We start from the raw sequence: 112,551 nt of genomic DNA on the forward strand, positions 1-112,551 counted from the left end.
GGCCGACGACCGACAGCAGGCCGGTGACGATCAGGCCCTTGTACAGCGCGCCCATGATCGAGCCGTTGGAGCCGAGCTTGACGAAGAAGGTGCCGACGATCGAAGTCAGGATGCAGGCGCCGCAGATGGCCAGCGGATAGAGCATCGCAGCACCAAGCACTGCCGTGCCGCCGAAGAAGATGGAGGCGAGAACCATGGTGGCGACGACGGTCACCGCATAGGTCTCGAAAAGGTCGGCGGCCATGCCGGCGCAGTCGCCGACATTGTCGCCGACGTTGTCGGCGATGGTGGCCGGATTGCGCGGATCGTCTTCCGGGATGCCGGCCTCGACCTTGCCGACGAGATCGCCGCCGACGTCGGCGCCCTTGGTGAAGATGCCGCCGCCGAGACGGGCGAAGATCGAGATCAGCGAGGCGCCGAAGCCGAGCGAGACCAGCGCGTCGATGACGGTGCGGTCATTGGGCTGAAGGCCCATGGGGCTGGTCAGGATGAGGTAGTAGATGGATACGCCGAGCAGCGCCAGGCCAGCCACGAGCATGCCGGTGATGGCGCCCGACTTGAAGGCGATGTCGAGGCCGGCGGCGAGGCTGTTGGAAGCGGCCTGCGCGGTACGCACATTGGCGCGCACCGAGACGTGCATGCCGATGAAGCCGGCGGCGCCCGAGAGCACGGCGCCGATCAGGAAGCCGATCGCCGAGGTGATGGACAGCAGCCACCAGGCAAGAATGAGCACGACGATGCCGACGATGGCGATGGTCGTGTACTGGCGCGCCAGATAGGCCTGGGCGCCTTCGCGGATGGCGGCGGAGATTTCCTGCATGCGCTGATTGCCCTGATCGGACGCAAGGACCGAACGTGTCGCCCAGATGGCGTACAGGACTGAAAGCAGGCCGCAGGCGATGACGGCGTAAAGAATGGTCATTGCCGAATTTTCCTCGATTGGTGGCCCGAAAGAACCCCTCCCCGGGCCGTTGAGACGGGAGGCGGATACCGCAAAAAGCGGATTCCGCCTCTTCGCTGCGGTGTATGCGAAACAGGGCTCGGAACGTCAAGATATTGTTCGGTTTTTGCCCGGCTTTCGCCAGAAAGGCGTATGTGCCAGCGTGGCGGTCGGAGTCGCCGTTCGATTAGATCGATTGAAATGACGCGACGGAACAATCACTGCTACTCCGCCTCCCGCCCCATCCGGCGCGCGGCATAGCGTTCGATCGCCGACAGGGCGTCATAGATCAGCACGGCAAGCGCGGCAACGATCAGGCCGCCCTGCAGGACGAAGGCTAAGTTGTTCGAGATCAGGCCGGCGATGATCACTTCGCCCAGCGTCTTGGCCGCCACCGTCGAGCCGATGGTGGCAGTGGCCAGACTGATCACCACCGAGAGCCGGATGCCGCCGAGGATCACCGGGGCGCTCAGCGGCAGTTCGACCTTCACCAGCCTTTGCCAGCCGGTCATGCCGGCGCCGCGCGCCGCCTCCATGACGTTGCCCGGTAACGTCGTCAGGCCGGTCAGCGCGTTTTCGAAGATCGGCAGCAGACCATAGAGGAAGAGCGCGATCAGCGTCGGCTTCTCGCCGAAGCCGACGGCAGGCACGGCCAGCGCCAGTACCGCGACCGGCGGAAAGGTCTGGCCGATGTTGACCAGGCTGCGCGACAGCGGCAGGAATTCCGCACCGGCAGGCCGGGTGACGAGGATGGCTAGCGCCACCGCGACGATTGTTGCGGCCACAGTGGCGATCAGCACGGTCCGCAGGTGCTGCAGTGTCAGGACAAGCAGGCTGCCCTGGTTGTAGATTACCGGCGCGCCGTTCTCGGTCAGCGGCCTGAGCAGCGGCTCGAACCAGCCGGGGCTGGTGATGAAGACCACCAGCAGCACCAGAAGGGCAAGCCTCAGCAGCGCGGGCAGCCAGGCCTTCATGCCGGCCTCGCGGCGCGCTTCACCAGCCCTTCCACGGTGACGCGGCCGAGCGGCTTGCCGTCGCCATCCTTCACCGGTAGCGCCGGGCGGCCCTGCCACAAGAGCTGTGCCAGCGCATCGCGCTGGCTGGCGTCACCGGGGATCGCCTCGCCTTCTGCGCCGCCCGGCTCGGCGGCGTCGCGCACGCGGCCGAGCGACAACAGCCGGAACGGCCGCTCGCTGGCGCCGACAAGTGTCTCGACAAAACCGCTCGCCGGCCTTGCCAGGATCTCGGCCGGCTTTGCGTATTGGATCATCTTGCCGGCGTCCATGACGGCGATCTTGTCGCCCATATGCACCGCCTCCTCCATGTCGTGGGTGACCAGGATGATGGTGGTGCCGAAGCGTTTTTGGATCGCCAGCAGATCTTCCTGAGCCTTGGTGCGGATGATCGGGTCGAGCGCGCCGAACGGCTCGTCCATCAGAAGCACGTTCGGCTCGGCGGCGAGCGCGCGGGCGACGCCGACGCGCTGCTGCTGGCCGCCGGAAAGCTCGTGCGGATAGCGCGGACCGTAGGCCTGCGGATCCAACTGGTAGAGCGTCATCAACTCGTCGACGCGCGCCTTGATGCGATCCTTGTCCCAGCCGAGCAGCAAAGGCACGGTGGCGATATTTTGCGCCACGGTGCGGTGCGGAAACAGGCCATGGCCCTGGATGGCGTAGCCGATGCGGCGGCGCAGTTGGTAGCCTGGCAGCGAGCGATTGTCGGCGCCGTCGAGCTTGATGACGCCCGCGGTCGGCTCGACCAGTCGGTTGATCATCCTGAGCAGCGTCGTCTTGCCGGAGCCGGACGTGCCGACGATGACGGCGATGGTGCGCGGCTCGACCGTCATCGAGACGTTGTCGACCACCGTCGTTTCGTCATAGCGCTTGGTGATGCCTTCGATCTCGATCATGCCGTTTCAATCCTGCGCTTGGTGGCGCTCATCTCGATCACCGCGTCGAGGATAATGCCCGCGGCGAAGGCCAGCGCCACGGTTGGCACGGCGCCGAGCAGCACGAGGTCCATCGCCGTCTGGCCGACGCCCTGGAAGACGAACACGCCGAAGCCGCCGCCGCCGATCAGCGCCGCGATGGTGGCCAGTCCGATGTTCTGCACCAGCACGATGCGGATGCCGGTGAGGATCACCGGAAAGGCGAGCGGGAACTCGACATCGAACAGGCGCTGGCGGTCGGTCATGCCCATGCCGCGCGCGGCGTCGTTGGCCGCGCGCGGCACGCCAGCAAGCCCGACGACGGTGTTCGCCACCACCGGCAGCAGCGAATAAAGAAACAGCGCGACGAAAGCGGGCGCCGTGCCGATGCCCCTGATGCCGAGCGCCGCCGCGCCCGGCACATGCGTCGCCACCCAGCCGAGCGGCACGATCAGCAGGCCGAACAGCGCGATCGACGGGATGGTCTGGATGATGTTGAGCACATTGAGGACGCTATCCCGCAGCCGCTCGACGCGATGGCAGACAATGCCGAGCGGCAGGCCGACGACCACCGCCGCGGCCAGCGAACCAAGCGCCAGTGTGATGTGCTTGGAGCCTTCGGTCCAGAAACTGTCGGCGCGGTTGGAATATTCCTTGAGTATGGAGAGGCTGTCCCAGCTTCCGGAGACAAGCAGCCCGCCGATGGCGATCGCGGCAATGAGAAGAACGCCGACACGCGCCGGTGGCGACAGATTGAGCCGGCTCAGCACATCGGCCAGTAGCAGGGTGAAGGCAAAAATCAGCAGCCAGAAACCGGAGGCCGGCGCGATGCGGGCGAAGGTGTTGCCGGCGGGGGTGAGAAAATTGCCGCACACTCCGATCAGGATGGCGAGTGCGGCAAGCGCAATCACGCTGGCGGCGAGCCTCAGGATCAGCGGGGTCTTCAGCAGCGCAACGATGCCACCGGCAATGACGATTGCAAGCAGCAGCGGGCCAAGGGCGGAAGGCAATGCTTCAACGATCGAGCGCGCCGTCCCCGGCACGATGCGATTGGCGCGAAAAGTGGCGAACGGCGCCGCGAACGCGGCATAGCCAACGATCGCGGCGATGACCACGCCGAGCTTGTCGAAGCGGATCATGACGGGGGTTTGCGCATCGCGCTTTCAACGCAGGCCGGCTACTTCAAAAACCCGTTCTTCTTCAAAAAGTCCTCGGCAACTCCCTTCGCCGGCTCGCCGCCGATCTGGACGCGGCCGTTCAGCTCCTGCAGCGTGACGAGATCGAGCTTGGCGAAGACCGGCTTAAGCAGCGTCTCGATCTCCGGGTGTTCCTTCAACACCTTCTCGCGGATGATCGGCGCCGGCTGGTAGACGGGCTGCACGGCCTTGTCGTCCTTGAGCACCACAAGACCGGACGGCTGGATGCCGCCGTCGGTGCCGTAGACCATGGCGGCGTTGGCGCCATTGGTCTGGTTGGCGGCCGCGGCGATGGTCGCTGCGGTATCGCCGCCGGAGAGCGTGATCAGCTGGTCAGGCTTCAGCGTGAAGCCGTAAGTGGTCTGGAAGGCCGGCAGCGCCGCCGCCGAATTGACGAACTCGGCCGAGGCGGCGAGCACGATCTTGCCGCCGCCCGAGACGTATTTGCCGAAGTCCGACAAGCTGGCGAGCTTGTTTTCGTCCGCCACTTCCTTGCGCAGCGCGATCGCCCAGGTGTTGTTGGCCGGCGACGGCGACAGCCAGACGATCTTGTTGGCGTCGTAATCGAGCTTCTTGGCCGTCTCATAGGCCTTGGCGGCGTCCTTCCATACCGGATCGTCGGCCTTCTGGAAGAAGAAGGCGGCATTGCCGGTGTATTCAGGATAGATGTCGATCTCGCCGGCGGTGATCGCCTTGCGCACCACCGGGGTGGCGCCAAGCTGGATGCGGTCGGTGGTCTTGATGTTGTTGGCGTTGAGCACTAGCGCGATGATGTTGCCGAGCACACCACCCTCGGTGTCGATCTTCGAGGAGACCACCACCTGGGCATTGGCTGAAGCTGCGGTCATGCCAAGCGCGATCGCTGCTACGGCGAGCTTTCCAATTGAAAACATTATGGAAAATCCCTTGCTGTGAACCGATGGGTCGGAGGCGGCATATGAGCATGGCTTTAACGCGCCGTCGGGGTACACGGTTTCATAACTAGCAGCACACACGCAATAAATTTGTTCCCGGCGCGAATGGCGTGCCGCGCCAAATCCCGACAGCGTAATGTCAGCTGGCGCCGCGCAAGCCTGGCAGCTTCAAGGCGCTGAGCGCCAGAAAGCAGAGCACAACAACCGGGAACACGATCCAATTCAGCATGGTCCAGCCCCAGGCGTTGTAGATTGCGCCCGACATCAGCGAGGCGAAGGCGACGGAGCCGAACAGGACGAAGTCGTGAAAACCCTGCACCTTTCCCTTTTCGGATGGGTGGTAGCTGGCGGCGACCATCGAAGTGGCGCCGATGAAGCTGAAATTCCAGCCGAGGCCGAGCAGGATCAGCGCCGCCCAGAACTGCCACAGCGCAAGGCCGGAAAGCGCCACAACCGCACAGCCGATGAGCAGAACCAGCCCGGTGGCGACGATGCGCTCGGCACCGAAGCGATGAATCAGCGCGCCGGTGAAGAAGCTCGGCGCGAACATCGCCATAACATGCCAGGAAATGCCCAGCGTGGCGTTGTCGGTGGACAGGCCGCAGCCGACCATAGCGAGCGGCGCGCCGGTCATGACGAAGCTCATCAGCGCATAGCTGCCGACGGCGCAGAACAGCGCCGCGACGAAGCGCGGCTGCGTGACGATCTCGGCCAATGGCCGCGCATCGCTTTCGGCGGTTTGCGCAACACTGGCCGTGCGTGCGGAAATATGCAGGAAAGAGAGGACGATGGCGCCGACGGCGGCCAGGGGAAGTATCGAGACGAAGGATCCGGCAAACATCACTGGCGCCAGCAATTCGCGGGTGTAGATGACGATCTGCGGTCCGAGCACGGCAGTGACGATGCCGCCCGCCAGCACGAAGGAGATGGCGCGCGCCTTGAATTCCGGCGGCGCATTGTCGGCGGCGGCGAAGCGGAACTGCTGGACGAAGGCGCCGCCGACGCCGATCACCAGCAGGCCGAAGGCAAACAGCCAGAAACTGGCCTGATAAAGCGCCAGCGTCGCGACAAGGCCGCCAAGCGCGGTGATGACGGTGCCGGTCATGAAGCCGCCGCGATGGCCGAGCCGTCGGATGATGGCGGCGGCCGGCAAGGCGCCGAGCGCGACGCCGACATTGAAGCCGGTGACCGGCGCGGTCGCCAGCGATTTGTCGGGTCCGAGCAGATATTGGCCGGCAAGCGCGCCGAGCGAAATGGCAATGGGGGCGGCGGAGCCGACGATAGCCTGCGCGGCGGCGAGCAATACTGCCGTGCGGCGCGCTTCCCGGCCGGGTTTGGCGGCAACGGCTACGGCGGTCACGAGACGTCCTTGCCGCGTCCCTCGCCGCGCACCCGGCGGGAGACGCGATCGAGAACGGCATTGACGAGCTTCGGCTCGTCTTCCTCGTAAAACGCCTTGGCGATGTCGACATATTCGGAGACGATGACGGCCACTGGCACGTCCTCGCGCTTCATCAACTCGTAGACGCCGGCGCGCAGGATGGCGCGCAGCGTGGAATCCAGCCGCGACAGCGGCCAGTCGTCGGTCAGCGCCTGGCGGATGACCGGATCGATGGTCTTCTGGTTCTCGACGACGCCGGTGAGGATGGCCCGAAACCATTGCGCGTCGGCCTCGCGATAGAGAGCGCCATCGACTTCCTTGCCGAGGCGGAAAGTCTCGTATTCAGCGGTTGTCTCAAAGACACCGCTGCCGGCGACATCCATCTGGTAGAGCGCCTGGACCGCGGCAAGACGGGCGGCGCCGCGCTTGTTGGCGTGGCGCACCGCACCGGTCGAGGCGGGTTCATTCACGATTCAGCTCCAAATTTTTCTTTCAGCGCGATCATGGTCAGCGCCGCGCGCGCGGCAAAGCCGCCCTTGTCGCCTTCGGTGCGCCGGGCGCGCGTCCAAGCCTGCGCATCGTTCTCGGTGGTCAGGATGCCGTTGCCGATGGCGATCGCTTCCTGCACCGAAAGGTCCATCAGCGCGCGACTCGATTCGTTGGCGACGATATCGAAATGGTAGGTGTCGCCGCGGATGATGGTGCCAAGCGCGACGAAGCCGTCATAGGCAGTGCCGCCCTCGGCAGCGCCGTCCAGCGCGAAGCAGATCACGGCCGGGATCTCGAGAGAACCTGGAACGGTGACGACGTCATAGGTGGCGCCGGCTTCGTCCAGGGCGCTCGTCGCGCCTTGCAGAAGCGCGTCGGCGAGGCCGTCGTGGAAGCGCGCCTCGACAATGAGCAGATGCGCCTTCGCCTTCGGACGAATGAAGGCCTTGCCGTGTTGGGATGTGCCAGCCATGAAAGTCTCCGGGGGGTTGCCGGTGACTTAGGCCGAAGCCGGGGTGATCGCAAGCGGAAGATTGGCGAAGGTGGGCCGTCCTATCGATCCTCTCGGGTATGCCACAGACGCAGCACCAAAATTGTGCTGTTCCGGATTTCGTACCGAATTTCGTAATTGCCTACCAGGATGCGACGCACCTCGCGTGGCTCGTACTGTTCAAGTCTCTCACCGATGCGTGGATATTCCACTAGCCGTTTCGGCGCGGCGGCGAGTGACTGCACCACACGAGCAGCGGCCTGACTATTCACCGGAGCAAGAAAATCATGAAGCCTGACCAGATCGGACAATGCCTTTCTGGTCCAATTCAACTCCATCACCTCGGCACCGGCACCGGCTTTTCAGTCCCAAGGCTGTCGGCCCAGGCCTGGACCGCTTGGTGGTCTATGATCCTGCCAGCATCCACCTCAGCCAGTGCTTCAAGCGTAAGCTTGTGACGCTCCTCCTCCAGATCGACCCAAGCGGAAAGAGCCTGTTTGACAATCCAGCCGCGCGGGCGCTCCAGACGCGCGGCAAGTTGGTCCACTTTCTCAGCAAGTGGCAAAGGAACGTGAGCGGTGATGACCTTAGTATCCATACAACCTCACAATCGAACTTAATCATAGCGATTGAAACTGATTAAGTCGAGGAAAGGCTTTGGCGTTTGCCTCAAAGCCCTTCTTTTGCCGCCTCTGCCAGTCGCGCCGCATAACGGGCCATGGTGTCGATCTCGATGTTGACCCGGTCGCCGATCCGGCGCTCGCCCCAGGTGGTGACGGTCAGCGAGTGATGAATCAGAAGCACGTCGAAGCGGGTGCCTTCGACCCTGTTGACGGTGAGCGAGGTGCCGTCGAGCGCGACCGAACCCTTCGGCGCGATGAATTTAGCCAGATGGCGCGGTGCTTCCACCGTGAAGCGGATGGCGTCGCCTTCATCCTTGCGCTCGACGATCTCGGCCATGCCGTCGACATGGCCGGAAACGATGTGACCGCCGAGCTCGTCGCCGATCTTCAGTGCCCGTTCAAGATTGATCCTGGTGCCGGATTTCCAGGTCGAGGCGGTGGTCAGCCTCAACGCCTCTTCCCAGGCCTCGACCTCGAACCAGCGGGCGTTCGAGCCATGCTCGGGGAGCGCGGTGACGGTGAGGCAGACGCCGCCGCAGGAAATCGAGGCGCCGATCCCGATGGTCTCGGGATCGTAGGCGGTGTCGATGCGCAGGCCGACGCCTTCGCTCAAGGGCTTCACCGAGGCGACGGTGCCCACGTCCGTGACAATTCCCGTGAACATCAGAAATCCCTCACCCACTCGGCGTAGCTGTCCTCGCCAAAGCACATCTCGCGCAATTTGCGGAACCCTGCCGGGATATGGTCGGCGTCGACGGGCGACGCAATGCCGCCCTCGCCGATCGCCTCCGGCCCCTGGAACAGGACGATGCGGTCGACCAGACCTTCGGTCAGAAAAGCCTTCGCCACCTTGGCGCCGCCCTCGACCAGCACGCTCGCCATGCCGAGCGCGGCCAGGTCCTCCAGCAGTTCCGGCAGGGCCACTTCGCCTGAATAGGTTTCCGTGCCGATGAAACGCACGCCGGCGCGTTCGAGGGCTGCACGCCGCTGCGGATCGGCTTCGAGGCAGGCAGCGACATAGAGCGGCACGCGGTCTGCGCCGGACACCAGCTTCGACGTCTCCGGCAGCCGGATCTGGCGGTCGAGGATGATGCGCGCCGGCGAGCGGTTCTCCAATCCCGGCAGTCGCACAGTGAGCGCCGGATCGTCTTCCAGCGCCGTGCCGATGCCGACTATGATGGCGTCGGATTCGGCCCGCATCAGGTAGACTTCGCGCCGCGCGACATCGCCGGTGATCGCGACCTGGCCCGCACCTTCCATGCCGATCTTGCCGTCGCTGGAAAGTGCAAGTTTCAGCGTCACTTCTGGTCGTTTCTTGAGAGATCGAATCAGGTATCCGGCCATCTGCTCGGAAGCCTCTGCGGTCAGCACTTTCTCCGCCACCTCGACACCGGCGGCGCGCAGGATTGCGTAGCCTTTGCCGGAGACGCGCGGGTCGGGGTCGCTGGCCGCACCGACGACACGCGCGATGCCGGCATTGGCCAGCGCGTTGGCGCAAGGCGGCGTGCGGCCATGATGCGCGCAGGGCTCCAGCGTGACATAGGCGGTGGCGCCGCGCGCGAGCTCGCCGGCCTCGGCCAATGCCTCGGTTTCGGCATGCGGCCGGCCGCCGATGGCGGTTACGCCGGTGCCGACGATCATCGGACCGGCGCCGTCGTCGCGCACGACGATCGTGCCGACGGACGGGTTGGTCGAGGTCCGGCCGGCATTGCGGCGCGACAGCCGAAGCGCCGCAGCCATGAAACGGCGGTCAAGGGCCGCTTGATCGGCCTCGCTCAGGTGAGATCCCGCCATGCTCAGCCGGCTTCCTCTTCGGTCTTTTCCTCGTCCCCCTTCAACTCGCCGAGCAATTCGTGAAAATCCTTGGCTTCGCGGAAATTGCGATAGACCGAGGCGAAGCGGACATAGGCGACGTCGTCGAGCGATTTCAGCGCTTCCATCACCAGCCGGCCGATCTCGCCCGAGGCCACTTCCGTCTCGCCGGAGCTTTCGAGCTGGCGCACGATGCCGGTCACCGCACGGTCGATGCGCTCGGGATCGACATTGCGCTTGCGCACCGCGATCTCGACGGACCGCAGCAACTTGTCGCGATCGAAAGGCACTTTTCGCCCGGATTTCTTGACCACGACCAGGTCGCGCAACTGCACGCGCTCGAAGGTGGTGAAGCGGCCGCCGCAATCGGGGCAGACACGCCGCCTGCGGATCGCCGCGCCATCCTCGGCGGGACGCGAATCCTTCACCTGTGTATCTTCGGACTGGCAATAGGGGCAGCGCATGGATGGCCTTCGGCTCACGATTCTCGGGTGGCGGAAAGGCTTAGTGCCTTTTGCCGCAATGGCAATGCATCAAGCTTTCGTGCCCCAGAGATAGCGAGGCGGGATGAAGATTGCCAGCGCCGCCGCCAATGTCCGCCGGATTGCTGTGTTCATCCTTTGCTGGGCATCAGGGCGCGACGTCCTTGGTCGGAAAGCCGCAGGACGTACCGAGGTTTTTATAGGCCTTGGTGAAGCCGTCCATCGGGATGCTGGCCACCGCCTGTTTGCCAAAAACGACGTCGAGCGAGGTTACCTTGCGCATGGCGCGTAACAGGGCAAGACTGATCTTGGCCTGGTTGTCGACCATCCAGCCGGGACGGCCGTTGACGGCATCGGTGGAATGGACCGTGGCGGAAACCTTGACACCTGGGTCGCCGAAGGTCGCGGCGATCGTCTTGCCTGTCGGCAGATCCTTGTTGTCGATGGTGATCATGATGGCGGGATAGGCGTCGGGCGGCAGCGCGTCGCCGGTCGAGATCGACAGCGTCAGCGTGCCCGCATTGCCGATGCCGTCGACGAATGCCGTCGAGGCCGCACAGGTCTTGTGGGAGTCCTGGCCGGTGTCGAGCGTGTCGATAATCGTGGTCCAGCGGCCGAAGGTGTTGGTGGCTGGCATATCCGTGCTCGGCTGCGTCTGCTCCTGGGCAAATGCGCCGGAGGCTGCGAAAGCGGGCAACGAACCCAACAGGGCCAAGGCGGCAAGGCGGAAAGTGCGCATCATCAAGTCTCCAGCAAGCTGCGCCGCCCGATCGAGGAGCGGCGCATGGCAGAGAATAAAGATGACGCGTAGCGGCTGGTCAACCGAGATAGGGATAGAGCGGGAAGCGATCGGTCAGCGCCGTGACCTTGGCCTTGACAGCAGCCTCTACCGCCGCGTTGCCTTCATCGGAATTGGCCACCTTCAGCCCGTCCAGCACCTCGGCGATCAGCTTGCCGATCTCGCGGAACTCGGCCTGGCCGAAGCCGCGCGTGGTGCCGGCCGGCGTGCCGAGACGCACGCCCGAGGTGACGAAGGGCTTTTCCGGATCGAAGGGGATGCCGTTTTTGTTGCAGGTGATGTTGGCGCGGCCAAGGGCGGCCTCGGCGCGCTTGCCGGTGGCGTTCTTGGGGCGCAGGTCGACCAGCATCAGATGGTTGTCGGTGCCGCCGGAGACGATGTCGAGGCCTGTCTCCTGAAGGCTTGAGGCCAGCGCCTTGGCGTTGGCGACGATGCTTTCGGCATAGACCTTGAAGCTCGGCTTCAGCGCCTCACCGAGCGCCACCGCCTTGGCGGCGATGACATGCATCAGCGGGCCGCCCTGCAGGCCTGGGAACACCGCCGAATTCATCTTCTTGGCGATGTCCTCGTCGTTGCACAGGATCATGCCGCCGCGCGGGCCGCGCAGCGACTTGTGCGTCGTGGTCGTCACGACATGGGCGTGCGGCAGCGGCGACGGATGCACGCCACCGGCGACGAGGCCGGCGATATGCGCCATATCGACCATCAGGTAGGCGCCAACGGCGTCGGCGATCTCACGAAAACGCTTCCAGTCCCAGATGCGCGAATAAGCGGTGCCGCCGGCCAGGATCAGCTTGGGCCTGGTCTCATGCGCGGTTCTCTCGATGGCGTCCATGTCGAGCAGGTGGTCGTCCTTGCGCACGCCGTAGGAGACGACCTTGAACCACTTGCCGCTCATGTTGACCGGCGAACCGTGGGTCAAATGGCCACCGGAATTCAAATCGAGGCCCATGAAGGTATCGCCGGGCTGCAGCAGCGCCAGAAACACAGCCTGGTTCATCTGGCTGCCGGAATTCGGCTGGACGTTGGCGAAATTGCAGCCGAACAGTTTTTTGGCGCGCTCGATGGCCAGCTCCTCGGCCACGTCGACGAACTGGCAGCCGCCATAGTAGCGCTTGCCCGGATAGCCCTCGGCATATTTGTTGGTCATGATCGAGCCCTGCGCTTCGAGCACGGCGCGGGAAACGATGTTTTCCGAGGCGATCAGCTCGATCTCATGGCGCTGGCGGCCGAGCTCGTTGCGGATGGCGCCGAAAATTTCCGGATCGGCGTCGGCAAGCGTGGTCTCGAAGAAGGATTCGAATTTGCTGGAGGCTGCCGCTGCGTTTGACATGGCCTGAAATCCTTGAGGTTCGAGGGCTGCTGGAAGTTCGGCGGCCATTAACACAGTTGTTCTAGGCCCGCCACGTTTGCAGCGCGAAATTTGCTGGCCGGTTTGCGGCAAGACAGCGGTCCGAAGGCTATTCTCGCGGCTCGCGGCCCTGCAGCATCGCTTTGAAGAAGGTGATCTCGGTGACTGCTTGCGAGCCACTTGATTGTTGATGTCGCCGCGGCGGAACATTTTCCGCAGCTCGGCGCGCTCGACCTGTTCCAACAAAAAAGGTCGCCCGTCGGCGGCCTTTTTAAAACAATACCAGATAATTAGAGGGCGGACGTGATCTGCAGCTCGCTATTGCCGTCGAGGCCGTAAATGTCGTCGCGGAACTGCACCACGCCAGGCCCCGTCGACCATGCCGACAGATAGAGGAAGTGCACCGGCACGGGGTTGACGACCTGAATGGGCGTATTCTCGCCGGTCTTGATCGCCGCCTCGAAATGCTGACGATCCCAGCCGGGCGTGTCGCGCAGGACCCAGGTGACGAGGTCGCGCACGTTCTGGACGCGCACGCAGCCGGAGGAGTCGAAACGCATCAGCTTGCCGAACAGACTCTGCTGCGGCGTGTCGTGCATATAGACACCATCCGGGCTCGGGAAATTGATCTTGACCGAGGCCATGGCGTTGCCGGCGCCCGGATCCTGGCGGAACCGGTATTTTGCGGCGTCGTCCGTCGACCAGTCGACCGTCATCGGATCGACCTCGCTGCCGTCCGGCGCGAACAGGCGGATATGGCTGTCCTTGAGATAGTTGGGATCCTTCCGCATCAGCGGAATGATATCCTTGCGCACGATCGAGACCGGCGCGTTCCAGTACGGATTGACGATGATCTCGTTGATCTTGGAATTCACGATCGGCGTCTGGCGATCGATCTTGCCGACGATTGCCGTGTGGCGAAGCACGACGCGGTCGTTCTCGACGGCTTCCACCTGCGCTGCCGGAATATCGACCAGCACGTAGCGGCTGCCGAGCGTGCCGGCCTTCTCGCGCAGGCGCTGCAAATTGGTCTGCAGCTGGCCGAGGCGGATCTGCGCCGAGACGTTCATCGCGGCGTAGGTGTATTTGCCCATGGCGCCGTCGGCCGGCAGGCCGTGACGCAGCTGGAAGCGCTTGACCGCCGAGTCGACATAGGAATCGAAGGCCGTCGAGATACCGGCGCTCTGCGAAAGGTCGCCGGCAATCATCAGCCGCTTGCGCAGCGGCACGACGTCGGGATCGTCGACGCCGAGCTGCAATTTCTTGGTCGCCGGAACCTGCTCCCAGCCGCCCTGGCCGACGATGTTCTGATACTGCGTCACCGCCTGCTCGGTGAAGGCGACGGTCTGCAGGCTGAAGATCGGCAGCGTCGAGGCAACCTTGCCGCCCTCGCTGGCGCGGGCGTCGAACTGGTCGTCCCAATTGCCGCGGGTCGAGGATTTCAGGATATCCCCGACCACATCCTGCGCGCTGGCGCGGTTCGCCACCAGAGCGGCAGCGAGCGCGGAGGCTCCGGAAAGGAAGAAACGGCGGCTGGTTCTCATGGACGTTCCAGACATTCTGCGGCGTTCGATCTCGCTCAATTTCGCTCTGCCGGGCGGCTTGCCCACACTCTATGGTTGGCAATCTTAACAATTAGCCAACCATGACCCGCATCACTTGTGCGTAGAGCGCGCAGCGGTGGCCAGGTTCGAGCGTGCGCACGGCCCTCGCCCGCAGCACCACCCGCATTCTCGCTTTCACCGCGATTATGGCGGCAACGTGGCCTTGCCCCGCGATTTGCTTGCTGCGGTGCGATGAAAGAAAAGACCGGTGCTTTTCGGCACCGGTCCTCGACTTTCTACCCCGGCCGTGCTTCTGCGGCACGGCTTGAATGTTCGAGCTTCAGCTGCCCCTTACATCCGGTAAGCGATCGTATCGTTCCAGAAGCGATCCAGCCGCTGGAGCGCGCGGTTCATCTGCTTGAACTCGTCGGTGTTGATGCCACCGACCTGCTCGATCGAGCCGACATGGCGCTCGTAGAGGCCGGCGACGACGTCGGCCACCTCGTTGCCCTTCGGCGTCAGCGAGACGCGCACCGAACGGCGGTCGATGCGCGAGCGCTGGTGGTTGATGAAACCGAGATCGACCAGCTTCTTCAGATTGTAGGACACGTTCGAGCCAAGATAATAGCCGCGCGAGCGCAGCTCGCCGGCGGTCAGCTCGGAATTGCCGATGTTGAACAGCAGCAGCGCCTGGATGGCATTGATGTCGGAACGGCCGTTGCGGTCGAATTCGTCCTTGATCACGTCAAGCAGGCGGCGGTGCAGGCGCTCCACCAGCTGCAGCGATTCCATGTACAGCGAACGGATCGCCTCGCGGCGGTCGTCGGATACGTTGGCGGTTTTCGCCGCCGGACGCGAATTGATCATTGTCTTAGCCTCTCGTTTGTCGCCCGGTGATTTTTTGTTCTTCACCTTGATCGCGACACTATCGAATACTCATAAAATTCGACTTAAACGCCAGAGCTAACAAGAGCTTACCGGCAAGAGGTTTCGAAAGAGGCTTAACGAACGGTCACGCGAGCAAGATTAATTAACCTAAAGGTTTAGGCATTGCCGTTGCGGGGCAACCGTGGCCGCGAGTTCAGGCCCGAAACCAGGCATGGGCAGCCTACTGCCGGAGTTGGCGTTTCTGCAGCCAGATGGTCAACCGGAAGACGACATAGAGCAACGCCACGCAGGCATGCGAGACGACGATCAGCGGCCGGTGACCGAAGAGGTCGGGAAAGCCGGCATACATGGCGATCTCGGTCGCCGCGCAGATGAACCAGATCACCGGTCCCCACGACGCGAGCATCCACAGGCCAGCGGCGGCGAAGGGAAAGAAGACGGCGAGTGTCGCCGCCGCCACCTGCCAATGCACCGGCATCAGGTCGAAGCGCCAGAGCTCGCCCGGATAGATGCCGATCAGCCGGATCCAGTAGAGGATGCCGAACAGCAGGCAGTAGCCGGCAATCACGCGCTGGAACCAGGCGAAGATGACCTCGGTGGTCGAGGGCTGCAGCACCACGCGCCTGGAGGTGACCTCGCTCATAGCTCCAGCTCCCGAGGCCCAAGCGGCGCGAAATAGGCGTCGATGTCGGCGGCGCTCACCTCGCTCAGGCTTGCCGGCCGCCACGCAGGCTTCGAGCCCTTGTCGATGATAGCGGCGCGGATGCCCTCGTAGAAGTCATGGCCGGCCAGCATGCGGTTGAGGATGCGGAACTCCATTCTCATGCATTCGTCCATCGACAGGGCCAGCCCGGCGCTGATCTCGCGCCAGGCGACATTGAGGCTGGTCGGCGAGCGGGTGGTGATCGTCGCCAGCGTCCTGGCGGCGAAGGCGTCGGCGGCGGCCGCCCGGTCCAGGCTGACGATGATGCCCCCAAGCGAGGGTTGCGAAAAATGGCGGGCGATCGCTTCCAGTTGCGGCCGCTCGGTCTCGCGCTTTGCCGGCGAGAAAAAGCCGCGCAGCGTCGTTTCCGCATCGCCCGATGCCGCCAGCCCGTCGAGCAGCCCGGCCAGATCCGCCGCCCTGACGGTATGCGTTGCCAGGCCCGACCACAGCGCATCGCCATAGCGGATGCGATTTCCCGTCAACGCCAAATACATGCCGAAGCTGCCGCCGAGACCGGGCAGCAGGTGGCTGGCGCCGACATCGGGGAAAAAGCCGATGCCGACTTCCGGCATGGCGAACTGCGCGTTCTCGGTCAGCACCCGGTGCGAGCCATGGAAGGAGATGCCGACGCCGCCGCCCATGACGATGCCGTCGATCAGCGCGACATAGGGTTTCTCGAAACGGGCGATACGGGCGTTGAGCCGGTATTCGTCGGCGAAGAAATCGACCGGCGGCCTGCCGGCACGGCCGGCCTCGTAGATGTGCAGGATGTCGCCGCCCGCCGAGAACGCCCTGCCCTCGGCCTTGACGACCACAACCTCAACGCCGGCGTCGCCTTCCCAGGCATCAAGCGCCTTGCCGAGCGCCTTGACCATGGTGTGCGTGACGGCGTTCAGCGCCTGCGGCCGCGTCAGCGTGACGACGCCGGCCTTGCCCAGCCGCTCGAAGCGGATCTCGTCGCCGCCGCCAAAATCCTTCACCAGAGAATCCTCTCTCGGCCCTTACGGGGACTGAAAGTGCTAAAGGCGGCGCATGGATGCGTCAATGCCGGCGGGTCCGCGCCGGTCTGGCGGCCGGCCGCAACCCTGAGCAGCTGGCACAATCGTGTCGCATTGGTCAGTGCCGGGCGTGCGTGGTAAAAGCCGGCCAAACGAGAGTTTTTGGCGATGAACAAATTCACCCCCGCAAAGCCTGCCGGCGCGCGCAGCGTCGACGAGATCACCGGCAGCCGGCGTCTCAGGCGCATGCGCAAGGCCGACTGGTCGCGCCGGCTGGTGCAGGAGAACCGGCTGACGGTCGACGATTTAATCTGGCCGATCTTCGTCATCGACGGCACACAAGTGCGCGAGCCGATCGCCGCCATGCCCGGCGTCTTTCGCCTCTCCATCGACCTCGCGGTGAAGGAGGCCGAGCGCGCGGCAAAGCTCGGCATTCCGGCGATCGCCACGTTTCCCAATGTCGAGCTTTCGCTGCGCGACCAGACCGGCTCGCACATCCTCGACCCGGACAATGTCATCAACCGGGCCACCCGCGCCTTCAAGGACGCGGTGCCGGAGGTCGGCATTATCACCGATGCCGCGCTCGACCCATTCACCAGCCATGGTCATGACGGTATTTTGCGCGACGGCATCATCGTCAATGACGAGACTGTCGAACAGGTGACCGCCGCGGCCGTCATCCAGGCAGCGGCCGGCGCCGACATCATCGCGCCGTCCGACATGATGGACGGCCGCATCGGCGCCATCCGCGACGCGCTCGACGCCAACGGGTTTCAAGACGTGGCGATCATGTCCTACGCGACGAAGTTCGCCTCCGCCTTTTACGGCCCGTATCGCGAGGCGGTGGGCACCGCCGGCCTGCTCAAGGGCGACAAGAAAACCTATTACATCGACCACGCCAATTCCGACGAAGCAGTGCGCGAGGCCGAGCAGGATCTGGCCGAAGGCGCCGACATGCTGATGGTCAAGCCGGGGCTGCCCTATCTCGACATCATCCGCCGGCTGAAGGACGAGTTCCAGATGCCGACCTTCGCCTACCAGGTCTCAGGCGAATATTCGATGATCAAAGCGGCCGCCGCCAATGGCTGGATCGACGGCGAAAAGGCGATGCTGGAATCGCTGACCGCCTTCAAGCGCGCTGGCTGCGACGGCATCCTGACTTATTTCGCGCCGGAAGTGGCGGAGATGCTGAAGGGGTAGGTAGGCGCCATGCGATTTTGGAATTCTGACGGGATCCGTTAGAATAGAACCATGAGCAGGAATGAAGTGATCGAACGGTTGCGGAAGAACGCAGATGCTATCAGAGGCATGGGCGCGACTTCGCTTTATCTGTTTGGGTCGGCTGCGCGCGGCGATGCACGTTCAGACAGCGATCTTGATCTATTCATAGACTATGATCCGGTGCGGCGCTTTTCTCTGATCGACCTCGTCGGCATCAAACAATTTCTCGAAGAGAAGATGTCGGCGGAAATCGACATCACCACACGAGACAGCCTCCATCCGATGTTGAAGGCCGATATCGAACGATCCGCCGTGCGCATATTCTGATGGCACCCCGCCGGGTCAAGCCGATTCTGGCCGAGATCCTCGCCGCCCTGGATGGCATCGCTGCCGCTACCGCCCGCAAGACATTGGAAGACTTTCGCACCGATTGGCTGCTTCGCCATGGCGTCGAGCGCGGCATCGAGATCATTTCCGAAGCCGCCCGGCACATTCCAGACGATCTGACCGGCCTTGCTCCAGAGATTCCCTGGAAACAGATTCGTGGGATAAGGCGACATCCTGCGTCACAAGACCTCCGACGTGATTGTCTGGGCCGTGGTGGTTGACAGTTTGCCGCCATTGCGTCTTGCCGTTGAGCGCATGCTCGATGCAACTGAGCGCCAGTTGCGCAAGTAACCGGTTTTTTCCGCGCCGCCTCGACCGTGTTCCAAAATACCGCTTGCAATACGCAATCAGTCGAGTTACCCATTAACCACTTGCAAATTACAACTGGTTTAGGAGGCAATCGTGTCCAAGCTGCGTGTCAATGCTTTCACCCTGTCGCTCGACGGTTTCGGCGCCGGGCCCCATCAGAGTCTCAACACACCCCTGGGCGTCGGTGGCGAAAATCTGCACAAATGGATGATCAAGACCCGCTCGTTCCATCAGATGATCGGCAAGGATGGCGGGACCACGGATACGGACGAGGCATTCGCGGCGCGCAGCTTCGAGAATGTCGGCGCCTGGATTCTCGGCCGCAACATGTTCGGGCCGATCCGCGGCGAGTGGCCGGATGACAGCTGGAAGGGCTGGTGGGGCAACAACCCGCCCTATCATGTGCCGACCTTTGTGCTGACGCATTACAAGCGCGATCCCATCGTGATGGAAGGCGGCACGACCTTTTATTTCGTCACCGACGGCATCCATTCGGCTCTCGAACAGGCGAAGGCAGCGGCCGGCGGCAAGGATGTGCGGGTTGGCGGCGGCGTTTCGACGGTCAGGCAGTATCTGCAAGAGCAGCTTATCGACGAGATGCATCTGGCGATCTCGCCGCTGCTGCTCGGCTCCGGCGAGCACCTTTTCGCCGGCCTCGACATGCTCAAGCTCGGCTATCAATGCACCGAACAGGTTGCCACGACCGATGCCACGCATGTCATCATCAAGCGCAAATCCTGAGGCCGACGGGAGATCGCCGGAACGCGGATTTGCCGCGTTCCGGCTTTTTGCTCAGCCCTTGGGCAGATAGGAAATCGTCCCGGCCAGGTCGGTGTCGTCGATCAGCTGAAAGCGGCTGTCGCTGCCGGCCTGACGCGCAGCGACGTAGGGCGCGTATTGCGGATCGGTGGTGAAGGATTCCGCCGCCTTTGCCGACGGAAATGTCATCAGGGCAATCAGGCTGGTGTCGAGCGGCTTGCCCTCGAGCGTCTTCACATTGCCGCTGCGCGCCAGATAGCGGCCGCCATGCTTGTGCACCAGATCGTGCACCGAGGCCGCGTAAGCCGGCACCCATTTGTCGTCCTTCACCTTGATGTCGGCAATCACATACACAGTCACGGTCGTAAGTCTCCATTGTTGTTCGGCACCGAAAAGCCCGGTGACGTGACCGCTGCCTCCCACGACAACGCCGGACCGCTCCAGTCACCGATCTGTACCGGGCATGCCGGTACAGCTTCTGTACTGGCTGCAGGGGCGGTTAGCGCCTATGGTTCGGCTCAACGACGGGGGCCAACAGATGACGCAAGCCGGATACAAGCAGTTTTGCCCGCTCTCGATGGCAGCGGAACTCTTATGCACGCGCTGGACGATGGTGCTGCTGCGCGAGCTGGTGGCGGGATCGACGCGCTTCAACGACCTGCGCCGCGGCGTCCCCAAAATGTCGCCGACGCTGCTGTCGCAGCGGCTGAAGGAACTCGAGACCGCCGGCATCGTCGAACGGGCGGAGCTGGCGACTGAGAAGGGCATTTTCGAATACCGGCTCACCGAAGCCGGCAAGGATTTGCGCCCGGTGGTCGAGGCGATGGGGTTCTGGGGTCAAAAATGGGTGGAAGCCAGGCTGTCGCTCAAGAACCTCGATCCGTCGCTCTTGATGTGGGACATGCGCCGCAACCTGAACCCCAGTCCGCTGCCCGATGGACGCACGGTGATACAGTTTTTGTATCACGACCTGCCGGCGTCGAAACGATCGTGGTGGCTGATCGTCGAAAAGCACGGCGAGGTCGACCTTTGCTGGTACGATCCGGGATTCGAGGTCGATCTCTATGTCTCGACCGACCTGTGCACCATGACGTCGATCTGGATGGGGCTGACGACGGTCCACAAGGAGCGCGACAAAGTGGCGCTGACGGGAGACCTCGACATCGCAGCCAAGATGCAGACGTGGCTCGGCCTCAGCCCGTTCGCGGTCATGCCGAAACGGGCTGCCGCATAATCGGCGTCAGTATTTCGCCGGCACGTAGAGCTCGCGCGGCAGCACCTGGCGCTCATATTCCGGATTGAAGACGCGTTCCGGCAGCGTGATCTCCTCATGCGGAACCTCCTCGTAAGGCATCTGCTGCAGCAGGTGGTCGATGCAGTTCAGCCGCGCCCGCTTCTTGTCGTTGCCTTCGACGATGAACCACGGCGCCTCCGGAATGTTGGTGCGGGCAAAAGTCTCTTCCTTGGCCTTGGTGTACTGCTCCCAGCGCACGCGCGACTGCAGGTCCATCGGCGACAGCTTCCACTGCTTCATCGGATCATGGATGCGCATAAGGAAGCGCATCTGCTGCTCCTCGTCGGTGATCGAGAACCAGTATTTCACCAGCGTGACGCCGGAGCGCACCAGCATGCGCTCGAATTCCGGCACGTCATGGAAGAACTCTTCCACCTGATCCGGGGTGGCGAAACCCATCACCCTCTCGACGCCGGAGCGGTTGTACCAGGAGCGGTCGAACAGCACGATCTCGCCGCCGGCCGGCAGATGCGGCACATAGCGCTGGAAATACCATTGCGACTTCTCGCGCTCTGTCGGCGCCGGCAGCGCCACGACGCGGCAGATACGCGGGTTGAGGCGCTGGGTGATGCGCTTGATGACGCCGCCCTTGCCGGCGGAGTCGCGGCCCTCGAAGATCACCACCAGCTTCTTCTTGTGATAGGCGACCCAGGACTGCAGCTTGATCAGTTCCGATTGCAGCCTCAGCAGGTCGCGGAAATATTGCATGCGCTCGATCGAAGGCGGATGCGACTGCTTGTAGATCTTGGCGATCTCCAGCGACAGCGCCGGCTCCGACAGCTCCAGCTCATAGTCCTCGTCGAGCGTGTCGGCGAGTTCCGCTTCCAGCCAGTCCTTGGCCCCGGAATTCGGTTTGGTCTCGTTCATCTCTGATGCTCCGCGTGCCAGCCTGCCTCTGTCGGGAGGACGGTGCGCCGCGGCGACGGGCACCCGTCCTGAGCCGACTTCAATATAGACCGGCGGTGACGGTTTTATTGCAGGAAATCGCTGCCGGCATCGCTGCCGCCCGGCCATGCGATGTGATTGGGCCACGGTTCCGCGGGGGGCGACAAGACGCGGCAATTGTCCTACAAATACTTGTCTCATTCCGACCCCGCCGATGGCGGCGCGTCCCTTCAACGAAATCGCGAGGACCGACATGGAATACCGCACGCTTGGCCGTTCCGGCCTGAAGGTTTCGACACTGACGCTCTGCACCATGACGTTCGGCGGGGCGGGCCCGTTCGCGGCCGTCGGCAATTCCGATCTCTCGGAAGCCAGGCGCATCATCGATACCTGCATCGATGCCGGCATCAACCTCATCGACACCGCCAATGTCTATTCGAACGGCCTGTCGGAAGAGATCATCGGCGAGGCGCTCGGCGGCAAGCGCAAGAACGACGTGCTGATCGCCTCGAAGGCGCGCATGCGGATCGGTACCGGACCCAATGACGAAGGCCTGTCGCGCCATCATCTGATCCGCGAATGCGAGATGAGCCTGAGGCGGCTGAAGACCGACGTCATCGACATCTATTTCCTGCATGAATGGGATGGCCTCACGCCGCTCGAGGAGACGATCGCGGCTCTCGACACTTTGGTCGGCCAGGGCAAGGTGCGCTATGTCGGCTGCTCCAACTATTCCGGCTGGCAGGTGATGAAGGCGCTGGCGATCAGCGACAGCCGCCATCAGCCGCGCTTCGTCACCCAGCAGATCCACTACACGCTGGAGGCGCGCGAGGCCGAATACGAATTGCTGCCGATCTCGGTCGACCAGGGCCTCGGCGTGCTGGTGTGGAGTCCGCTTGCCGGCGGGCTGCTCTCGGGAAAATACCGCCGCGACAGCCCGACCGCGCGCCAGCTCGCCGGCTGGTCGGAACCGCCGATCCGCGACGAGGACCGGCTGTGGCGGATCGTCGATCAACTGGTCGAGATCGGCAGCGCACGGGGTGTGTCCGCAGCGCAGGTGGCATTGGCCTGGCTGCTCGGCCGCCCTGCCGTCAGTTCGCTGGTGATCGGCGCCCGCAACGAAGCCCAGCTCAAGGACAATCTTGCCGCGGCTGCCCTGGCGCTGACCACCGAGGAGCGACAGCAACTTGACGCCGTCAGCCGGCCGCCGGTGCTCTATCCCTACTGGCACCAGCAATTCACGGCCAGGGACCGCTTCGGCCGGGCCGATCTGGTGCTCGACCGCAGCGACATCTGAGAGCCCGCGATAAAACGCCAGATTTCGGGGTCTGGTTTAATCTGGCCGCTGAGCGCGAAATATTTGTAGAGGACGAGCAGCGTCGGCGAAGCGCTCACGGTCGGCCGGCATGTTGAAATGCCGGAATTTGTCGAGCTTCATCAGCACGGCGTTCGCGTTGTCGGCGCGAATTGGCCGGTCCTTGACGATCGAGGGAACGTCCGGGCACCCCCGTGACGTCGCCGAATTCGAGGTCGACAAGCAGGCCGGGATCGAAGTAGCGGGCGAATTCCTTGAGATCGTAATAATACATGCTGGGCGAAAACGGCAGCCGGTTGACGGGTACCGCGGCCGGACTCGGGACGAACGGTTCCTCCAGCTTGTTGTAGTAATTCACCCGGTCGCGGACCGATTTATCGGACAGCCGCGCCTGCTGCAGCCGGCTGGTCAGCCGACTGCGGAAAAAGGCCTGAGGAGCAGCGTCGCGCGCGAAATTGCGCGCATAGTAGAACGCCTTTGCGGCGGTGCGTGAAATCGTGGCCATGCGTTAATTGATTCAGAAACCCAATCAACGGTTCTTTGAACCGTACCCCGGCGCTCCCTACACCATTGTGCCAGCCAACTTGCAAGCCTGGATCGCGCGGGCCGATCGATCCCATGCACGCCGATCGCGTCGCGATGCTTGTTGTGTTTGCCGTCCAATGCACCTAGGCAGGGCCAAGCACAATGAAAGGAAGCGATATGGCGCGAGCACCGAACTACGATCAGGAACGTAAGGAGCGCGATCGGCTGAAGGCGGCGAAGAAGGCCGAGAAGCTGGCGGCCAAGGTCGCAGCCAGGGAGCGTTCGAAACCCGAAGACAAGACCAACGCCGAAGGGGAAACGGCCAAGTAGCCCGGCCGCCTGCCGGCGATCGGCCGGCCCCGAAATAGCGCTGCCAGAACGGTTCGGTGAGACCCTATCCGGGACCGAACCGTGCTAAAGCACGTCGCGTGAAAAAGATTCACGCAACATGCTTTAGGTCTTTGTTGTTAAGCAGTCTTTGTCCCGAAACCGCTGCACACTTTCGGGCTTTAGGCAGGCGCCTTGTCGCTGACGAAGACGTTCCCTTCACGAGCAGCGGCGATGAAGGCGCGCCTGGCAATCATCGCCGGCTTGTCGCCGGCGAGAGCATCGTGGCAGGCCTGCAACGCTTCGCGATGCCTAGGACCGCGCTTGCCGGGCCAGCTGTTGAGCAGATAATCCGACGCCTCGCGAGCCGTACGCAAAAGCTGGTTGGCCCCGCCCGTGGCCGACTTCACGGTCACGGGTACTTCAAACCGATTGTTTTCCATCGCCGCTCTTACGCCATCGGCGCCGGCGAAGCGAGGCCCTAAAACCGCCTTCGCTCACAATCAGGCGGCGACGACCGCAAAGCCCCTGGCGCGCAAGCCGCGACGGTCATCGCGCAGCGAAGCGACCAGCCGGTCGCGGCTGCCGGCGATATGGGCCGAGAGCAATCGCGCAGCGCCGTCGGCGTCGCCGGCCCTGACGGCTGCCAGGATGGCGTGATGCTCGGCCCAGGCGCGGCCAAGCGCCCGCTCGTCGCGCACTTCCAGCCAGCGGGCGCGCGACAGCCTGGTCATCGCATCGCGCACGGCTCTCAGCAGAAACTCGTTGCCCGACAATCTGGCCAGCTCGATGTGGAAATCCATGCCGACGCGATGCCATTCCTCGCGCGGCGTGTCGGCGTCGCAGGAGTCGAGCATCGCCGCAATCACCTCGACGGCGCTGCGGTCCTCGAGCGCCGCGGTCAGCCGGACCGCCGCGACCTCGACCGCCTCGCGGTAGACCGCGATCTGCGCCAATTCGGCAAGGTTGATCGGCGCCACCGTCCAGCCGCGGCCGTCGCGGCCGACCAATCCTTCCGTCTCCAGGCGCAGCAGCGCTGCCCTGACCGGCGTGCGCGAGGCGCCGAAGCGGCTTTCGATCCAGCGTTCGGTCAGCCGCTCGCCCGGGCCGATTTCCAGACCGAGGATCATCTCGCGAAGCTGCCTTTCGACGTTCTGCATCTGCGACATTGTCGTTCCGCTTTTCGGAGCCGCATTGACAGCGGCCGGGTTGGGGGTCCATGACGGATACCGATTTGGTATCCCAAAACGGTATCCGGAACAATCCCGGATGTCCGGGGCAGGCAGGAAATGGCTGAGAGCGGCGCGGAACAGAGCGATTACAACATCCACTGGCGGCGCAACCTCGCCGTCTGCTTCGCCGGCTCGTTCAGCATATTGATTGCCATGACGCTGCTGCTGCCTTTCCTGCCGCTCTACGTCGAACAGCTTGGCGCCGTGGGCCATGCGGCGATCGTGCAGTGGTCGGGCATCGCCTATGGCGCGACCTTCTTTGCCGCGGCGCTGGTGGCGCCGCTGTGGGGCCGGCTCGGCGACCGCTATGGCCGCAAGCTGATGCTGGTGCGCGCCAGCTTCGGCATGGCGATCTGCATGTCGCTGACCGGCATGGTCGGGTCGGTCTGGCAATTGGTGCTGCTGAGACTGCTGATCGGCTTTGCCGGAGGCTATTCCTCGGGATCGACCATCCTTGTCGCCATGCAGACGCCGAAGGATCGCTCGGGCTGGGCGCTCGGCGTGCTGTCGGCGGGCATCACGGCCGGGTCGCTGGTTGGGCCGCTGCTCGGCGGAGCCTTGCCGCCGGCAATCGGCATTCGCGCCACCTTCCTGCTCTCCGGTGGCGCCATCTTTCTTGCCTTCCTGGCGACGACCTTGCTAATCAAGGAAAACCCGCATCCGCCAGCGGCGGAAGCCGCTTCCAATCCAAGGCCGAAAAGCGGCTGGTCGCAGATCCCCGACAAGCGTCCGGTCGTCGCCATGCTGACAACCGGCATGCTGCTCGCCTTCGCCACCATGTCGATCGAGCCGATCATCACCGTCTATGTGCAGCAGTTGATCGAGAACCAGAGCCGGGTGACGATGGTTGCCGGCGTGGTGATGTCGGCGGCTGCGCTCGGCACCATCCTGTCGGCGTCATGGCTTGGCAAACTCGCCGACCGTGTCGGCCACTGGAATGTCGTGGTCGGCGCGCTGGCCGTGTCGGCATTGCTGCTTGTTCCACAAGCTTTCGTCACCGAAGGCTGGCAGTTGATCGGGCTGCGGTTCCTAATGGGCCTGGCGCTTGGCGGCCTGCTGCCCTGTATCACCAGCGTCATCCGCCACAACATCCCGGACGGTGTCGGCGGCAATGTGCTGGGCCTGGCGATCTCGGCGCAATATGTCGGACAGGTGGCGGGGCCGCTGGCCGGCGGCTTCGTCGGCGGGCATTTCGGCATGCGGGCGGTGTTTCTCGGCACCTCGGTACTGATGGCGCTGGGCGCTGCTTACAACTGGATTGTCCAGTCGCGGCGGGCGCGGCATATGCTGCTGGAAACCGGTGAGTCCTGAAAGGGCTGCCGATCACCACAAGCACGGAGCATCCGGATGAGCCTCGCCGAGCAACCGTCGAACGGCGACAGCCGAATCCTCGTGCTGGCCGGCGGGCTCGTCGGCGCGGCGGGCGTGGCACTGTCGGCGGCGGCCGCGCATCGCGGCGGCGCCTTTACCGCCACGGCAGCGAACTTCCTGCTGATGCATGCGCCGGTCTTCGTCGCCGTCGGCCTTGCTGGCGGCAACCGGTGCCTCAGAATTGCAAGCCTGGCGCTGTTCGTCGGCCTGCTGTTGTTTTGCGGCGATCTCATCGCCCGCGATTTCCTCGGATCGCGGCTGTTTCCGCTATCGGCGCCGATCGGCGGCACCTTGCTGATCGCCGGCTGGCTGGCGATCGCAGTCTCGGCGCTGTGGCGCCCCCGCCGCTAGATCGCAGCTTGGAACCGCATGGCAAAGCACGCCTGCACCGACCCTACCTGCGCTCCGGGCGCAGGTCCCGCTTGCGCGTCGCCGGCTCCGCGGCACGCCGCCGTTCCGGCCGCTCGGCCGCCGGCGAGATGCCCCAATAGTTGCGATAAATATCCTGAAACAGTTGACTGATCGGATGCATGACTGCTCTCCTGCCTGAAATTGAATCGATACAATCTATCGACCCGAAAAAGATTCGACACTCAGCCGCGCTTGCGCTCCACGATAAAGCGAAGGTCGCGTTTCCAGGGACTCGCGCTGTCGCGATGCTTCTCACTCGCGGCGCCCGTGCCGATGCTCCAATAGGCGCGGTAGAGGTCCTCGAACAGAAAGTTGACGGGATGCATGGCACCCTCCTCTCGAATTTATCCCAAGCCACCGCTTTGCTTGGATCGATTCAAACATAAACCTCATCCAGCCGGAGTCAAGCAGAAATTTGAATCGATCCAACAAAAATGATAGATGGACCAGGGATCGATCAGCGTCCATGTATTGCAGTGCTCGGAGAACAGACATGGCATCATTCGTTGAAGGCCACTCAAAACCCATCCGGCTGGCCGATATAGCCAAGGCCGCCGGCGTGTCGCATGGCACCGCCTCCAACGTCTTCAGCCGCCCGGAGATCGTGCGCGCCGAAGTGCGCGAGCGCGTCAAGGCGGTGGCGGACGCGATGGGTTATTCCGGTCCGGACCCGAAAGGCCGCCTGCTGCGCGCCGGCAAGGTCAATGCGATCGGCGTCGCCACGACCGAGCCCCTCTCCTACTTCTTCGACGATCCGTTCGCCCGCGTCATGATGGCCGGCATTTCGGAAGCCTGCGACGCCACCGGCGCGGGGATCGCGCTGGTATCGGCCGCCAACCAGGAAAAGCTTGCCTGGAACATCCAGAGCGCGCTCGTCGACGGCTTCATCCTGTTCTGCATCGAGGGCGGCTCGCGCCTTGTCGAGTTGACGCGCGAGCGCAAGCTGCCTTTCGTGGCGCTGGAGCTCGGCTTCGACGACGAGACCGTGTCGGCGATCGGCGTCGACAATGTCGCCGGCGCGCGGCTCGCGGCGCGCCATCTGGCCGAGCTCGGCCATCGCCGCTTCGCCGTGCTGTCGCTGGCCTTCGCCGACGGCCGAACCGGCTTCGCCACGCCGGAGGTGATACGCACTGCCGTCTACACAGGCACGCGCGACCGCCTCGCCGGCTATTTCGAGGAGCTTTCCCGCTTTGGCATCGATACGACGAATATCCCTGTTTACGAGACAGAGAACGAGGAAAAAAGCACCAGGGCCGGCCTCGAAGCGATCTTCGCCGGCTGCGAGCCCCCCACCGCCATCCTGGCAATGTCGGACCGTATGGCCCTGATTGCGATCGAATGGCTGACGGAGCGAGGTCTCGAGGTTCCCGGCGACGTTTCCATCGTCGGCTTCGACGGCGTGCCGGACGGCGCGCTCTGCCGTCCGCCGTTGACCACGATCGCCCAGCCGATCACCGAGATCGGCCGCCGCGCCGCGCGCATGATCCTCGACAATGACGGCGCGGTGCGGCGCGAGACGATGGGCGTCGAGCTTGTCGTCAGGTCCTCGACCGGCCCTGTCCCAAAAGCCTGAATCTCAATAGCCACCGACCCTCGCCGGCACCGGCCGAACACCAAACGAAGCGCGTCCGGGCTCGTCGCGCGCCGGCTTTGCGCGGGCCGGGCCGAGACCCGAGAGCCATTCGAGATAGAGCGCCAGCGCGAACTGCATGGCGATGCCGGCAGCGATCAGCAGACTGTCATAGGCAAAGCCGCCCGGATTGATCAGTTTCAGCACCTGCGCCACCATGGCGATCAGCGTGCCGGCGATGAACACCGGCAGCGAGCGCTTGCCGAGGATCGCCAGCGGATTGTCGGGCCTGGTGCGGAAGAAGTTCGATACGGCCGGCAGGGCAACGATCAGATAGCTGACAGAAAGGATGTGCAGCAGCCGCGGCAACGACAGGAAGGTCTTGTCGAAGCCGCCGATCACCACCGGCAGGTCGAACCACGTTATCTGGCCCCAGAGCGGACTGTGCACCCAGACCAGCGCCGTCAAGACATAGGCGCCGGCTGCACCAACCAGCCAGCGGTTGACCGGAATGGTGCCACCGCGCCTGACATGCAGCATGACGGCAAGGCCGATGTTGAACAGGAACTGCCAGGACAGCGGGTTGAGGAACCAGAGACCGGGCTCGGGATAGTTCGGCGGCGCGATCTGCCAGATCCCGGCAATCAGCCACAGAAGGCCGGATACCGTCAATGCTACAACCGGCCTGTAGCTGACGAACAGCACGAAGACCGGCGCCGCAAGCAGCAGCGCCGCATAGACCGGCAAAATGTTGTTGTAGCCGAGCTGATGGCCGAGCGTGACGATGCCGAGCAGCACTTCCGGCGGATGCTTCAGCAGCGGCTCGATGTTGATCATCTTCAACAGGTCCGGCCGGTGGATGAACGCCGCCGCGGCGCAAAACATCGCTATCACCACCATCGTGGTAACGATGTGGGCGACATAGAGCACGCCGGCGCGCCGCCACATCTTCAACGTCGACAAGAGCCTGCCGCCCGGCTTGAACTTGCTGCCATAGGCGAGCGCCACCGAGATGCCTGAGATCAGCACGAAGGCCTCGGCGGCATCGGAGAAGCCGAGATTCTTGTAGGTCAGGTTTTCGAAGACAGTGCCGGGCACATGGTCGACGAAAATGGTAAGCAAAGCGAGCGCGCGCAGTACATCGATACGCGTATCGCGTTCAGGAACAGGCATGGTCATCGACAAAAGGCCTCAAAGCTGGTCGTTGATTGGGCAATGCGACCCCCGACGCACCGCTTTGATTCCTCCCGTTGGGAGTGTATCGGCGCAGAAACGGACTCAAATACGCCTGGTTCAATCAAATTTCGAGGAGCCTGGAAATACTGCGTTTTGAAGCCGGCAAATCAACAAAACTCTCATAAAATCAAATGGATGTGAGCGTGTTCGAATATAGCGACGAAAACAGTGTTTTGCGCCAAGATCTCAGCTTTGCGTACCGTTTGCTGAAGCCGGCAAATGCGAGCGGCGAATGCTTGATCCTGCTGCACGGATCGGGCGTGGACGAGATGACGATGCTGCCGCTGGCGCAGCAAATCGCGCCGCGCGCGGTGCTGGTCTCGGCGCGTGGCCGCATCCCTCAGGAGGACGGCTTCCGCTGGTTCGAGCGGATCACGCCGACCAGGTTCGGGCAGGCGAGCATCCGCGCCGAGACGGCGGCCTTCGCCGGTTTCGCGGCCGAGGCGGCGAAGCGTCATGGGCTGGACCTCGCGGCCGCCACTTTCCTCGGCTATTCGAACGGCGCCAATCTGGTTTCCAGCCTGATGCTGCTCCACCCGGGCCTCGTGCGCAGCGCGGCGCTGCTCAGGGCAATGCCGGTGCTCGACGATACGCCCGCGACCGATCTCGGCGGAACGCGAGTGCTGATCATCGCCGGCGCCGCCGACCAGATTTACGGGCCCTTGGCGCCGGCCCTGGTGACGCTGCTCAGCCAGCGCGGCGCCGAAATCGATGCGCGCATCGTCGCCTCCGGCCATGAGTTCGGCGATGCCGATGCCGCGATCGTGCGGCAATGGCGCCTGCCGCCCGAGGGATCGGCAACAGTCGCATAACGGTCAAAAAAGTAACGTATTTCACAGCGGTAGCCGCCGATCCCTTTCATTGTCCACAGCGGCGACATATCTCTGTCACAAACCGTCTATCGAGATACTGTTCACTGAGGGGGAGGTCTGCATGGCCGGCGAGAACAGCATCACTTTGCTCGACGACACTTCGCAATTGCCGGTTATCGCGGCCAGTCCGGGCGAGGTCGCCAAGATCGAGGGCGGCATCGACATCCGCGATCGCGCGGCTATTTCGGTTTTCGGCGACCGCGCCCAGCAGTCCGTCAGCGACTATGCCGACAAGATCCTGTCGCAGATCCGCAACCGCGATCTCGGCGACACCGGTCAGCTTCTCACCGACATCATCATGAAGGCCAAGAACCTCGATCCCGCTTCGCTGAAGCAGGAAGGTTTTTTGAGCAACCTGTTCTCTTCGTTCAAGGCGCGGCTCGAACGTTTCAAGGAAAAATACGAGGATGTGGCCGGGCAGATCGACCGCATCGGCCTGGAGCTCGACCGCCACAAGGACACGCTGCGGCGCGATATCGCCGTGCTCGACGACCTGCATGAGCAGACCAAGGACTCGATCCTCAACCTTGACGCCTATGTCCAGGCCGGCAAGAAATTCGTCGACGACTACCGCGCCCATGAACTGCCCAAGCTGAAGGCGGCGGCCTTGGCCAAGAGCGCCGACGCCGCCGGCTCGCTGGAGGCGCAGACGTACCAGGACGCCGTGCAGGCGCTCGACCGGCTGGAAAAGCGCATCTTCTACCTGGTGCAGGCGCGCCAGCTTGGCATCCAGCAGCTGCCGCAAATCCGCATCGTGCAGTCCGGCGACGAGACGCTGATCGAGAACCTGCAGGCGACGTCGGCGCTGACCGTGCCGGCCTGGAAGCAGAAGATGGTCATCCTGCTTGGCCTCACCAACCAGAAGTCGGCGCTCGAACTGCAAAAGACGGTGACGGACGCCACCAACGAGATGATCCGCCAGACCTCGAAGATGATGAAGGACCAGGCGATCTCCATCGAGGAGCAGGCGCAGCGCGGCATCGTCGATGTCGAGACGCTGGCGCAGGCCAATCGCGATCTCATCGACACCGTCCAGGGCGTGCTCAAGGTGCAGGAGCAAGGCCGCCAGAAGCGAGCCGACGCCGAGAAGCAGATGGACCAGATGACCGCCGATCTCAAGAAGGCGCTCACCCAGGGCTGACGGGACCTAAATGCCGAAGACGCTGACGTCCGTTCTCGCGCTGGCGGCCTCGCTGCTGCTGGCGGCCTGCAATTCGAGCAATGTCAAATTCTCGATCGTTTCCGGCTCCGAGAACACGGTGCTCGAGCCGATCGTGCAGGAATTCTGCGCCAAGCAGGGCGCGACCTGCACCATGTCCTACCAGGGATCGCTCGACATCGGGCTCGGCCTGCAGAAGCCCGGCGGACTGGACCAGGATGCGGTTTGGCCGGCCTCGAGCGTCTGGGTCGACCTGTTCGATTCCGGCCGCAAGGTGCGCAATTTGACCTCGATCGCGCAGATGCCGGTCATCCTCGGCGTGCGCAAGTCCAAGGCGGCCGATCTCGGCTGGATCGGCAGGGACGTGTTCATGAAGGACATCCTTGCGGCGGTGAAGGACGGCAAGCTGAAATTCCTGATGACCTCGGCCACGCAGTCCAATTCCGGCGCCAGCGCCTATCTGGCCATGCTGTCCAGCGCGCTCGGCGGCAAGCAGGTGATCGAGCCGGGCGACCTCGACAATCCAACCGTGCACGACACGGTCGGCGCCCTGCTGCAAGGCGTCGAGCGGTCCTCCGGCTCGTCCGGCTGGCTGGCCGACCTCTATGTAGACTCCGCGCGCGGCGGCACGCTCTATGACGCGATGTGGAACTACGAAGCGACGCTGAAGGAGACCAACGACAAGCTGAAGCAATTGGGCGACGAGCCGCTTTATGCGATCTATCCGGCCGATGGCGTGGCGGTCGGCGATTCCCCGCTCGGCTTCATCGACCATGGCCGCGGCCCGGAGGTCGAAAAATTCTTCACCGACCTGCTTGCCTATCTGCAAACGGACGCAGTGCGCAAACGCATCGCCGACAGCGGCCGGCGGTTGCCGCTTGGCGGGGCGGCGATCCAGGCGAGCGCCGAGCCGGACTGGAATTTCGATCCGGGCAAGCTGGTGACGTCGATACGCATGCCGGAGCCGGCGGTGATCCGCACGGCGCTGAACCTCTATCAGGAGGCCCTGCGCAAGCCGTCGCTGACGGCGCTCTGCTTCGATTTTTCGGGTTCGATGGAGAACGAGGGCGAAAGCCAGCTGCAGGCGGCCGCGCAGTTCCTGTTCACGCCGGAAAAGGCGAGCGAGGTGCTGGTGCAGTGGACGCCGTCCGACGACATCTTCGTGCTGCCTTTCGACAGCACGGTGCGCGATATTTTCGAGGCGAAAGGCGATCCGGCGGGCCAGAGCCAACTGCTCGGCGCGGTGGCGCAGCAGCATGCCGGCGGCGGCACCGACATGTATGCCTGCGCCCAGCAGGCATTGCAGAAGATCACCGCGACCGCCGACCTGTCGAAATATCTGCCGGCCATCGTCATCATGACGGACGGCCGCACCGATGGGAGCGCCGAGCCGTTCCTTGCCCAATGGCGCCAGGCGCCGGTGCGGGTGCCTGTGTTCGGCATCACCTTCGGCGACGCCGACAAGAGCCAGCTCGACAGCCTCGCCAAGGCGACCTCGGCGCGGGTCTTCGACGGCGGTGGCGATCTCGCCGGCGCCTTCCGCGCCGCGCGCGGCTATAACTAGGCGGACGATGCGCGGTTTGTTCGGCAATGACTGGAACTGGATCGTGGCGGGCCTCGTCTCGGCCGCGCTGCTGATCGGTCTGAGCACGCTCACCCATTTCCCATTCCTGGTCTCGGCGGTGATTTCAGTGCTGGTCTTTGCCGGTCTGATTTTCGTGCTGGCACCGCGCGCGCTGTTCGAAGGGCTCGATCTCAGCACGCTGAGCGGCAGCCGCGTCGCGTTTGCCCGCGAGCTGCTGGCGCAGGCGCAGCCCGCCGCGGACCGCCTCTCGGCAGCAGCCGGCTCGATCGCCGACAAAGACATGAAGGCCAAGGTGAAGAACCTGTCGGATATCGCCGCCGACGTGATCTCCAAGGTCGAGGCCAAGCCGGAAAGCGCACCTTCGGTGCGCCGCTTCCTCACCTATTACGTGCCGCAGGCGGCCGAAGTGGCGGAAGGCTACGCGACGCTGGCCAACCGGCGGGCGCCAAGCCAAGCGCGGCTTGGCAATGTCGGCGCGGTGATCACCAAGCTGCAGGACGCCTTCGTGCATTATTCCGACAGCCTGGCCGACTCCGAGCTCGGCACGCTCGACGTCGACCTTCGACTCATTCAGGAGTCGCTGAAAGAGGATATCGGTCGCTGATGGCCATTTCACGCCGCGCTTTCGGACTGGGACTGCTGGCCGCTGCCGCGGCAGGCACCGGTGGCTATGTGACGTTGAAGGACCGGCCGGAGTTTCGCGGCTATCTCGGCAACCGGGCGCATCTGTTCGGCTTCATCGGCGGCGAGAAGCAGGCCTTCCTCGCCGATCCGGATGTCGCGCACGCGCTCGGCGGCTACGGGCTGGAGCTCGACGCGCGCGTCGCCGGCTCGGTCGAGATGGTGCGCGAACCGGCCCTGCTGACGCAAAAGCCGCAATTCCTGTGGCCGTCCTCGTCGATCATGGTCGACCTGGCCCGAAAAAGCGGCGTCGCGATCCGCAACGACCAGGTCGTGCTCAATTCGCCGATCGTCGTCTACACCTGGGGGCCGGTGGTCGAGGGCCTGAAGAAGAGCGGACTGGTGACGGTCGCCGCCAAGGGCGGCTACAACCAGCTCGACCTCAAGGCGCTGCTCGACGCCATCCTTGCCGGCAAGAACTGGTCGGATCTCGGCATCGCCGAACTCTATGGCCGCGCCCGCATCGTCTCCACTGACCCCAACCGCTCCAATTCGGGCTTCATGTTCGCCGGCTTGGCGCTCAGCCTGCTGAGCGGCGACGTGGCAACCCAGGAACTGCTTGCCCAGCATGGCGAAAAGGCAAAGGCGCTCTTCCGCAGCATGGGGCTGAAATCGTCCTCGTCCGGCAAACTCTTCGACCAGTATATCGCCGGCGGGCTCGGCGCCGAACCGATGGCGATCGGCTACGAGAACCAGCTGGTGGAATGGGCGCTCGCCGACCCGGCGCGCTGGCAGCGGGTGCAGGCCGGCGCCGGCGCCAAGCCCGAAATCCTCTATCCGCGCCCGACCGTCTATTCGGCGCATCCGCTGATCGTTGTCGATCCGGCCGTCGACCCGCTGCTGGAAGCACTGACCAGCCCGAAGCTGCAGGAACTCGCCTGGTCGAAGCACGGCTTCCGCGGGCCGCTCGGCACGGTGGCCGCCGGCTCGGACACGATCGCCGGCGTGCGGCCGGCCGAGATCGAGGCGGTGCTGCCGATGCCGTCGGCTGACGTGATGCTTTCGCTGCTGTCGCAGCTGGAAGTCTAGATAGCCGACCTGAAGCTCCGGCCTCTACCTCTACCCCTGCCCCATCCTGTTCCAGGCGTCCAACCCGGCGATCTTGTAGGCTTCGGCCAGCGTCGGATAGTTGAAGGTGTTGTTGACGAAGAAGTCGACGGTGCCGCCGAGATTGATCACGGCCTGGCCGATATGGATGAGCTCGGTGGCGCCCTCGCCGACGATATGGGCGCCGAGCAGGCGGCGCGTCTCGATCGAGAACAACAGCTTCAGGAAGCCGGTGTTGACGCCCATGATGTGACCGCGCGAGGTCTCGCGGAAGCGCGCGACGCCGACCTCGTAGGCGACGCCGCTTTCGCGCACCTGCTCCTCCGACTGGCCGACGGTGGAAATTTCCGGCACGGCATAGATGCCATAGGGAAAGGTCTCAGGCGGCGGCGGCAGCGTGACGCCAAAGGCGTGGCAGGCGGCCACCCTGCCCTGCTCCATCGAGGTTGAGGCAAGGCTCGGAAAGCCGATGACGTCGCCGGCGGCATAGATGTGGGGCACGCTGGTCTGGAATGTGTGCGGGTCGACCTTGATGCGCCCTCTCGGGTCGGCCTCGATACCGACCACGTCAAGGCCAAGGCTGCCGACATTGCCGGTGCGGCCGGCGGCATAAAGCACGATCTCGGATCGGATGGTGCGGCCGTCGGCGAGCGTCACCTCGGCATAGTCCGGCTTGGAGGCGATTTCCTTGACGGTGCTGCCCAGGCGGATCGTCATGCCGCGGTCGCGCATCTGATGGATGAAATCGTCGACGATCTCGCGGTCGACGAAATCGAGGATGGTATTGCGCGGTTCGACCAGCGTCACCGGCACGTCGAGCGCCGAAAAGATGGTGGCATATTCGACGCCGATGACGCCGGCGCCGATCACCGTCAGCGTGCGCGGCAGATGGTGGAGCTCCAGCATCTCGTCGCTGTCGAAGACACGCTTCCGGTCGAAGGGCACGTCGGCCGGACGATGCGGCCTGGTGCCGACGGCGATCAGCGCGTTGGCGAAACCGATCTCGCTGTAGTCGCCATTGTCGGCGGTCAGGCTGACCCTGTTGGGGCCGATGAACTTCACGGCCGCGCGTGCGCTCTTGACGGTGTTGCGCATGAACTGGTGCTGCAGCACCTCGACCTCGTGATCGAGCGTCTTGTGCAGGCGCTCGACAAGATCGCCGACCGAAATGTCCTGCTTGACCCGGTAACCGCGCCCATAGAAGCCGCGCTCGCGCCAGCCGGAGAGATTGAGCACCGTTTCGCGCAGCGTTTTCGACGGGATGGTGCCGGTGTGGACCGAGACGCCGCCAAGGCGCCGGCCCCTGTCGACCACCAGCACGGATTTGCCAAGCTTGGCCGATTGCACCGCGGCACGGCGCCCGGAAGGCCCGCTGCCGATGACCAGCATATCGTAGTCCATGTCCCGTCCCCTGGCGTCTTGCTGCGCCGCAGCAAGCTAACGCCATCCACGTCGTGAATTCAACCGGTTCAAACGACACCCGGCACTGCCCGCCGCCGCATGCGCTGATCCGACGATCTTGATTCCGCCACAGGCTTTCACCATTTCAGGAGCGAATGGCCGGCACCCTATCGCGGGCCACGTTACGAGGACATGACATGAACGCGCGCGTGCTTGACGGCGAAATCATCACCACCCGGTTCGAGGATACCCGCGCCTATCGCGGCGTGCGCACCAGGCGTATCCTTGCGTTTATCCTCGACTGCTTCATCGTCGCGTTGCTGACCATTCCGTTCGCCATCCTGGTGTTCTTCCTCGGGCTGCTCACGCTTGGCCTTGGCTGGACGCTGTTTTCCGTGCTGTTGCCGTCGGTTGCGATTCTCTACATCTGGAACACGCTGGGCAGCACCGACCAGGCGACGACCGGCATGAAGATCATGGGCATAAGGTTGGAGAGGCTGGACGGCAGCCGCATCGACGGCCTGACCGCGGTCGTGCATTCGGTGCTGTTCTGGGCCGCCAACGTCATCCTGACGCCGCTGGTGCTGCTCGTGACGCTGTTTTCCGACCGCAAGCGCACGCTGCATGACCTGCTGCTCGGCACCGTGGTCACCCGCAGCGATATCTGATGTTGTCCGCGGCCGCCCTGGTCAAGCCACGGCACCGGCTGTGCCGAAATATGATCGCCGCAGGGCCGCCCGGGCAGCACAATCCTGTTGAATTTTTCGCCGACCGGGCCAAAGGTAGAGCGATTCGCAGGAGCACTCCCAAGTATCGATGACGCAGCATCCGACCCAGTCGCCGCAGTTCTTCCTGACCGCGCCGTCGCCGTGCCCTTATCTCGAGGGCCAGTTCGAGCGCAAGGTGTTCACGCACCTCGTCGGCGACAAGGCTCCCGAGATGAACGACCTGTTGACGCAAGGCGGCTTCCGGCGCTCGCAGAACATCGCCTACCGGCCGGCCTGCGAATCCTGCCGTGCCTGCGTCTCGGTGCGCATCCTGGCGCAGGAATTCACCGCCAGCCGCAACATGCGCCGCGTCATTCAGCGCAATGCCGACCTTATCGGCGCCATGCATGACGCGCAGCCCTCGACCGAGCAGTATTCGCTGTTCCGTGGCTATCTCGACGCCCGCCACCGTCGCGGCGGCATGTCGGACATGACGGTGCTCGACTATGCGATGATGGTCGAGGACACCCATGTCGACACCAAGATCATCGAATACCGGCGCCGTGGCCCGGACACCTTCATCACCGGCAAGGGCCAGGGCGAGCTGATCGCGGTGGCGCTGACCGACAAGATGGCCGACGGGCTGTCGATGGTCTATTCCTACTTCAATCCGGATTTCGAGGACCGCTCGCTCGGCACCTTCATGATCCTCGACCACATCGCCCGCGCCAGGGCCATGGGACTGCCCCATGTCTATCTCGGCTACTGGGTCAACGGCTCGCGCAAGATGAATTATAAGATGCGCTTCATGCCGCAGGAGCATCTCGGCCCGAAAGGCTGGGAACGCTACGACCACGAAGCGGTCACGCGCTGATCCGCTTTTAGACTTTCATCCTTAAACTGTTTCCAAGGCAGGAGATACTTTCGGCCGCCTGGCTGAAGAGTGCCATTGCGCCGTATCACCTGCATTTCATTGCGAAAGTTGCCTTATGTCTTCCCATCACGACCACCAGAAAGGCCTTCTGATCACCGCCGCCGGCGGGCTGATGCTGACCTTCGATATTCCGCTGATCCGGCTTGCCGACGGAGGCGCATGGACGATCATGTTGCTGCGTACCGCCACCACCTTCGTCGCGGCCATGATCATCTGGTCGGTCTGGCGCGCGATGAGCCGGAACGCTCCACAGCTCATCCCCGGCCGGGCGGGACTTGTCGTTGCCATATGCTATGGGCTGACAGGGGTCACCTTCGTCACCGCCGTCTATCACACCTCGACCGCCGACCTGGTGTTCATCCTCGCCTTCAACACCGTGTTCGCGGCATTGCTGTCCTGGGTATTCCTCGGCGAAAGACCCCGGCTGGTGACGATCGCGGCGATGCTGATCATGATTTTCGGTGTGCTGATAATCGTCGGCGGGTCCGTCGGCACCGGCCATCTGTTCGGCGACTTCATGGCGCTGTGCTCGGCTTTCTTCGTCGCCGTGGCCATCACCATTTCGCGCACCACCGACAAGGACATGGGGTTCACCGCGCTAGTCGGCGTGCTTCTGCCGCTCGGGCTGGCGGCCTTCATGGTCACCGGCGAGGGTTTCCACGTGAATGCGCCGTGGTGGATCATCTTCAACGGCGCCGTCGTCATGCCGATCTCGTTCTTCTGCCTTGCCAACGGACCAAAATACATTTCGGGACCGGAAGTGGCGATGTTCTACCTGCTGGAGACGGTGCTGGCGCCGGTCTGGGTCTGGATGATTTTTGCCGAGACGCCGTCGCGCAACAGCCTGATCGGCGGCGCGATCCTGATCGTGACGCTGGTCGCCCATTCGCTGTGGCAACTGCATGAGGGCCGCAAGCGCCGCGCCGACCTCGCGGTGCATCATCCGGCCTGAATTTTCCTCGCCTCGGCCGCCACCTCGAGCTGGGGCGGCTGGTTCTCTTCCTCTGCGGCCGGCGCAAGCTCGTCCATTATCTCCACCTCGCGCAGCCATTCGCGCCAGATGGCGACCAGCAGCGCCATCAGCACCGGGCCGATGAAGAGGCCGAGGAAGCCCATCGTCTTGACGCCGCCGATCAGGCCGAAAAAGGTCGGCAGGAAAGGCAGTTTGATCGGTCCGCCGACCAGCTTCGGACGCAGCGTCTTGTCGACGACGAAAAGCTCGACCGCGCCCCAGACGAACAGGGCAAGGCCGGCAACCGGCGAGCCGCTGGCTGCGAGGTAGATCGACACCAGGGTGAAGGACACCGGCGCGCCGCCGGGGATCAGCGCCATGATGCCGGTGAGCGCGCCGAGCGTCACCGGCGACGGCACGCCGGCCAGCCAGTAGGCGATGCCCAGCACCAGACCCTCGCCGATGGCGATGATGGTCATGCCGGTCACGGTGGACGAGATGGTGGCCGGCACGACGCGCGAGATCCGCTCCCAGCGCGTCGGCAGGATGCGCTCGCCGAGGCGGTCGACCTGCGCCGCGAAGGCCTCGCCGTCACGATAGGCGAAAAACAGCGCGATCATCATGAACAGCAGCGTCAAAAGCAGGCTGAAGGCGCTGCCGCCGGCGGCCAGCGCGCCACGATAGATGGTGCCGATATTTGAGCCGCTGATCAGTTGGATCAATTCGCCGATGCCGCCCGGATGGCCGAGATTGGTCGTCCACTGCTCGTTCAGCCACTCGCCGATCACCGGCATGGTGGCGATCCAGTGCGGCGTCACCGCGCCATGGCGATTGGTCTCGATCGCCCAGGTCACCCATTCGCGCACCTCGTTGATGGCATAGGTGCCGGCGAGCGCGATCGGCACCACCAGGAAGGCAAGGATGAACAGGATGGCCAGCGTCGCGCCGATGGTGCGGTTGCCGCCGACGGCGGTGAGCAGCCGGCGGTAGAGCGGCCAACTGGCGAAGGCGATGACAAGCGCGGCCAGCACCGGGAACAGGAAGCCGTGGAAGAAATAGACGCCGGCGGCGACGATCAGCACCAGAAGCCAGCGCGCCGCCGACAGCGGCGGGATGACGGCGGACCGGAGCGGCGTCGACAGGCCGAAAAGGCGCTGCCCCGGCTTCTGGATCTCAGCTCGCTTCAAGCGCGCGTTTCTCCCTTGTCCAGTAATTTCCGAGACCGCTTATGCACCACCATAGTGCAGCAATCGTGACGATATTGGAAATCTCCCCCCTTGAGGGGGAGATGTCGCCGAAGGCGACAGAGGGGGGTCGGTACGTCCTGACGCGACACCCTTTTTTGTGGCGAATGAAGAGGGTTGGCGCTCTACGCCCGGCGACCCCCTCTGGCCTGCCGGCCATCTCCCCCTCGAGGGGGAAGAACGCTCTCATCCGAATTTCCCGGTCCTCGGGAATCCCTTCGGCACCATGCGGCCGGCGGCGGCCCGCGCTCCGATCCATTCGGTCAGTTCCTCGCGCGACCTGGTGAAGGTGCGGTCGGCCGAATCCTGCCAGGTGAGGCCTGTTTCCAGCGTAAAAGTCTTCAGGTCGAGCACGCCGCCATCCTTGTATTTCTGCAGCCGCACGCCCTTGCCGCGGGCCATCTCCGGGATTTCGGCCAGCGGGAAAATCAGCATCTTGCGGTTGTCGCCGACAATGGCGAGGTGGTCGCCGGTGACCGGGACGCAGCGTTTGGCCTCGTCCGGCGCCTTGACGTTCATCACCTGCTTGCCTTTGCGGGTGTTGGCGACGACTTCTTCCTCGGAAACGATGAAACCGTTGGCGTCGTAGGAGACGAGCAGCAGCTTGCGCCTGGGGTCGTGGACGAAAGCGGTGACGATGTCCTGGTCGTTCTCCATGTCGACGATAATGCGGATCGGCTCGCCATGGCCGCGCCCGCCCGGCAGCCGGTCGGCGCCGATGGTGTAGAACTTGCCGCCGGTGGTGAAGACCAGGATCTTGTCGGTGGTCTGGGCGTGGAAGGCGAGCTTCAGGCTGTCGCCTTCCTTGAAGCCAAGCTGCGAATGATCGGTCAGGTGCCCCTTCATCGCCCGCAGCCAACCCTTTTCCGACACAACGACGGTGACCGGCTCGCGCTCGATCATGGCGTGCGCAATGTCGGTGACGTCATGCTCTGGCGCGTCGGCGAACTGGGTGCGTCGCCTGCCGAGTTCCGTCTCCGCGCCGAACTTGTCGCGGATGCTGGTGACTTCCCATTTGATCGTCGACCACTGCTTGGCGTCGGAGGCCAGCAGCGCCTCAATCTGCTTCTTCTCCTCGGTGAGGCCGTCATACTCCTTGCGGATCTCGATCTCTTCCAGCTTGCGCAGAGCGCGCAGCCGCATGTTGAGAATGGCTTCGGCCTGATTGTCGGTGAGCGCCCAGCGGGCCATCATCACCTGCTTGGGCTCATCCTCCTCGCGGATGATCCTGATCACCTCGTCGATGTTGAGATAGGCGATCAGGTAGCCGGCGAGGATTTCCAACCGTCTCTCGATCTCGCCGAGACGATGCTTCGAACGGCGGATCAGCACGTCGCGGCGATGGTCCAGCCATTCCTTCAACACGCCCTTCAGCGACAGCACGTTGGGGACCTTGCCGCGCGACAGCACGTTCATGTTGAGCGGGAAGCGGCTTTCGAGCTCGGTCAGCTTGAACAGCGATTCCATCAGGATGCCGGGATCGACGGTGCGGCTCTTCGGCACCAGCACGACGCGGATGTCCTCGGCGCTCTCGTCGCGGATGTCTTCGAGCAGCGGCAGTTTTCGCGCGATCAAGAGCTCGGCGATCTTTTCGATCAGCCGCGCCTTCTGCACGCCGTAGGGGATTTCGGTGACGACGATGCTCCAGGTGCCCCTGCCCTGGTCCTCCTGCCCCCATTTGGCGCGCACGCGAAAACCGCCGCGGCCGCTCTCATAGGCTTCGAGGATCGAGGCGCGGCTGTCGACGATGATGCCGCCGGTCGGGAAATCCGGCCCCTGGACGAAATCCATCAGCTTGGCCACCGGCGCGTCCGGATGCTCGATCAGATGGAGCGCCGCGTCGCAAAGCTCGGCAGCATTGTGCGGCGGGATTGAGGTCGCCATACCGACGGCAATGCCGGACGAGCCGTTTGCGAGCAGGTTCGGGAAGGCGCCGGGGAGCACCACCGGCTCCTCGTCCTCCTCATTGTAGGTCGGCCGGTAGTCGACGGCGTCCTCGGTGATGCCGGCGAGCAGCTCGCTCGCCACATCGGTCATGCGCGCTTCGGTGTAGCGCATGGCGGCGGCATTATCGCCGTCGATGTTGCCGAAATTGCCCTGCCCGTCGACCAGCGGGTAGCGCATCGAGAAATCCTGCGCCAGGCGCACCAGCGCGTCATAGATGGACTGGTCGCCATGCGGGTGGAACTTGCCCATCACCTCGCCGACGATGCGGGCGCATTTGGCGAAGCCCTGGTCGGGGTTGAGCCTCAGCAGGCGCATGGCGTGCATGATGCGGCGATGGACCGGCTTCAGCCCGTCGCGCACATCCGGCAGTGCCCGGTGCATGATGGTCGACAGCGCATAGGCGAGATAGCGCTTTTCAAGCGCTTCCTTCAGGTCGACCGGTTCGATGTGGTCGCCGCCGCCATTGTCTTGCGGCGGCAAAAGCCGCTTTCCCATCGGTTTGGACTAGCCGAGCGGATGATTCGCGGCAAGCGCCGGCGTGTAAATCCGCGAATTGCTGCCAGATCCGGCGCACGGGTGTGACGGATTTCACGGAAGCTGCATGGCTGGCGCTCCAACTTGCCGCCAACTGCAACAGGCATCGGCAGCAGGGCGGCGCCGGCCAACATCAATCTGTTACATGCGATCTCTATGTGCCATGCAACGCGCGCCGGCGGAGGAAAGCTGCGGTTTCATGACAAATTCACCGCATTGTGCAAAGCTCGCCGACCCGGTTTGCCTTTCATCGCCATTTCCGACAAATGTGCCGGGAAATGCCTTTTTCCCGTCCCGTTCGTCACGGAATGGTGACGGTGCATGAATTCAAAACACTTTTCAGGACAGGGAACTCGCCATGACGATCCAACGCTCGATGCTCAAGACACTGGCCTTTTCGACATTTCTACTGACGCTGCCGCTCAATGCCGCCTTTGCCGCCGACCCGGCGGTGGCCGAGCGTTTGAAGGCCGCGCTTACCGCTCAAGGTATCGACGTCTCCTGGACGGGTGTGTCAGGCGACGATTCCAACGTTGTGCTGCAGGGCGTATCCGTCAAGCCGGCCGCCGAAAAGGAAGCGCTGCCAATCGGCGACGTGAAGCTTGAAGGCGTCACCGAGGCCAATGGCGGCTATGAAATCGCGACCCTCTCGACCTCCGCCTTCGAGCACAGCAAGGACGGCGTGACGCTGAACCTCAGCCCGTTCATCATCCACGACATGACGGTTCCGGCCGAAGGCAGCACCGACCCGCTCGCCTCGCTGATGATGTACAAGTCGGCCGAGCTCTCGAAAATGACGGTCAAGGTCGGCGACAAGACGGCCTTTTCGATGGATGGGCTCGCCGTGGAGATCACGCCGCCGGCCGACGGCAAGGCGATGGACTTCACCGCCACTACGGAGAAATTCAACGCCGACCTGTCGCTGGTCGACGACCCCAAGTCCAAGGAAGCGATCGAGGCGCTCGGCTATCAGAACATTGCCGGCACCATCGAAATGGCCGGCACCTGGCAGCCCAGCGACGGCAAGATGGAGCTGTCGAAATATGACATCGCCGTCGACAATGCCGGCACGCTCGGCATGACCTTCGCCCTCGGCGGCTACACGGTCGACTTCGTCAAGTCGATGCAAGCGATGCAGAAGACGCTCGCCGCCCAGCCCGAGGGCGCCGACAATTCGGCCCAGAGCATGGCCATGCTCGGCCTGCTGCAGCAGCTGTCCTTCAACGGCGCTTCGGTGCGCTTCGACGACGATTCGCTCACCGGCAAGATCCTCGACTATGTCGGCAAGCAGCAGGGCATGTCGGGCAAGGACGTGGCCAACCAGGCCAAGGCGATCGTGCCGTTCGGCATGGCGCAGCTCAACAACCCGGAGCTGACGGCCGAGGTGTCGGCGGCGGTCAACACCTTCCTCGATGACCCGAAGAGCCTCGAAATTTCGGCCGAGCCGCCGGCTTCGGTGCCGTTCGCGCTGATCATGGCCGGCGCCATGTCCAACCCGCTCGACCTGCCGAAGACGCTCGGCGTCAAGGTCAAGGCGAACGAAGACTGATCACGCGAAACGCTCAAATAAAAGCCCGGCAGCAATGCCGGGCTTTTTATTTGACGATTGTCCTGTGAGATAGATGGCTTAAGCGTCCTTCTTCGTCACCGCGACGCGCAGGGCCAGCTCGCGCAGCTGCTGCGGGGTGGCTTCTGAAGGCGCGCTCATCAGCAGGTCATAGGCCTGCTGGTTCATCGGGAACATGGTGACTTCGCGCAGGTTCCTGGCGCCGACGAGCAGCATCACAATGCGGTCGATGCCGGCCGCCATGCCGCCATGCGGCGGGGCGCCATACTGGAAGGCGCGATAGAGGCCGCCGAACCGCTCCTCGACCGTGGCGCGGTCGAGCCCGACGGTCTCGAACGCCTTGACCATGGTTTCCGGCAAATGGTTGCGGATGCCGCCTGAAGCGATCTCGAAGCCGTTACAGACCATGTCGTACTGGAAGGCCTTGATGCCGAGCAGGTCTTTGCCGCCGAGCGCCTCGATGCCACCCTGCGGCATCGAGAACGGATTGTGGGCGAAATCGATCTTCTTTTCCTCCTCGTTCCATTCGAAGAATGGGAAGTCGACGATCCAGCACAATTCGAAACGGTCGCGGTCGACGAGGTTCAATTCCTCGCCAGCGCGGGTGCGCGCGGCGCCCGCGAAGGTGACGTACTTCTTTGGATCGCCGGCGACGAAGAAGGCGGCGTCGCCATCGGCAACGCCGAGCGCAAGGCGGATCGCCTCGGTGCGCTCCTCGCCGATGTTCTTGGCGATGGGCCCGGCGCCCTCGAGCTTGTCGCCTTCCTTGCGCCAGAAGATGTAGCCGAGCCCCGGCTGGCCCTCGCCTTGCGCCCAGGAGTTCATGCGGTCGCAGAAGGCGCGGCTGCCGCCGGTTCTGGCGGGAATGGCCCACACCTCGGCCTTGGGATCGTTGGCCAGGATGTTGGCGAAGACCTTGAAGCCGGAGCCGCGGAAATGCTCCGAGACAGCCTGCATTTCGATCGGGTTGCGCAGGTCCGGCTTGTCCGTCCCGTAGGTGCGCATGGCCTCGTCATAGGGGATGCGGCGGAAATTCTGCGTCACCGGCTTGCCGCCGGCGAAGGTCTCGAACACGCCGCGGAGGACCGGCTCCATGGTCGACAATACGTCGTCCTGCTCGACGAAGCTCATTTCGAGGTCGAGCTGGTAGAATTCGCCGGGCAGGCGGTCGGCGCGCGGGTCCTCGTCGCGGAAGCAGGGCGCGATCTGGAAATAGCGGTCGAAGCCGGACACCATGATCAGCTGCTTGTACAGCTGCGGCGCCTGCGGCAGCGCGTAGAATTTGCCGGGATGGATGCGCGACGGCACCAGGAAGTCGCGCGCGCCTTCCGGCGAGGACGCGGTGAGGATCGGCGTCGAGAACTCGGTGAAGCCCACCTCGCCCATGCGCCGGCGCATCTCGGCGATGATCCTGGTGCGCGCCACGATGTTCTTGTGCAGCGTCTCGCGGCGCAGGTCGAGGAAGCGGTATTTCAGACGGATGTCTTCGGGGTATTCCGGCTCGCCGAACACCGGCAGCGGCAGCTCCCTGGCCGCCGACAGCACCTCGATCTCGCGCGCGAACACCTCGATCTCACCGGTCGGCAGGTTGGCGTTCGCCGTCTCCGGCAGCCGCGCCTTGACCTCGCCGTCGACGCGGATCACCCATTCGCTGCGCACGGTCTCGGCAATCTTGAAGGCCGGCGAATCCGGGTCGGCGACGATCTGGGTCAGGCCGTAATGGTCGCGCAGGTCGATGAACAGCAAGCCGCCATGGTCGCGCACGCGATGCACCCAGCCCGACAGGCGAACGGAATTGCCGACATCGCTCTTCCTCAACTGGGCACAGGTATGGCTGCGGTAACGATGCATGGTCATGGTGAAGTCCGGAATTTGCGGGCAAATGCCCAGCTTGAAAATTGGCGCGAAAAGCGCATGAGAGGTCTGCTTTGTCAAGGCAAGCGGTCACACAGGCAAACCGCTTCAGCCGATCAGGCGAAGTGGATTTCAGCGCCCTGACGTTCGAAATCGGCAAGGATGGCGGCAGGTGCCGTCCTTTCGACCACCAGATGGCGGATGGCATCGGGCGCCGCGACCCGGTAGGGCGCGGCGGTGGCGAGCTTGTCATCGGTGACGGCGATGACAATGCCGGCGCTGTTTGCGGCCATGGCCCGCTTCACTTCGGCTTCCGCCGAATCGAAAGCGGTGACGCCGCGCGAGATATCCAGACCGCAGGAGCCGAGAAAAAACAGATCGGCGCCGAGCTGCGCGACGGCGGCCAGCGTTTCGCCGCCGACGCAGGTGCCGAGGTCGCGCACATACCTGCCGCCGAGCATGATCAGCTCGACCATAGGATGGTCGCAGAGCGCCTGCGCGACACCCAGCGAATTGGTGGCCACCGTCAGTTCGATGTCGCGCGGGATCGCCCTGGCGATTGCCTCATTGGTCGTGCCGCCGTCGATGAACAGTGTCTGCTTTGCCGCGAGCACCCCCACGGCCGTTTTTGCCAGGCGCATTTTCGCCTCGACCGCATGGCCGCTACGCTGGCCGATCGTCGCCGCGGCAAAGGGCGCCGAAGGCACCGCCCCGCCATAAACGCGGCGCAGCTGCCCTGCTTTGGCCATCTCCCTGAGATCGCGCCGCACCGTGTCTTCAGAAACGCCGAAGCGACTGGCGAGTTCGCCGGCCAGCACTTTGCCTTCCGCCGCAAGCCGGGTGCGGATGAGTTGGTGGCGTTCTTCGGTGAGCATGCACGATCCTATTTCTTTTTGCGCGTTATTGCATGATTTGCACGTTTATGCAAGAAATGAGGAACCAGCGCGTTGGAGCGCCGACCGCTGCCCCTCCTTTCCGAAAGTGCCGCGATGACCTTTGGCTTGAAACTCGCCCCGCAGCACCGCGTCTATGCCGGTTTCGCCATCTATTCCTTCGCCATGGGCAACATTTTCCCGCGCCTGCCCGACATCAAGCACACCATGGCGATCGAAGACGGCACGCTGGGCCTGAGCCTGATCGGGACGCCGATCGGCACCTTGACGGCCCTGACGCTTGCAACCCCGCTCCTGGAACGCGTCGGCTTTCGCCGCGCGCTGCTTTGGCTCGTCCCGCTGCTGGCGTTCGTCTATGCGATCGCGGTGCATGCACCAGGACCGCTTTCCTTGTTCCTGATGCTGCTGCCCGTCGGCCTGATGATCGGCAGCATCGAAATCGTCCTCAACGTCGAGGCCGACCGGACCGAGTTCCTGCTCAAGCGCCGCATCATGAACCGGGCGCACTCTTTCTGGAGCATGGGCTTCTTCGGCGCCGGGCTGTTCGGCGCGGCACTTGCGCATCTCGGCCTGTCGCCGCAACTCCATCTTGCGCTCGTCGTGCCAGTCGTCGCGCTAGCGATGGCGCTGTTTCTTGGCGGTTACGAGCCCGCGCCTGCCCGCTTCGCCGGCACCGGCGAGAAGGCGCCGATGTTCGCGCGGCCGACGCTGCCGATCCTCGTCCTTGTCGCGGTGACGCTTTCGGCGATGCTATTGGAAGGCGCCAGCATCGACTGGTCGGCGATCTATATGCGCACCGTGTTCGAATCAGGTCCCTTCATCGCCGGCTTCACCGTGGCGCTGTTTGCCTTCTCGCAAGCGACGACGCGCTTCTTCGCCGACTCCTTCGTCGATCGCCACTCGCCAAGCGGGGTCGCGCGGGTGCTGCTGGCAGCCATGGCTGTCGGCGTGCTCATCGTCTTCTTCTCGCCGCTGCCGTTCGTCTCGATGCTGGGCTTTGCCCTGTTGGGCATCGGCAGCAGCGCGCTGTTCCCGCTGGCGATCTCGGCCGCGGCGCAGCGGACGGATCGGCCCGCGGCGATCAACGTCGCCGCGCTTTCGCAGATCTCGTTCGTCGCCTTCCTGCTCGGCCCGCCGCTGCTCGGCTTCGTCTCGGACCATTGGGGCATCCGCTCGGCCTACGGCATCGGCATCCCGTTCATCGCACTCAGCCTGCTGACCGCCGGCGCGCTTGGCCGGCTCCGCTCGCCGGAGAATGCCGACGCGGCGCCGAATAAATCGTCCAACATGGTCCGGCGAAAGACGGAAGTGTCCGCCGGCGAGGCGTAACGCCGCCCCGATCCAGCCGATTGCTGCTCTCAATTGCATCGCCAACGGAGCAATGACGTTGCGGCGGCTTGACGAAAGCGCGCGCGGCTGAAATTGAAAGAGACCTAATATGATGCAAAAGCGATTTGATGCCGGTCATCACCAGCCAAAGTGAACTCGAGAACGTTATCGCGGCGTTCGAAAAGTCGGAATTCGTCACGGTCGACACCGAATTCATCCGCGAGACGACCTTCTGGCCGATCCTCTGCCTGATCCAGATGGCCGCACCCGGCGTCACGGCGCTGATCGATCCGCTGTCGCCCGATATCGACCTGAGACCCTTCTTCCGGCTGATGGCCAATGAAACGGTCACCAAGGTCTTCCACGCCGCACGCCAGGACATCGAAATCATCGTTCATCTTGGCGATCTGGTGCCGCATCCGGTGTTCGACACCCAGGTGGCGGCGATGGTGTGCGGCTTCGGCGACAGCATCTCCTACGACCAGCTGGTGCAGCGCATCACCGGTGCGCGCCTCGACAAATCCTCACGCTTCACCGACTGGCGCCATCGGCCGCTCTCCGACAAGCAGCTCGAATATGCGCTTGCCGACGTCACCCATCTGATCGAGGTCTACAAGCATCTCAGCGCCGAGCTGGAGCGCGAGAACCGCGCCCATTGGCTGAACGAAGAGATGGACGTGCTGACTTCGCGCGAGACCTACGATCCGCATCCGGAGGATGCCTGGAAGCGTCTGAAGATGCGCCTGCGCAAGCCGCAGGAGCTGGCGATCGTGCAGACGGTCGCCGCCTGGCGCGAGCGCGAGGCGCGCGAGCGAGACGTGCCGCGCGGCCGCGTGCTCAAGGACGACGCAATCTACGAGATCGCGCAGCAGGCGCCGCGCGATGCGGCGGCACTCGGCCGGCTGCGCACGACGCCCAAAGGCTGGGAGCGGTCGTCGACGGCAACGGCGCTGCTGGGGGCGGTCAATACCGCCCTTGCCTTGCCCAAGGAAGCGATGCCGAAACTGCCAAAGAGTTTTCAGCCGCCGGAGGGCTCGAGCGCGGCGGCGGAACTGCTGAAAGTTCTGCTGCGGATCGTCGCCGAGAAGGAAGGCGTCGCCTCCAAGGTGCTCGCCTCCAGCGACGACATCGACCGCATCGCCGCCGAGGGCGAGACCGCCGACGTGCCGGCCCTGCAAGGCTGGCGACGCGCAGTGTTCGGCGAACAGGCGCTGAAGCTGGTGCGCGGCGAGATCGGCATCAAATTCGACAAGCGCAAAATAGCGGTGTTCGAGCTGTAGACTATTTGTTTTTACGCATTTCCGGGCGGAAAACCGCTACGCACTTTTCCTGGAATTGCTTTAATGCTCAAACCACCCCGAGCAGGTGAAGCGCGAACCAGATCCAGGCCACCAGCAGGATGCCGGCGCCGAGGAAGAAGACGCGGCTGCGGTGCGGCAGGCTGTTGCTGGTGAGATGCACAAGCGCGTGGACATAGCGCGTCAGGACGAATAGCCACATCAGCGCCAGCGTCAGATAGTTGACGCCGTTGGTGACGAACAGCGCCAGGCACAGCACGTGGAACAGGACCGGCAGCTCGAACTGGTTGATCAGATTGTTGGCGACGGTGACGCTGGAGGCGGGTTCCGTCGAGCGCGACTTGTACTGGCCAACCTTGGCCTCGCCGGACTTCACGGCGAAGTAGCGCCGCCGGAACATCACGCCATAGACGAGATAGACCAGAAGCACATGCGCGAGCATCGGCCAGAAAATGGCGGTCTGGTTCATCTTCTGCGCCCCGCCCGGCTCAACGCCGTTGTCGTCCCGCCAGCGCAAAAACGGCGATGACGAAGAACGGGATCGCCAGAAGCGTGAATTTGGCGACTGTCAGCGACGAGGCGAAAGACAGCGAATCGGGATTGGCTGACTGGAAATCCGACAGCAGCCGCGCGATCGCCAAATTCTGCGCATAGTCGGCAACCGTGTAAGGCAGCACCAGCACCAGCGCGGACAGCGCCTGAAATTGCGGCGGCATGGCGCGGAAAGTGCTGAGCCGCCGGCCGAAGGCCAGAATCAGGCTGACCAAGGTCAGCGACAGCAGCGCCGGGAACAAAAGGTCGAAGGTCAGATAGTGCCAGACGATCATGATCTCGCCGCCGCGCCGGCCGAGCGCCGTCAGCCAGGCCATGCCTTCGTCCGGGGTAAAGCCGGTCACCCGCATGTCGAGCGAGGCGAGGCCGCCGCTCAAGCTCTGGAAATAGAAGAATTCCAGCGCCGTCATGGCGAGGAAGACGACGAACGACGCGAAAGACAGGACCACCGCGTGCCGCGACAGGCGCAGCACCGTCATCGTCAAGCCGCGCCAATAAACCTGCCGGTCAGGCTCGGCAGCCCGATCAAAGTCCGCCCGGATAATTCGGGCTTTCGCGGGTGATCGTGACGTCATGGGCGTGGCTTTCACGAAGTCCGGCGTTGGATATGCGCACAAAGGTGGCGCGCTCGCGAAAATCGGCAAGATCGCGGCCGCCGACATAACCCATAGCGGCTTTTAGGCCGCCCGCAAGCTGGTGCAGCACGCCAGCCACAGGTCCTTTATAGGGAACCTGACCTTCGATGCCTTCCGGGACCAATTTGAGGGTATCGCGCACCTCGGCCTGGAAGTAGCGATCGGCCGAGCCGCGCGCCATGGCGCCGACCGAGCCCATGCCGCGATAGGCCTTGAAGGAGCGGCCCTGGTGCAGGTAGACCTCGCCCGGGCTCTCGTCGGTGCCGGCAAGCAGCGAACCGATCATGGCCGCGCCCGCGCCTGCGGCGAGCGCCTTGGCGAGGTCGCCCGAATATTTGATGCCGCCGTCGGCGATGACGCTCACGCCTGCCTTGTCCGCCGTCTCCACCGCCGACATGATCGCCGACAATTGCGGCACGCCGACGCCGGCGACGATGCGCGTGGTACAGATCGAGCCCGGGCCGATGCCGACCTTGACGGCGTCGGCGCCGGCATCGATCAGCGCCTGCGTGCCCTCGGCGGTGGCGACATTGCCGGCCAGGATGCGCACGGAATTGGAGAGCTTCTTCGCCCGGGTCACGGCATCGAGCACGCGCTGCGAGTGGCCGTGGGCGGTGTCGATGACCAGAAGGTCGACGCCGGCGTCGATCAGGCGCTCGGCGCGCTCGAAGCCGTCATCGCCGACGCTGGTGGCGGCGGCGGCGCGCAGCCGCCCTTGCGCATCCTTGGTGGCGTGCGGGTTGAGCTGCGACTTCTCGATGTCCTTGACGGTGATCAGGCCGACACAATTGCCCTGCCTGTCGACCACCACCAGCTTCTCGATACGGTGCTTGTGCAGCAGCCGCTTGGCCTCGTCCTGGTCGACATTCTCCTTGACCGTGATCAGGTTCTCACGGGTCATCAATTCATAGACCTTCTGCGCCGGGTCCGAGGCAAAGCGCACGTCGCGGTTGGTCAGGATGCCGACCAGCCGGCCGACGGTGTGGCCGCCGGTGCCGCCATTTTCGACCACCGGAATACCGGAAATCGAATAGGTGCGCATGAGAGCCAGCGCGTCGGCGAGCGTCGCGTCAGGGCCGATGGTGACCGGGTTCACCACCATGCCGGATTCGAATTTCTTCACCTGCCGCACCTGCTCGGCCTGCTCGGCGGGCGAGAAATTGCGGTGGATGACGCCGATGCCGCCGGCCTGCGCCATGGCGATCGCAAGCCTCGCTTCGGTGACCGTGTCCATCGCCGCCGACAGAATCGGCACGTTGAGATCGATGTCGCCGGCGATGCGGGTGCGGATGTCGGTCTCGCCGGGCATGACCTCGGAATGGCCGGGCTGCAGCAGCACGTCGTCGAAGGTCAGCGCCAGCGCGCCGGTGGACGTTTCGATGATTTTTGCCATGGCCAGCCCTTTGAATGCGGAAAAAGCGCTGGACCGGGAATGGACAGCGCCGACTCGTTCTTCCCTTTCAGGATTGGCGCTGGCTGGTAACACGTCCCGGCGGCAATGAAAAGCCGATCGTTGTGTGGCGCTTCGAGTTGCTATTCCACGGCGACGCGACCGTTCATCGCTCGTCTTGGTAAGCGTCATCGCGGGTCCAGCCTGCCGCGTTGACAATGGGTTGCCGCTCGAGCCGGGACAGCAATGCGGCATGCGCGCGGTTCTTGGGCGCAGCGGAAGGAACGATCCGTGCTACCGCGCGACCTTGGCTCATCACAACATAGCTTTGCCCGTTAAGGACCCCGCGCAGGATGATGGAGAACTTGCGTTTGACGTCAGTAGCCGAAACAGCCTCGTCCATACCGACACCTTTTACGCGTTTAGATGCGTTTCGATATCGCTTCGGTAGCTATAAATGCGCGATCTTATGCTATTGAGAGTTGCACAACCTCACCGGTCGCACAACACGTCACCGGTCAACCGCATCAACACCCCGCCGATAGGGTCTGACTTATGGTGTCGAACAGTTCTGGTTCTGCAAACCTTTTTTCCAACGCTTGTGGCACCGAGTGCGATGTTTGTCGCGAAAGTCGCGGCATTCCTGGCACGTTCGCAGGGCACCGGCCTGCGCCCTGCCTGAGCCCAGCATCTGCCTGCGTCATGTCGCCCTAGGAATGGCGCAGGAAGCACGCGAACTAATCAACGCGGAATCGGAGGCAAGGACGGGGCGATTGTGCTGGCGGGCACAATGGTTCTCATGCATATTTGTTCCTCACCGAGAAACTGGACACATTCTGGTGGATGTGAATAAGAGAACAGCCGCCATCATAGATTTCGTTGGCAAGAACTTTGCCGCCACCTCGGCGGTTGTCTTTGCAATTGGTGTGGTTAGCTCAACGTTATTCCTGTATGGATATCTACATAACTTTGGAAACGAGCTAATCTGGTACATCGAGTACCCGGATCTTTTTAAGTTTTTTCTTATTGCCGTATCCTTCAATCTTGCTTTCATACTTTTCCTAACGCTGCTATTGAACCAATTTATCGGATTTATGCGATACAAGTCGCTATTGGCGAGAGCTGCCAGTATCGTGATATTTTCTGTAATAGCATTGGCTTTATTTGATTTCGCCGTATCATTTCGATCTTCCCCAGATGGAGAATTTATTTCCACCGATTTCAGCGCTTTTTTCGTAATATTTATAACTATTACAGCGATTTTCTATAGAATATACAGATTTGTATCGCTTGGTATCTATGGCGTAAACATTACCATAGATGTTCCTTTGATTGCGTTTTCTTCTCTTCTTGCTGGAAATTTATTTGCCTACTACACTCACAGTACTGCTAAATACCTTGACTCTGTGGTTTTGGAGAAACGAACGATAGACGATGTTCAGATTGTATTTTTTACCTCGCATCACGCCATACTTCTTGCGTCGGATGGCACGACAATTGTAGTCCCGACTGACGAGATTCGCGAAATTCGTCATTTGAGCGCAAGGACGCCAGGTGTGGGGTTGGCTCATCGCCCCGGAAATCCATAGGGCTAACCGCCGCACAGAGCGCCGTCCGCCGCCCGTCGGCGCACGATAGCCAGCAGCGCCGCCCAGGACACTGGGGGAGCCGTAAACGTCGCTGACGAGCATCTAGTCCTCTCGGTCGCGCCCGGCTCTGATTGATTAGCGGAAGCAGGGATCAAGGCCCTGAACTGCCTTCCAATTGCTCGGTGAGCCTGCTGCTGCTACGTGATGGCTGATATGATTTCAATGGGGGGTGCCGTGGCTGACGAGCCCAAGGGAAAGCGATTTTCGCATGTTTACATGAGGCATAGTGACCTGTTGCCCGACAGCGAGAGGTTGAGAAACCGACTAGCGACGCTGTATTCGGACTATGATGTAGAGAGATTGGGGGAGGCGATTGAGCGCGAAATCGGCATACAAATCGGCAGCTACAAGTATGGATTGTATTGGCCGAATATTATGCGATCAATGGCCATCCAAGACGTCCTAGACTCGGTGACACTACGGTTTAATACGATCGCACACTCCCCAAGCAGGGATAAGTTTCTATCCGATGTGAGAAGGGTTTTTGCCGAAGAGCAGATACGTTACCGGATAGATGACCTGGGCGGCGTCCATTTTGCCGTCGATTCTGAATTTGAGCGGATGCGTGTATCGACCATTGCCGTACTCGGAGCGTCTAGATTCCGGTCCGTGCGCGAGCAGTTCGAGTCGGCCTTTCTCGCGCTCGATAAGGTGCCTCCGGATGGAAAAGCTGGAATCAGGGCGGCTTTTTTTGCCACTGAAGGGCTATTTCGATTGATGTTTCCAACGGCACATCAGCTCAGCGTTGCCGAGGTGCAAAAGCACCTAAAGCCATCGGTCGATAAGATATACGAGGGCCAAAAACCGGCCATCTACCTTGCGCATAAGCAACTCGCGTCGTTCATGGATTGGATAGACGGAGCTCATTTCTACCGGCACGAACCTGGCACTGAGGAGCCTGCTCAACCACCGCTGGAACTGGCAGTATATTCGATTTCGCAGGCTGGTGGTCACATCAGGTGGTTAGCGCAACTCGGCAAAAGGGCCGAAGGGTCATCCGGCTCATGAGAGTAGGCGGTTCCGGGCAGCTTGTCCGACGATGCACAGAAAAATGACACCAAGTTGGTTAGAAGCCCGTTTACCGATCATAGTCAATATGGCTAACTGTGAGTCGGATGCAACCACCCCGGATGGCTCGGGGTGGAGCGGTCCCGTAGGGGATCACCATCCAGCGACGCCCGGTGGGCGGGAGTGTGAGAGCTTCGTGGGCGACTCACTCCCCTCCATCGCGCTGGAGATTGAAGTCAATCCGACAAAGTGACTCGGTGACAAGAGTTCCAGCCATGATTATCGCGTGATAGGCGACTTTCTGGGGATAAACCGTCTCTTGACGGACTCTTGACGGGGTGCGGCTCCGCTACTCGTCTCGCAGATGATGCGGCGCTCCCAATCGATTTCTTGAGGCGCCGGAAGCGGACCGTAACAAGCTCTTGCCCGTAGGCATGGAACAGTTCCGCGTGGATGTAATCCGTCTTTTCGCAGACTTGGCCGCGCGCGCTTTCCGTACCTCGTCGATTGTGACATTGCCGATCACCTCGCGGAGTTCGGCCGGCTTGTGGTAACGCTTGATGTTGCGATGCGCGCACGAGATACGCGCGATTTGCCTGTGTTGCGCTCGGCTATTTTCTAGCACCAGTGGTTGCGCCCGCACAAAAGTGACAGCAATTTAATGCGACATGCGGGGCAAGGCGTGATAACGGCCCGTCATGCCGGCTCGCCCCCAAGCTTGGCCTCGAGATTCGCGAAAAACATATCAGGGCGTTCCCTTGAACCGCATCATCCCGCTCATCCTGGCGGTCGCACTTTTCATGGAGAACATGGATTCGACCGTGATCGCGACCTCGCTGCCGGCGATCGCCATCGATATCCACACCAGCCCGATCGCGCTGAAGCTGGCGCTGACATCCTATCTGGTGTCGCTGGCGATCTTCATTCCGATCAGCGGCTGGATGGCCGACCGGTTCGGCGCCAAGAATGTGTTTCGCGCCGCGATCGCCGTCTTCATGGCCGGCTCCCTCGCCTGTGCCTTTTCGAATTCGCTGCCGGCCTTCGTGGTGTCGCGCTTCCTGCAAGGCATGGGCGGCGCCATGATGACGCCGGTCGGGCGCCTGGTGCTGGTGCGCGCCACGCCGAAGAGCGAGCTAGTCGCGGCGATGTCATGGCTGACGGTGCCGGCGCTCGTCGGGCCGCTGGTGGGCCCACCGATCGGCGGTTTCATCACCACGTATTTCACCTGGCACTGGATCTTCCTGATCAACGTGCCGATCGGCCTCATCGGCATCTGGCTCGCCACCCGCTTCCTGCCGCGGACGGACGCTGTCGAGACACCGCCGCTCGATTTCCCGGGCTTCGTGCTGAGCGGGCTTGCCGCGTCGGGCATCGTCTTCGGCCTTTCCGTGGTCAGCCTGCCGGCCTTGCCGCCGATGGCCGGCTTCATCACCGTGGCGGTCGGGCTGATCTCGGGCGCGCTCTATCTGCTGCATGCGCGCCGCGCCGAAAACCCGCTGCTGGCGCTGGATCTGTTCCAAAACCAGGTGTTCCGCGCCTCCGTGCTCGGCGGCTCGCTGTTTCGCATCGGCATCGGCGCGGTGCCGTTCCTGTTGCCGTTGATGTTCCAGATCGGCTTCGGGCTGACGCCCTTCCAGTCCGGCATGATCACCTTCGTCTCGGCGATCGGCGCCATCGGCATGAAATTCGTCACGGCGCGGATCTTCCGCGTCGCCGGCTTCCGCCGGGTGCTGATTGTCGGCTCGCTGGTCGCGGCCGCCTCGATCGCCATCTACGGCTTCTTCACGCCCGAGACGCCCTATGCGCTGATGCTGGCGATACTGCTCGTCGGCGGCTTCATCCGCTCGATGTTCTTCACCGGCGTCAACGCGCTCTCCTATGCCGAGATCACGCCGGCCGACACCAGCAAGGCAACGCCGATCACGGCCGTCTTCCAGCAGCTGTCTATCGCGCTCGGCGTGGCGCTGGCCGGCGGCATCCTGGAAGTATCGACGTCGATCCATGGCGGACCGCTGAGGCTCGCCGATTTCCACATCGCCTTCTTCATCGTCGCGGCGGTGTCGGCGGCGGCATCGCTGACCTTCATGCGGCTGGCGCCGGATGCCGGCAACGCGGTGTCGGGCCATGGCCGGCTGACGCAGCCGAAGACGCTGGAGACGGTGAGCATGGCGGGGAAGTAGTGCCCTTCCCTTCTCTCCTTGCGGGAGAAGGTGGATCGGCGCTCTTGCGCCGAGACGGATGAGGGGTGCGTGACGGAGTGAGACGTTGGGCGTTCCCTGGAACACCCCTCATCCGACCTCGCTTCGCGAGGCCACCTTCTCCCGCAGGGGGAGAAGGAAGAGCGCTAGCCCTTGAAATCCTTCGCCAAAAGATAAAGTTCCACTGATTCATCCCTCGAAGCCGGCGGCTTCACGTGATGGACCGAGCGAAAATTCTGCTTGAGCCGTGTCAGCAGTTCATTCTCGGCGCCGCCCTGAAACGTCTTGGCGAGAAAGTGCCCGCCGGGCTTCAGCACGGACAACGCGAAATCGGCGGCCACTTCGCACAGATGCATGGTGCGCAGATGGTCGGTGCGGCGGTGGCCGGTGGTGGGCGCGGCCATGTCGGACAGCACGACATCCGGCTGGCCGCCGAGCGCCTCGGCAAGCTTTTGCGGCGCCTCCGGGTCGAGGAAATCCATCAGCAGCACCGGCGCGCCGGGCACGGCGTCCATCTCCAGATAGTCGATGCCGACGACATGCGGGTGCTCCGCCGTGGATTTCGTGCGCGCGGCCGCCACCTGGCACCAGCCACCTGGCGCGGCGCCGAGGTCGATCACCTTCATGCCGGGCTTCAACAAATGATGCTTGTCGTCGATCTCGATCAGCTTGTAGGCGGCGCGGGAGCGGTAGCCCTCGGCCTTGGAGCGCTGCACATAGGGGTCATTCATGTGGCGCTGCAGCCAGCGCCGCGAGGATTCCTTCAGCCCGCTCTTTTTCTTGATCCGCGTCTTCAGGACGCGGATGCTGGCCGAGCCCGGCTTTTCCGGCTTCTTCGTCATTAGCGGCCACGCCAGACGCCGTCATCGGCCATCAGCTCGCTCAATATGCCCTCGCGCAGGCCGCGGTCGGCAACGCGCAGCCGCTCGGACGGCCACACGCCGCGGATCGCCTCCAGGATTGCGCAGCCGGCAAGCACGAGATCGGCGCGGTCGGCGCCGATGCACGGATTGGCGACGCGCTGCTGGAAATCCCAGCCGATCAGCTTCTCGACCATGCGGTCGACGCTGTCGCGGTCCATCCACAGCCCGTCGACCCGCCGGCGGTCGTAGCGCTCGAGATCGAGATGGACGCCGGCCAGCGTCGTCACCGTGCCGGAGGTGCCGAGCAGGTGGAAATTGGGGCTGGCGAGCACATGGGCGAGCCGGTCGCGGCCGTCGAAGGCCCGCAGCCGCGCCGCCACGTCCTCGACCATGGCGGCAAAGGTCGCGCGCGTCACCGTGCGGCCGCCGAAACGCTCGGCGAGCGAGACCACGCCGACCGGCAGCGACGTCCACGAGACGATGTGGTTGGCAAGCCGCGACGAGCGGTGGCCGGTGAGGTCGATCAGCGCGATCTCCGACGAGCCGCCGCCGATATCGAACAAGACCACGCCGCGCGTGTCGCGCTCGACCAGCGAGCCGCAGCCGGAGACCGCCAGCCGCGCCTCGGTCTGGCGGTCGATGATCTCCAGCTTGAGGCCGGCCTCGCGCTCGACGCGTTCGAGGAATTCGACGCCGTTCGTCGCGGTACGGCAGGCTTCGGTGGCGATCAGCCTCGCCTTCCTGATCTTGCGGTTGCGCAGCTTGTCGCCACAGATCTTCAGCGCCTCGACGGCGCGGTCCATGGCGGCTTGGCCGAGCCGGCCGCTGGTGGTCAGCCCCTCGCCCAGCCTGACGATGCGCGAAAAAGCATCGATGACGCGGAACTGGCCGTGCCGGGCGGGCACGGCGACCAGCAGCCGGCAATTGTTGGTGCCGAGGTCGAGCGCGGCGAACACCGGCAATTCCTGCAGCGGCGCGCGCGGCGCCGGCCTTGGCTGTGGCGGAGCCGGCACGGGCTCCGGCGGGCGACTGGCCGGCGTTATGGCAGGTGCCGGTGGCTGAGCGAGCCCATTTTCGTCGCGCGCGAAAACCTTGCGGCCGCGCCGGCGCTTGCGGCGCTTGCGCGACTTGCCTTTCTGATGCTCGCCCTGATGGCTTGGGTCGGCATGCCTTGGGTCGGCATGTCTTGGATTGGCATGTCTGGCGGCCGCATGGCGGTCGAAACGCCCTGTGACCCGGCCCGCCGGCTCGGACCGCGAGGCCCCGGACATGCCCACTGCCGGCGCGCCGGCGCCGGGATCGTGGTCTTCCACTTCATTTCCTTCCGGCGCCGCGCGAACCCGTGAAAAGGACGCAGCAGGCACCTCGATTTTGTTTCAAGTTGCGGCCAGACTAGCAGCGCCATGCGCGATCACCAAGAGCGCATGGCCGGAATTTTGCCGGCGCCTTGGCTGCGACGCCACCGCAGTTGAATAGCCGGCTTCAATCAGGCATGTCTGAAACGGGCAGGCATGTCTGAAACGAGGGTTCGACTGGCAGGGCAACACCAAACCGATGGGCATAACCGCATGACGAACTCGCCATGAAATGGAGGCGTTTTTTCTGGCCAGTCATCGGCATCGCAGCGGTCGTCTTCTCGCTGCTTTTGCTCTGGCACGAACTGCGCGGCATCTCGGTCGACGACGTATGGGAAGGTGTCGTCGCCATCCCGCCGCATCGCTGGATCCTGGCGGCGCTGAGCTCGGTCGTCGCCTACGCCTCGCTCGCCGGCTACGACCACATCGCGCTGCTCCATATCGGCAGGCGCGTGTCGTGGCTGTTCGTCACGCTCTGCTCCTTCACCACCTATGCGCTGTCGCATAACATCGGCGGCTCGGTGTTCTCCGGCGCGGTGATCCGCTACCGCGCCTACGGCACCAGGGGGCTCAGCGGCCAGGAGGTCGGCGTGCTGGTGGCGATCTGCTGGTTCACCTTTATCCTGTCCTGTGTCTTCCTAGGCGGCCTCGTGCTGGTGTTCGAACCGCAGATCATCGGCCGCTTTTCGGGCGCGCCGCACCATGGGCTGGCGATCGCGGCCGGCCTTGCCCTGCTGATCCTGGTCGCGGCTTACGTCTTCGGCAGCTGGCTGCATCTGAAGCCGCTCAAGATCGCCGGCTTCCAGCTGCACTATCCGGCGCTGCCGATCGTGGCGCGGCAATTGCTGATCGGCCCGGTCGAGCTGCTGGGCGCCGCGGCGATCATCTTCTTCGCGCTGCCCGCGGCCGGCAATCCCGGCTATTTCGTCGTGCTCGGCGTGTTCATGGTGTCGTTTTCAGTGGGGTTGCTGTCCCACGCGCCGGGCGCGCTCGGCGTGTTCGAGGTCGTCTTCCTCACCGGCCTTTCGGATATGGATCCGGTGGGCGTGCTCGCCGCCCTTCTGGTGTTCCGCCTGTTCTACCTGATCATCCCGCTTTTGCTCGGGCTCTGCGTGGTGCTGTTCTTCGAGCACTCGCAATACAGCCGCGGCGAAGGCTGAGGGTCTGCCCTCATCCCGCCAAAAGATCTGTGGCGAAAGGCTGCGATTGAAACGCAGCGCGGGCTTGACTATTTTCGGGCGGCGGCTACAAGGCAGCGCTCGCGGCGCATAGCCGCCCGCTTCGCACGGCCCTTACCGACCGCGCCTGCTGGGGAATAGGTTAACGGTAGACCCACGGACTCTGACTCCGTTAGTCCTGGTTCGAATCCAGGTTCCCCAGCCAATGATTTCCGCAACATTTTTGGTGCCTTAGATTTTCTTAATGCCTTAGATTTTCGCTGGTTTTTTCAATTCCAGCGATTTCGTGCCGCGATACTTCGCACGCCATGAGCAGTTCTAGGGTCCGCTAACCAAGCCGGTGCCAGTTGCCTCCCATATTTATCAGATATCCAAGCCGTACTTTGGGCATGGATCTCCTCTGATCCTCCGGGATCACGCCGATACCAATCGGAATTTTCCCGAAGGGGGCATGGTGCTTTCCAGCAAGGTGGAAAAGCATCGCCTCCGCGATATCAGTTAAACTGGCAATCCATGCCGACATGAAGGCCGCTAGCCCGCTTCTCTCACCGAATCTATCGCCGGGCTGCGCTTTGAGGCGGCGCGGCCATTGGCATGGCTGTGGAGTTCGAGGACGGCGGCGATCAGCGCCGCGGTGTGGCGACGGTCAGGTCTTCAGCAATGTGTCCTCTATTGTTTGTGAGAAGGGTTCAGGTCCGGCGGCATTACAGAGCCGCGGCACGTATTCGGGCGTGAGCCAGGGCGAACTCCTCGGCATAGGGACACGCTGAGGCCATCGCCACCTTGATGCGACGAACCGAGACGCGCACCTGCGCGCCGATCTTCAGCAGTTTCAATCTGATCGTGCCGCAACTGGCGTTGGCGAGCCGGGTATGGGCAAGACCGAGGCGACGCAAGGCGCAGATCAGGACATACGCAAACGAGGCGAACCACAGCCGCAGCTGATTGGCGCGCATGGTGTTGGCACTGGTGCGATCAGCGTAGAGGTCGAGCTGGCACTCCTTGATCCGGTTCTCCATGTCGCCGCGGGCGCAGTAGAGCTCCTCGTAAAGCACCCGTGCCGCCCAGCGCCCCGGCTTGAGTGACGTCACGATGAAGCGCGGATTGGCGCCCTGCGTCGTCCATTCGGCCTTGGCCACGACCCGCCTGCGGCGCGACCAGCTGTCTTTTGTCGACCACCTGAAGTCGCGGAAGACCCGGGCGGCCTGCCCGCTTGCCCGAGATGCCAGGCAGGCTTCCTTCAAGGTCGGGGCGATCTTGGTTTCCAGCCGTTCATTGCGGGCGAGGCCGAAGACGTAGTCGACGCGATTGATCTCGCACCAGGCCATCAGTTCCTCGCGCGCAAAGCCGGAATCAGCGCGCAGGATGATGTGGACCCTGGGCCAGGTTTTGCGGATCTGGGTCACGATCCGCTCAACCTCCTCGACCGCTCCTTTGCTGGCATCGATGTTGGAACGCCTGAGCTTTGCCGCCAAAAGGTGCCGGCCGCAGAAGATGTAGAGCGGCAGGTAGCAGTAGCAGTTGTAGTAGCCGTGAAAGAACCTGCCTTCCTGCCGGCCGTGCAGCGGATCATCGGTGGCGTCGAGATCGAGCACGATCTCGGCCGGCGGCTTGTCGTGGGCTTTTAGGAACAGGTCCACGAACAAGGCCTCCAACGCTAGCCTGTCGTAGCTGATCTTGTGATAGCGCGTCGGCTCCCCGACCCGGCCATGCTCCAGCCGGTTGAGCGTCGACTTGCCAGCAAGCACCGCACAATCGTCTCGCTTCGGCGTCAAGCGTTCCGACACAAGTGCGAGCACCGGGTCGTGGCGAAGCGTGTCGTGGTCGTCGATGTCCTCGTATCCCAGCGCGATCGCTGCGATGCGTTGCCCGACCAACGTGCGGACGCTGTGAACCGTGAGATCCGGATCGCGGTAATCGACGAAGCACGAGGCCACCCGGTCGAACAGCCCGATGGCCCGATCAACGTGACGCAGAAGCAAGGCGCCCGCGTCTGAGGTAATGGCTCCGCCGTCGAAACCAGCCACAACTTTGTGGCCGTCGAAGCCTTCAAATTCAAGCTGCTCGGAAGTACAGTGTGTCTGCATCGGACCCCGTTCCTGAATCTGATAACTCTTTGTTGCAAAAGCAGTTTCTCAGATTCTCGGGGCCGATGCACTTCTTTTGGTGAGATATTCGGGCTAGATCGGTCTCATCGATGGGTGTCTTCGGGTGGATGACCTGGATCGTGGGCCTTGCGATTGCGCCATCTAAATTGAAATGGAAGTCACGGGCTACAATTCGCTGGTCAGGCTTATGGTGTTCGACGCAATGACGTGTGTTGCGAACCTGATGAGCAAATTCCGCCAGTTGCCGGGCGAAGCTGGCCATAACGTCATTCTCACCAAATTTTGCTGTTAGAGCTTCTGTGAGGCTATCGGGCCACCTTCCCGCTGCCTTCATTTCAGATTCGTAGAAGACAGCTGGGAGGCGATATATCGCCTGAAGTGCGTGCTCCGATTTTTGAATGAAAGTGTTCGATCGGGTTTTGATATTCGGAATGGCCGGCAGCCTTGTGAGGTCTTTCGACGCCGCGATCTCTTCGATCTGCCCTTTCTCCGCCGCTTCCAGTTGAGATAAAATCTCTTCAGCCGCGAGAAGCTCGGTCATGACCTCAGCCGAGATAGAAACGATCCGATCCCTGATTTTGATATCGGGGAAATGCGATTTTGTAAAAAGCTCGCTGGTGGTTAGAAGCGTCCGCGCCACGATATCGGAATCAGCACCGGCGGCGGAGAACAGCTGTTGAGTATTGGGAATGTTGATGTTCGTGCGGTTAGGATCGATCTGGTCGGCGAGCTCGACCCTGTAAATAGCCTTCTGCGTAACCACGAAGGCCGCTTCCGAGGTTGCGATCATACCAAGTACGGCAGTTCCGTCCTCCTTCTGGCCAAACGTCATGGAGAATCCGGACTCTCGCCTTCGGTCGATTGGGCCTTTGGGAGGCTTGCCCACGGTCGCACCGTTGGGGTTAGGAAATCGTGGTTAGGATGGGACCGGCGATGACGTGTACTGACAATAAAGAGCCGATCGCTTAGCGGAACTATAGCAATTTTTCCCAAGACCCAGAACCTGGAATGCTGCAATGCTTGTGGGCGGCATGTTCCAGCGCCTTGTCCCTGCTCGCCTTGGAGAAATCATGACGATGGTAATGTCCTCGTTTCTCACCGCCCTCGCTTCCGAAGCTCCCCCTGCCGAGCGAGCGAAGGACATGAACCTCTACGCGTGGCTGATCGGCAGCTGGGACATGGATACGGTCCGCCACCTCGATGACGGCACAATCGAGAGATGGACCGGAGAATGCCATTTCGGCTGGGTGCTCGAAGGCCGCGCGATACAGGATATCTGGATCAGGCCCAGGCGCCCTGCTCCGTCCATCATGTACGGCACGACCTTGCGCGTCTTCGATCCCGGGATCGGCGGCTGGCACATCATCTGGAGCGATCCGCTCAACCAGGATTATTCGCGCCAGATCGGGCGGGCCGAGGGCAAGGACATCGTCCAGATCGGCGATGACTCGCGCGACCTGCAAGCTCGCTGGCGGTTCACCGAGATCACTGCCGACAGCTTCCACTGGATCGGCGACGAGAGATCGGCCGAGAGCGATCCCTGGCAAATGACCTATGAGCATTTCGCCCGCCGGACAGGTTCCTGAAGCTCCAGCAGCGCTGCTCGCGACGCCTGTCCGCCCCCGATCGCTGCGAGCAGTACATTAGCGTTCAACGATATATTAATAAGTATGACCCAGCCTCTGCGCATCGGGACCAACTCCCGATCGACGACCCGGCGCTACGCCGCGACGTCCGGCCGATGCGGAGCAAAACGCATGAGTGCTGAAACAGCCCTGGCGCAGCTATTGCGCATGATCCACCGTCGCGCGTTGAACTTAGCGGCGCTGCCGGATGATGAAAGAGACCCGCACTACGACAGGATCCGCCGGTCATGTTGCGGAGCGGCCGAGCATATCGGCCAGAGTCCCGACAATGCAGCCATCACGGCAAACAGCATGGTCGAATTCACCCGCGCAATGGTCGGGATCATTGAGACGAGCCAGCGGTAAAGCGGGCGGGGACGATCCATAGAGCGACCGTTCGCCAGCCTTTGGCCGGGCCGATCCCCGCTGCACACTCCGGCGACATGCTTGAGGTTCTATCCATCGATTAGAGGATGCGGCTATCCGAACAATTCTGTATTTTGCCGGCGAACCGGGTTCGCTTGGTGGGGGGCGTAAACCGGAGGGCACATCATGCAGATGATGGCAGTTAAGGACTGGTCTTGCGCCTTGAGCGAGGACATAGGTCGGGTGGTCTTGATGATCAATCCTGCCGAGGGTGAGCCGGTCCTGGCCATGATGACACTCTTCCAGGCCGCAAAAATGGGGCTTGAGCTGCAGTCACCGGAGCTTGTCACACTGTCCGGATCTTCAGCGGCCAGGCGCTGGGGCCGCTCCTAATTAATTAGCGTCGATCTGCCTGTCATCGGGGCCTTCAGCGGCCGAATGCCTGTGCCGCTCAAAAATTGCCAGCTTATCACTATAGGCAAGCCGCACCCGCGCATGGCACCGTTCACACGTGAACGTCGTGATGCTTTTGACCCAGGAGCCTTTTCTGACCATCGGTGCGAGGCATCGCGGGCATTGAAACGCCAGGTCCTTGTCGAGGAGGTCGTCGGATAAAACCATTCCATCTTCTCTGAAGATGAAAGGGTCCTGCAAGACCGGTGCCAGCACTTTCGTCCCGAAATGCGACAGCTCGTCAGGATTGGTACAGGCGTTCCAATTCCTCCTTCCGACACCGATCTATTTGGTCATTAGCGGCGACAGGGCACGGTCGAGATCCCGCGCCCCTTCGAACCAGCGCCGGTCGCCACAAAAATGCCAAGCCTACTCCGCCGCCTCGTACCCCGCGATGCCCTTGATCTCGAGGAAATCCTCCAGCCCGTATTCGGCATATTCGCGGCCGTTGCCTGACTGTTTGTAGCCGCCGAAGGGCAGGCCGGCGTCCCAGGCCGGGTAGTTGATGTAGACACTGCCGGAGCGCATGCGGGCCGCAACCTGGCGCGCCTTCTCGATGTCCCTGGCCTGGATGTAGGAGGCAAGGCCGAAGACGGTGTCGTTGGCCTGCTCGACCGCCTGCTCGACGGTGTCATAGGGCATGATCGACAGCACCGGCCCGAAGATCTCTTCCTTCGCAATCCGCATGTCGTGCGTGACGTTGCCGAAGACCGTCGGGCGGACGAAGTAGCCGCGGTTGAGCTCGGCCGGGCGGCCGGGGCCGCCGGCCACCAGCGTGGCGCCCTCGTCGATGCCGCTCTGGATCAAAGCTTGAATCTTGTCGAACTGGGCCTGGCTGACCACCGGGCCGAGCTTCGATCCGGGCGCGTCGGCCGGGCCGACGGTGAATTTTTCCGCCGCCGTTTTGGCATAACCGGCAGCCTCGTCATGACGGTCGCGCGGCACGAACATGCGGGTCGGCGCGTTGCAGGACTGGCCGCTGTTGCCGAAGCAGCCGGCCACCCCCTTGGCGACGGCCTTGGCGAGGTCGACATCGGGGAACAGGATGTTGGCCGACTTGCCGCCGAGTTCCTGATGCACGCGCTTGACCGTATCGGCGGCCGCCTTGGCGACCTGGATGCCCGCGCGGGTCGAACCCGTAAACGACATCATGTCGACATCCGGGTGGCTGGCCAGCGCCTGGCCGACGGTCGGGCCGTCGCCGTTGACGAGGTTGAACACGCCCTTCGGCACGCCGGCCTCCTCGATGATCTCGGCGAAGATGATGGCGTCGAGCGGCGCGATTTCGGACGGCTTCAGCACCATGGTGCAGCCGGCGGCGAGCGCCGGGCCGACCTTGCAGGTGATCTGGTTGAGCGGCCAGTTCCACGGCGTGATCATGCCGACGACGCCGATCGGCTCCTTGACGATAAGGGACGAGCCTTTGACATGGCGGAACTGAAAGGACTTCAGCACCTCCGCCATCTTTTCCAGATGCGCCTGGCCGACGCCGACCTGGCTGTCCAGCGCCATCTGGCGCGGCGCGCCCATCTCGCGCGAGACGGCAAGCGCCAGATCCTTGCTGCGCTTCTTGTAGACCTCTACGACGCGGTTGAGGATATAGAGCCGCTCCTCGACCGACGTGAAGCCAAACGTGCTGAAGGCGCGCCTGGCGGCGGCCACGGCCCTGTCGACATCGGGTTTGGTGCCGAGCGAAATCTGCGCGAAAGCGTCCTCGTTCGAGGGGTCGATAACGTCGAAATTGTTCGGCACCACCGGATTGACCCAGGCGCCATCGATATAGAATTGCAGATTGTGTGACATGGCTTCTCTCCCGGCGGGTCGCGACGGCTCAAAAATTGTGATGGGGTGTCGTTTCGCGTCAGAGATAACGACGCGGCAAGTGCGATGTCAAACGCAGGCGCGGGCGATTGAGCCGGATTAACCATAGCCCCGGCAACGCCATCAGTGAGGCCTCGAACGATGATCTTTTGGGTCTTCCAAACCCGCGTTGACAAGCCTTCGGCGCAGAAGGCGCACCCAATCGTTCCCTTCATCCCGAAGCATGTCCCACATTGGCCATCCGGGAGCCTTCTCGACCGCATGCAGAATGGTCCAATTGAGCCCGTAGGCGGTATCACCTTCGGCGGGCAGCAACGATATCAGCGCGCTGACATCCTCCACGGACAAAGGAAGAATGACGGATTCGATGCACATTTGCGCGACCGTAATTTGCTCGAAAGCGAGATTGTCAGTCAATTTCGGAGCAACCTTGCAAAGATTTCTGACGGCATCCTGCATTATGCCTGCCTCCGTGCATACGCCCGATACGTTGAATGGCCATGCTTACGAGTGACAACAGTTTGCTTGAAAAGCTTTTCTCGTCAGCAAGCAAGATTTCTCGTGGCAAACCAGCGCTGAAGCTCGCCTAATCCTCAAAGGAACTCGACAAGACATAGATGGACGCCAGCTTTTCGATGCCGGCCTGGTCTTCCTTGTCGAAACGGCCGGGCGTCGGGCTGTCGAGGTCGAGCACGCCGAAGACGCCTTCCTCGTCGCGCAGCAGTACGACCAGCTCCGAGCGCGAGTCGGCATCGCAGGCGATGTGGCCAGGGAAGTCGTGCACATCCTTGACCAGCATCGACATGCCGAGATCGACGGCGGTGCCGCAGACACCCTTGCCGACGGCAATGCGCACGCAGGCCGGCTTGCCCTGGAACGGTCCGAGCACCAGTTCCTCGTCCGACGCCAGGAAATAGAAGCCGGCCCAGTTGAGGTCCGGCACCATCTGATAGATCAGAGCAGCGGTGTTCGCGGCATTGGCGATCGAGTCGCGCTCGCCCTCCAGCAGCGCCTTCAATTGCACGGCAAGCTCCTTGTAGAAGGCTGGCTTGTCGCTCGTGTCGATGGCGGTTGCCGCAAACATCGTGTCGTGTCTCCGTTGCCAGTGCGCCGAAACGCCCGCTAAGCTTCTGCCACCAATGACGCCGCCGGGAAAGCCTGTCGTGAACGCCACCGATCGAAAGCGCAACAGGCCGGAGCCCGTGCCGAGCGAGACTCCCCTCACCTTCGCCGTGCTGGTCTTTCCGGGCTTTCCGATGATGGCGTTTTCTTCCGTCATCGAGCCTTTGCGCGCCGCCAATGTGCTGGCCAGGCGCGACTGCTACCGCTGGGTGATCGTCGGTGCCGACGAGGGCACGGTCGAGGCCTCGAACGGCGTCGTCATCCAGCCCGGCTTCTCGGCCTCCGATGCACCGAAGGTCGACCGCATCGTCGTCTGCTCCGGCGGCGATGCCGACCATGTCGTGGCCGACGAGGCGATGAGCTGGATCCGCAAAAGCCTGCGCAACGGCGCCCATATCGGCGCGGTGGCCGACGCTGCCTTTTTCCTGGCGCGCGCCGGCCTGCTCGACGGTCACGCCTGCACCTTGCACTGGACCAGCCAGGCGGCCTTCACCGAGGCGTTCCCCGATATCGAACTGCGGCGCGATCTCTTCGTCATCGACCGCAAGCGCTTCACCTCGGCCGGCGGCGTCGGCAGTCTCGACATGATGCTGGAGATCATCGCCCGCGATTACGGCGCCGAGATCGCCGCTGGTGTCGCGGAATGGTTCGTGCACAGCCCGCTGCGGTCAAGCGTCGACCGCAAGCTGATGCCGCTGCGCCTGCGCACCGGGGTGCAGAACGAACTGGTGCTGTCGGCCATCGCCATCATGGAGGACGCGGTGGAGGAGCGGCTCGGCATGGCGGAACTGGCGACAAGGCTTGGCGTGTCGCCCGACAAGCTCGAGCGCAATTTCCGCGCCGAGCTCGACATCTCGCCCAACGGCTACTATCGGCGACTCAGGCTGAAACGCGCCGCCGATTTGCTGGCGCATTCGACCCTGATGGTCCGCGACGTGGCACTGGCCTGCGGCTTTGCCTCGATGTCGAGTTTCGCGCGGGCTTTTCGCGAGGAGCATGGGCACGCGCCGAAGGCGACGCGACGGCATTAAGGCGGAGTGGCGCAGTCCCCTCTTTCGTCATCCACGGGCGGAGCGGGAGCGAAGCGGACGCGCAGACCCGAGGATCCATTCCGTGACCTTCGAGCGGCACAGCGGTGCAGAATTGGGAGCACAGTATAAGAGGATTTTCTGCACCGTTTTCATTCTACGGCCTACGTCACGGTATGGATTCTAGGGTCTGCGCGCGTCGCTTCGCTCCTTGCTCTGCCCTAGAATGACGAAGTCGTTGATGCGGCGCTCAGCACAACATCTGCGGAATGCCGCACAAGCTCAAAACCCGGCCCGGCTATGTTCGCCAAGAACAGGAGGCACCCATGAGCATCGTCGTATTCGACCCGGACAGCACCGAAGACGTCGACTTCAAGGATCGCATGCGCCATCCGGCAGCGGCCGATCCGGCCGGCGGCATGTGGCTCTCCGACACCGAGCCGTCCTTCATCGACGCCGATGCCCTGCGCAAGGGGCGGCTGGCCAAATTGCGCGGCTGGATGCGCGAGGCGGGGTATGGCGGCGTGGTGCTGTTCGACCCTTACAACCAGCGCTACGCCACCGGCTCCCGCAACATGTTCGGCTATTTCCTGCGCAACTCGACCCGCTACTTCTTCATCCCCACCGAAGGGCCGATCGTGCTGTTCGAGTATCCGCAGAGTTACCATGTCTCGATGGTGCTCGATACGATCGACGAGGCGCGGCCGTCCAAGCTGGTCTGGTCGTCGGTCTCGGGCCGCGACGACGAGACCGCCGGGCCATTCGCCGACGAGATCGCCGAACTGCTCAAAAAGCACGGCGGCGGCTCGATGAAGCTCGGGCTCGACCGCTGCAGCCATTTGCAGGCGCTGGCTTTGGAAAAGCGCGGCTGCGAGGTGCGCGATTGCCAGGGCGAAATTCTCGCCGTGCGCGCGGTGAAGACGCCGGAGGAAGTTAAATGCCTGCAGGTGTCGATGGCCGGCGCTGAAGCCGCGGTGGCGGCGGTGCGCGAGGCGATCAAGCCAGGCGTTTCCGAAAACGAGCTGTTCGCCATCATGTATGGCGAGGTGATCCGCCAGGGCGGCGAGTTCATCGAGACGCGCCTGCTCACCTCGGGCCAGCGCACCAATCCGTGGTTCAACGAAGCGAGCGGGCGCAAGATCAGACCGGGCGAATTGCTGGCGCTCGATACCGACACGATCGGCTGCTACGGCTATTACTCCGACTTCTCGCGCACTTTCCGCTGCGGGCCGGGCAAGCCGACCGCCTACCAGAAGTCGCTCTACCGCATGGCGCACGACCAGGTTCAGCACAACATCTCGATCGTGAAGCCCGGCATGGCCTTCCGCGAGATCGCCGAGAGGGCGTGGAAGATCCCGGACCGCTTCGTCGACCAGCGCTACACCTCGGTCATGCACGGCGTCGGCATGCATGGCGAAACGCCGTTCATCGCGCATGCCATGGATTACGAGACCTATGGCCGCGACGGCATCATCGTGCCGGGCATGGTGGTCAGCGTCGAAAGTTATATCGGCGAGAAAGGCGGGCGCGAGGGCGTCAAGCTGGAGGACGAGATCCTGATCACCGAGACGGGAACGGAGCTCCTGTCGCGCTTTCCTTACGAGGACGAGTTCCTTGACGGGCAGGCTTGAGGCGGGCATAGGCGCATTTGCATGAAAAGTCCCATCTCCATCCGGCGCGGCACGGTGGCCGCGGTGTTCGTCGATCTCCAGGAGGAGCATCGCAAGGACGAGCGCTATCTGGTCGAAGGCTTTGCCGACATTCTCGCCAATGTCCGGCGCCTGCAGGCGGCGGCGCGGCGCAATTTCGTGCCGCTCTACCATTTTGCCTATATCGTCGACCTCGCCGAAGCGCGGCCGTTCCATCCGGTCGACGCCGGCGGCAAGTCGGCCTTCTCCGACAAGGACGATCCGCTGACGGCGATCTGCCATGAGGTTGCGCCGCAGGACGGCGAAGCCATGCTGGTCAAGCAGGAAGCAAGCGCATTCGGCACAAACGACTTCGCCAAAAAAATCAAGGCGTCGGGCATCGAATGGCTGATCATTGCCGGCGTCTGGACCGAAGCGTGCATCGACGCCACGGTGAAGGACGCGGTGGCACGCGGTTTTCGCGTGCTCCTGGTAAAAGATGCCTGCGGCAGCGGCAGCATTGCCATGCACCAGACCGGCATCCTCAACCTGGCGAACCGGCTCTATGGCGGCGCCGTCACCAACACGCTCGACGCCTGCCGGCTGATGGCCGGCGACACGGTGAACGTGTGGCAGGTCGAAGGCTCGGTGCCGCTGCGCTTCACCTTCGAGAACGCGGCGCAACTCTACGCCGAGCTCTGACGCGCGATGGCCGGCGATCCGCCCGATCCGGCCAGGCGCGGTAAATACGCCGACCGGCTCGATGCGGACCTCTGGGATTACATCGACCGGGTCAATGCCTGGTACCCGCCTGAGATCCTAGCTGCGCCGATCGCCGAGCAGCGCGCGGTCTATGACAAAATGTGCGCGGCGTTCCACCAGGAGCGTCCGCCGGGTGTGATCGCCAACGACTGCCTCGCCGTCACGCCGGCACACGCCATCCCGGTCAGACGCTATCGCATGGCGGACAAATCGGCAGCGGCGGTCGTCGTCTACTACCACGGCGGCGGCTTCGTGCTCGGCGGCCTCGACAGCCATGACGAGATCTGCGCCGAGATCTGCGCCGACACCGGCTTCGAGGTGGTCTCCGCCGATTACCGCCTGGCGCCGGAACATCCGCATCCGGCTTCCTTCGACGACGCGCTGGCCGTGTTCGAATGGACGACGGCGACCAGCGCATTGCCGATCGTGCTTTGCGGCGAAAGCGCCGGCGGCAACATTGCCGCGGCGGTGGCGCAGGCGACACGCCGGCATCCGCGCCGCGCCGTCGGTCAGATGCTGATCTATCCCGGCCTCGGCGGCGATCAGACGGACCGCTCCTACATCGAGCATGCCGAAGCGCCGCTGCTGACGCTTGCCGATATCGACTTCTACCACCGCATCCGGTCCGGTCCGGGGTGGACAGCGGACGACGCGACGTTCTCGCCGCTCAAGGACAGCGATTTCTCCGGCCTGCCGCCGACCGTCATCGTCACCGCCGAATGTGATCCACTGTCCTCCGACGGCGAGGCTTATCGCGACCGCATCGTCGCCGCCGGCGGGCGGGCTGTGTGGCGCGAGGAGCCGCGCCTGGTGCACAGCTTCCTCCGCGCCCGGACCACGGTGCCGCGCGCGGCGGAGGCGTTTAGGCGGATTATCAGCGACATCGCAATGCTGGGCGCCAGCGAGGGAGCGCTGATCTCTCCCCTCGTGGGGGAGATGGCCGGCAGGCCAGAGGGGGGCGCGAAGGATCGCGACCTTTCGGCTTCCTAACATCCAAATCAGTTGCGAAGGCAGTCCCAATCGATTGAGACGCCGGCGGGACAGCGCCCCTCTCTGTCCTGCCGGACATCTCCCCCACAAGGGGGAGATTGGCTGTGTCAACGTGCTGCGGAACAGCGCACAAGAACTGCGGAAAACAAGACATTTCGCGGCGTAAAGCGGCCCTATCATTCCCCAAAGGCAGTGGCGGCCCCCCGCGTTTGGCGGCCACCGGGACGCCCCAACAAAAGAGGGAACAACGATGAAATTCATGCTGACCGACAGAAAACTGCACCCGCAGGCAAAGCCGACCGCCGCGGATTTCAAGACGGGCGCTATCAGCCGGCGCGAATATCTGGCCATCATGGCCGGCTTCGGCGTCAGCGCAGCCGGCGCGCTGGCGCTGGGCGGGCTGATACCCTCGCCTGCCAGCGCCGGGGAACCGAAGCGCGGCGGCGTGTTGCGCGTCGCCATGAACGTCAAGGGTTTCAAGGACCCGCGCACTTTCGACGGCGTCGAAATGTCCAACGTCGCGCGCCACTGCAACGAATATCTGGTGCGCTGGAACACCGACTTCACCTTCGAGCCGTGGCTGCTCGAAAGCTGGGACACCAGCGACGACGCCAGGACAATCACGCTGCATGTGCGCAAGGGCATCACCTGGTCGAACGGCGACACCTTCAACGCCGACGATGTCATCCACAACCTCAACCGCTGGTGCGATGCCGGCGTTGCCGGCAATTCGGTCGCCGCGCGCATGGGCGCGCTGGTCAATGCCGATACCAAGAAGCCGGTCGACGGCGGCATCCAGAAGGTCGACGACTATACCGTCAAGCTCAACCTGCCCAAGCCCGACATCTCGCTGATCGCCGGCATGGCCGACTATCCGGCGCTGATCATGCACCGCTCCTACGAAGGCGACGGCAACCCGATGAAGGCCTTGGCTATCACCACCGGCCCCTGCGAGCTGGTGAGCTGGGATGCCGAGACGGGCGCCGAGGTGAAGCGCAAGGACAAGCCGTGGTGGAAGGGTGAATTCTACCTCGACGGCATCAAATGGGTTGACTACGGCTCCGATCCAAACGCCATGCTGTCGGCCTTCGAATCAGGCGAAATCGACACCGACCACGAGACCGCTTCGGATGCCGTCTCGCAGACCGACAAGATGGGCTTGCAGAATTCCGAGATCGCCACCGGCTCGACCATCGTTGCCCGCTTCAATGTCGGCAATTCGCCCTATGACGATATCAAGGTGCGCCGCGCCGCGCAGCTCGCCGTCGACAATGCGGCGGTGCTGAAGCTCGGCCTCGACGGCCGGGGCAAGCCCGCCGACAACCACCATGTCGGCCCGATGCATCCCGAATTCGCCGATATCGGCCCGGCCAAGCGCGATATCGAGGCGGCGAAAAAGCTGCTTGCCGAGGCCGGCAAGGCCGACCACGAATACGAGCTCATCTCGGTCGATATCGAATGGCAAAAGAGCACCGCCGACGCCATCGCCGCGCAAATTCGCGAGGCGGGGCTGAAGATCAAGCGCACCGTGCTGCCGGCCGCGACCTTCTGGAACGACTGGAGCAAATTCCCCTATTCCTGCACCGAATGGCTTGGCCGGCCGCTCGGCGTCCAGGTGCTGGCGCTCGCCTACAAGTCGGGCGCGGCCTGGAACGAAAGCGCCTATTCGAACAAGGAATTCGACGAACTTCTCGACAAGGCGCTGGCAACGCCCGATGCCGCCCAGCGCAAGGAGATCATGGCCAAGATCGAGCAGAATCTGCGCGACTCCGGCGTCATCGTCCAGCCCTACTGGCGCTCCGTCTACCGCACCTACCGCAAGGGCGTGCAGGGCTGCGCGCAGCACCAGGCGCTCGAGCAGCACTTCGAGAAGGTGTGGCTGGAGTCCTGATCCTCCCAGGATGTAGTCGGCCGGCGTAGTTCATCTGAGCCGCGCCGGCCGAATGCTGCATGCCATGTGCCTGCTTTTCGGCACAGATTGCGTTTCCTCGGTCAGATATGTGCCAGCGGCTCTGCACCCGGCGAGCGTTGCAGACAAACCATTGCTGTTCCCATTCAAGTCTACGAGAAAATCTCGGCCAGTTCCTCGACGCTGGTCCCCTCCTTGACCCGTCGCAGTTCGACATAGCTGACCGCTGGAACCACCGACCCCACGACAAACTCGGCTGCGGCCAAGATAGTCGACACGAAGAAACCTGACGGTGAGCCAAAGGCGAACAGCAGTCGTTTTAGCGAGAGGTTGATCGCAAGCGTTGCCAGGAACACCACAAGCCAAACCGCCACAACGGGCCAGCGGCTTCCGGCCGTAAGGTCGCGGCTGCGCGCCAGGCTGCCCAGCACCCCTCGCCTTTCCTGGATGAGAACCGGTATCGCGACAAACCAGCGCGCCAACAACAGCAACCCGGGAACGACAAGCAGCACAAAGCCAAAGAGGACGCCAAGGGCAAGCAGAAACGAAATGCCTATTGCCGGCAGCAGGAATGCGAGAGCGGTACCGATACAATCTCTGATCAGCGGCCGTTTGCCATTCAGATCCTCGATCGCAGCCCGCATCAGCGCGGACTGCAGGAACGACAAAAGCAGGACGTAACCGACCACGCCAATTGCCGAGAGCATGATTCTCTGCACCGAGGGTTCTGGTGAGCCGTGTTCTACGAGGGTGACGGACTCCCAGAACCACAGCGAAAAGGCAAAGTTGGGCAAGGCGTAAACAACCAGCCCGAGGCCGAGACACAGGACAGGATTTCGGCCGATGACAGTAAAGCTGTCGCCAAGCACTCGGCCGATACGGAATTTGTCAGGTCGTTGAAGTGCCACCGACGCCATGAAGCGTTTCCTGCCGTCTTATTCTTTAAGAGAATATCTCCGCCAGTTGATCGATGCTTGCGCCTTCCTTGGCCTGGCGCAGCTCGACGTAGCTCACCGCCGTGGCGACCGACAGCACCATGGACACCACGGTTTGCACCAGCGCGGCTCCCACCTCGGCGATGATCCCGCCGAAGAGGACGAGCACCAGCAGCATTCCCCACTGGATGATCATCGCTATGATGACGATGATGAGGAACAGCCCGAACAGCGACCAGCGGCTGCCCTTGGTCAGGGCGCGGCTGCGCGACATCGAGCCGAAGACGCCGAGCCGCTCCTGGATCAGCACCGGCACCGCCATCGACCAGCCCAGCCACAGGATGATGCCGGGCACGATCAGCAGCATCAGGCCGATGCCCGCGCCAATGCCGACGAGCAGGCCAATTGCGAGCGTCGGCAGCAGGAAGCGAATGGCTATCTGTATGCAGTCGCCGAAGGACGGCTGCTTGCCGTTCAGATCCTCGATCGTCGCCCGCATCAGCGCGGCCTGCAGCAACAGCGCGAAAACAAACGCAACCAAGCCGGCGATAATGCTGATGTAGAAGTTGCGAAACACCGCGTTGGGATCTGCCATGGCGCCCGGGTCGCCGTGCAGCATGGCGTCGATCTGCGGCTGCTGCCACATCCTGATGAGCAATGCCGGCAGGCCTGAAAACAGGAGAGCGAGGCCGATGCACAGGCCTATATTGCGGCCGATGACGGAAAAAGTACCGTTGAATACCCTGCCGATCTCGAATCGGCCGGGTTGTCCTAGTGTCGCAGTCGTCATGATATTTCCCCCGATTAATCGCCATACCCTACCAGGCGATCATGAAAGTAAATTTGCCAAGATTGAAAGACGCCGTCCAGTGCACTTGCAATTATCTTGCAGCATTGCCAGTGTCGGCGCCGAACCGCAGGTTGCAGGGGGAGCGAGCGGGTGACAGTCGCACAGCCGGGCACAGCCGACGCCGAATGGCTGGCGAAGATGCACAAGCAGTTGCTGGCGGACGATTCGATCCAGTTTGCGCTGCCCACCTTAGTGCAGCCAAAACCGCCGGAGTGGATGAAGCCCCTGCTCGAGGCTTTGGCGAAGATCGGCCCCTATATGATCTATATGTTCTGGGGCGCGGTGATCATCGGCGTCGCGGTCATCGTCCTTCTTATCGCGCTCGAAGCGCAAGGCATCGCCTGGCATCTGCCCTGGCGGCGAAAGCGCAAGGAGACCGAGGCGCAGGAGGAATGGCGCCCGGATGCGGGCGCGGCGCAGATCCTGCTTTCCGAAGCCGACGCGCTTGCCGCGCGCGGCGACTATGACGAGGCCGTGCACCTTCTGCTTCGCCGCAGCGTCGCCGATATCGCCGGACGGCTGCCCGATTTTCTGCGCCCGTCGCTGACCTCGCGCGACATCGCCGCCGCCGCATCGCTGCCGGCGCGGGCTCGCAGCGCCTTCAGCGAGATCGCGCGCATCGTCGAGGCCGCGCTGTTCGCCCGCCGGCCGGTCGGCGCCGAGGGCTGGCGGCAGGCGCGGGGCGCCTATGAGCGCTTCGCCTTCCGGGACGCCTGGGCATGAGCGCGCCGGCCGCCGAGGCAGCCGAGGCGCCGTTCAGCCGCAGAACCCTGTTCTGGGGCATCTTCGCCAGCCTGCTGGCGGCGGCCGGATTTTTCCTGCTGTCGACCTATGCGCCCGACTTCCGCCAGCCCGAAGGCGGCGCCACGCCGCTCTCCAAGGGCGGCACCGGCTATGCCGGTCTCGTCGAATGGCTGAAATTGACTGGCGGACCGGAGTTGATGGTTCGGACCGAAGGCGATCTCAGCCGAAATCTACTGCTGATTGTCACCATCGCGCCGGGCAGCGATCCTGCGGCGCTCGAACGCATCATCAAGTTGCGCTCGGGCATGAACACGCTGTTCGTACTGCCCAAATGGCAAACCATGCCGCTGTTCGGCCATGAAGGCTGGGAAATGAAGGTCGAGCGGCTGCCGGACACCGTCGTCAACGATTGGCTCGGCCGCATCGCCAAGGCAAAGCTCGGCCAGGGGAAGAGCACGGTCGCGCAAATTGATATCGACGGCCACATGGTTGCGGTGCCCGATGAGCTGCAATGGGTGGCCGACGATCAGCCGGTGATCGCCGCCGGCAGCGGCAAGGCTATACTTACCAAGCTCGACAACAAGCCCTTCTACATCCTGACCGATCCCGATTTCATCAACAACGCCGCGCTGCAGGACGAGCAAAAGGCGGTCGCCGCGCTAAGTCTGATCGCGATGCTCGAAAGCCGCAGGCCTGCGGTGATGTTCGACCTTACGCTGCACGGCATCGGCCAGAAATACGATCTCGCCAAGCTTCTGGTCGAGCCGCCCTTCCTAGCGCTGACGCTGTCGGTGCTGACGGCGGCTGCACTTGCCTTCCTGCACGGGCTCGGCCGGTTCGGGCCGCCGCGCGCGGAGGGACGCGCCATTGCCTTCGGCAAGCGGGCGCTGGTCGACACCACGGCGACGCTCTTGAAACGCGCCGGCCGGCTGCAGGAGCTCGGCGACCGCTACGCATCGCTGATGCGGGCGCGGGCGGCGGCGCTGCTCGGCGCCCCGCACGGGCTGCAGGGCGAGGCGCTCGACCATTGGCTGGATTCCCGCGACAAGGACGAAGCCGGCGGCTTTAGCGCGCGCTTCAATGCCGCGAACGATTCCAGGACATTGGCTGCAATGCATGAAGCAGCGGAAAAACTGCATGACTGGACGGCAAGGAGGCTCGGTGAACGTCGATGATGTGAAGGCCCTGGCGACAGCGATCAGGGAAGAAGTGGCGAAAGCGATCACCGGCCAGCGCGACACGGTCGATCTGATGCTGACGGCTCTGTTCGCCGGCGGGCACATTTTGCTCGAAGGCCCGCCGGGCACGGCCAAGACCATGACGGCGCGCTGCTTCGCGCAGGCGCTTGGCGTCGCTTATGGGCGAATCCAGTTCACGCCGGACCTGATGCCCGGCGATATCGTCGGCGCCAACATCTACAATTTCCAGACCGGGCAGTTCACGCTGACGCGCGGCCCGATCTTCTGCGATCTTTTGCTCGCCGACGAGATCAACCGCACGCCGCCGAAGACGCAGGCCGCCCTTTTGGAAGCCATGCAGGAGCATGCCGTCACCTTCGACGGCACCACGCACTCGCTCGGCCGGAATTTCATGGTGGTGGCGACGCAGAACCCGATCGAGCATCAGGGCGTCTACCCGCTGCCGGAGGCGCAGCTCGACCGCTTCCTGTTCAAGCACCGGGTGAGCTATCCGGACCCGCAGGAGGAGCGCGCCATCATCGTCCATCATGGCGGCGGCTCCGCCTCGCACGACATCGCGCAATACGGCATCACGGCGCGGACCGACCGCGAGACGCTGCAGGCGGCGCTTGCCACGGTCGGCGAGGTGACGCTGGTCGACGACGTCGTCGGCTATATCGCGGCGCTGGTGCGCGGCACGCGCGAGAGCCCTGACCTTGAAGTCGGCGCAAGCCCTCGCGCGGGCGCCATGCTGGCCCGCGCGGCGCGCGCCAGGGCCGCGCTCGACGGCCGCGCCTATGTCATTCCCGACGACGTCAAGGCGCTCGCCGTGCCGGCGCTGCGCCATCGCGTCATCCTGTCGCCGTCGGCGCAGATCGACGGGCGACTGGTTGAGCAGATCGTTTCCGACCTCGTCGACCACACGGAAGCGCCGCGTTGATCTATCCGAGCGGCAGAGCGGTCTGGGCAGCGGCGGCGGGTGCCATCCCCGCCTTCCTGATCGCGCTTGCGCTGCCTTCCGTCTGGTATCTCGGCCTGTTGTGGATGTGCGGGCTTGTCGCCTTCCTCGCCGTCGATGCGGCGGCCGGGCGCGGACGCGCCGCGCTCAGCGCCACGCTGACCGCGCCGCCGCAGGTCGGCGTCGGCGGGCGCTTCACGCTCCACATCGCCGCCAGCCTCGGCGCACGGCCGCGCCGGCTGCAGGCGCGCGTCGGACACGACCAGCGGCTGGCGCCGGTCAACGGCACCGGCGGGCGGCTTCCGCCAAATGGCGGCACGCTCGACCTCGAATTCGATGCCGTCAGGCGCGGTATCGCCAGCTTCGACCGGCTGTGGCTGCGCTGGCAGGGCCCGTTCGGGCTGATCTGGAACCAGGTCGTGCTGCCGATGGACCGTAAGGTTGCGGTGTTGCCCGACGTTAGCAGCGCGCGCGACGAGGCGATCACGCTGCTGCAACGCTCGGCGCTTGCCGACGGCCATGCGCAAAGGCGCGCCGGCCAGGGCCGCGAATTCGAGTCGCTGAAGGATTACCAGCCCGGCATGGGCCGGCGCATGATCGACTGGAAGCGCAGCGCCCGCCACGGCAAGCTTGTGGCGCGCGAGTTCCGGGTCGAGGAGAACAACAATATCGTGCTGGCCATCGACTGCGGGCGGCTGATGTGCGAGCCGGTCGACGGCGTGCCGAAGGTCGACCGAGCGGTGACGGCGGCACTGCTGTCGGCCTTCATCGCGCTGAAGGGCGGCGATCTCGTCAGCCTGTTCTCCTTCGATGCCAAACCGCGCGTCTCCAGCGGCGCGGTGCGCGGCTCGTCGAGCTTCACCATGATCCAGAAGCGGGCGGCCGAGATCGACTATTCGACCGAGGAGACCAATTTCACCCTCGCTTTGACCACGCTTGCGGCAAAACTCGACAGGCGCTCGCTGGTCATCATCTTCACCGATTTCGTCGATCCGATCAGCGCCGAGCTGATGCTGCGCACCGTCGGCAGGCTGACCGAGCGGCATCTGGTGCTGTTCATGCTGATGAGGGATGTCGAACTGGAAACGCTGGCCGACATGGCGCCGGCGACGCCGGAGGATGTCGCCCGCGCGGTGACCGCCGGCGGCCTGCTCCGGGAACGGCAAGTGGTGATCGGGCGGCTCAGGCTGCTCGGCGCGCATGTGATCGAGGCCGACCACCAGCGGCTCGGCCCGGCGCTGGTCGAGCGCTATATCCAGCTCAAGGAGGAGAACCTCTTATGACGCTGCCCGCCGGAACCGATGCGCTGCGCCAATCGCTGGCGAGCTTTCGCCAGGAGCGCGAAACCGACTGGAAGGCATTCGAGGCGCTGCTTGCCCGCGTCGAGAAGCGGGCGCCGCGGGCACTGTCGGAAGACGAGCTGCTGTCGCTGCCGCTGCTCTACCGCTCGGCCTTGTCCTCGCTCTCGGTGGCGCGGGCAACGTCGCTCGACAGCGCGCTGATCGCTTATCTCGAAGCGCTTTGCCTGCGCGGCTATTTCTATCTCTACGGCGCACGGCGAGGCTTGAAGGAGCGCATCGGCGATTTCTTCCTGCGCGATTGGCCGGCGGCGATCCGCGACCTATGGCGCGAGACAGGCGTGTCGGTCGGACTGACGATCATCGGTGCCATAGCCGGTTACTGGCTGGTCGCTTCCGACAAACGCTGGTACGACGCCATCATCGCGCCCGGCCTTGCCGGCGGCCGCAATCCGGATTCATCGGCCGAAATGCTGCGCAGCGTGCTTTATGGGGACGGCGGCGGCCATTTCCTGTCGGGCTTCGCCGCCTATCTCTTCACCCACAACACGCAGGTGTCGATCCTGGCCTTCGCGCTGGGCTTCGCTTTCGCCGTGCCCAGCGTGCTGATCATCCTAATGAATGGCTGCATGCTGGGCGCGATATTCCAGATTTACGTGGCCAAGGGGTTGGGCCTCGAACTGGGCGGCTGGCTTTCCATCCACGGCACCACCGAATTGTTCGCGATCGCGCTGGCCGGCGCTGCCGGCATGCGCATCGGCACCAGCATCGCTTTTCCCGGCGAGTTGACCCGTATGGCGGCGGCAGCCCGGGCCGGCCGCGTCGCGGCGACCGCGATGGTCGGGGTGATGGTGATGTTGTTGTTTGCCGGCTTGCTTGAAGGCATTGGCCGGCAAACGATCACCGGCGACGCGGTGCGCTATGCGATCGGCGGCGGCATGCTGACGCTATGGATTTGCTATTTCTACCTGTTCCGAATGGTGCGGCATGGCAACGGCTAGGAACCCCGCCACGCTGATCCGTCCGCTGGTCACGCCGGAGGGCGTCGATCTCAGGGTCAAGCTCGCGGATGCCGGCACGCGGGCTTCGGGATTCCTGCTCGACGTGGTCATCATCGTCGTTGCGGCAGTGGTGGTCAGCCTCGTCGCCCTCTTCGGGCTCGGAGGCTTGGGCTTCAAGGAAGCAGAGCCGCTCTTCATCGCCTGGATCATCTTCATCTTCTTCCTTCGCAACGTCTATTTCATCGCTTTCGAGGCGGGGCGGCGGGCAGCGACGCCGGGCAAGCGGATGGTCGGCGTGCGGGTCGCCTCGCGCAGCGGCGCCGGGCTTACCATCGATCAGGTCATCGCGCGCAACCTGATGCGCGAGATCGAGGTTTTCCTGCCGCTGTCGATCCTCGCCGCGCGCGCCAGCGCCGACGTCGCCGACACGCTGTCAACCATTTTCGGCCTGGTCTGGGCACTGCTCTTTTCGCTGTTTCCGCTGTTCAACCGCGACCGGCTCAGGATCGGCGACCTGCTCGCCGGCACCTGGGTCGTCGAGGCGCCGAAGGTAGCGCTAGTCGAGGACCTGTCGCTGCGCAAGGATCCGGTCGCCGCCCGCTTCCAGTTCAGCCCAGCGCAGCTTGATGCTTACGGCATTGCCGAGTTGCACAAGCTGGAGGAAGTGCTCCGCCGCGACGACTATTTTGCGATGAGGGCCGTCGCCGAGACGATCGGCGGGAAGATCGGCGCCAGGATCGAGCCTGTCGATTCAAAAGCTTTCCTCACCGCCTATTACGGCGAATTGCGCGCGCATCTGGAGCGCAAGCTGCTGCTCGGGAATCGGAAGGCGGACAAGCACGCGCGGTAGTAGACTAGGACGAGCGATGCAATGAACACGCCCCTATCCGAAACCGAACTCCAGGAAATAGATGCTCGAGCTACTGCGGCTCAGCCCGGCCCATGGAAATCTTGGATCGAAGGCCGGGATTTCTCAGGCGGATCGAATTTCATCCAAACTGGTAGTGGCGCGGAGCGTGGCGAGGACATCGAAATGTCTGGCGCCACGGTCGCGGATCAGGATTTCATGGCCGCCGCACGGCAGGACATCCCGCGGCTGATCGCCGAAGTGCGCAGGCAGCGCGCACTTCTCAATCGCGCGAAATAGCCGGCAACAACCTCCAGCCTACCCTACCCACTTCTCGTAGTCCGACACCAGCAGGTGCAGCGGCGCGACGTCCTCTTCAATGTTGGAGAAGCGGCCGATCGGGTCGCGGAAGACGTTGTCGGTCAAATCGTCATTGACAGTCGAGACCTCGCCGATCAGCACATCTTTTCCTTCGGCCCAGAAGGCGTGCCAGACGCCGGGCAGCAGCGTGACGCTCTGGCCGGGGTCGAGTTTCAGCAGCCCGCCGGCTGGCATCCGATGGATCGTGCCGTCGACCGGCACCGACACTTCGGCCTTCGGGTCGATGCCGCCGTCGCGATCGTGCATGAACAGTTCCAGCACCAGCTTGCCGCCGCCGCGGTTGATGATGTCCTCGGCCTTGATATTGTGGCGGTGCATGGGCGAAAGCTGGTCCTTGCGCGAGATCATGATTTTTTCGGCATAGAGCATGCCCATGCCGAGCTTCATGTCCTCGTAGCGGCCGTTGCGGACGGTGAACAGGAACAGGCCGAGCTCGTCGAACTTCTCCTGGCCGTAGTCGGTGATGTCCCAGCCGAGGCGGGAGGTGAAGATAGCCGAGGAGTCGCTCTTATGCGCCTTCATCTCTTCCGGCGACCAGTAGGCGAAGGGCGGCATGATATAGCCGAAGGAGCGGATGAAGGCGTCGGCGTCGCGGATGATGTCGTTGATGGTGGAGCGTTTCATGGGTCCTCTTCCTTCCGGCCGCTGCTGCTAAAAATCTCTCCCTCGGCATAGCCCAACACCGGTCTGCTGTCGACGCAAACTGACGGTTCTGGCCCCGTGACATCCGGCCGGATCAAGCCCATAACCTCAACCGGAATTTTTGATTTACGCATGTCTCGAAACCGGTTCCCGCTTTCGGGAGACATGCTTTGAACGGTGATCTCATGCCAAGCATGGAAGACCTCGACACCCCGGCGATCCTGATCGATGCCGCCCGCGCCGAAGCCAACATCAAAAAGGCGCAGGCGCATGCCGATAGCCACGGGCTGAAGCTTCGGCCGCACATCAAGACGCACAAGCTGCCCTACTGGGCGAAGAAGCAGGTGGCGGCGGGAGCGGTCGGCATCACCTGCCAGAAGATCGGCGAGGCCGAGGTGATGGCCGATGCCGGGCTGACCGATATTTTTCTCCCCTACAACATCCTTGGACGAGCCAAGCTGGAGCGGCTCAAGGCGCTGCACGGCCGCGTCACGCTGTCGGTGACGGCGGACAGCCGCGAAACGGTGGAAGGGCTTGCCGCGACCTTCACCGATGCCGGCCATCCCCTGCCCGTGCTGGTCGAATGCGACACCGGCATGGGCCGCTGCGGCGTCCAGAGCGCAGCCGAGGCGCTGGCGCTGGCGAAGGTGATCGACCGGGCGAAAGGCCTCGCGTTCGGCGGGCTGATGACTTATCCGGCTGCAGGCCGCGCTACGGAAGCCGAGGTCTGGCTCAGGAACGCGCGCGAGGCGCTTGCCGCGACAGGGCTTGAATGCCTGCGCATTTCCAGCGGCGGCACGCCGGACATGTGGCGCTCGGGCGAGGACAGCGTCGTCACCGAATACCGGCCCGGCACCTACATCTATCTCGACCGCTACCAGGTCGCCAAAGGCGTCGGCAGCCTCGACGATTGCGCGCTGACGGTGCTGGCCACCGTCGTCAGCCATCCGACGCCGACCCGCGCCATCCTCGATAGCGGCAGCAAGGCGCTGTCGTCCGATACGCTAGGGCTGCCCGATTTCGGCGAGTTGCTCGGCGTTCCCGGCGCCCGCGTCACTGGCCTCAGCGAAGAGCATGGCAATGTCACGCTCGCGGAAGGCGCCAGGCTTCACATCGGCGAGCGCGTGCGCGTCGTGCCCGATCATTGCTGCGTGGTGACGAATTTGTTCGACCAGGTGCACCTGGTCGACGGCGACAAGGTGCTAGAGACGCTGCCGGTGGCGGCGCGGGGACGGATGGGGTGAAACGCGCCTTTTCCTTCTCCCCTTGTGGGAGAAGGTGTCGCCGAAGGCGACGGATGAGGGGGGCTCCAGGGAAAGCCAGCGCCTCACTCCGCTGGAACACCCCTCATCCGTCTCGGCGCTAGCGCGCCGATCCACCTTCTCCCACAAGGGGAGAAGGTCAAGTGCGCTCCGCCTGCCGCGCCGCAACCCTGCGCATCGCCGCTACCCGCCTGCGCAAAATCTCCGTGCGCATCGCCATCAGATGCAGCGCGAAGAACAGCACGGTGAAGCCGAGCGCCATCACGGCCAGCGGCCGTAACATCGACGGATCGATGGTCGGGCCGCCGAGCCTGAACACCGAGGCCGGCTGGTGCAGCGTGTTCCACCAGTCGACTGAGAATTTGATGATCGGAATGTTGATGAAGCCGACCAGCGTGATGATGGCGGCGGCCCAGGCGGCGCGGCCGGCGTCATCCAGCGCTCGGGTCAGCGCGATGATGCCGAGATACATCAGGAAGAGCACGAAGACCGAGGTCAGCCGCGCGTCCCACACCCACCAGGTGCCCCACATCGGCTTGCCCCAGATCGAGCCGGTGATCAGCGCCAGCGCTGTGAAGACGGCGCCGATCGGGGCCGCCGCTTTCAGCGCCACGTCGGCCAGCGGATGGCGCCAGACCAGGGTGCCGAGCGCAGAGACCGCCATCAGCGTGTAGCACATCATGGCAAGCCAGGCGAAAGGCACGTGGATATACATGATGCGCACGGTGATGCCCTGCTGGAAATCCTCGGGCGCGGTGAAGCTCATATAGAGCCCGATTGCGAGCAGGACCGCCGCGATCGACACCAGCCATGGGACGACCTTGCCGGCCAGCCCGACGAAGCGCGTCGGATTGGCGAGATCGGTCCAGCCGGAGAGGCGTGAGGTGGTGTCGCTCATGCCGTCCTAAATAGACCGGCGGTGCGTCCGGGGCAATCGAGTGGTTGTCGCAGGGCCTAGTCTTCCCTTCCCCCCTTGTGGGGGAAGGTGGATCGGCGCGCAGCGCCGAGACGGATGAGGGGTGTTCCAGCGGAGTGAGACGCTGGCGTTCCCTGGAGCATCCCTCATCCGTCGCCTTCGCCGACACCTTCTCCCACAAGGGGAGAAGGAGGAGGCCAGACTTACGCCGCTTCGATGGTCACCGGACGGCTGAGGCGGCGAACTTCCTCGTCGTTGAGCAGGCCGCCGGCGCGTAGCAGGCTGGCGAAGCGGCCGTTGCGCAGCGAAAGCTCGGTGAAGCCGCCGAACTCGACCACCTTGCCCTTGTCCATGAACACGACCAGATCGGCGTCGCGGACCGTAGTCAGGCGGTGAGCGATGATGAAGGTGGTGCGGTCGCGCCTGAGCTCGTCGATGGCTTCCTTGACGCGGTCCTCGGTCTCGACGTCGAGCGCGCTGGTCGCCTCGTCGAGCACCAGGATCGGCGCGTCCTTGAGCACGGCGCGGGCAATGGCGATGCGCTGGCGCTCGCCGCCCGAGAGCTGGCCGCCGCGCTCGCCGACGACGGTGTCGTAACCGCCGCTCTTCGACAGGATGAAGTCCTGCGCGGCGGCGGCGTCGGCGGCGGCGTGGATCTCGTCGTAGGTGGCGTCCGCACGGCCGACGCGGATGTTGTCCTCGATCGAGCGGTTGAGCAGGCCGGCGTCCTGGAAGACGGTGGCGATCGAGTGGCGCAGCGACTTGCGGGTCACCGTCTTGGTGTCGATGCCGTCGATCAGGATGCGGCCGCTGGACGGGGTGAAGACACGCTGCAAGAGGTTGATGAGCGTCGTCTTGCCGGCGCCGGTCGGGCCGACGATGGCGACCGTCTGGCCAGCCTGGACCTCGAACGACACGTCGTCGATGCCATGTCCTGAGTTGGCGAACTCAAAGCTGACATTCTCGAACCGCACATGGCCGGTGACGTTGCTGAGCTCGCGCAGGCCATCCGGCTCGGCGGCGTCGGCAGCCGAGTCCTCGAGGCGGTAGAAGTCCTCGAGCTTGGCGCGCGCCTCGGAGATCTGGTTGGCGAAGGCCGACATCTGGTCGAGACGGGCGATCAGCAGAGTGGCAAAGCCGGTGAAGGCGATGACGTCGCCGACGCGCAGCTGGCCATGGGTGACGAGCCAGGCGCCGATCAGGAGCACGATCATCATCGAGATGGTTGACGACAGGCGGTGCAGCGCATTGGCGATAGCCCACCAGTCGAGCACCGGATTCTGCACGTCGAGCAGATCCTTGACGTAGCGCTTCAGCGTCGCGGTCTCATGGCCGATGCGGTTGTAGCTCTGCAGCACGGCGACGTTGCTGACCGAGTCGGTCACGTGGGCAAACACGGTATGGTAGTGGCGCTCGACCGCCGCCTGCCCCGCCTTGGTGCGGCGCATAACCAGCCGGCCGATGCCGAGATAGAGCGCGCCGAGGCCGAGCAGCACCATCGACATGCGGATGTCCATGGAGAGCGCGGTCGGGATGAGCAGCACCAGCGCGACGGCCGTCGACAGATGCTGGCGCATGAATTCGAGCCACAGGCTGAACAGGGTCTCGACGGCGCGCAGCAGCGTGTGCAGCGAATTGGAGGTACCGCGCTGATGATGCCAGGCGAGCGGCATGGTGATGACGCGCTCGAAGGACTCGCAGAGCACTTCCGAGCGGCGCGCATGAGCAAACCGATCGGCGCCGCGCGCCACCAGCACGAAGGCGACGACGTTGAAGGCGCCGAGAGCCGCCCACACGGCGAGGGTCGAGAACACCGAACCGTGGTTCGAGATGGCGTCGATCACCCGGCCGAACAGGATCGGCTCGACGATAGCGACCATGGCGAGCGCGACGTTGGCGCCGCAGATCAGCGCGACGCGCTTCTTGTCGGCAGCCAGATAACCCAGCGCTCTCCAGTAAATCTGCAGAAGTGACACTTCAGCTACTCCGCCAAACTCTTTTATGTGCTCAATCTCAGTATTGTGCACTGCACCATTTTTTGACACGTACTGGTTAACGCGTCGCAAAACAATGCCCCACTATCGCTTCCGTTCCCATTTAGCGAACAAAAGATGACGACGGTGCGAAATCTGACGTGATCACCTAACGGTTTGAGATAAAAGGTGAAATGTCAGCCTTGCGGCAAAATAATGGCAGCTGTGGCAGGCTGCCACATTTTTAATCACCGGGCGCTTGCTTAGCCGGGACTAAAGCAGCGCCGGGACGGCCAGCGTGATGGCGCCCAAGTAAAACAGCAAGCTTGACCGCGCATCCCGGAGGATGCGCAGCCAGCAAGTCAAACCTTTGATTTTACGCAGGTATCTTGACGACGATGTCGGTCTTATCGCCGGCTTTCGGCTCGAAGGACGCCGATTTTGTCTTCGTGCCATTGACTTCGAGCGAGATCGTCTTGGTCTTTTTGTCGCGGACCACGCGAACCTTGATCTCGGCGTCGAGCATCTTGAGCGTGGCGGCGTAGCCGTCCCAGTGACCCGGCAGCTTCGGCCTAAACGTGATCTGCCCGCCGCGCCGCTCAATGCCGAGAATACCCTCGACGGCCGCCCGGTAGAGCCAGCCGGCGGAGCCGGTATACCAGGTCCAGCCGCCGCGCCCGCCTTTTCCTTCGCCGGCGTAGATATCGGCCGCCACCACATAGGGCTCGACGCGGTAGTGCTCGGCCGCCGCCTCGTCGGAGGCGTGGTTGACCGGGTTCAGCATCGAGAAGCAGCGATAGGCATCGTCGGTGCGGCCCATTTCGGCAAGCGCGATGACGAACCACGTCGCGGCGTGAGTGTACTGGCCGCCATTCTCGCGCACGCCCGGCGGGTAGCTCCTGATGTAGCCGGGGTCCTTCTCGGTCTTGGAGAAGGGCGGCGTGAACAGCTTGATGATCTTGAGCTCATCGTCGACCAGCATCTTGGTCGCTTGCTGCATGGCGGTGGTCGAGCGCGCCGGATCGCCCTCGCCCGACAGCACGCTCCAGGATTGGGCGATGGAATCGATCTTGCATTCGTCGGAATTGTGGGAGCCTAGCGGCGTGCCGTCGTCGAAGCTGCCGCGCCGGTACCATTGGCCGTCCCAGGCGGTGCTTTCCAGCGCCCGCTTCAGCGCGTCGGCGTGTTTGGTCCAGGCCTGCGCCCGCTTGGCGTCGCCTTGCGTTTTGGCGATGGGCGCGAAATCGCCCAGCGTCTTCAGCAGGAACCAGCCCAGCCACACGCTTTCGCCCTTGCCGCCCTCGCCGACGCGGTTCATGCCGTCGTTCCAGTCGCCGCCGAGGATCAGCGGCAGGCCGGCCGGGCTGCTGCGCTTGATCGCCAGGTCCAGCGCCCGCGCGCAGTGGTCGTAAAGCGGGGCGGTGTTCTTGGTGATCTCCGGCGTGAAGAAAGCGTCGTGCTCGCCCTCGCCGAGCTGCTGGCCGTCGATGAAGGGCAGCTGTTCCTTCAGGATCCCGGCGTCGCCGGTTACCTCGATGTAGCGGGCCGTGGCATGCGCGAGCCAGACGACGTCATCCGAGATCATGGTGCGCACGCCGGCGTCGGTGCGCGGCAGCCACCAGTGCTGCACGTCGCCTTCCTGGAACTGCCGGCGCGCCGCGTTGAGGATCTGGTCGCGCGCCAGCTTCGGATCGTGCGCCAGCAGGGCCAGCGTGTCCTGCAGCTGGTCGCGGAAGCCGAAGGCGCCGCTCGCCTGATAGAAGGCCGAACGCGCGCGGATGCGGCAGGCGAGGCTCTGGTAAGGCAGCCAGTGGTTGACCATGGCGTCGAGCCCCTTGTCGGGCGTCTCAACCTGGATGGTATCGAGGAAGCCGCGCCAGACACGCTCATTGTCGGCCAGGCGCCGATCGAAGTCCTTGCCGCGATGGGTCTCCACCAGCGCGCTCGCCTCCCCGGCGGAAGCCGCGTCGCCGAGCAGCCAGACCAGCGTCACGTCGCCGCCGGCAGGGATCTCGACATCGCTGGCGATCGCGGCGCAAGGATCGTCGCCCGCCTCGATCTTGCCGGTGAGACCAAGGCCGCCAAGCACGGCCTGCGGATATTCCGTGGTGCCGTTCCTGCCGACGAACTCGCCGCGGTCGGCGGTCACCGAATGCACATTGCCGCCGGCGGCGAAGAAGGCCACGCGCTCGCCGAAGTCGAGCCCGTAAGGGTTCTGCGCCAGGAGGGCGCCTGTTGCCGTATCCCGCGACGGCACAACCGTGGCCGCCGTGCGCGAGCGATGGCCGCCGAGCACCCATTCGGCATAGGCATAGACGCGCAGCCGCGCCGGCGCCGGGCCTTGGTTCTGGATGCGCAGCCGGCTGATCTTCACCGGATCGGCGGGGTCCACCACCTGCGTCAGGTCCATCGACAGCGAGCCTCGCTTTGAGCGGAAGGTCGAAAAACCCTGCCCATGCCAGGTTTCGTAGGTCATCGAGGGATCGCGCACCATCGCGGCCATCGGCGAAAACGCCTTGCCTGTGGCATGGTCGAAAATATAAAAACCCTCGCCCGGCCGGTTCGACACCGGGTCGTTCGACCATGGCGTCAGCTGGTAGTCGCGGCTGTTGCGGCTCCAGGTGAAGCCTGCGCCTTCGGCCGAGACATGGAAGCCGAACGAGGCGTTGGAGATGACGTTGATCCACGGCTGCGGCGTCGTGCGGCGTCCGGTGAGCCGCGTGACGTAATGGCGGCCGTCGCCATCGAAGCCGCCGAAGCCGTTCCACAAACTAAGGCCGCTGCCATCGGCGGCGGTGTCGGCCGCCCCCTGGACTGCCGGCATCGGCACGGGGGACGGCAAGGACGGCCCGCGCGGCGTGCCGCCTTCGGCCTGCTGCAAGGCGTCGCGCGCCTGCAGGGCCGCCGTCTCGGCCCGTTCGAGCTGGTCGAAGATGGTGCCGTTGCGGGTGTGCAGCACCACGCGGGCGACCGCCAGCAGGGTCTTGTAGGTCGGCTCGTCCATCAGGTCGCGGCGCACGGCGAAGATGTGCTGGCGCGGGCCGAGCTCCCTGCCGCGCAGGCGGGCGTTTTCGCACAGCGTCTCGACGGCGCGCTGCAGGTCCTGCACGTAGGAGGAGGCCTGCTCGTTGACGACGACGAAGTCGATCATCATGCCGCGGGCGCGCATATACTCCTGGAAGCGCAGCGCCTGGGCGACGATCTCGAGGTCGGCGACGTCGCCGATGCGCACCAGGAAGATCGGGAAATCGCCGGAGATGCTGGTCGGCCACAGGCTCGATTGGCGACCTAGGCCGGAGGCGATCGATTCCGCCGGCAGGCGCAGGAACGGATCGGGATAGATTAGATAACGCGCCAGCTTCTGCACATTGGCGGCGTCGGCAAGGCTGAGGCCGAGATGGCGGGTCTGCACCTGGCTGCGCGTCCAGGCGAGCATCGCCTGGCGGGCGAAGCTTTCCTGATGATCGAGGCGGGCGATCGCCTCGTCGAGCTCGGCTCGATTGGCGCCGACGACGGTCCAGAAGGTCAGCGAGATCTTCTTGTTGGCCGGCACGCGAACCTGACGGCGAAGTGCGGCGACCGGATCGAGCGTGAAGCCCTGGTTGCCGCCGAGCCTTACGCCGGGATCGAAGGCCGCGGCGTCGGCGATGGTGCGGCCGCGACCGATGAAGGCGCGGCGGTCGGTCTCGGCTTCGGCATCGCGCGACGGTCCCGACGGATCGGTGACGAAATGCACCATGGTTAGGTCGGGATCGTTCTTGTCGCGCTTGCGCCTGGTGGCGAAGATGGCGCCGTTGTTCGGCGCGATCTCGGTCTCGATGAACATCTTGGAAAAGGCCGGATGGGCATTGTCCGAGGCTTCGTCGCCGAGCACCAGCTCGGCAAACGAAGTCACTTCGATATGCCGGTCGGTGACGCCGTCATTATAGAGCGTGATGCGGCGGCCCTCGCCATTGCCTTCCGAAATGACGATGCATTCGACTTCCGAGCGCAGCGAGCCGACCGACTTGACGAAGCTCGCCTTGTCGTCGGCAAAGAGCGTCTGGACGCGCTCATTCTCCGCCCGCTTCGGCTCGGCGGTCGCCGACCACCAGTCGCCGCTGCCGGCATCGCGCAGGAAGATGTACGAGCCAAGGCGGTCCTCGGTCGGGTCGGGTTGCCAGCGGGTGACGGCAAGCTCGCCGAAACGGCTGTAGCCTGAGCCGGTAGCGGTGACCATGACCGAGTAGCGGCCATTGGACATGACGTTGGTGGCGCGCAGCGCCCTGATCGGATCGAGGATGACGCGGCTGTCCGGGCTCTCGGTTTCGGTCTCGTCCTTGGAGCGCTCGTCGGCCTCGGTCCTGACGGTGGCGGTCGGGATGTCGCGCGGCGCCTTCTCCTGCAGCAGAAGCTCGGCCGATTCGATCACCGGATCGCTGTGGAAGCGTTCGCGCAGCCGGCCCTCGAAGATGGCATCGGCCACAGCGGCGATCGACATGCCGGAATGGTGGGCCATGTAGTTCTGGACGACGGCATGATCGGCGCCCTCGGGCACGCGCTGCGGCGTAAAGTCGACCGCATCGTAATAGCCGTGGCGGCCGAGCGCGCCGATCGAGCGCAGCCTGACCAGGTTCTGCACCGCCTCGCGCGGATTGAACTGCGCCGCCAGGATCGTCGCATAAGGCGCAATCACCGTGTTCTGGCCGAGGCCGCGCTTGAGGCCGAGCCCGGGCACGCCGAAATTGGTGTACTGGTAGGTGAGCTCGCGGTCGCGCGCGTTGTAGGCCGCTTCGGAAACACCCCAAGGCACGTTCTTCGAGCGGGCATACTGGATTTGGCGCTTGATGATGAGCTTGCTGGTCTGGTTGAGAATGGAACCCTGCGGCTCCTTCATCACCAGCGGCGGCATCAGATATTCGAACATCGAGCCGGACCAGGACATCAGCGCGCCCTGGAAGCCGATCTCGACGATCGGCCGGCCGAGCCGGAACCAGTGCTCGGTCGGCAAATCGCCCTTGGCGATGGCGAACAGGCTGGTGAGCCGGGCCTCGGAAGCAAGCAGGTCGTAGCAGCTCTCGTCGAGCTGATGCTCCTCGACCCGGTAGCCGATCGACAGGAGCTTGCGTTCCTGCCGCATCAGGAAGGAGAAATCCATCTCGAAGGCGTAGCGGCGGCAGCGCAGGCGCAGCGCGAGCAGCTTGGCGCGCAGCGCCGAAACCGCGCTCTCGTCGTTGTGCGAATCGTGCACATGCGCCTCGCAGGTCGCCTCCAGCCTGGCCGCCCAGTCGGCGATGACGTCGCTCTTCGGCGACGCCGCCTCGACATGGATGGCGGTGGCGAGCTTGCGGATCTCGCCGGCGAGCACTGCAAGGTTGATGGTGCGGATCGAGGCCATCTCGGGCTGCGCCTTGATGGTCACCACCGCACGGCGCATGCCGTCGAGACGATCGGCGAGCCGCTGGCGCAGCGGCCGTAGCTGCCGGCGGTCGTCGGGCAGTTCCTCGAGGCTCTCGTCAAGAATGGTGACGGTATCGAGGATGCCTTCGAAATCGCCCTGCAGATGGACGGAGGGCGCCTCGGCCCATTCGGCGCAGGCGGCCGCGACGGCGACCAGATGGCCGGCGAGATTGCCGCTGTCGACCGCGGAGATGTAGAGCGGATAGAGCGGCTTCAGCGTCGTGGTGTCGTACCAGTTGTAGAGATGGCCACGATCGCGCGGCATGCTCTCGATGGTCGCCATCGTGGCGTCGATGCGGGTGATGGCGTCGGAAAGGCTGATCCAGCCGAAATCGCGCGCCGACACCACTGATAGAAGATAGACGCCGATATTGGTCGGCGAGGTGCGCGGCGCCACGACTGGCGCCGGGCTTTCCTGGAAATTGTCTGGCGGCAGGTGGTGGTGCTCGGCCGTGACGAAGGTCTCGAAATAGTGCCAGGTGCGGCGCGCGACAGTGCGCAACGCATATACGTCGGCGGCCGATATGCGCAGCCGGTCCTCGGTTTCGGCCGAGCGGCTGATCCAGCAGGCGACGGCCGGCGAGCCGATCCAGAACAAGGCGAAGAAGAAGGCGACGAAGGCGCCGGTGGAATCGGCCAGCACCGGAATGGCAAGGCCGACGACGCCGATGATCACGGCGCCGTACATCATGCCGTAGTAGGAGCCGAGATCGCTGCCGCTGTTCCTGTGCGCCTGCGAGGCGGTACGCCATTCGAGCATGTTCTGCCGACTGACGAAGAGCCGGTAGAGCGTGCGGACGGTGGCGTCGCCCATCATCCAGGCAAGATGCGCCATCAACAGCACCTTCAGCGCCACCAGCGCGGTGCCGAAGACGGTGTCGCGGGCGAGCGCCGAGAAATGGCCGCGAGGCGTCTGGTCGCCGCTCTTCGGCAGGATGCCATTGACGATGTCGAAGGTGGGGGCCATGAACAGGCTGAGGATCAGCAGCGCCTGCCACTGCGCGGCCTGCGTGAAGGGCAGCAGCGTCCAGCCGGCAACGCAAGCCATCACCCAGAAGATCGGGGTCAGCGAGCGGCGCAGATTGTCGATCATCTTCCAGCGCGACATTGCCGGAACGCCGGAGCGCGGATCGAAGATGAAGCCGAGCAACTGCCAGTCGCCGCGCGCCCAGCGGTGGTGGCGCGAGGCGTCGACCGAGTAGCGCGTGGGATAGTCCTCGACCAGCTCGACGTCGGTGACGAGTGCTGCCCGCGCGAGCGCGCCTTCCAGCAGATCGTGGCTGAGGATGGTGTTTTCGTCGATGCGGTCCTTCAGCGCTGCCTCGAACGCATCCACGTGGTAGAGGCCTTTGCCGGTGAAGGAGCCGTCGCCGAAAACGTCTTGATAGAGGTCGGAGACGGCAAAGACGTAAGGGTCGAGGCCGCGATTGGCCGAGAACACGCGCTGAAAGAACGAGGCGTCGTCGCCGCTGGTCAGCGATGCGGTGATGCGCGGCTGCAGGATGGTGTAGCCGGCGGTGACCACGCGCTTGACCGGGTCGAAATGCGGGCGATTCAGCGGATGGCTGAGCTTACCGACGAGCGAGGAGACGGCATCACGCGTGGTGCGCGTATCGGCGTCGAGCGTCATCACAAAGACGACCTTTTCGGGCAGCGGCACGTCGAGCGGTAGGAAGGTGGTGTCGCTGTCCCCGCGCAGCAGAAGGTTCAGCTCGTGCAGCTTGCCGCGCTTGCGTTCCCAGCCCATCCAGCAGCTTTGCGCCTGGTTATAGAGCCGGCGGCGGTGCAGCAGGTAGAAGCGCGGCGCGCCTTCGGAAGGATAGCGGGCGTTCAGCCTGGCGATCTCGTCGCGCGCATATTGCAGGATCTCGATATCGGCGGCGTCGATCTCGGTCTTGGAATCCGGCCAGTCGGAAAGCAGCGCGAAATGGATGTCTTCGGCCGTGTTGGCGAGATGGTGCACCTCGATGTTGCGGATGTTTTCCTCGACATCGTCGCGCGAGCCGATCAGCGACGGCACCACGACCAGCGTGCGCGCTTCGGCCGGGATGCCGTGCTTATAGTCGTAGCCGACCAGCCTTGTGGGTTTCAGGAACAGCGCCACGACGGTGTTGAAGAAGGCGAGCGCGCCTTCGCTGGCAGGCACCGCGAACAGCGCCAGCATCAAGGTGATCGACGGCGTCGAGAGGCCGAGATTGGCGAGCGCGTTGCCGGAGACGACCAGCAGCAGCACCGTCAGCAGGAACACCGGCACGACGATGCCCAGCCAGCCGGTGGCGGCAAAGGCCCGCTTGAAAGCGACGTTGATGGGCGGCCGGTAGCCGATCGCCCTTTCGAGTTCCTGCCGGCGCGGCCCGACCAGGAAGAAGCCGACATCGGTATGCACGGCGGGGTCGGCGGTCTCCGGCACGCCCGAGGCGTCCATGACGCCGGGAACGTGCCCGGCAAGCTCGATCGCCTTTTCGGCGACGCGGTATTCGGAAAGATCCGAGCGGCGCGCCATCTCCTCGATCGCGGTGCGATACTGGTCGCGCGAGAAGAAATCGAGCAAGGCGAAATCGGTGCGCTCGCGCAGCAGCGTGTCGATGCGGCTGACGCCTTCGAACCAGACCGTCCAGTCGACGTCGTTGATGAGGCGCAGGCCGCGGATGATGTTGCCGGTGGTGACGTTGCCGCTGGACAGCGTGTGGTGCTCGGAGATGATGATCTCTTCGGCATCGGAGCCGGTCTTTTCGAGCTCGGCCTCCAGCCATTCCAGCGCCCGGCCGGCATTTTGCGAGCCGTCGCGCAAGCGGTAGAGCAGCTGGGTGGCGAAAGTGGTGTCGTGCGCATGCGCGGCGTAGGTCGACAGGATCCTGGTCCGGTCGGCATTGTCGTCGGTCGCAAGCACGCGGTCGGCGACCTCGTTGGCTATATGGCGCATCTGGCGCGTGCGCTCGACGCGCACCGCGATGCGGCGCAGGTTCTCGATCAAAACGAAGCGCAGCAGCGACGGCAGCGCCCACAGTTCGCCGATCTTCAGCGGCTCGACCGACTGGAAGCCTTCGACGATGGCCTTGAACATGGTCGCCGAGACCGAGCTGTCGGAATGCTCGACATAACTCCAGGCAACTGCAAAGGCGCGCGGCACGGCGGTGCCGTCGGCAAGCGTCAGTGTCGGCAACTGCCGGTAGAAACGGCGCGGCAGGTCGCGCTTGACCTGAAAGATGGTCTCTTCGACCAGATAATTGTTGTCGAGCAGCCACTGCGCCGCCGGCGTGATCGTCTCGCCCTTGGCCTGCGCGGCGTTGGTGGAGCGATAGACGTCGAGAATCTTCTTGGCGCTGTCGCGGATGCGGGCCTGGAATTCGAACGGCGCCAGTCCGAACAGTTCCTTGACGTCGCCCTTGGCAAGGCCAACGCCTACCGCGCGCAGGCGGTCTTCGGGCAGGAAATTGGAGCGTATCGGCGCTTCCGTCGTGACCGGAAAACCGGCGCTCGTGTGTTCGATCTTGGTTGGATTCGTCTGGATATTCATTGAAGATTCCGTAAGGCGGGCGCGATGCGGCGTCACCGCCACGGCAATGTCCCTAAAACCGGTTCAATTGCAATTGGTTGCATGACAGGTTCCGGCCGAAAGTTTGTTTGCGCACCGCGACAGGGCGTCCCCTTTCGACAACTTGAGGGCGAACGCTTCTCGCCTTCCGCCCTCGGTTTCGATCAGGGAAAGGATTCGGGCTTTTTCGTGATACATGCAAGTGGCCGGGCGATATTTCACCGGCGCCGCGATCATGTTTGGCAACAGCCGTTAATCGTTGGCGGCGGTTCGATCGATGCGGATCACGAACAGCACCGTGCTGCCGGCGGGTTCGAGGCGCAGTGTTGGCGCGCCCTGATCGAGCAGCAGCGCATCCAGCGGGCCGAGGCGGTCCGGCCTGTCGCCGGTCACGGCGACCTGACCGCCGAGAGGCAAGACAAGGGTCGTTCCGGCACCCGCCTCGATGTCCAGCGGCGCCGAAAGCACCAGGCGTTCGACCCGGTGGGTCGTCCGGCCGCTACGGGTCATGACATTGAGGTCGGTGATCGGGCCGTCGATCAGATCGGCGCTGGTCGGCACATCGGCCGGGAAGGAAAACGGCGGCGCCGCGCCGGTCAGCCGTGCCGGAGGCCGGCCGGCGATATCGAGCACGATCCCCTCACCTTCCAGCACCGTCAGCGTGCGGTCGACGCCGGCGAAGCTGGAGAACGGCCCGCTGCTCTCGACGCGGGCCATCGAGACGCGCCAGTCGAAATCGTCGAGCCCTGCGCCCTCGGGAGAGACCGCGATTTCGGTCGTCGTGCCGCCGCCGTTCTTCCACGGCATGACGCGGTAGCCAGCAACACGAAGGATGCGCATAGCTTAGCCCAGAATGCCCGGCAGGTTGAGCTGATGCTCCTTGGCGCATTCGATGGCGATTTCGTAGCCGGCGTCGGCATGGCGCATGACGCCGGTCGCCGGATCGTTCCACAGCACCCGCTCCAGTCGCTTTGCCGCTTCCGGCGTGCCGTCGGCGACGATGACCATGCCGGCATGCTGGGAAAAGCCCATGCCGACGCCGCCGCCATGGTGCAGCGACACCCAGGTGGCGCCGGACGCGGTGTTGAGCAGTGCGTTGAGCAGCGGCCAGTCTGAGACGGCATCGGAGCCGTCCTTCATCGCTTCGGTCTCGCGGTTCGGCGAGGCGACGGAACCGGAATCGAGGTGGTCGCGGCCGATGACGACCGGGGCCTTGAGTTCGCCCCTGGCAACCATCTCGTTGAAGGCGAGGCCCAGCCGATGACGGTCGCCGAGGCCGACCCAGCAGATGCGCGCCGGCAGACCCTGGAACGAAATACGCTCGCGCGCCATATCGAGCCAATTGTGCAGGTGCGTGTTGCCCGGGGTCAATTCGCGCACCTTGGCGTCGGTCTTGTAGATGTCTTCGGGATCGCCCGAGAGCGCTGCCCAGCGGAACGGGCCGATGCCGCGGCAGAAGAGCGGGCGGATATAGGCCGGGACAAAGCCAGGGAAGGCAAAAGCGTTCTCGAAGCCTTCTTCCAGGGCGACCTGGCGGATGTTGTTGCCGTAATCCAGCGTCGGCACGCCGGCGTTCCAGAACGCCACCATGGCCTCGACATGCTCGCGCATCGAGGCGCGGGCGGCTTTTTCGACCGCCTTGGGGTCAGACGTGCGCTTGTCGCGCCATTCAGCCAGTGACCAGCCCTTCGGCAGATAGCCGTTCAGCGGGTCGTGCGCCGAGGTCTGGTCAGTGACGATGTCGGGACGCACACCGCGCCGCACCAGCTCCGGCACGATTTCGGCGGTGTTGCCGACCAGGCCGACCGATTTCGCTTCGCCGGCCCTGGTCCAGCGCCCGATCTTCTCAAGCGCTTCGTCGAGTGTGTCGGCGCGCTCGTCGACATAACGGGTGCGCAGCCGGAAATCGATGCGGTCGGGATTGCATTCAATAGCCAGGCAGCAGGCGCCGGCCATGACGGCGGCCAGCGGCTGGGCGCCGCCCATGCCGCCGAGGCCGCCGGTCAGGATCCATTTTCCCCGAAGATTGCCATCATAGTGCTGGCGGCCGGCCTCGACAAAGGTCTCGTAGGTGCCCTGCACGATGCCTTGCGTGCCGATATAGATCCACGAGCCGGCCGTCATCTGGCCGTACATCATCAGGCCCTTCTTATCGAGCTCGTTGAATTTTTCCCACGTCGCCCAGTGCGGCACCAGGTTGGAGTTGGCGATCAGCACCCGCGGCGCATTGGAATGGGTTTTGAAGACGCCGACCGGCTTGCCGGACTGCACCAGCAGCGTCTCGTCCTCGCCAAGCGTCTTCAACGAAGCGACAATGCGGTCGAAATCGTTCCAGGTGCGCGCGGCGCGGCCAATGCCGCCATAAACGACCAGCTCGTTGGGGTTTTCGGCAACATCGGGATCGAGATTGTTCATCAGCATGCGCAGCGGCGCTTCGGTCGTCCAAAACCGCGTATTGAGCTTGTCGCCGCGTGGGGCACGCACTTCGCGGATGTTGTGGCGAGGATCGGTCATCGTTGTCCCTTTCGAATGAGGTGCGGCGGGTGCGTCAGCGCCCGGCCCAGTCGATCGCGGTTTCGAGGATGGTTTTCAGCGTGGCGCGGATCGGCGCGGCGTAGGTTGCGTCGTAAGGCACGGGCCAGTTCTCCGGCGCGCCCTTCCCTTCCGGCTCGCGCATATAGCCGCGGTTGGAGAGTTCCATCTGCAGCGCATGGACGCCGTTTTGCGGCTGGCCGAAATGCCGAGTGATCCAGCCGCCCTTGAAGCGGCCGTTGACGACCCAGGTCTCGCCGGTCGCGGCCAGGATTCCAGCGATCTTTTCCTGCAGCGCGGCATCGGCGCTCTTGCCGTCATTGGTGCCGAGATTGAAAACCGGCAGCGTGCCTTCGAACAGGCGCGGCAGCACTGAGCGGATCGAATGGCAGTCATAAAGCACGATCTTCTCATGCATGCCGCGCAGCCGGTCGATCTCGGCCTGCAAAGCGGCATGATAAGGCACGAAATGCGTTTCACGGCGTTGGTCGATCTCGGCCGGGGTCGGCTCGTCGCCCGTGCGGTAGAGCGGATCGCCGTCAAAAGTCTCGGTCGGGCAGAGACCGGTCGTCGCCTGGCCCGGATAGAGCGAAACGCCGGAAGGATCGCGGTTGACGTCGATGACGGTGCGCGAGATGGCAGTGTGGACGACCGTCGCGCCAAGATCGGTAACAAAATCATAGAGCTTGTCGATCCACCAGTCGCAGTCACGCCGGCCGAGCCAGGGCGAGACAAGCCGGGATTCAAGGCCGGCAAGATCGATGCCGGTATGCGGGATCGAAACCAGCAGCGGCGCCGTGCCTTGGGTGACGGTGAGCCAGGCGGGATTGGTCATGAGAGGTCTCCCGGCGTCGGAGCTCTACGGCGCCCCCCTCTGTCCTGCCGGACATCTCCCCCACAAGGGGGGAGATCAGCCGTCACAGCGGTTTTCGCCAATCTCGAACGTTGCAGAAATAAGCGCGGCGCCGGCACTGCTGATCTCCCCCCTTGTGGGGGAGATGTCCGGCAGGACAGAGGGGGGCGCGAAGGATCGCGACCTGTCAATACAATCAACTTCACGACGCAATTCCCGGCAACACCACCGCGTTCGCCGCCTTTACCGCGGCGCCGCTGCGCACCATAGCGATCGCCTTTTCCATGTCGGGATGGAAATGGCGGTCGTTGTCGAGATGCGGCACCTCGGCGCGAACCAGCTTGCGCACCGCCTCCAGTGCTTCGCTCGAAGCGAGCGGGGCGTGGAAATCGCAGCCCTGAGCTGCCGCCAGCAACTCGATGCCGATCACCGCCGTTGCATTTTCCACCATGCCGAGCAGCCGGCGGGCGCCATGCGCGGCCATCGAGACATGGTCTTCCTGGTTGGCCGAGGTCGGGATCGAATCGACGCTTGCCGGATAGGCCCTCTGCTTGTTTTCCGAAACGAGTGCCGCCGCCGTCACCTGCGGAATCATGAAGCCTGAATTCAAACCGGGCTTCGGCGTCAGAAAAGCCGGCATGCCGGACAGCGCCGGGTCGACCAGCATGGCGATGCGCCGCTCCGACAGCGAGCCGATCTCGCAGACGGCAAGCGCGATCATGTCGGCGGCGAAGGCCACCGGCTCGGCATGGAAATTGCCGCCGGAAAGCGCAGTATCGTCCTCGACGAAGATCAGCGGATTGTCGGTGACGCCGTTTGCCTCGGTCTGAAGCGTATCGGCCGCCTTGCGAAGAACGTCGAGCGCGGCGCCCATGACCTGCGGCTGGCAGCGCAGGCAGTACGGATCCTGCACGCGCTCGTCGCCGACACGGTGCGATTCACGAATGGCGCTGCCGGCCATCAGGCTGCGCAGCGCGTCCGCGGTCTCGATCTGGCCGTGATGCTTTCTGAGCAGATGGATGCGCGGATCGAAAGGCGCGTCCGAGCCCTTAGCGGCGTCAGTTGAAAGCGCGCCGGCAACCAGCGCCGACTGGTAAAGCACCTCGGCCTCGAACAGGCCAGCCAGCGCGAAAGCCGTCGAGAACTGGGTGCCGTTGAGCAGCGCCAGGCCTTCCTTGGCGCCGAGCGTCACCGGCTCCAGCCCGTGCGAGACAAAGGCGACCTTGGCCGGGAAGCGGCCATGCGGGGTAAAACATTCGCCGACGCCGATCATGACGGCGGTCATGTGCGACAGCGGCGCGAGGTCGCCCGATGCGCCGACCGAACCTTGCGCCGGCACCACCGGGATAACGTCGTTGGCAAGCATCCCTTCGAGCAGGTCGATAGTCCCGGCGCGAACACCGGAGGCGCCCTGGGCAAGGCTGGCGAGCTTCAGCGCCATCATCAGCCGCACCACCGCGGCCGGCATCGGCTCGCCGACGCCGGCGGCATGCGAGAGCACGATGTTGCGCTGGAGCGTTTCGAGATCGGCGGCCGGGATGCGGACGCTGGCAAGCTTCCCGAAGCCGGTGTTGATGCCATAGACCGGCTCGCCTTTGGCGACAATGCGGGCAACCGCATCGGCGCTGGCCTTGATCTTCAGGCGGCAGGCGCCGTCAAGCTTCGGCACCGCGCCGCGATAGATGGAGCGCCAGTCGGCCAGCGTCGCATTGCCGGGCTTCAAGATGAGTTCGGTCATTGTCCTCTCCAGATGCGGGCATGGAGCGGGTTGAAGCCCATGCGGTAGACGAGTTCGGCCGGCCGCTCGATGTCCCAGATGGCGAGGTCGGCCGATTTGCCGGCTTCCAGCGTGCCGGTCTTGTAGAGCAGTCCCAATGCACGTGCGGCCTCACGGGTGAGGCCGGCCAGGCATTCGTCGACCGTCATGCCGAACAGCGTCGCGGCCATGTTCATGGTCAGCAGCAGCGAAGTGAGCGGCGAGGTGCCGGGATTGCTGTCGGTGGCGACAGCCATCTTCACGCCGTGCCGGCGGAACAGCTCGACCGGCGGCTTTTTGGTCTCGCGAATGAAATAATAAGCGCCGGGCAGGATTGTCGCCACGGTGCCGACCTTGGCCATCGCCTCGGCGCCTTTCTCGTCGGTGTATTCGAGATGATCGGCCGACAGCGCTGCATAGCGCGCGGCAAGCTCGGCGCCATGCAGGTTCGACAACTGGTCGGCGTGAAGCTTCACCGGCAGGCCGAGCGCCCTGGCCTTATCGAAGACGCGCGCCATCTGCTCCGGCGAGAAGGCAATGCCCTCGCAAAATCCGTCGACGGCGTCGGCAAGCTTTTCGGCAGCGACCCCCGGCAGGATCGTACCGGCAACGAGGTCGATGAAAGCATCCTTGTCACCCTTGGCCTCCGGCGGTAGCGCGTGGGCGGCGAGGCACGTCGTACGGATCGTCACCGGACGCCCATCGGCCAGTCGGCGGGCGGCGCGCAGCGATTTCTTTTCGTTGTCGAGGTCGAGGCCGTAGCCCGATTTGACCTCGACCGTGGTGACGCCTTCGGCCATCAGCGCGTCGAGACGCGGCAGCGTCTGGGCGATCAATTCGTCTTCGCTCGCGGCGCGGAGCGCTTTGACCGAGGACACGATGCCGCCGCCTGCGCGCGCCACTTCTTCATAGGTGGCGCCGGCCAGCCGCATCTCGAATTCATTGGCGCGGTTGCCGGCATAGACGAGATGCGTGTGGCAGTCGATCAGGCCAGGCGTGATCCAGCGCCCCCAGCAATCGGTGATCTCCGCGCCTTGCCCGACGGAGGCCGGCATGTCGGCCTCGGCGCCGGCGTAGACGATAAGCCCGTCGCGTGCCGCGACAGCGCCCTTTTCGACGATGCCCAATCCGGCCGCGCCGTCGGCCATCGTCGCCAGGCGCGCATTGCGCCAGAGACGAAGACCGCTCTTCCCGTTTGCTCCACCCATCATCTTTTCCATTTGAAAGGATGAGGATTATGTATATACATATTGGAATGCGACGCAAGTGGCATCGTCGCTCGCACACTCAAATTCGGAGACGAACGTGACGGCGATCTTTGCGGAACAGGCGCTGCTGCCCGATGGATGGCAAGGCAAGGTGCGGATCGTGTTCGATGGTGGTCGCATACGCACGATCGAGGCGGGCGCCGATCCTCAGGCTGGCGACGAGCGCCTTGCGATTGTCCTGCCCGGCATGCCCAATCTGCACAGTCACGCCTTCCAGCGCGGCATGGCCGGCCTTGCCGAATTGCGCGGGCCTTCGGCCGACAGTTTCTGGAGCTGGCGCGAGGTGATGTACCGCTTCGCGCTGTCGATGACGCCGGACCAGGTCGAGGCGGTCGCAGCGCAGCTCTATGTCGAGATGCTGGAGGCCGGGTTTTCGCGGGTTGGCGAGTTTCATTATCTTCACCATGACCGCGACGGAAAGCCTTACGCCAACATCGCCGAAATGGCTGAGCGGATCGCCGCGGCGGCGGCCGGGACCGGCATTGGCCTGACGTTGCTGCCGGTTTTTTACGCCCATTCGTCCTTCGGCGGTGCCGCACCCAATGAAGGCCAGCGGCGATTCATCAATGATGTCGGGCGCTTCGGGCGGCTGCTTGAGAAGAGCCGCGAAAGCGTATCCGGGCTGGAGCAGGCCGTCGTCGGCGTTGCGCCGCACAGCCTGCGCGCCGCTACACCGGACGAGCTCAATGCCGTCGCCGCGATGGCGCCGGATGGTCCGATCCACATCCATGTCGCCGAGCAGGTAAAGGAAGTCGAGGATTGCGTTGCCTGGTCGGGCAAGCGACCGGTGGAGTTCCTGCTTAGCCAGGCGTCGGTGGACAAGCGCTGGTGCCTGATCCACGCCACGCATATGACCGAGGCCGAGACGCTTCGCATGGCCAAGAGCGGCGCAGTCGCCGGGCTCTGCCCGATCACCGAGGCCAATCTCGGCGACGGCACTTTCGCAGCCCCGCTTTTCATCGAGCATGGCGGCCGCTTCGGGGTCGGTTCCGATTCCAACGTGCTGATCGGCCTGCCGGATGAGCTAAGACAGCTCGAATATTCGCAGCGCCTGGCGCACCGCGCCCGCAATGTGCTGGCGCGCGCCGGCGGTTCGACCGGCCGCGCGCTGTTCGATGCCGCACTCGACGGCGGCAGCCAGGCGCTCGGCGCCGGGCCGTCACGGATCGCCGCCGGCGGTCCGGCCGATTTCGTGTCGCTCGACCACAACCATCCATCGCTTGCCGGCAAGGCTGGCGACGCCATCCTCGATGCCTGGATCTTCGCCAATGGCAGCACCGTCGATTGCGTGTGGGTGCACGGGAGAAAGCAGGTCAGCGCCGGCAGGCATGCCAGGCGTGAGGCGGTCGCCGAGCGGTTCCGCAAGGCGATGTCGGCGCTTTCCGAAAGCTGATGTCGATGAGCTTGGTCGAAACGGCGGAGATCGAATACGGCGAGACCGTCTCGCTGCATCAGCGCATCCTGTCCGACATCCGCGAAAAGATCCTGTCGGGTGCCTGGGCGCCGGGCCATCGCATCCCGTTCGAGCACGAGCTGACGGCTCAGTACGATTGCTCGCGCATGACGGTGAACAAAGCGCTGTCTCAGTTGGCCAAGGCCGGGCTGATCGAGCGCCGTCGGCGTTCCGGCAGCTTTGTCCGCCAGCCGCAGTCGCAAGCGGCGGTGCTGGAAATCCATGACATCAGGATCGAAGTCGAGGCGCTCGGCCTGCCCTATCGCTACGGGCGGCTGTCAAGGCTGAAACGGCGCAGCAGCGCCGAGGACCGGACGAGACTGGGGCTTGCCGCCACGGGACCGGTGCTGTCGCTCGAATGCCTGCATTTTGCCGGCGAGCGGCCGTTCGCGCTCGAGCAGCGTCTGATCAATCTTTCAGCCGTGGCCGAGGCCGGCGAGGAAGAGTTTTTGGACATCGCGCCCGGCCCGTGGCTGATCGGTCGGGTGCCGTGGAGCGAGGCCGAGCACCGCATCCGCGCCGTTGCGGCCGATGATCCTGTCGCCGATGCGCTTGATATCGATCCCGGGGCGCCCTGCCTGGTGGTCGAGCGGCGGACCTGGAGCGCCGAGCATCCGGTGACGCATGTGCGGTTTGTCTATCCGGCGGAAAGCCATACGCTGGTGGCAAGGTTCACGCCGTCACGGGGATGAGTGATCTCCCGCCTCGAGGGGGGAGATGTCGCCGAAGGCGACAGAGGGGGCCGCCTCGGGTGGAGCGCCAACCTCATCTGCCGCAGGACGCCGAGCCCAGTCGGACCGACCCCCTCTGACCGCTTCGCGGCCATCTCCCCCTCAAAGGCAGGGCTGTCCGGGGAAAGTTATTCATAATCGAAGCCCAACTGGTTTGGGGATGTTCGATCCCTTCGGCGGCTCGAATTGATCGGAGGCGGCTTGTTGATGGCCTCGATTCTTCGGCGCTCGAGCAGGCATTGGCTAACCAGATCGGTGAAGCGCAGGATGGGCATGGCGATGCGGTAGGTCCGGGCGGCGATGCGCAGCAGCGCATAGGCGATCATGGCGGCGAAGAGCTGCAGGCGGATGGCGTTGTCGTTGTTGCCGAGGAACCTGCGTATCTTGAGATGCTGTTTGATCCAACGGAACAAGAGTTCGATCTGCCAGCGGCCCTTATAGAGCGCGGCAATCTCAACGGCCGGGCGCTTGAGATCGTTGGTCAGCAGCGTGATGGTGTCGCCGTCCTGGCGCTTGACGATCAGGCGGCGCAATTTGATCGGCAGCTTGCAGTGGGTTTTGCCGGCAAGGCTCACCTCAGCGTCGTCGAGAACGGTGAAGCCGTCGCCCCGCGCGACCTTGACGGGACGTTCGGAGAGCACCTCGAGCCCCATGTTGGATTTGGGTCGGGTGACGAAGAAAGCTTGGGCTGCGGCGATCTGCGTCCACCAGCCGTAATGGCAATAACCCTTGTCGAACACATAGGTCGCGCCCTTCTCGATGGCGATCGTGCGGCCGACCTGGGCATCGTTGACGTTGGCATCGGTGATGTCGAGGATGCGCGGGCAATCGGCGTTGGGATCATAGACGACGTGCATCTTCATGCCGCGGATGCGACCGTTCGACTTGGCCCAGCCGCACAACTTGCCGAGCGGGATCGGTGTGGAATCGATCAGCCGCAGCATAGCGGTGCCCTCACGGCGTGTCTGCCGGTCGAGTTGGTTGGCGAGCAGGCCGAAGATCTCGGCAAAGACGGCGACGGGGCGCCTGCGGCCGGCATCCGACAAGGTCGAGCGCCGCAACACGTCACTGCCCAGATGGTAATGATGCTGGCCGTTGGCGTTCCAGCCGGCTTCCAGGCTGCGAAGGCTCGCACTACCGCTGAGCTGGGCATAGATCAGCACCATGAGATGGTCCCAACTTCTGAACGACTTGTCGTAGGCGTCCCCGCCATGGCTATCCACAATCGTCTGGAAGCGGCGGCGATTGATCGGTTCAACCAGCTTGCCAAGAATGCTAGGCGTAAAGCGCATGCCCCGTCCCCTTTCTGAGTCTCGACAACCAGAAGGTAGACGGAAAATCCCCGTCTTACGGGGCATGCGCCTGCGGCATTTCGATTCACCAAACACTTTCCCCGGACAGCCCTGCCTCAAAGGGGGAGATAATGCTCGCCTCAGATCGCCGCCGTGATGATAATCTCGACCAGATATTCCGGGGCGGCGAGTTTGGCTTCGCCGGTGGCGCGGGCGGGCGTGTGGCCCTTCGGCACCCATTTGTCCCACTCCGAATTCATCTCGGCGAAGGTGCCCATGTCGGCCAGCCAGATGATCGCCTGCACGATCTTGGTCTTGTCGGTGCCGGCCTGGGCCAGCAATTCGTCGACGGTCTTGAGGATGTCGCGGGTCTGCGAGGCGACGTTGCCGCCGGGCTCGCCGACTTGGCCGGCCAGATAGACGGTGTTGCCGTGGATAACGATCTGGCTCATGCGCGGGCCAACATCGATGCGCCGAATGCTCATTTGAGAAGTTCCTTCGTTTTGAGGGTCGCGCCTGTTTAGAGTCCGAGCCGGCCCCGGGCAAGCCGGCCAAGGCGAAACCGATTGAGCCAATTGTCCGGTTTTCACCTCTGCTCATACACGCCGAGTTGACCGCTCGCGTCACAAATCCGCCCGACGGTCATGTTGACTAATGTAATAACATCACATATCGACAGACCTCTTGGTCTCGCGGACCGCCCGGGAACGTCTGATGACAATTGCCTGCCTGACCTTCCGTGACCTGACGCTCGGCTACAACAGCCATCCCGCCATTCATCACCTCAACGGCACCGTTCGCAAAGGCTCGCTGACCGCCGTCGTCGGCGCCAATGGCTCCGGCAAATCGACGCTGATGAAGGGTATTGTCGGCGTTTTGAAGCCGATGGAAGGCGTGGTGATCCGCGCACCCGGCGTGCGCACCGCCTACCTGCCGCAACAGTCGGAACTCGACCGCACATTTCCTGCTCGTGTCGTCGATCTGGTCTCGCTCGGGCTGTGGCCGAAGCGCGGCATGCTCGGTCGCTACACAAAGGAAGATCGCCGATCCGTCAGCAAGGCGCTGATGGCGGTCGGCCTCGGCGGTTTCGAGACGCGGCCGATCGACACGCTGTCCGGCGGGCAGCTGCAGCGCACGCTGTTTGCCCGCGTGCTTTTGCAGGACGCCGACCTCATCCTGCTGGACGAGCCGTTCAATGCGGTGGACGCGAAAACGGTCGGCGACCTCGTCCAGCTTATAAAACGCTGGCACGGCGAGGAGCGCACCATCATGGTCGTCGTCCACGACCTCGAACTGGTGCGGCAGAATTTTCCCGAAACCTTGCTGCTTGCCCGCCAGCCGGTTGCGTGGGGCGATACCAGGGAGACGTTGCGGCCGGAGAACCTTCTCCGTGCTCGCCGCTTCCACGAGGCCTGGGAAGAGAACGCGCCGTGGTGCGAGCCCGACGAGCACGACCATAGTCACGACGTGCATCACGATCACGACCATCACCACGGCTCTGGACCGAGGGCGGCGTGATGGATTTCCTCTACGGCCTCTTCATTGCCCCCTTCGCCGATTTCGCCTTCATGCAGCGGGCGCTGTTCGGCTCGCTGATGCTGTCGCTCGGTGCCTGCCCGGTCGGCGTCTTCCTGATGCTGCGGCGCATGAGCCTGTCGGGTGACGCGATGGCGCATGCGATCCTGCCGGGTGCCGCCGCCGGCTTCCTGCTCTACGGCCTCGAAATCCTGCCAATGACCATCGGCGGGCTGATCGCCGGCATTATCGTCGCGCTCGGCGCAGGCGCGGTGTCGCGCTTCACCATCCAGCGCGAGGACGCCTCGATGGCGGCCTTCTATCTGATCTCGCTGGCGGTGGGCGTGCTGATGGTGTCGATCCGCGGCTCCAGCGTCGACCTCATGCATGTGCTGTTCGGCACGGTGCTGGCGCTTAACAACGAGGCGCTCATCCTGATCGGCGGCATCGTCGTGGTGACGCTCGCCAGCCTTGCCATATTCTGGCGGGCTTTGGTTGCCGAATGCCTCGACCCGCTGTTTCTGCGCTCGGTCAGCCGCATGGGAAGCCCGGTGCATTTCATCTTCCTCGGCCTCGTCGTGCTCAACCTCGTCGGTGGCTTCCAGGCGCTGGGTACGCTTTTATCCGTCGGGCTGATGATGCTGCCGGCCGCCGCCGCCCGCTTCTGGACGGCCCGCGTCGAGCCGATGTGCGTGCTGGCCGTGCTGATCGGTTTTGCTTCCTGCATTGCCGGGCTGCTGCTTTCCTATCACGCGTCGTTGCCCTCGGGTCCGGCCATCATCCTGTCGGCCGGCGTCGTTTATTTCTGCTCGATCCTGTTCGGCACGCGCGGCGCGCTGCGCGCCCGCATCGTGCACCACCGCCACCGAACCGCCTGATCCCAACCAAGGAGACTTCGCAATGCTGAAATCCTTCCGCGCTGCCCTGGCTGTGAGCGTTATAACATTAAGCGCTTTTGCCTCGACCTCGGCCTTTGCGGCGCCGCTCAAGGTGGTCGCCAGCTTCACGGTCATTGCCGATTTCGCGAAAAATGTCGGCGGCGACCGCGTCAACATCACCACCATAGTCGGGCCCGACGGCGACGCGCATGTCTATGAACCGAGCCCAGCCGATGCGGTGGCGATGGCCGGCGCCGACCTGGTGCTGGTCAACGGCCTGCATTTCGAAGGCTTTTTGCAGCGCCTCATCGAGGCCAGCGCCACCAAGGCCTCAATCGTCACCTTGACCAGGGGCGTGACGCCGATCGACTTCAAGCCGGAATTCGCCGATGCCGACGCGGCCGAAGGCGCCGGCACCGGCGGCGGCAAGACCGTCACCGACCCGCATGCCTTCCAGTCGATCGCCAACGCCAGGATCTATGTGAAGAATATCGCCGAGGCATTCTGCGCGGCCGATGCCGCGGGCTGCGATAGCTACAAGGCCAACGCCGCTGCTTATTCGCAGAAGCTCGACACACTCGAAGGCGAGGTGAAGGCGGCGATCCAGTCGATCCCGCCGGAGAAGCGCGTCGTCATCACCTCGCACGACGCCTTCGGCTATTTCGAGCACGAATACGGGCTGACGTTCCTCGCGCCGCAGGGTGTCTCAACGGACGCCGAGCCGTCGGCCGCCGACGTCGCCAAGCTGGTCGAGCAGGTCAAGCATGACAAGGCGGCGGCGATCTTCGTCGAAAACATCACCAATCCCCGGCTGATCGAGCAGATCGCCAGCGAGACCGGCATCAAGGTCGGCGGCACGCTTTATTCGGATGCGCTGTCGCAGCCCGACGGCCCGGCTTCGACCTATATCGATATGATGCACAACAACATCACGCAGATAAAGGGCGCCATCCTCGGCAGCTGAGCCGGCATGCATCCAACCGGGCGTGGATTGGCCCGGTTGGATTTTCCGGTCCGGCATCGCTATTTGGCAGGGAATTGCGGCGGCATGGATTGCCGCCCATGCCCTGGAGTGGCAAGACTGCCCCAGATAGATTGCGAGGTCAGCACCATGGAATACCGCCAGATCAGCGAGGACTATTCGGTCTCCGGGCAGATCCACCCGGACGACATCTCCGCCATCAAGGACGCCGGCTTCAGAAGCGTGATCTGCAACCGGCCGGACGATGAGCAGCCCGGCCAGCCTTCGGCAGAAAGCGTCAAGTCGGCAGCGGAAGCGGCCGGCCTCGCCTTCCGTTATATTCCGGTGATCAGCGGCCAGATCACCATGGACAATGTCGAGGACCAGGCGGAAGCGCTTGACCAACTCGAGGGGCCGGTGTTCGCCTATTGCCGCTCAGGCGCGCGCTGCACCAATCTCTACGGGCTGATCCAGCAGCAGCGGGGCTGAGCTCTCCAGCATTAAGGTGTGTTGAGATTCAGGTCAGGCCGAGCCGAAAATGGTGGTTTCCGAGAACCGGAGCGGAGCGTACTTAAGTACGTGAGCACCGGAAGCGCAGGAAGCCGCCATTTGCAGGCCGGCATCACCTGAATATCGGCGCACCTTAAATCGGCAGCGCGCCGGTTTCCTTGAGCGTTTCCAGCACGATCGCCGTCTTCACATGCTGCACGGATTCATGCGGCAGCAGCACGCCGTTGACGAACTCCGATAGCGATTTGAGATCGGGCGTCACCACTTTCAGGATGTAATCCATCTCCCCGGTCAGTGCATGCGCCTCCTGCACCTCGGGCAGCCGCGCCACCAGCTCGCCGAAGCGGCGGGCATTGTCGCGGTTGTGGGTGGCCAATGTGACCGAGATGACGTTGACCAGCGAAAAGCCTAGCCGATCGCGGTCGAGCACGGCGCGATAGCCCTTGATGTAGCCATCCTCCTCCAGTCTCAAGCGGCGGCGCGAGCATTGCGATGGCGACAGGTTCACCCGCTCCGACAGGTCGTTGTTGGTAAACCGCGCATCGTCCTGCAGCAGCGCCAATATCTTGCGGTCAAATTGATCAAGGCGCGCGTCATCCATGAATTTTGCTCAAATCGTGCGTATTTTGCGCACGAGAAGAGCACTTCAAGCGTTTGAATGCAAGCACCGTGCGGCGTTGCCGCGTTATGATGAGTGAAGATGGCCTGGAATGGCCGCAACAGCTTTCGGAGAACTGCCATGGGCCCCTTCCCGCACGACGCACCGCCCGCCAAGATCAGCAAGAAAAACCCCGCCGGCACCGACGGCTTCGAATTCGTCGAGTTTGCGCATTCCGAGCCTGAAAAACTCGCCGAGCTTTTCACTCGGATGGGCTATGTCGTGGTGGCCAGGCACCGCTCGAAGAACATCACCGTCTGGCGCCAGGGCGACATCAACTATGTCGTCAATGCCGAGCCCGGCTCGCATGCGATGAAATTTGTCGAAAAGCATGGCCCGTGCGCCGCCTCGATGGCGTGGCGTGTGGTGGACGCGAAACACGCCTTCGACCACGCCGTGTCGAAAGGCGCCACGCCTTATGCAGGCACCGACAAGGCGCTCGACGTGCCGGCCATCGTCGGCATCGGCGGCTCGCTGCTCTATTTCATCGAGGCCTATGGCGAAAAGGGTTCGGCCTATGATGCCGAGTTCGAGTGGCTGGGCGAACGCGACCCAAAGCCCGAAGGCGTCGGTTTCTATTATCTCGACCACCTCACCCATAATGTCTATCGCGGCAACATGGACAAGTGGTGGGATTTTTATCGCGACCTGTTCGGCTTCAAGCAGATCCATTACTTCGACATCGACGGCAAGATCACCGGCCTGGTCAGCCGCGCGATCACTTCGCCTTGCGGCAAGATCCGCATTCCGCTCAACGAATCCAAGGACGAGACCAGCCAGATCGCCGAGTACCTGAAGAAGTATAACGGCGAAGGCATCCAGCACATCGCGGTGGGCACCGACGCCATCTACGAGGCCACCGACAAGCTTGCCGCCAATGGGCTGAAGTTCATGCCTGGCCCGCCCGATACGTATTACGAGATGTCGCATGAGCGCGTTACCGGCCATGACGAGCCGATCGAAAGGATGAAGAAGCACGGCATCCTGATCGACGGCGAGGGCGTGGTCGACGGCGGCATGACCAAGATCCTGCTGCAGATTTTTTCGAGAACCGTGATCGGGCCGATCTTCTTCGAATTCATCCAGAGGAAGGGCGACGAAGGTTTTGGCGAGGGCAATTTCCGCGCGCTGTTCGAATCGATCGAGCAGGACCAGATCAAGCGCGGCGTGATCAAGCTGGGCGGCAAGGCGGCGTAGGTATCGAACTTACTTGTAGCTCGACCGATTATGACCTAAATTCTGGTCATAAGAGATTTGATAATGAATGTTCCGATCGCGAAAGCGAAGGCCAAGCTTTCTGAGTTGGTGAAGCGCGCCCAGGCTGGGGAAGAGATCCATCTGACCCGGCACGGTGAGGTTGTTGCGACCTTGAGCGCCCCTGCCCGGCCTGGCGGGAGCAAGGGCCTGTTTGGAGCCCTGAAGGGCCAAATTTGGATATCGGATGATTTTGATGAACTCGGTCCTGAATGGGACGAGTACATTAAGTGAGCCGCAAATATCTGGTCGACACGCATATTTTGCTTTGGGTGCTCAACGCGGATTCACGTCTGTCAGATCATCATCGCGACATCTTTCTTGCGGGCGAGGATGTGACCGTCAGTGCCATTTCCGTGGCAGAGATCGCCATCAAGAAATCGCTCGGCAAAATCGCGCTCACTGGCGATGTCGTCGAAATCTTGCGGTCGAATGGGATTCCAATACTCAGCGTGAACGAACTACACGCTGCGAGGCTTGAGCATCTGCCGCTTCATCATCGTGACCCCTTCGATCGTCCTCATTGCACAGGCTCAGATCGAAGGCCTGACGCTGGTCACGGCGGATCGCCATTTTTCAGCCTATGACGTCGCGCTGGCCTGACCTCTCCAGTCATTCGACCGGCTATTTTTGAAGACCGGCAGCCTTGCGCAGGATATCGTTGATCCGGCTCTGCCAACCTGGCCCGCCGGCGCGAAAGCGGGCGACCACGTCGCTGTCGAGACGAAGTGTCACCTGCTTCTTCGGATTGTCGAGCGCCGGCCGGCCGCGCGAGCGGCGAATGCTTTCGGCAAGATCGGGAAAAACCTCGGTGAAGGGACGGGCGTTTCGAAAATCCTCCTCGGTCCACTCGGGATTGTCGGAAACGGCGTCCCAATCTTCCTTCGTGAAGCCTCTGCCTGGCT

General features: G+C 63.7%; 109 protein-coding genes and 1 tRNA gene (2 of these 110 cut by a window edge). 52 read left to right on the plus strand and 58 right to left on the minus strand.

Going from position 1 to position 112,551, the window contains the following annotated elements; translation table 11 throughout:
- Window positions 1–922 carry the beginning of a sodium-translocating pyrophosphatase gene (locus tag FJ974_RS19245; RefSeq protein ID WP_140538457.1) on the minus strand. 1,220 nt of this gene lie to the left of the window's left edge, so 922 of the gene's 2,142 nt are visible here — the first part of the coding sequence; it begins with the start codon at window positions 920–922; its stop codon lies off the left edge, out of view.
- Between FJ974_RS19245 and FJ974_RS19250 the strand changes: the two genes are divergently transcribed.
- Window positions 915–1,145 (plus strand): hypothetical protein, encoded by a 231-nt coding sequence (locus FJ974_RS19250; RefSeq protein WP_140538458.1) that lies wholly within the window; start codon window positions 915–917, stop codon window positions 1,143–1,145. The two genes, FJ974_RS19245 and FJ974_RS19250, sit on opposite strands and share 8 nt — an antisense overlap.
- A gap of 19 nt (window positions 1,146–1,164) precedes the next feature.
- On the opposite strand, the gene FJ974_RS19255 is transcribed toward FJ974_RS19250, so the two are convergent.
- From FJ974_RS19255 to FJ974_RS19340, 18 genes are all read right to left on the minus strand, one after another.
- The gene (locus tag FJ974_RS19255; RefSeq protein ID WP_140538459.1) at window positions 1,165–1,914 is read right to left on the minus strand and encodes an ABC transporter permease; all 750 of its coding nucleotides are present in this window, start codon (window positions 1,912–1,914) and stop codon (window positions 1,165–1,167) included.
- Complete coding sequence (locus FJ974_RS19260; RefSeq protein WP_140538460.1) at window positions 1,911–2,849, minus strand: ABC transporter ATP-binding protein; 939 nt, start codon at window positions 2,847–2,849, stop codon at window positions 1,911–1,913. Before FJ974_RS19260 ends, FJ974_RS19255 begins: the two co-directional genes overlap by 4 nt.
- A complete protein-coding gene (locus tag FJ974_RS19265) occupies window positions 2,846–4,006 on the minus strand; it encodes an ABC transporter permease (RefSeq protein WP_140538461.1) in 1,161 nt (386 codons plus the stop codon). Before FJ974_RS19265 ends, FJ974_RS19260 begins: the two co-directional genes overlap by 4 nt.
- Before the next feature lie 38 nt (window positions 4,007–4,044).
- On the minus strand, window positions 4,045–4,956 hold the full coding sequence (locus FJ974_RS19270) for an ABC transporter substrate-binding protein (RefSeq protein WP_140538462.1): 912 nt from the start codon (window positions 4,954–4,956) through the stop codon (window positions 4,045–4,047).
- A 160-nt stretch (window positions 4,957–5,116) separates the two neighbouring features.
- On the minus strand, window positions 5,117–6,337 hold the full coding sequence (locus tag FJ974_RS19275) for an MFS transporter (protein ID WP_140538463.1): 1,221 nt from the start codon (window positions 6,335–6,337) through the stop codon (window positions 5,117–5,119).
- The gene (gene nusB, locus FJ974_RS19280) at window positions 6,334–6,828 is read right to left on the minus strand and encodes a transcription antitermination factor NusB (protein WP_140538464.1); all 495 of its coding nucleotides are present in this window, start codon (window positions 6,826–6,828) and stop codon (window positions 6,334–6,336) included. Before nusB ends, FJ974_RS19275 begins: the two co-directional genes overlap by 4 nt.
- A complete protein-coding gene (ribH, locus tag FJ974_RS19285) occupies window positions 6,825–7,319 on the minus strand; it encodes a 6,7-dimethyl-8-ribityllumazine synthase (RefSeq protein ID WP_140538465.1) in 495 nt (164 codons plus the stop codon). Before ribH ends, nusB begins: the two co-directional genes overlap by 4 nt.
- An 80-nt stretch (window positions 7,320–7,399) precedes the next feature.
- Window positions 7,400–7,675 carry a type II toxin-antitoxin system RelE/ParE family toxin gene (locus tag FJ974_RS19290; RefSeq protein ID WP_140538466.1) on the minus strand — a complete coding sequence of 92 codons (276 nt, stop codon included), beginning with the start codon at window positions 7,673–7,675 and terminating at the stop codon, window positions 7,400–7,402.
- The gene (locus FJ974_RS19295; protein WP_140538467.1) at window positions 7,675–7,935 is read right to left on the minus strand and encodes a CopG family ribbon-helix-helix protein; all 261 of its coding nucleotides are present in this window, start codon (window positions 7,933–7,935) and stop codon (window positions 7,675–7,677) included. The genes FJ974_RS19290 and FJ974_RS19295 overlap by 1 nt, the downstream gene beginning before the upstream one ends.
- A 71-nt stretch (window positions 7,936–8,006) precedes the next feature.
- Window positions 8,007–8,624, minus strand: a complete 618-nt coding sequence (locus FJ974_RS19300) for a riboflavin synthase (protein WP_140538468.1) — start codon at window positions 8,622–8,624, stop codon at window positions 8,007–8,009.
- On the minus strand, window positions 8,624–9,754 hold the full coding sequence (ribD, locus tag FJ974_RS19305) for a bifunctional diaminohydroxyphosphoribosylaminopyrimidine deaminase/5-amino-6-(5-phosphoribosylamino)uracil reductase RibD (protein ID WP_181177301.1): 1,131 nt from the start codon (window positions 9,752–9,754) through the stop codon (window positions 8,624–8,626). Before ribD ends, FJ974_RS19300 begins: the two co-directional genes overlap by 1 nt.
- 2 nt (window positions 9,755–9,756) lie before the next feature.
- On the minus strand, window positions 9,757–10,236 hold the full coding sequence (gene nrdR / locus FJ974_RS19310) for a transcriptional regulator NrdR (RefSeq protein WP_140538469.1): 480 nt from the start codon (window positions 10,234–10,236) through the stop codon (window positions 9,757–9,759).
- Between the two features lie 166 nt (window positions 10,237–10,402).
- Window positions 10,403–10,993, minus strand: a complete 591-nt coding sequence (locus FJ974_RS19315) for a hypothetical protein (RefSeq protein WP_140538513.1) — start codon at window positions 10,991–10,993, stop codon at window positions 10,403–10,405.
- Window positions 10,994–11,072: 79 nt separating this feature from the next.
- Window positions 11,073–12,386 (minus strand): serine hydroxymethyltransferase, encoded by a 1,314-nt coding sequence (gene glyA, locus FJ974_RS19320; protein WP_140538470.1) that lies wholly within the window; start codon window positions 12,384–12,386, stop codon window positions 11,073–11,075.
- A gap of 308 nt (window positions 12,387–12,694) precedes the next feature.
- Window positions 12,695–13,948, minus strand: a complete 1,254-nt coding sequence (locus FJ974_RS19325; protein WP_140538471.1) for a L,D-transpeptidase family protein — start codon at window positions 13,946–13,948, stop codon at window positions 12,695–12,697.
- Window positions 13,949–14,299: 351 nt separating this feature from the next.
- Complete coding sequence (gene ldtR / locus FJ974_RS19330; protein WP_013896002.1) at window positions 14,300–14,815, minus strand: transcriptional regulator LdtR; 516 nt, start codon at window positions 14,813–14,815, stop codon at window positions 14,300–14,302.
- Window positions 14,816–15,056: 241 nt separating this feature from the next.
- A complete protein-coding gene (locus FJ974_RS19335; RefSeq protein WP_140538472.1) occupies window positions 15,057–15,479 on the minus strand; it encodes a DUF6163 family protein in 423 nt (140 codons plus the stop codon).
- Window positions 15,476–16,525: an enoyl-CoA hydratase/isomerase family protein gene (locus FJ974_RS19340; RefSeq protein WP_181177306.1), complete on the minus strand. Its 1,050-nt coding sequence runs from the start codon at window positions 16,523–16,525 to the stop codon at window positions 15,476–15,478. Before FJ974_RS19340 ends, FJ974_RS19335 begins: the two co-directional genes overlap by 4 nt.
- A 183-nt stretch (window positions 16,526–16,708) precedes the next feature.
- Between FJ974_RS19340 and hemB the strand changes: the two genes are divergently transcribed.
- The 4 genes from hemB (at window position 16,709) to FJ974_RS19360 (ending at window position 19,198) form a co-directional block, all read left to right on the plus strand.
- Complete coding sequence (hemB, locus tag FJ974_RS19345) at window positions 16,709–17,740, plus strand: porphobilinogen synthase (RefSeq protein ID WP_140538474.1); 1,032 nt, start codon at window positions 16,709–16,711, stop codon at window positions 17,738–17,740.
- Between the two features lie 51 nt (window positions 17,741–17,791).
- A complete protein-coding gene (locus FJ974_RS19350; RefSeq protein WP_140538475.1) occupies window positions 17,792–18,088 on the plus strand; it encodes a nucleotidyltransferase family protein in 297 nt (98 codons plus the stop codon).
- Window positions 18,088–18,369 (plus strand): DUF86 domain-containing protein, encoded by a 282-nt coding sequence (locus FJ974_RS19355; RefSeq protein WP_319023040.1) that lies wholly within the window; start codon window positions 18,088–18,090, stop codon window positions 18,367–18,369. The genes FJ974_RS19350 and FJ974_RS19355 overlap by 1 nt, the downstream gene beginning before the upstream one ends.
- Window positions 18,370–18,550: 181 nt before the next feature.
- On the plus strand, window positions 18,551–19,198 hold the full coding sequence (locus tag FJ974_RS19360) for a dihydrofolate reductase family protein (RefSeq protein ID WP_140538476.1): 648 nt from the start codon (window positions 18,551–18,553) through the stop codon (window positions 19,196–19,198).
- A gap of 51 nt (window positions 19,199–19,249) precedes the next feature.
- Here FJ974_RS19360 and FJ974_RS19365 read toward each other — a convergent pair whose 3' ends face one another.
- Complete coding sequence (locus tag FJ974_RS19365) at window positions 19,250–19,576, minus strand: DUF1330 domain-containing protein (protein ID WP_140538477.1); 327 nt, start codon at window positions 19,574–19,576, stop codon at window positions 19,250–19,252.
- A 178-nt stretch (window positions 19,577–19,754) separates the two neighbouring features.
- Between FJ974_RS19365 and FJ974_RS19370 the strand changes: the two genes are divergently transcribed.
- Window positions 19,755–20,450, plus strand: coding sequence for a winged helix-turn-helix transcriptional regulator (locus tag FJ974_RS19370; RefSeq protein ID WP_140538478.1), 696 nt, complete (start codon window positions 19,755–19,757; stop codon window positions 20,448–20,450).
- Window positions 20,451–20,456: 6 nt separating this feature from the next.
- On the opposite strand, the gene ppk2 is transcribed toward FJ974_RS19370, so the two are convergent.
- Window positions 20,457–21,377, minus strand: coding sequence for a polyphosphate kinase 2 (gene ppk2 / locus FJ974_RS19375; RefSeq protein ID WP_140538479.1), 921 nt, complete (start codon window positions 21,375–21,377; stop codon window positions 20,457–20,459).
- A 271-nt stretch (window positions 21,378–21,648) separates the two neighbouring features.
- Here ppk2 and FJ974_RS19380 point away from each other — a divergent pair, with 271 nt between their 5' ends.
- Window positions 21,649–22,692 (plus strand): aldo/keto reductase, encoded by a 1,044-nt coding sequence (locus FJ974_RS19380; RefSeq protein ID WP_140538514.1) that lies wholly within the window; start codon window positions 21,649–21,651, stop codon window positions 22,690–22,692.
- A 94-nt stretch (window positions 22,693–22,786) separates the two neighbouring features.
- On the opposite strand, the gene FJ974_RS19385 is transcribed toward FJ974_RS19380, so the two are convergent.
- Window positions 22,787–23,215 (minus strand): hypothetical protein, encoded by a 429-nt coding sequence (locus FJ974_RS19385; RefSeq protein WP_181177302.1) that lies wholly within the window; start codon window positions 23,213–23,215, stop codon window positions 22,787–22,789.
- A 197-nt stretch (window positions 23,216–23,412) separates the two neighbouring features.
- Here FJ974_RS19385 and FJ974_RS19390 point away from each other — a divergent pair, with 197 nt between their 5' ends.
- The gene (locus tag FJ974_RS19390) at window positions 23,413–23,565 is read left to right on the plus strand and encodes a hypothetical protein (RefSeq protein ID WP_140538480.1); all 153 of its coding nucleotides are present in this window, start codon (window positions 23,413–23,415) and stop codon (window positions 23,563–23,565) included.
- Window positions 23,566–23,744: 179 nt separating this feature from the next.
- On the opposite strand, the gene FJ974_RS19395 is transcribed toward FJ974_RS19390, so the two are convergent.
- Both FJ974_RS19395 and FJ974_RS19400 read right to left on the minus strand, forming a co-directional pair.
- Window positions 23,745–23,978, minus strand: coding sequence for a DUF982 domain-containing protein (locus tag FJ974_RS19395; protein ID WP_264296759.1), 234 nt, complete (start codon window positions 23,976–23,978; stop codon window positions 23,745–23,747).
- A gap of 87 nt (window positions 23,979–24,065) precedes the next feature.
- On the minus strand, window positions 24,066–24,731 hold the full coding sequence (locus FJ974_RS19400) for a GntR family transcriptional regulator (protein ID WP_140538482.1): 666 nt from the start codon (window positions 24,729–24,731) through the stop codon (window positions 24,066–24,068).
- Between the two features lie 120 nt (window positions 24,732–24,851).
- Between FJ974_RS19400 and FJ974_RS19405 the strand changes: the two genes are divergently transcribed.
- Window positions 24,852–26,105, plus strand: coding sequence for a multidrug efflux MFS transporter (locus tag FJ974_RS19405; RefSeq protein WP_140538483.1), 1,254 nt, complete (start codon window positions 24,852–24,854; stop codon window positions 26,103–26,105).
- A 36-nt stretch (window positions 26,106–26,141) separates the two neighbouring features.
- A complete protein-coding gene (locus FJ974_RS19410; protein ID WP_140538484.1) occupies window positions 26,142–26,516 on the plus strand; it encodes a DUF423 domain-containing protein in 375 nt (124 codons plus the stop codon).
- Window positions 26,517–26,559: 43 nt separating this feature from the next.
- Here the strand turns inward: FJ974_RS19410 and FJ974_RS19415 are convergent, their stop codons facing one another.
- Both FJ974_RS19415 and FJ974_RS19420 read right to left on the minus strand, forming a co-directional pair.
- Window positions 26,560–26,697 (minus strand): hypothetical protein, encoded by a 138-nt coding sequence (locus tag FJ974_RS19415; protein WP_181177303.1) that lies wholly within the window; start codon window positions 26,695–26,697, stop codon window positions 26,560–26,562.
- Window positions 26,698–26,758: 61 nt separating this feature from the next.
- On the minus strand, window positions 26,759–26,902 hold the full coding sequence (locus FJ974_RS19420; protein ID WP_181177304.1) for a hypothetical protein: 144 nt from the start codon (window positions 26,900–26,902) through the stop codon (window positions 26,759–26,761).
- Window positions 26,903–27,069: 167 nt separating this feature from the next.
- Here FJ974_RS19420 and FJ974_RS19425 point away from each other — a divergent pair, with 167 nt between their 5' ends.
- The gene (locus tag FJ974_RS19425; RefSeq protein WP_140538485.1) at window positions 27,070–28,149 is read left to right on the plus strand and encodes a LacI family DNA-binding transcriptional regulator; all 1,080 of its coding nucleotides are present in this window, start codon (window positions 27,070–27,072) and stop codon (window positions 28,147–28,149) included.
- Between the two features lie 3 nt (window positions 28,150–28,152).
- Here the strand turns inward: FJ974_RS19425 and FJ974_RS19430 are convergent, their stop codons facing one another.
- Window positions 28,153–29,325 carry an OpgC family protein gene (locus tag FJ974_RS19430; protein WP_140538486.1) on the minus strand — a complete coding sequence of 391 codons (1,173 nt, stop codon included), beginning with the start codon at window positions 29,323–29,325 and terminating at the stop codon, window positions 28,153–28,155.
- Between the two features lie 188 nt (window positions 29,326–29,513).
- Here FJ974_RS19430 and FJ974_RS19435 point away from each other — a divergent pair, with 188 nt between their 5' ends.
- The 5 genes from FJ974_RS19435 to FJ974_RS19455 all read left to right on the plus strand — a co-directional run bounded on the left by FJ974_RS19435 (window position 29,514) and on the right by FJ974_RS19455 (window position 34,708).
- Window positions 29,514–30,194, plus strand: coding sequence for an alpha/beta hydrolase (locus tag FJ974_RS19435; RefSeq protein WP_140538487.1), 681 nt, complete (start codon window positions 29,514–29,516; stop codon window positions 30,192–30,194).
- A gap of 121 nt (window positions 30,195–30,315) precedes the next feature.
- Window positions 30,316–31,395: a toxic anion resistance protein gene (locus FJ974_RS19440; RefSeq protein ID WP_140538488.1), complete on the plus strand. Its 1,080-nt coding sequence runs from the start codon at window positions 30,316–30,318 to the stop codon at window positions 31,393–31,395.
- 10 nt (window positions 31,396–31,405) lie between these two features.
- The gene (locus FJ974_RS19445) at window positions 31,406–32,977 is read left to right on the plus strand and encodes a VWA domain-containing protein (RefSeq protein WP_140538489.1); all 1,572 of its coding nucleotides are present in this window, start codon (window positions 31,406–31,408) and stop codon (window positions 32,975–32,977) included.
- A gap of 7 nt (window positions 32,978–32,984) precedes the next feature.
- Entirely contained in the window at window positions 32,985–33,602 is a 618-nt protein-coding gene (locus FJ974_RS19450; protein WP_140538490.1) for a 5-bromo-4-chloroindolyl phosphate hydrolysis family protein, read from the plus strand.
- Window positions 33,602–34,708, plus strand: coding sequence for a substrate-binding domain-containing protein (locus tag FJ974_RS19455; protein ID WP_140538491.1), 1,107 nt, complete (start codon window positions 33,602–33,604; stop codon window positions 34,706–34,708). Before FJ974_RS19450 ends, FJ974_RS19455 begins: the two co-directional genes overlap by 1 nt.
- Window positions 34,709–34,738: 30 nt before the next feature.
- On the opposite strand, the gene sthA is transcribed toward FJ974_RS19455, so the two are convergent.
- Complete coding sequence (sthA, locus tag FJ974_RS19460) at window positions 34,739–36,127, minus strand: Si-specific NAD(P)(+) transhydrogenase (RefSeq protein WP_140538492.1); 1,389 nt, start codon at window positions 36,125–36,127, stop codon at window positions 34,739–34,741.
- A gap of 197 nt (window positions 36,128–36,324) precedes the next feature.
- Between sthA and FJ974_RS19465 the strand changes: the two genes are divergently transcribed.
- From FJ974_RS19465 to FJ974_RS19475, 3 genes are all read left to right on the plus strand, one after another.
- A complete protein-coding gene (locus FJ974_RS19465; protein WP_140538493.1) occupies window positions 36,325–36,795 on the plus strand; it encodes an RDD family protein in 471 nt (156 codons plus the stop codon).
- 148 nt (window positions 36,796–36,943) lie between these two features.
- Window positions 36,944–37,708, plus strand: coding sequence for an arginyltransferase (locus tag FJ974_RS19470; protein ID WP_140538494.1), 765 nt, complete (start codon window positions 36,944–36,946; stop codon window positions 37,706–37,708).
- 115 nt (window positions 37,709–37,823) lie between these two features.
- On the plus strand, window positions 37,824–38,720 hold the full coding sequence (locus tag FJ974_RS19475; protein ID WP_140538495.1) for a DMT family transporter: 897 nt from the start codon (window positions 37,824–37,826) through the stop codon (window positions 38,718–38,720).
- Here FJ974_RS19475 and FJ974_RS19480 read toward each other — a convergent pair.
- Both FJ974_RS19480 and parC read right to left on the minus strand, forming a co-directional pair.
- The gene (locus FJ974_RS19480) at window positions 38,708–39,907 is read right to left on the minus strand and encodes an AI-2E family transporter (protein WP_140538496.1); all 1,200 of its coding nucleotides are present in this window, start codon (window positions 39,905–39,907) and stop codon (window positions 38,708–38,710) included. The genes FJ974_RS19475 and FJ974_RS19480 overlap by 13 nt on opposite strands.
- A gap of 243 nt (window positions 39,908–40,150) precedes the next feature.
- A complete protein-coding gene (parC, locus tag FJ974_RS19485) occupies window positions 40,151–42,406 on the minus strand; it encodes a DNA topoisomerase IV subunit A (RefSeq protein WP_140538497.1) in 2,256 nt (751 codons plus the stop codon).
- 397 nt (window positions 42,407–42,803) lie between these two features.
- On the opposite strand from parC, the gene FJ974_RS19490 reads away from it, so the two are divergent.
- Window positions 42,804–43,994 (plus strand): hypothetical protein, encoded by a 1,191-nt coding sequence (locus FJ974_RS19490; RefSeq protein WP_140538498.1) that lies wholly within the window; start codon window positions 42,804–42,806, stop codon window positions 43,992–43,994.
- Between the two features lie 78 nt (window positions 43,995–44,072).
- Here FJ974_RS19490 and aspS read toward each other — a convergent pair whose 3' ends face one another.
- Both aspS and FJ974_RS19500 read right to left on the minus strand, forming a co-directional pair.
- Window positions 44,073–45,863 carry an aspartate--tRNA ligase gene (gene aspS, locus FJ974_RS19495; RefSeq protein WP_181177307.1) on the minus strand — a complete coding sequence of 597 codons (1,791 nt, stop codon included), beginning with the start codon at window positions 45,861–45,863 and terminating at the stop codon, window positions 44,073–44,075.
- 119 nt (window positions 45,864–45,982) lie between these two features.
- A complete protein-coding gene (locus FJ974_RS19500) occupies window positions 45,983–46,741 on the minus strand; it encodes a DeoR/GlpR family DNA-binding transcription regulator (protein WP_140538500.1) in 759 nt (252 codons plus the stop codon).
- Between the two features lie 114 nt (window positions 46,742–46,855).
- Between FJ974_RS19500 and FJ974_RS19505 the strand changes: the two genes are divergently transcribed.
- Both FJ974_RS19505 and rnd read left to right on the plus strand, forming a co-directional pair.
- Window positions 46,856–48,088 carry an MFS transporter gene (locus tag FJ974_RS19505; protein WP_226891300.1) on the plus strand — a complete coding sequence of 411 codons (1,233 nt, stop codon included), beginning with the start codon at window positions 46,856–46,858 and terminating at the stop codon, window positions 48,086–48,088.
- A gap of 128 nt (window positions 48,089–48,216) precedes the next feature.
- Window positions 48,217–49,368, plus strand: coding sequence for a ribonuclease D (gene rnd / locus FJ974_RS19510; protein ID WP_140538501.1), 1,152 nt, complete (start codon window positions 48,217–48,219; stop codon window positions 49,366–49,368).
- A gap of 67 nt (window positions 49,369–49,435) precedes the next feature.
- Here rnd and FJ974_RS19515 read toward each other — a convergent pair whose 3' ends face one another.
- The 4 genes from FJ974_RS19515 to FJ974_RS19530 all read right to left on the minus strand — a co-directional run bounded on the left by FJ974_RS19515 (window position 49,436) and on the right by FJ974_RS19530 (window position 52,366).
- Complete coding sequence (locus FJ974_RS19515; RefSeq protein WP_140538502.1) at window positions 49,436–49,855, minus strand: MAPEG family protein; 420 nt, start codon at window positions 49,853–49,855, stop codon at window positions 49,436–49,438.
- A 19-nt stretch (window positions 49,856–49,874) separates the two neighbouring features.
- The gene (locus FJ974_RS19520) at window positions 49,875–50,417 is read right to left on the minus strand and encodes a hypothetical protein (protein ID WP_181177305.1); all 543 of its coding nucleotides are present in this window, start codon (window positions 50,415–50,417) and stop codon (window positions 49,875–49,877) included.
- A 46-nt stretch (window positions 50,418–50,463) separates the two neighbouring features.
- Window positions 50,464–51,966 carry an IMP dehydrogenase gene (guaB, locus tag FJ974_RS19525; protein ID WP_140538504.1) on the minus strand — a complete coding sequence of 501 codons (1,503 nt, stop codon included), beginning with the start codon at window positions 51,964–51,966 and terminating at the stop codon, window positions 50,464–50,466.
- Window positions 51,967–52,129: 163 nt separating this feature from the next.
- Window positions 52,130–52,366, minus strand: a complete 237-nt coding sequence (locus tag FJ974_RS19530; RefSeq protein WP_140538505.1) for a type II toxin-antitoxin system Phd/YefM family antitoxin — start codon at window positions 52,364–52,366, stop codon at window positions 52,130–52,132.
- Between the two features lie 436 nt (window positions 52,367–52,802).
- On the opposite strand from FJ974_RS19530, the gene FJ974_RS19535 reads away from it, so the two are divergent.
- From FJ974_RS19535 to FJ974_RS19545, 3 genes are all read left to right on the plus strand, one after another.
- Window positions 52,803–53,552, plus strand: coding sequence for a hypothetical protein (locus FJ974_RS19535; protein ID WP_140538506.1), 750 nt, complete (start codon window positions 52,803–52,805; stop codon window positions 53,550–53,552).
- 234 nt (window positions 53,553–53,786) lie between these two features.
- On the plus strand, window positions 53,787–54,620 hold the full coding sequence (locus FJ974_RS19540; RefSeq protein ID WP_140538507.1) for a hypothetical protein: 834 nt from the start codon (window positions 53,787–53,789) through the stop codon (window positions 54,618–54,620).
- A gap of 758 nt (window positions 54,621–55,378) precedes the next feature.
- Window positions 55,379–56,800, plus strand: a complete 1,422-nt coding sequence (locus FJ974_RS19545; RefSeq protein WP_140538508.1) for an MFS transporter — start codon at window positions 55,379–55,381, stop codon at window positions 56,798–56,800.
- Window positions 56,801–56,964: 164 nt separating this feature from the next.
- On the opposite strand, the gene FJ974_RS19550 is transcribed toward FJ974_RS19545, so the two are convergent.
- A complete protein-coding gene (locus tag FJ974_RS19550) occupies window positions 56,965–57,660 on the minus strand; it encodes an RlmE family RNA methyltransferase (RefSeq protein ID WP_140538509.1) in 696 nt (231 codons plus the stop codon).
- Window positions 57,660–58,994 carry a Ppx/GppA phosphatase family protein gene (locus FJ974_RS19555; RefSeq protein ID WP_140538510.1) on the minus strand — a complete coding sequence of 445 codons (1,335 nt, stop codon included), beginning with the start codon at window positions 58,992–58,994 and terminating at the stop codon, window positions 57,660–57,662. The genes FJ974_RS19550 and FJ974_RS19555 overlap by 1 nt, the downstream gene beginning before the upstream one ends.
- Before the next feature lie 269 nt (window positions 58,995–59,263).
- Between FJ974_RS19555 and FJ974_RS19560 the strand changes: the two genes are divergently transcribed.
- The gene (locus FJ974_RS19560) at window positions 59,264–60,196 is read left to right on the plus strand and encodes a lysylphosphatidylglycerol synthase transmembrane domain-containing protein (protein ID WP_140538511.1); all 933 of its coding nucleotides are present in this window, start codon (window positions 59,264–59,266) and stop codon (window positions 60,194–60,196) included.
- A gap of 149 nt (window positions 60,197–60,345) precedes the next feature.
- Window positions 60,346–60,419 (plus strand) — tRNA-Gln (locus FJ974_RS19565).
- A 499-nt stretch (window positions 60,420–60,918) separates the two neighbouring features.
- Here FJ974_RS19565 and FJ974_RS19570 read toward each other — a convergent pair.
- Window positions 60,919–62,301, minus strand: a complete 1,383-nt coding sequence (locus FJ974_RS19570; RefSeq protein WP_140539328.1) for an IS1380 family transposase — start codon at window positions 62,299–62,301, stop codon at window positions 60,919–60,921.
- Entirely contained in the window at window positions 62,270–63,154 is an 885-nt protein-coding gene (locus tag FJ974_RS19575) for a hypothetical protein (RefSeq protein ID WP_226891301.1), read from the minus strand. The genes FJ974_RS19570 and FJ974_RS19575 overlap by 32 nt, the downstream gene beginning before the upstream one ends.
- A gap of 238 nt (window positions 63,155–63,392) precedes the next feature.
- Here FJ974_RS19575 and FJ974_RS19580 point away from each other — a divergent pair, with 238 nt between their 5' ends.
- The 3 genes from FJ974_RS19580 to FJ974_RS19590 all read left to right on the plus strand — a co-directional run bounded on the left by FJ974_RS19580 (window position 63,393) and on the right by FJ974_RS19590 (window position 64,706).
- On the plus strand, window positions 63,393–63,908 hold the full coding sequence (locus FJ974_RS19580) for a hypothetical protein (protein WP_226891302.1): 516 nt from the start codon (window positions 63,393–63,395) through the stop codon (window positions 63,906–63,908).
- 171 nt (window positions 63,909–64,079) lie between these two features.
- Entirely contained in the window at window positions 64,080–64,313 is a 234-nt protein-coding gene (locus FJ974_RS19585) for a hypothetical protein (RefSeq protein WP_140538940.1), read from the plus strand.
- Window positions 64,314–64,499: 186 nt separating this feature from the next.
- On the plus strand, window positions 64,500–64,706 hold the full coding sequence (locus FJ974_RS19590; RefSeq protein ID WP_140538939.1) for a hypothetical protein: 207 nt from the start codon (window positions 64,500–64,502) through the stop codon (window positions 64,704–64,706).
- A gap of 429 nt (window positions 64,707–65,135) precedes the next feature.
- Here FJ974_RS19590 and FJ974_RS19595 read toward each other — a convergent pair whose 3' ends face one another.
- The 3 genes from FJ974_RS19595 to FJ974_RS19605 all read right to left on the minus strand — a co-directional run bounded on the left by FJ974_RS19595 (window position 65,136) and on the right by FJ974_RS19605 (window position 67,671).
- Window positions 65,136–66,569, minus strand: coding sequence for an aldehyde dehydrogenase family protein (locus FJ974_RS19595; RefSeq protein ID WP_140538938.1), 1,434 nt, complete (start codon window positions 66,567–66,569; stop codon window positions 65,136–65,138).
- A gap of 141 nt (window positions 66,570–66,710) precedes the next feature.
- The gene (locus tag FJ974_RS19600; RefSeq protein WP_140538937.1) at window positions 66,711–67,046 is read right to left on the minus strand and encodes a hypothetical protein; all 336 of its coding nucleotides are present in this window, start codon (window positions 67,044–67,046) and stop codon (window positions 66,711–66,713) included.
- 127 nt (window positions 67,047–67,173) lie between these two features.
- Window positions 67,174–67,671: a GAF domain-containing protein gene (locus FJ974_RS19605; protein ID WP_140538936.1), complete on the minus strand. Its 498-nt coding sequence runs from the start codon at window positions 67,669–67,671 to the stop codon at window positions 67,174–67,176.
- 172 nt (window positions 67,672–67,843) lie between these two features.
- On the opposite strand from FJ974_RS19605, the gene FJ974_RS19610 reads away from it, so the two are divergent.
- The 5 genes from FJ974_RS19610 (at window position 67,844) to FJ974_RS19630 (ending at window position 74,008) form a co-directional block, all read left to right on the plus strand.
- A complete protein-coding gene (locus tag FJ974_RS19610) occupies window positions 67,844–68,740 on the plus strand; it encodes a GlxA family transcriptional regulator (RefSeq protein ID WP_226891638.1) in 897 nt (298 codons plus the stop codon).
- 323 nt (window positions 68,741–69,063) lie between these two features.
- Window positions 69,064–70,368 carry a M24 family metallopeptidase gene (locus FJ974_RS19615; RefSeq protein ID WP_140538935.1) on the plus strand — a complete coding sequence of 435 codons (1,305 nt, stop codon included), beginning with the start codon at window positions 69,064–69,066 and terminating at the stop codon, window positions 70,366–70,368.
- A gap of 21 nt (window positions 70,369–70,389) precedes the next feature.
- Window positions 70,390–71,067: an isochorismatase family protein gene (locus FJ974_RS19620; protein WP_140538934.1), complete on the plus strand. Its 678-nt coding sequence runs from the start codon at window positions 70,390–70,392 to the stop codon at window positions 71,065–71,067.
- 6 nt (window positions 71,068–71,073) lie between these two features.
- Complete coding sequence (locus FJ974_RS19625) at window positions 71,074–72,117, plus strand: alpha/beta hydrolase (RefSeq protein WP_181177334.1); 1,044 nt, start codon at window positions 71,074–71,076, stop codon at window positions 72,115–72,117.
- 250 nt (window positions 72,118–72,367) lie between these two features.
- On the plus strand, window positions 72,368–74,008 hold the full coding sequence (locus tag FJ974_RS19630) for an ABC transporter substrate-binding protein (protein WP_140538933.1): 1,641 nt from the start codon (window positions 72,368–72,370) through the stop codon (window positions 74,006–74,008).
- Window positions 74,009–74,178: 170 nt separating this feature from the next.
- Here FJ974_RS19630 and FJ974_RS19635 read toward each other — a convergent pair whose 3' ends face one another.
- Entirely contained in the window at window positions 74,179–74,943 is a 765-nt protein-coding gene (locus FJ974_RS19635) for a hypothetical protein (protein WP_140538932.1), read from the minus strand.
- Window positions 74,944–74,968: 25 nt separating this feature from the next.
- Complete coding sequence (locus FJ974_RS19640; protein WP_140538931.1) at window positions 74,969–75,751, minus strand: hypothetical protein; 783 nt, start codon at window positions 75,749–75,751, stop codon at window positions 74,969–74,971.
- Window positions 75,752–75,901: 150 nt separating this feature from the next.
- On the opposite strand from FJ974_RS19640, the gene FJ974_RS19645 reads away from it, so the two are divergent.
- The 7 genes from FJ974_RS19645 to FJ974_RS19675 are packed head-to-tail and all read left to right on the plus strand — an operon-like array spanning window position 75,902 to window position 82,137.
- A complete protein-coding gene (locus FJ974_RS19645; protein WP_140538930.1) occupies window positions 75,902–76,534 on the plus strand; it encodes a DUF4129 domain-containing protein in 633 nt (210 codons plus the stop codon).
- Window positions 76,531–77,730: a DUF4350 domain-containing protein gene (locus FJ974_RS19650; protein WP_140538929.1), complete on the plus strand. Its 1,200-nt coding sequence runs from the start codon at window positions 76,531–76,533 to the stop codon at window positions 77,728–77,730. Before FJ974_RS19645 ends, FJ974_RS19650 begins: the two co-directional genes overlap by 4 nt.
- Window positions 77,717–78,673 carry an AAA family ATPase gene (locus tag FJ974_RS19655; protein ID WP_140538928.1) on the plus strand — a complete coding sequence of 319 codons (957 nt, stop codon included), beginning with the start codon at window positions 77,717–77,719 and terminating at the stop codon, window positions 78,671–78,673. The genes FJ974_RS19650 and FJ974_RS19655 overlap by 14 nt, the downstream gene beginning before the upstream one ends.
- Entirely contained in the window at window positions 78,670–79,974 is a 1,305-nt protein-coding gene (locus FJ974_RS19660) for a DUF58 domain-containing protein (protein WP_140538927.1), read from the plus strand. Before FJ974_RS19655 ends, FJ974_RS19660 begins: the two co-directional genes overlap by 4 nt.
- On the plus strand, window positions 79,971–80,990 hold the full coding sequence (locus tag FJ974_RS19665; RefSeq protein ID WP_140538926.1) for a stage II sporulation protein M: 1,020 nt from the start codon (window positions 79,971–79,973) through the stop codon (window positions 80,988–80,990). Before FJ974_RS19660 ends, FJ974_RS19665 begins: the two co-directional genes overlap by 4 nt.
- Window positions 80,977–81,840, plus strand: coding sequence for an RDD family protein (locus FJ974_RS19670; protein ID WP_140538925.1), 864 nt, complete (start codon window positions 80,977–80,979; stop codon window positions 81,838–81,840). The genes FJ974_RS19665 and FJ974_RS19670 overlap by 14 nt, the downstream gene beginning before the upstream one ends.
- A gap of 21 nt (window positions 81,841–81,861) precedes the next feature.
- Window positions 81,862–82,137, plus strand: a complete 276-nt coding sequence (locus FJ974_RS19675) for a hypothetical protein (RefSeq protein WP_140538924.1) — start codon at window positions 81,862–81,864, stop codon at window positions 82,135–82,137.
- A gap of 18 nt (window positions 82,138–82,155) precedes the next feature.
- Here FJ974_RS19675 and FJ974_RS19680 read toward each other — a convergent pair whose 3' ends face one another.
- On the minus strand, window positions 82,156–82,842 hold the full coding sequence (locus FJ974_RS19680; RefSeq protein WP_140538923.1) for a D-lyxose/D-mannose family sugar isomerase: 687 nt from the start codon (window positions 82,840–82,842) through the stop codon (window positions 82,156–82,158).
- A 203-nt stretch (window positions 82,843–83,045) separates the two neighbouring features.
- On the opposite strand from FJ974_RS19680, the gene FJ974_RS19685 reads away from it, so the two are divergent.
- Window positions 83,046–84,104, plus strand: coding sequence for a D-TA family PLP-dependent enzyme (locus FJ974_RS19685; protein ID WP_140538922.1), 1,059 nt, complete (start codon window positions 83,046–83,048; stop codon window positions 84,102–84,104).
- Between the two features lie 157 nt (window positions 84,105–84,261).
- Here the strand turns inward: FJ974_RS19685 and FJ974_RS19690 are convergent, their stop codons facing one another.
- From FJ974_RS19690 to hutI, 8 genes are all read right to left on the minus strand, one after another.
- Entirely contained in the window at window positions 84,262–85,020 is a 759-nt protein-coding gene (locus FJ974_RS19690) for a heme ABC transporter permease (protein WP_140538921.1), read from the minus strand.
- 221 nt (window positions 85,021–85,241) lie between these two features.
- Complete coding sequence (locus FJ974_RS19695) at window positions 85,242–87,014, minus strand: glucan ABC transporter ATP-binding protein/ permease (RefSeq protein ID WP_140538920.1); 1,773 nt, start codon at window positions 87,012–87,014, stop codon at window positions 85,242–85,244.
- A 373-nt stretch (window positions 87,015–87,387) separates the two neighbouring features.
- A complete protein-coding gene (locus tag FJ974_RS19700; protein WP_140538919.1) occupies window positions 87,388–95,967 on the minus strand; it encodes a GH36-type glycosyl hydrolase domain-containing protein in 8,580 nt (2,859 codons plus the stop codon).
- Between the two features lie 270 nt (window positions 95,968–96,237).
- On the minus strand, window positions 96,238–96,825 hold the full coding sequence (locus FJ974_RS19705) for a HutD family protein (RefSeq protein WP_140538918.1): 588 nt from the start codon (window positions 96,823–96,825) through the stop codon (window positions 96,238–96,240).
- 3 nt (window positions 96,826–96,828) lie between these two features.
- Window positions 96,829–98,499 carry a urocanate hydratase gene (gene hutU / locus FJ974_RS19710; protein ID WP_140538917.1) on the minus strand — a complete coding sequence of 557 codons (1,671 nt, stop codon included), beginning with the start codon at window positions 98,497–98,499 and terminating at the stop codon, window positions 96,829–96,831.
- Window positions 98,500–98,533: 34 nt separating this feature from the next.
- Window positions 98,534–99,352, minus strand: a complete 819-nt coding sequence (hutG, locus tag FJ974_RS19715; RefSeq protein WP_140538916.1) for an N-formylglutamate deformylase — start codon at window positions 99,350–99,352, stop codon at window positions 98,534–98,536.
- Window positions 99,353–99,572: 220 nt separating this feature from the next.
- Window positions 99,573–101,108 (minus strand): histidine ammonia-lyase, encoded by a 1,536-nt coding sequence (gene hutH / locus FJ974_RS19720; RefSeq protein WP_140538915.1) that lies wholly within the window; start codon window positions 101,106–101,108, stop codon window positions 99,573–99,575.
- On the minus strand, window positions 101,105–102,334 hold the full coding sequence (gene hutI, locus FJ974_RS19725; RefSeq protein WP_181177333.1) for an imidazolonepropionase: 1,230 nt from the start codon (window positions 102,332–102,334) through the stop codon (window positions 101,105–101,107). The genes hutH and hutI overlap by 4 nt, the downstream gene beginning before the upstream one ends.
- Window positions 102,335–102,431: 97 nt before the next feature.
- Between hutI and FJ974_RS19730 the strand changes: the two genes are divergently transcribed.
- Together FJ974_RS19730 and hutC are read left to right on the plus strand one after the other, a co-directional pair.
- On the plus strand, window positions 102,432–103,787 hold the full coding sequence (locus tag FJ974_RS19730; RefSeq protein ID WP_140538913.1) for a formimidoylglutamate deiminase: 1,356 nt from the start codon (window positions 102,432–102,434) through the stop codon (window positions 103,785–103,787).
- A gap of 5 nt (window positions 103,788–103,792) precedes the next feature.
- Window positions 103,793–104,539 carry a histidine utilization repressor gene (hutC, locus tag FJ974_RS19735; protein WP_140538912.1) on the plus strand — a complete coding sequence of 249 codons (747 nt, stop codon included), beginning with the start codon at window positions 103,793–103,795 and terminating at the stop codon, window positions 104,537–104,539.
- A 167-nt stretch (window positions 104,540–104,706) separates the two neighbouring features.
- Here hutC and FJ974_RS19740 read toward each other — a convergent pair whose 3' ends face one another.
- Entirely contained in the window at window positions 104,707–105,870 is a 1,164-nt protein-coding gene (locus tag FJ974_RS19740; RefSeq protein ID WP_140539332.1) for an IS4 family transposase, read from the minus strand.
- A gap of 140 nt (window positions 105,871–106,010) precedes the next feature.
- Window positions 106,011–106,355: a RidA family protein gene (locus tag FJ974_RS19745; RefSeq protein WP_140537860.1), complete on the minus strand. Its 345-nt coding sequence runs from the start codon at window positions 106,353–106,355 to the stop codon at window positions 106,011–106,013.
- Between the two features lie 229 nt (window positions 106,356–106,584).
- Between FJ974_RS19745 and aztA the strand changes: the two genes are divergently transcribed.
- From aztA to FJ974_RS19765, 4 genes are all read left to right on the plus strand, one after another.
- On the plus strand, window positions 106,585–107,388 hold the full coding sequence (gene aztA, locus FJ974_RS19750) for a zinc ABC transporter ATP-binding protein AztA (RefSeq protein ID WP_140537858.1): 804 nt from the start codon (window positions 106,585–106,587) through the stop codon (window positions 107,386–107,388).
- Window positions 107,388–108,263, plus strand: a complete 876-nt coding sequence (gene aztB, locus FJ974_RS19755; RefSeq protein ID WP_140537857.1) for a zinc ABC transporter permease AztB — start codon at window positions 107,388–107,390, stop codon at window positions 108,261–108,263. The genes aztA and aztB overlap by 1 nt, the downstream gene beginning before the upstream one ends.
- Before the next feature lie 22 nt (window positions 108,264–108,285).
- Window positions 108,286–109,227 (plus strand): zinc ABC transporter substrate-binding protein AztC, encoded by a 942-nt coding sequence (gene aztC, locus FJ974_RS19760; protein WP_140537855.1) that lies wholly within the window; start codon window positions 108,286–108,288, stop codon window positions 109,225–109,227.
- Between the two features lie 147 nt (window positions 109,228–109,374).
- Window positions 109,375–109,713: a TIGR01244 family sulfur transferase gene (locus tag FJ974_RS19765; protein ID WP_140537854.1), complete on the plus strand. Its 339-nt coding sequence runs from the start codon at window positions 109,375–109,377 to the stop codon at window positions 109,711–109,713.
- Between the two features lie 154 nt (window positions 109,714–109,867).
- Here the strand turns inward: FJ974_RS19765 and FJ974_RS19770 are convergent, their stop codons facing one another.
- Window positions 109,868–110,335: an Lrp/AsnC family transcriptional regulator gene (locus FJ974_RS19770; RefSeq protein ID WP_140537852.1), complete on the minus strand. Its 468-nt coding sequence runs from the start codon at window positions 110,333–110,335 to the stop codon at window positions 109,868–109,870.
- A gap of 138 nt (window positions 110,336–110,473) precedes the next feature.
- On the opposite strand from FJ974_RS19770, the gene hppD reads away from it, so the two are divergent.
- The 3 genes from hppD to FJ974_RS19785 all read left to right on the plus strand — a co-directional run bounded on the left by hppD (window position 110,474) and on the right by FJ974_RS19785 (window position 112,233).
- Entirely contained in the window at window positions 110,474–111,589 is a 1,116-nt protein-coding gene (gene hppD / locus FJ974_RS19775; protein WP_140537851.1) for a 4-hydroxyphenylpyruvate dioxygenase, read from the plus strand.
- Window positions 111,590–111,652: 63 nt separating this feature from the next.
- The gene (locus tag FJ974_RS19780) at window positions 111,653–111,880 is read left to right on the plus strand and encodes a type II toxin-antitoxin system Phd/YefM family antitoxin (RefSeq protein ID WP_140537850.1); all 228 of its coding nucleotides are present in this window, start codon (window positions 111,653–111,655) and stop codon (window positions 111,878–111,880) included.
- A complete protein-coding gene (locus tag FJ974_RS19785; RefSeq protein WP_226891303.1) occupies window positions 111,877–112,233 on the plus strand; it encodes a type II toxin-antitoxin system VapC family toxin in 357 nt (118 codons plus the stop codon). The genes FJ974_RS19780 and FJ974_RS19785 overlap by 4 nt, the downstream gene beginning before the upstream one ends.
- A 37-nt stretch (window positions 112,234–112,270) precedes the next feature.
- Here FJ974_RS19785 and FJ974_RS19790 read toward each other — a convergent pair whose 3' ends face one another.
- Window positions 112,271–112,551, minus strand: partial view of a BrnA antitoxin family protein gene (locus tag FJ974_RS19790; RefSeq protein WP_140537848.1) — the 3' portion only. Its footprint extends 46 nt past the window's final position; only the last 281 of its 327 coding nucleotides appear in the window; its start codon lies beyond the right edge, outside the window; the stop codon is at window positions 112,271–112,273.

The organism is Mesorhizobium sp. B1-1-8 (assembly GCF_006442795.2).
Classification (GTDB): Bacteria; Pseudomonadota; Alphaproteobacteria; order Rhizobiales; family Rhizobiaceae; genus Mesorhizobium.

Excerpts from the sequence above, each read along its gene's own strand:
- FJ974_RS19250 (WP_140538458.1), top strand. The coding sequence starts at position 915 with ATGGTCATTGCCGAATTTTCCTCGATTGGTGGCCCGAAAGAACCCCTC.
- FJ974_RS19255 (WP_140538459.1), bottom strand. The coding sequence starts at position 1,914 with ATGAAGGCCTGGCTGCCCGCGCTGCTGAGGCTTGCCCTTCTGGTGCTG.
- FJ974_RS19260 (WP_140538460.1), bottom strand. The coding sequence starts at position 2,849 with ATGATCGAGATCGAAGGCATCACCAAGCGCTATGACGAAACGACGGTG.
- FJ974_RS19265 (WP_140538461.1), bottom strand. The coding sequence starts at position 4,006 with ATGATCCGCTTCGACAAGCTCGGCGTGGTCATCGCCGCGATCGTTGGC.
- FJ974_RS19270 (WP_140538462.1), bottom strand. The coding sequence starts at position 4,956 with ATGTTTTCAATTGGAAAGCTCGCCGTAGCAGCGATCGCGCTTGGCATG.
- ribH (WP_140538465.1), bottom strand. The coding sequence starts at position 7,319 with ATGGCTGGCACATCCCAACACGGCAAGGCCTTCATTCGTCCGAAGGCG.
- FJ974_RS19290 (WP_140538466.1), bottom strand. The coding sequence starts at position 7,675 with ATGGAGTTGAATTGGACCAGAAAGGCATTGTCCGATCTGGTCAGGCTT.
- FJ974_RS19295 (WP_140538467.1), bottom strand. The coding sequence starts at position 7,935 with ATGGATACTAAGGTCATCACCGCTCACGTTCCTTTGCCACTTGCTGAG.
- FJ974_RS19300 (WP_140538468.1), bottom strand. The coding sequence starts at position 8,624 with ATGTTCACGGGAATTGTCACGGACGTGGGCACCGTCGCCTCGGTGAAG.
- ribD (WP_181177301.1), bottom strand. The coding sequence starts at position 9,754 with ATGGCGGGATCTCACCTGAGCGAGGCCGATCAAGCGGCCCTTGACCGC.
- nrdR (WP_140538469.1), bottom strand. The coding sequence starts at position 10,236 with ATGCGCTGCCCCTATTGCCAGTCCGAAGATACACAGGTGAAGGATTCG.
- FJ974_RS19315 (WP_140538513.1), bottom strand. The coding sequence starts at position 10,993 with ATGCGCACTTTCCGCCTTGCCGCCTTGGCCCTGTTGGGTTCGTTGCCC.
- glyA (WP_140538470.1), bottom strand. The coding sequence starts at position 12,386 with ATGTCAAACGCAGCGGCAGCCTCCAGCAAATTCGAATCCTTCTTCGAG.
- FJ974_RS19325 (WP_140538471.1), bottom strand. The coding sequence starts at position 13,948 with ATGAGAACCAGCCGCCGTTTCTTCCTTTCCGGAGCCTCCGCGCTCGCT.
- ldtR (WP_013896002.1), bottom strand. The coding sequence starts at position 14,815 with ATGATCAATTCGCGTCCGGCGGCGAAAACCGCCAACGTATCCGACGAC.
- FJ974_RS19335 (WP_140538472.1), bottom strand. The coding sequence starts at position 15,479 with ATGAGCGAGGTCACCTCCAGGCGCGTGGTGCTGCAGCCCTCGACCACC.
- hemB (WP_140538474.1), top strand. The coding sequence starts at position 16,709 with ATGAACAAATTCACCCCCGCAAAGCCTGCCGGCGCGCGCAGCGTCGAC.
- FJ974_RS19350 (WP_140538475.1), top strand. The coding sequence starts at position 17,792 with ATGAGCAGGAATGAAGTGATCGAACGGTTGCGGAAGAACGCAGATGCT.
- FJ974_RS19355 (WP_319023040.1), top strand. The coding sequence starts at position 18,088 with ATGGCACCCCGCCGGGTCAAGCCGATTCTGGCCGAGATCCTCGCCGCC.
- FJ974_RS19370 (WP_140538478.1), top strand. The coding sequence starts at position 19,755 with ATGACGCAAGCCGGATACAAGCAGTTTTGCCCGCTCTCGATGGCAGCG.
- ppk2 (WP_140538479.1), bottom strand. The coding sequence starts at position 21,377 with ATGAACGAGACCAAACCGAATTCCGGGGCCAAGGACTGGCTGGAAGCG.
- FJ974_RS19380 (WP_140538514.1), top strand. The coding sequence starts at position 21,649 with ATGGAATACCGCACGCTTGGCCGTTCCGGCCTGAAGGTTTCGACACTG.
- FJ974_RS19385 (WP_181177302.1), bottom strand. The coding sequence starts at position 23,215 with ATGGCCACGATTTCACGCACCGCCGCAAAGGCGTTCTACTATGCGCGC.
- FJ974_RS19390 (WP_140538480.1), top strand. The coding sequence starts at position 23,413 with ATGGCGCGAGCACCGAACTACGATCAGGAACGTAAGGAGCGCGATCGG.
- FJ974_RS19400 (WP_140538482.1), bottom strand. The coding sequence starts at position 24,731 with ATGTCGCAGATGCAGAACGTCGAAAGGCAGCTTCGCGAGATGATCCTC.
- FJ974_RS19405 (WP_140538483.1), top strand. The coding sequence starts at position 24,852 with ATGGCTGAGAGCGGCGCGGAACAGAGCGATTACAACATCCACTGGCGG.
- FJ974_RS19410 (WP_140538484.1), top strand. The coding sequence starts at position 26,142 with ATGAGCCTCGCCGAGCAACCGTCGAACGGCGACAGCCGAATCCTCGTG.
- FJ974_RS19415 (WP_181177303.1), bottom strand. The coding sequence starts at position 26,697 with ATGCATCCGATCAGTCAACTGTTTCAGGATATTTATCGCAACTATTGG.
- FJ974_RS19420 (WP_181177304.1), bottom strand. The coding sequence starts at position 26,902 with ATGCATCCCGTCAACTTTCTGTTCGAGGACCTCTACCGCGCCTATTGG.
- FJ974_RS19425 (WP_140538485.1), top strand. The coding sequence starts at position 27,070 with ATGGCATCATTCGTTGAAGGCCACTCAAAACCCATCCGGCTGGCCGAT.
- FJ974_RS19430 (WP_140538486.1), bottom strand. The coding sequence starts at position 29,325 with ATGACCATGCCTGTTCCTGAACGCGATACGCGTATCGATGTACTGCGC.
- FJ974_RS19435 (WP_140538487.1), top strand. The coding sequence starts at position 29,514 with ATGGATGTGAGCGTGTTCGAATATAGCGACGAAAACAGTGTTTTGCGC.
- FJ974_RS19440 (WP_140538488.1), top strand. The coding sequence starts at position 30,316 with ATGGCCGGCGAGAACAGCATCACTTTGCTCGACGACACTTCGCAATTG.
- FJ974_RS19445 (WP_140538489.1), top strand. The coding sequence starts at position 31,406 with ATGCCGAAGACGCTGACGTCCGTTCTCGCGCTGGCGGCCTCGCTGCTG.
- FJ974_RS19450 (WP_140538490.1), top strand. The coding sequence starts at position 32,985 with ATGCGCGGTTTGTTCGGCAATGACTGGAACTGGATCGTGGCGGGCCTC.
- FJ974_RS19455 (WP_140538491.1), top strand. The coding sequence starts at position 33,602 with ATGGCCATTTCACGCCGCGCTTTCGGACTGGGACTGCTGGCCGCTGCC.
- sthA (WP_140538492.1), bottom strand. The coding sequence starts at position 36,127 with ATGGACTACGATATGCTGGTCATCGGCAGCGGGCCTTCCGGGCGCCGT.
- FJ974_RS19465 (WP_140538493.1), top strand. The coding sequence starts at position 36,325 with ATGAACGCGCGCGTGCTTGACGGCGAAATCATCACCACCCGGTTCGAG.
- FJ974_RS19470 (WP_140538494.1), top strand. The coding sequence starts at position 36,944 with ATGACGCAGCATCCGACCCAGTCGCCGCAGTTCTTCCTGACCGCGCCG.
- FJ974_RS19475 (WP_140538495.1), top strand. The coding sequence starts at position 37,824 with ATGTCTTCCCATCACGACCACCAGAAAGGCCTTCTGATCACCGCCGCC.
- parC (WP_140538497.1), bottom strand. The coding sequence starts at position 42,406 with ATGGGAAAGCGGCTTTTGCCGCCGCAAGACAATGGCGGCGGCGACCAC.
- FJ974_RS19490 (WP_140538498.1), top strand. The coding sequence starts at position 42,804 with ATGACGATCCAACGCTCGATGCTCAAGACACTGGCCTTTTCGACATTT.
- aspS (WP_181177307.1), bottom strand. The coding sequence starts at position 45,863 with ATGCATCGTTACCGCAGCCATACCTGTGCCCAGTTGAGGAAGAGCGAT.
- FJ974_RS19500 (WP_140538500.1), bottom strand. The coding sequence starts at position 46,741 with ATGCTCACCGAAGAACGCCACCAACTCATCCGCACCCGGCTTGCGGCG.
- FJ974_RS19505 (WP_226891300.1), top strand. The coding sequence starts at position 46,856 with ATGACCTTTGGCTTGAAACTCGCCCCGCAGCACCGCGTCTATGCCGGT.
- rnd (WP_140538501.1), top strand. The coding sequence starts at position 48,217 with ATGCCGGTCATCACCAGCCAAAGTGAACTCGAGAACGTTATCGCGGCG.
- FJ974_RS19515 (WP_140538502.1), bottom strand. The coding sequence starts at position 49,855 with ATGAACCAGACCGCCATTTTCTGGCCGATGCTCGCGCATGTGCTTCTG.
- FJ974_RS19520 (WP_181177305.1), bottom strand. The coding sequence starts at position 50,417 with ATGACGGTGCTGCGCCTGTCGCGGCACGCGGTGGTCCTGTCTTTCGCG.
- guaB (WP_140538504.1), bottom strand. The coding sequence starts at position 51,966 with ATGGCAAAAATCATCGAAACGTCCACCGGCGCGCTGGCGCTGACCTTC.
- FJ974_RS19530 (WP_140538505.1), bottom strand. The coding sequence starts at position 52,366 with ATGGACGAGGCTGTTTCGGCTACTGACGTCAAACGCAAGTTCTCCATC.
- FJ974_RS19550 (WP_140538509.1), bottom strand. The coding sequence starts at position 57,660 with ATGACGAAGAAGCCGGAAAAGCCGGGCTCGGCCAGCATCCGCGTCCTG.
- FJ974_RS19560 (WP_140538511.1), top strand. The coding sequence starts at position 59,264 with ATGAAATGGAGGCGTTTTTTCTGGCCAGTCATCGGCATCGCAGCGGTC.
- FJ974_RS19570 (WP_140539328.1), bottom strand. The coding sequence starts at position 62,301 with ATGCAGACACACTGTACTTCCGAGCAGCTTGAATTTGAAGGCTTCGAC.
- FJ974_RS19575 (WP_226891301.1), bottom strand. The coding sequence starts at position 63,154 with ATGACGTTTGGCCAGAAGGAGGACGGAACTGCCGTACTTGGTATGATC.
- FJ974_RS19580 (WP_226891302.1), top strand. The coding sequence starts at position 63,393 with ATGACGATGGTAATGTCCTCGTTTCTCACCGCCCTCGCTTCCGAAGCT.
- FJ974_RS19585 (WP_140538940.1), top strand. The coding sequence starts at position 64,080 with ATGAGTGCTGAAACAGCCCTGGCGCAGCTATTGCGCATGATCCACCGT.
- FJ974_RS19590 (WP_140538939.1), top strand. The coding sequence starts at position 64,500 with ATGCAGATGATGGCAGTTAAGGACTGGTCTTGCGCCTTGAGCGAGGAC.
- FJ974_RS19595 (WP_140538938.1), bottom strand. The coding sequence starts at position 66,569 with ATGTCACACAATCTGCAATTCTATATCGATGGCGCCTGGGTCAATCCG.
- FJ974_RS19600 (WP_140538937.1), bottom strand. The coding sequence starts at position 67,046 with ATGCAGGATGCCGTCAGAAATCTTTGCAAGGTTGCTCCGAAATTGACT.
- FJ974_RS19605 (WP_140538936.1), bottom strand. The coding sequence starts at position 67,671 with ATGTTTGCGGCAACCGCCATCGACACGAGCGACAAGCCAGCCTTCTAC.
- FJ974_RS19610 (WP_226891638.1), top strand. The coding sequence starts at position 67,844 with ATGATGGCGTTTTCTTCCGTCATCGAGCCTTTGCGCGCCGCCAATGTG.
- FJ974_RS19615 (WP_140538935.1), top strand. The coding sequence starts at position 69,064 with ATGAGCATCGTCGTATTCGACCCGGACAGCACCGAAGACGTCGACTTC.
- FJ974_RS19620 (WP_140538934.1), top strand. The coding sequence starts at position 70,390 with ATGAAAAGTCCCATCTCCATCCGGCGCGGCACGGTGGCCGCGGTGTTC.
- FJ974_RS19625 (WP_181177334.1), top strand. The coding sequence starts at position 71,074 with ATGGCCGGCGATCCGCCCGATCCGGCCAGGCGCGGTAAATACGCCGAC.
- FJ974_RS19630 (WP_140538933.1), top strand. The coding sequence starts at position 72,368 with ATGAAATTCATGCTGACCGACAGAAAACTGCACCCGCAGGCAAAGCCG.
- FJ974_RS19635 (WP_140538932.1), bottom strand. The coding sequence starts at position 74,943 with ATGGCGTCGGTGGCACTTCAACGACCTGACAAATTCCGTATCGGCCGA.
- FJ974_RS19640 (WP_140538931.1), bottom strand. The coding sequence starts at position 75,751 with ATGACGACTGCGACACTAGGACAACCCGGCCGATTCGAGATCGGCAGG.
- FJ974_RS19650 (WP_140538929.1), top strand. The coding sequence starts at position 76,531 with ATGAGCGCGCCGGCCGCCGAGGCAGCCGAGGCGCCGTTCAGCCGCAGA.
- FJ974_RS19665 (WP_140538926.1), top strand. The coding sequence starts at position 79,971 with ATGACGCTGCCCGCCGGAACCGATGCGCTGCGCCAATCGCTGGCGAGC.
- FJ974_RS19670 (WP_140538925.1), top strand. The coding sequence starts at position 80,977 with ATGGCAACGGCTAGGAACCCCGCCACGCTGATCCGTCCGCTGGTCACG.
- FJ974_RS19675 (WP_140538924.1), top strand. The coding sequence starts at position 81,862 with ATGAACACGCCCCTATCCGAAACCGAACTCCAGGAAATAGATGCTCGA.
- FJ974_RS19680 (WP_140538923.1), bottom strand. The coding sequence starts at position 82,842 with ATGAAACGCTCCACCATCAACGACATCATCCGCGACGCCGACGCCTTC.
- FJ974_RS19685 (WP_140538922.1), top strand. The coding sequence starts at position 83,046 with ATGCCAAGCATGGAAGACCTCGACACCCCGGCGATCCTGATCGATGCC.
- FJ974_RS19690 (WP_140538921.1), bottom strand. The coding sequence starts at position 85,020 with ATGAGCGACACCACCTCACGCCTCTCCGGCTGGACCGATCTCGCCAAT.
- FJ974_RS19700 (WP_140538919.1), bottom strand. The coding sequence starts at position 95,967 with ATGAATATCCAGACGAATCCAACCAAGATCGAACACACGAGCGCCGGT.
- FJ974_RS19705 (WP_140538918.1), bottom strand. The coding sequence starts at position 96,825 with ATGCGCATCCTTCGTGTTGCTGGCTACCGCGTCATGCCGTGGAAGAAC.
- hutU (WP_140538917.1), bottom strand. The coding sequence starts at position 98,499 with ATGACCGATCCTCGCCACAACATCCGCGAAGTGCGTGCCCCACGCGGC.
- hutG (WP_140538916.1), bottom strand. The coding sequence starts at position 99,352 with ATGACCAATCCCGCCTGGCTCACCGTCACCCAAGGCACGGCGCCGCTG.
- hutH (WP_140538915.1), bottom strand. The coding sequence starts at position 101,108 with ATGACCGAACTCATCTTGAAGCCCGGCAATGCGACGCTGGCCGACTGG.
- hutI (WP_181177333.1), bottom strand. The coding sequence starts at position 102,334 with ATGGGTGGAGCAAACGGGAAGAGCGGTCTTCGTCTCTGGCGCAATGCG.
- hutC (WP_140538912.1), top strand. The coding sequence starts at position 103,793 with ATGAGCTTGGTCGAAACGGCGGAGATCGAATACGGCGAGACCGTCTCG.
- FJ974_RS19740 (WP_140539332.1), bottom strand. The coding sequence starts at position 105,870 with ATGCGCTTTACGCCTAGCATTCTTGGCAAGCTGGTTGAACCGATCAAT.
- FJ974_RS19745 (WP_140537860.1), bottom strand. The coding sequence starts at position 106,355 with ATGAGCATTCGGCGCATCGATGTTGGCCCGCGCATGAGCCAGATCGTT.
- aztA (WP_140537858.1), top strand. The coding sequence starts at position 106,585 with ATGACAATTGCCTGCCTGACCTTCCGTGACCTGACGCTCGGCTACAAC.
- aztB (WP_140537857.1), top strand. The coding sequence starts at position 107,388 with ATGGATTTCCTCTACGGCCTCTTCATTGCCCCCTTCGCCGATTTCGCC.
- aztC (WP_140537855.1), top strand. The coding sequence starts at position 108,286 with ATGCTGAAATCCTTCCGCGCTGCCCTGGCTGTGAGCGTTATAACATTA.
- FJ974_RS19765 (WP_140537854.1), top strand. The coding sequence starts at position 109,375 with ATGGAATACCGCCAGATCAGCGAGGACTATTCGGTCTCCGGGCAGATC.
- FJ974_RS19770 (WP_140537852.1), bottom strand. The coding sequence starts at position 110,335 with ATGGATGACGCGCGCCTTGATCAATTTGACCGCAAGATATTGGCGCTG.
- hppD (WP_140537851.1), top strand. The coding sequence starts at position 110,474 with ATGGGCCCCTTCCCGCACGACGCACCGCCCGCCAAGATCAGCAAGAAA.
- FJ974_RS19780 (WP_140537850.1), top strand. The coding sequence starts at position 111,653 with ATGAATGTTCCGATCGCGAAAGCGAAGGCCAAGCTTTCTGAGTTGGTG.